Source organism: Pseudomonas fluorescens group sp. PF-1 (assembly GCF_054481335.1).
In genome coordinates this window covers 910,398-1,025,740 of the sequence record NZ_JBTMNG010000002.1, presented here as the reverse complement: position 1 = coordinate 1,025,740, position 115,343 = coordinate 910,398, and the positions used below count along the sequence as shown (strand labels likewise).

Here is a 115,343-nt window from a genome sequence, read left to right as displayed (position 1 = left end):
GCGTCGAACGGGCGCTGAACAAAGTACCCGGCGTGAAGAGCGTCAGCGTCAACCTGGCCAACGAACGGGCCCACCTCGAACTGCTCGGCCAGATCGATCCGCAAACCCTGCTCGCCGCCGTGACCAAAGCCGGATACAGCGCCAGCGTCTGGGAGGCCGAACAGCCACAAACCGACCGCCAGCACACTCGCCTTCACCGCGAGCGCTGGGCCTTGCTCGCGGCCATCACCCTCGCCTTGCCGTTGGTACTGCCAATGCTGCTGCAACCGTTCGGCGTGCACTGGATGTTCCCGGCCTGGGTGCAATTTGCGTTGGCCACGCCAGTGCAGTTCATCTTTGGCGCGCGCTTTTATGTCGCGGCCTGGAAAGCCGTACGTGCCGGGGCCGGCAACATGGATTTGCTGGTCGCCCTGGGCACCAGCGCCGGTTATGGCTTGAGTCTGTATGAATGGGCCACTGCCGCCGGACGCATGCCACACCTGTATTTCGAAGCCTCGGCGGTGGTGATCGCCTTGGTGCTCTTGGGTAAATACCTGGAAAGTCGTGCCAAACGCCAGACCGCCAGCGCCATTCGCGCCCTCGAAGCACTGCGCCCCGAGCGAGCCATTCAAATCGTCGACGGTCGTGAGCAGGAAGTCGCCATCAGCGCCTTGCGCCTCAATGACCTGGTGCTGGTCAAACCCGGCGAACGTTTCCCGGTGGACGGTGCGGTGGTCGAAGGCCAGAGCCATGCCGACGAAGCGCTGATCAGCGGCGAGAGCCTGCCGGTGCCGAAACAGCCTGGCGACAAAGTCACCGGCGGCGCGATCAATGGCGAAGGCCGGTTGCTGGTTCGCACTCAGGCGCTCGGTGCAGAAACCGTATTGGCGCGCATCATCCGTCTGGTGGAAGACGCTCAAGCGGCGAAAGCACCGATCCAGAAACTAGTGGATAAAGTCAGCCAGGTATTCGTGCCGGTGGTTTTGCTCATGGCCCTGGCGACGCTGATCGGCTGGTGGCTGTACGGTGCACCGATGGAAACTGCGTTGATCAACGCCGTGGCGGTGCTGGTGATCGCTTGCCCATGCGCCCTCGGACTGGCGACACCGACGGCAATCATGGCCGGCACCGGGGTCGCGGCGCGCTACGGGATTCTGATCAAGGACGCTGAAGCGCTGGAGCGAGCCCATGAAGTCAGCGCGGTGGTGTTCGACAAGACCGGCACCCTGACCTCAGGCGCTCCGCGTATCGCCCATTTGAGCGCCATCGACGGTGACGAAGCCGCGCTGCTGCAAATGGCCGGTGCCCTGCAACGCGGAAGTGAACATCCGCTGGCCAAGGCAGTCCTGGATGCGTGCAGCGAACGGGGTCTGAGCGTGGCCGATGTCGGCGACAGCCAGTCCCTGACCGGACGCGGCATTGCCGGCAGCCTTGACGGGCGGCGGCTGGCCCTGGGCAATCGGCGGTTGCTGGAAGAAAGCGGCTTGAGCGCTGGCCCCTTGGCCGAATCGGCAAGCGCCTGGGAAACCGAAGGCCGGACCTTGTCCTGGCTCATCGAGCAAAGCCCGGAGCCACGGGTGCTGGGCCTGTTCGCCTTTGGTGACACACTCAAGCCCGGTGCACTGCAAGCGGTGCAACAACTGAGCGCACGGCACATCAGCAGTCACTTGCTGACCGGTGACAACCGTGGCAGCGCCAAAGTAGTGGCCGAAGCACTGGGCATCACCGATGTGCATGCCGAGGTGCTGCCTGCCGACAAAGCCGCCACGGTCACCGCGCTGAAGAAGACCGGCGTGGTGGCGATGGTCGGTGATGGCATCAACGACGCACCGGCGCTGGCCGCCGCTGACATTGGCATCGCCATGGGTGGCGGCACCGACGTAGCCATGCACGCCGCCGGCATCACCCTGATGCGCGGCGATCCACGATTGGTGCCCGCCGCGCTGGACATCAGCCGCAAGACTTACGCGAAGATCCGGCAAAACCTGTTCTGGGCCTTCGTCTACAACTTGGTCGGCATTCCATTGGCGGCGTTCGGCTTCCTCAACCCGGTGCTGGCCGGCGCGGCCATGGCGTTGTCGAGTGTCAGCGTCGTGAGTAATGCGCTGCTGTTGAAAACCTGGAAACCCAAGGACCTGGAGGACAACCGATGAACATCGGCCAAGCAGCGCGCCACAGTGGCCTGAGCGCCAAGATGATCCGGTATTACGAGTCAATCGGCCTGCTCAAGGCCGCCCATCGCACCGACAGCGGTTATCGGATCTACAGTGACGACGATTTGCATACCCTGGCGTTTATCAAGCGCTCTCGGGATTTAGGGTTTTCCCTGGAAGAAGTCGGCAAATTGCTGGCCCTCTGGCAAGACCGCCAGCGCGCCAGCGCCGATGTCAAAGCCCTGGCCCGTCAGCATATCGAGGAGCTGAATCAGAAGATCCGAGAACTGGGCCAGTTGCGCGATACCCTCCAGGACCTGGTTGAGCATTGCCAAGGGGATCACCGGCCGGACTGTCCGATTCTCAAGAACCTGGAATCGGGGTGCTGTGCTGAACCTGTTTCTGCCTGACACCTTGATGCTGAATGTACTGACGCCTTCGCGGGCAAGCCCGCGAAGGCGGACGATCAGGCGACATCCATATTGAATCTGTAACCCTAAAAAAACCCGGCCGAAGCCGGGTTTTTCTTTAGCCGATCACTGCATCCACGGCGGAGGTGGTTCTTCGGCCTTGCCCGGTGGCGCGTCATCAGCGGCACGTGCAGCCTGCTTGCGCTCTTCATCCAGGCGTGCGGCCTCGATCTCGCGCATGATGCCGCCCACGTCAGCCAACTCTTCCGGTTCGTCGAACTCACCGGTCAAGACGCTCGCCGGGTGCAAGGTGCCGGCCTCGTACAAGGCCCACATTTCCTTGGCGTACCGGGTCTTTTTCAACTCCGGGGCGAACCGCCCGAAGTAGGACGCCATGTTGCCCACGTCCCGCTCCAGCATGCTGAACGCGTGGTTGTTGCCCGCTGCGTCCACCGCTTGGGGCAGGTCGATGATCACCGGACCGGTCGGGGTCAGCAATACGTTGAACTCCGACAGGTCACCGTGCACCAGACCGGTACACAGCATCAGCACAATCTGCGAAATCAGAAAAGCGTGATACTCGCGTGCCTGGTCCGGTTCCAGCACCACGTCGTTCAGACGCGGCGCGGCATCACCGTACTCGTCGGCCACCAGCTCCATCAGCAGCACGCCTTCGAGGAAGTCGTACGGCTTGGGCACTCGCACACCGGCATTGGCCAGACGGAACAACGCCGCCACTTCGGCGTTCTGCCAGGCATCCTCGGTTTCCTTGCGGCCGAACTTGGAGCCCTTGGCCATGGCCCGGGCCTGACGGCTGTTGCGCACCTTGCGGCCTTCCTGGTACTCGGCCGCCTGACGAAAACTACGTTTATTCGCCTCCTTGTAGACCTTCGCGCAACGTAACTGGTTACCGCAGCGCACCACATAAACAGCTGCTTCTTTACCACTCATGAGTGGGCGCAGCACTTCGTCGACCAGACCGTCTTCGATCAGGGGTTCAATGCGTTTTGGAGTCTTCATCAGCTTTTATTGTGGGTCCTTTATTACCAAACACGCGAAAGTCATTCGTTATACGGCAATCCTCTCCTTGACGGGAGGGGTTGCCGACCTATGAACGCTGCCGTTGCACACAATGTGCCGAAAAACCTGACAATTTCCGCCGATGTTCATCGACCGCCAAGAATCATAGCCGAGCCCGCAGCACTTGTTGGAGAAGGGATGCAAGGGGATTGACGACAAAATCCGACATACCGGCCGACCTTTTTCGTAGGATTTTTTTCCAACAGCCCTCAATTTCCTACGAAAGCAGCCGAAGTCATCAGTAACAAAGCGAATTGTCCGACGCTCGTTTCGATAGAAGACGACGACTTCCCCAGGAACGGGATCAACAACTCAGTTTATGTCTGCCATTAAATTCCGCGAGTCCTCTGCACTACGTGGGTTACAACAAAATATGGAGCGCGGATGAATATCAAACAGAAGTTGACGTGGGCGTTTGCAATCATCGCCTGCTTGCCCGTGGTACTGGTCGCCACCCTTGTGGTGCTGAACCTGCGCAGCGATGCCAAGGACAATTTTATCGACGGCAGCGGCCGCGAGATTCGTCAGGTCAGCAACGCCATGCAGCTGTTTTTCGACGGCATCAGCCAGAACGTCGAGTACCTGGCCAACCAGCCCTTGGTCAAGACAGCCGACGCCAGCGTGAAAAGCCGCGTCAGCGCTGACGCCGCGAAAATTCCAGACACCGAGATCGACACCAAGCTGTTTGATTTGTTTGCGGCCCTGGCCGCCAGCCATCCGGCTTACTCCTACGTGTCCTACGGCCTGGCCAGTGGTGGTTATGCGTTCTGGCCTGGCGACGCCAAAATGGCCAACTACGATCCGCGCGTTCGTCCCTGGTACAAAACGGCGATGGCCAACCCGGGCAAGACTGTGCGCACCGAAGCCTATTACTGGGCTGGCGATGACGCCGTGCTGGTGAGTACCGTGCGCGCCGTGGCCAACCAACTGGGTGCCCAGGGTGGCGTGGTCAACATCGACGTGTCGCTCAAGCAGCTCACCGAAATCGTCAAACAGATCAAACTGGGTGAGTCCGGCTACCTGATGCTGATGGAAAACAACGGCACCGTGCTGGTGGACCCGAAACAACCGGAGCATAACTTCAAAGCCCTGAGCAGCCTCGGCGACGGTTACGCGCAATTGGCCAAGGCCGGTAAAGGTCTGGTCGAAGTCGAGCTCAACGGCGAGCGCTACATGGCCAACGTCTGGCCGTCGGAGCAATTGGGCTGGACCTTCATCGGCCTGATCAAGCAAAGCGAAGTCATGAGTGCGGCAACCCAACTGACCTGGTTGATCGCCATCATCGCCGCTGTGCTGGCGGTGCTCTTCGCCGTCGTCGGCGCCAGTTTCGCCAGCCTTATCGTGCGCCCGATCCGCAGCGTGGCCAGCGGACTGGAAGGCATCGCCCAGGGTGAAGGCGACCTGACCCAGAACCTGCAAATCCGTGGTCGCGATGAAACCGCGCAACTGGCCAACTGGTTCAACCAGTTCCTGGCGGCGATCCGCAACCTGATTCAGAGCATTGGCGGCGCCGCGAGCAAAATCCTCGACACCTCCAAGAGTTCGACCCAAGTCTCCCACGACATGGCCGAAGCGGCCGGTCGTCAACGTGAAGCCGTGGACATGGTGTCCACCGCGTTCCACGAAATGGTCGCCACCGCCAACGAAGTGGCCCGCTCTTGCAGCCAGGCCGCCGAATCGGCCGACAGTGGCCAGCGCCAGGCCCGCGAAGGCCAGCAACAGATTGACGCCGCAGTGACCAGCGTCGATCGCCTGAGCCAGGAAATCGAACAGTCGGCCCAGTCGATGCAACAGCTGGAGCGCGACAGCAACGACATTCAGTCGATTCTCGGGACCATTCGTTCGATTGCCGAGCAGACCAACCTGTTGGCGCTGAACGCCGCCATCGAGGCCGCACGTGCCGGTGAACAAGGCCGTGGTTTCGCGGTGGTCGCCGACGAAGTGCGAGCCCTGGCCAAACGCACGGCCGACTCCACGGCGGAAATCGACGGGCTGCTGGGCAACCTGGCCAAACGCACCAGCCAAGTGACCCAGCAGATGCATGCGAGCCTGGAAGTGTCGCAGCAATCGGTCATACGCATCGGTGAAGCGCGCAGCAGCTTCGGGCAGATTCGCGAGTCAGTGGACGTGATCCGCGACATGAACACCCAGATCGCCACGGCGGCCGAGCAACAGCATCAAGTGGCCGAAGACATCAACCGGCACATCAGCCACATCCATGGCGATGCGCAGTTGGTGGCGGAGCTGGCGAACTCGGCGCGCCTGGATTCCCAGAGCCTGGCCGGGTTGTCGAATGAGCTGGACGGGTTGGTGCGCCGCTTCCGTACCTGACCGAAGACCGCTGCGCGGTCGATCGCTGGCAAGCCAGCTCCCACAGGTTCGTGTCGTACCCAATATCGGGAATGACGCGACCTCTGTGGGAGCTGGCTTGCCAGCAAAGGCTTCATCACTGCCGAAACAACTCTCCCGGCGTAAACCCGAACAGGTTTTTGAACGCCGCAATGAACGCTGACGTCGAGTCATACCCGCACGCCAGCGCAGCGTTGGTCACGCTGTCGCCCTCCTCCAGCAAGCTCAGCGATGACAACAGCCGCATGCGCTGACGCCAGCCACGGAAACTCAAGCCCGTTTCGCGCTGAAACAAGCGCATCAGGGTTTTCTCCGAAATGCCCAAGCGCTCAGCCCACGCCTGCAAAGTCACGTTGAGCTCGGGATTTTCGATCAGTTCGTTGCACAACCCCAGCAACCGTTCATGCCGAGGCAACGGCAGGGAAAACCCGACTTCCGGCAACGTTGCCAATTGATCCAGCAGCACACTCACCAGCCGCGCCTGCGGGCTATCGCCCTGCGGATACTCCACCGGCAGCAGGCAAAAACTCTTGATCAGTTCACGGGCCAGTGGCGTCACTTCCAGAACCCGGCAACGCCCGTCCGCCCACTGGCAATCCTCGCGACGCACATAGAGGCTGCGCATCTCGGCGCGCATCGAGGTCACCACCTGATGCTCAAGATCCGCCGGAATCCAGATCCCCCACTGGGGCGGCGCGAAAAAACTGCCTTCAGCAGTGTGTACGCCGAGTACGCCACTGATCGCGTAGGAAAACTGCACCCAGTCGTGGCGATGGGACGCCGTCCATGAACCGGCATTGAGGCTCTCCACCCGTGCATACAGCGGACGCGGCAACGCCTTGAGGGGAGGAATGCTGCGTTCGAGGGTGACTTGTCCGTTAGTCGGCATTGACTGACCTTATGTTGCGAGACGGCTGATGGGGCCGACGTTAGGCCATGTCACACATCGATTCAACACCGGTGGCCCATTGTGGGAGCGGGCTTGCCCGCGATAGCGGTGTGTCAGGCAACAGAGATGTTGAATGTGCGGGCCCCATCGCGGGCAAGCCCGCTCCCACAGGTCTTTCGATGCCTTCAAAAATCAGCGCTCGATGATGGCGGTGACGCCCTGCCCTCCCGCAGCACAGATCGAGATCAGGCCCCGGCCTTTGCCTGCCGCCGCCAACAACTTCGCCAGGTTGGCCACGATGCGCCCGCCCGTCGCCGCAAACGGGTGCCCGGCCGCCAGCGAGCTGCCTTTGACGTTGAGCCGGCTGCGATCGATCGATCCCAAAGGCGCATCGAGGCCCAGGCGGGTCTTGCAATAGTCCGGGTCCTCCCAGGCCTTCAAGGTGCAAAGCACTTGCGCGGCGAAGGCTTCGTGGATTTCGTAGTAATCGCAGTCCTGCAACGTCAGGCCGTTGCGCGCCAGCAAGCGCGGCACCGCATACACCGGTGCCATCAACAGCCCTTCGGCGCCGTTGACGAAATCCACCGCCGCCGCCTCGCCGTCGCGCAGGTAGGCCAGAATGGGCAAGCCACGTTCCTTCGCCCACGCTTCGCTGCCCAGCAGCACCAGCGACGCGCCATCGGTCAGCGGCGTGGAGTTGCCCGCCGTCAGCGTGCCCCTGGCACTTTTTTCATAGGCCGGTTTGAGTGAGGCCAGCTTTTCCAGCGTCGAATCCGCACGCAGGTTGTTGTCGCGGGTGAGGCCGAGGAACGGCGTCATCAAATCGTTGTGCCAGCCTTCCGTATAGGACGCAGCCAGTTTCTGATGACTCTCCAGGGCCAGTTGATCCTGTGCTTCGCGGGGGATGCTCCAGGTCTGCGCCATCAGCTCGCAGTGTTGTCCCATGGACAAACCGGTACGCGGTTCGCCGTTGCGCGGGAACTCGGGGATCAGGTCGCGGGGCCGCAACTGCAGGAAGGTTTTCAGTTTGTCGCCGGTGGTTTTGGCGCGGTTGGCTTGCAGCAGAATCTTGCGCAGGCCTTCACTGACACTGATCGGCGCGTCAGACGTGGTGTCGACCCCGCCGGCAATGCCACAGTCGATCTGGCCCAGGGCAATCTTGTTCGCCACCAGCAACGCCGCTTCCAGTCCGGTGCCGCAGGCTTGCTGGATGTCATAGGCCGGGGTCGTGGGTGACAGCCGCGAGCCGAGCACGCATTCGCGGGTCAGGTTCATGTCTCGCGACAGCTTGAGCACCGCCCCGGCAACCACCTCCCCGATGCGCAGGCCATGCAGGTTATAGCGCTCGATCAAGCCTTCGAGGGCAGCCGTGAGCATGGCCTGGTTACTGGCGGTGGCGTATGCACCGTTGGAGCGGGCGAAGGGAATCCGGTTACCGCCGATGATCGCGACGCGGCGCAGCTGAGTCATGAAAAGCTCCTGGTGAAAAATCCAATGTAAACACCGGCCTCTGTGGGAGCGGGCTTGCCCGCGATGGTGTGTCAGCTACATTGATTTCGACTGACACCCCATCGCGAGCAAGCTCGCTCCTACAGTTTGAACAAGCGTAGGCCTTATCTCGTGGATCGAACGACTGATCGCCATTCATGGTCCACACTTTGAACCTCAGCTGCTGGAGCGCGTTCCATGTCTGACCGCTATATCGACTTCGCCAATTCCTCCATCGGCCATCGTTTGGTCGGGGCCTTGGGCCTGCCTTCGCCGGTGCGCCTGGAGCGTTGGCAAGCGGGCCGCTTGCGTCCTATCGAAGGCGCGTTGCTGATCGGCGGCGGGCCGCTGGCGGAAAACGTCAGCGCCTTCGCCAATCGCCTGACCGATGCCATCTACAGCTACGCCACCGATCCTTCGCTGGCCACGGCGTGGATTCCCGGCCATGGCCCGAAACTCAAGGCCGTGGTGTTCGATGCCACTCACCTGGTGCAGACCGATCAGCTCAAACAGCTGCGCGAGTTCTTCCAGCCCTTGATGAAGAACCTCGACCACTGCGCGCACCTGGTCATTCTCGGGCGTGAGCCGCAGACCTTGAGCGACCCGTTCGCCGCCAGTGCCCAACGGGCGATTGAGGGGTTCAGTCGTTCGCTGGCCAAGGAGCTGCGCAGCGGCGGCACCTTGCAGCTGATCCACGTCGGCGAAGGCGCTGAAGATCAACTGGAAGGCCCGCTGCGGTTTTTCCTTTCGCCGAAAAGCGCCTTCGTCTCCGGGCAAGTCATTCGCCTGAACGCCTGCGACACCCCGGTGACCGACTGGACCCGTCCCCTGTCCGGGCGCAAGGCGCTGGTCACCGGCGCGGCGCGCGGCATTGGTGCTTCCATCGCCGAAACCCTGGCCCGCGACGGCGCCGACGTCATCCTGCTCGACGTGCCACCCGCCAAAACCGATCTCGACGCCCTCGCCGCACGCCTGGGCGGGCGCAGCATCACCCTCGACATCTGCGCCGAAGACGCCGCCACGCAACTGGTCGAAGCGCTACCCGACGGCATCGATATCGTGGTGCACAACGCCGGCATCACCCGCGACAAAACCCTGGCCAACATGACCCCGGAATTCTGGGACGCCGTACTCGCGGTCAACCTCAATGCCCCGCAAGTCCTGACCAAGGCCTTGCTCGATAACGGCACCTTGCGTGACCACGGCCGGGTCATCCTGCTGGCGTCGATCAGCGGCATCGCCGGCAATCGCGGACAAACCAACTACGCGGCGAGCAAGGCCGGGCTGATCGGCCTGGCGCAGGCCAGGGCGCCGCTGCTGCAGGCCAGGGGCATCAGCATCAATGCCGTGGCACCGGGGTTTATCGAAACCCAGATGACCGCACACATTCCCTTCGGCCTGCGCGAAGCCGGGCGACGCATGAGTTCCCTGGGCCAGGGCGGCCTGCCTCAAGACGTCGCCGAAGCGGTGGCGTGGCTGGCGCAGCCGGGCTCGGGCGCATTCACCGGGCAGGCCTTGCGCGTCTGTGGGCAAAGCGTTTTGGGGGCATAGGCATGATCACTGACTGGCACACACTCAACCGCGAGCCGAGCCTGCCGGGGCTGTATCTACGCGCGGCGACGCGACGCAAAATCAGCGGCACCACCCTGCCCGATGCCGGTTTGCGCTGCTGGGTCAATGTCGATCCGCAACGCCTGGCGGCCTATCGCAAGGTCTGCGGGTTCGCCGACGATGGTTTGCTGCCACCGACTTATCCGCACATCCTCGCGTTCGCCTTGCAGATGCAATTGCTGACCGCCAAGGACTTTCCGTTTCCGCTGCTGGGGCTGATTCATCTGAGCAATCGCATTCGCGTACTGCGGCCGCTGGGCGGGGTCAATCGGGTCCGGGTCAGCGTGCAAGTGCAGAACCTGCAACCCCACGCCAAGGGTGCGACCTTCGACCTGGTGACCACCCTCGACGATCAACTCGGGTCGCTGTGGGAAGCTGAAAGCCGGATGCTCTGTCGCGGCGTCAAGCTTGAGGGTGAGCCCGTCGAGCAGGTGTTGGCCTCGACACTGCCGCTGAGCGAAGTCGCGCACTGGAAAGCACCCGCAGATATCGGCCGGCAGTACGCCAAGGTGTCCGGCGACTACAACCCGATTCACCTGAGTGCCGTCAGCGCCAAACTGTTCGGGTTTCCTTCGGCCATCGCCCATGGTTTGTGGAACAAGGCGCGCACCCTGGCCGCGCTGGCCGATCACCTGTCGACGGCAAACCTCGAGATCACGGTGCAATTCCAGAAACCGGTACGTCTGCCCAGCGAGGTGACGTTGCTCGCCAGTGCGGCGGGGTCAAGTGGCGATCTGCGCTTGATCGGCGCCGGAGAGCTGGAGCACATGACTGGCCATTGGCGGCCGCTTGCCTGACAACGCCTGAAGAAGACGCGGTGCTGGCGAAGGATATTGCAGGGAGTCGTATTCTACTGGCTGCCTTCGCGGGTCAGCCAGCCGTCAACGGATCGCCAGACCCAGACAGCGACATTCAGGGATAAACCAACTGAAGCCGTGGCAGTGGAAACAGGTTGTTCAACGTCTCCAACAGCCGTACGTGATAGATCGGCTTGCGAAACAGGTCCAGCACCTGCAACCGCAACATGTCACTCACGTCCTCCATGCCCGCATGCCCGGACATCACAATCACCGGCAAATGCTGGCGCGACGTATGCTCGCGCAAGCGCTTGATCAGCGACATGCCACTCTCCTCCGGCATGCGCAGGTCGGTGATGACCAGTGCAATATCCGGATGGAGTGTCAAATGCTGCAACGCCAGTTTCACCGACGTCGCGGTAAAGCAAATAAAGCCTTCGCCCTCCAGCCACTCGGCCAACTCAAGTAACGCATCTTCCTCGTCGTCGACCAGTAGAAGTTGCTGGCGCGAAAGCACAGGAGCGTTCATAGGAGACACCTGGAGTGGGTTAGCGCTGAAATTAGAATTCGTTTTTAGCCCTGGCGACTGACCAATACTTAGCCCAACGCAGTTTTGATTTTTCCAAAAATGGTAGTGATCGAAGTACCCATTCCAGGACTGAGCCCGGCAATCACCACCGCCACCATCGCCGCCACAATGGCGTACTCAATACCCGAAGCCCCTTCGGTATCTTTGGCCAGACTTTTATAGAAAGCGATCTCGGATTTGATCTTCTGAACAACCTTGGCAACAGACATGACGTTCTCCTTGATGACCACGGGTGTTGCATCGACGCAACATGATTCCCCTATGCCAGCACCAGCATTGTCGGCATTTCCCCGGTCAACAACTGTAAGAACGCATTAATACAAAAGTATTAGTCATTTAGTTGGCGTCAGATAACCTGACATTTGCCGTCAATAGTTCACTTTTATCAGATATTTCCGTGCCGGTAATGGCATTTTGCACTAGCTGCGCTAGGGTCAAATAGCGAAATAGTTCAATGTTCATAGCTGCCTTATTGCAAATTTTTCTCGTTCTCTGACACGGATTTTTGCGCAGCAGGAAAGGGAGAGCCGTCATGAACAGTCGTGCCATTCTGGGTCTTGCCGGACTGTCTCTGGTGGGCGCTGTCATTGCCGGTTACTGGGGTTTCACCCTGAGCCGGCAACCGGCTGCCGCCCCTGTGGTTGCACAGACCGGGATCGTCACCCCGGCAGCCGCCACTCCCCAGGCAGCGGCACCACAGGAAGAAGACACCCGCCAACCCGTCGTCGTGCTGCTGCATGACGTCGCGCCGTTCGTGCAAATCACTGCCGCCGACGTGGCCGTGGAAAAACTCCGCACCGCCCCTGCCGGCAGCCTCACCCGTCTCGATCAAGCGATCGGTCGCACGCCCTGGCGCAGCCTGCGTGCCGGAACCTGGCTCAGTGACGAAAGCTTCGAAGCCGGCAGCAAACTGGCGCGGATGATTCGTTCTGACGAACGCGCGCTCGCCGTATCCGTGGACGAAGTCATCAATGCCGGCGGCCAACTGGCACCGGGGGACTATGTCGATGTCTTGCTGTTTTTGCGCATGGACGCCATCAATCCCCAACCCTCGGCACAACTGGTGGTTCCGGCATTGCGCGTGCTGGGGGTGGGCGAACAGTTGGGCCTGACCAACGATGGCCAACCCACCAGCCTGGCCTATAGCAATGATGAAAAGCTCAAGCAGGAACAACAGCGCGCCAACGCCCGTACCGTACTGCTCGCCGTTCCCGCGCCACTGTTGAGTCGCCTGCTCCTCGCCACCCAGGCCGGGGTGTTGCGCCTGGCCGTTCGCAGTGCGGATGAGAAACGCCTGGCCCGTTATTGGGCCGGCGAGCGCGATTCTTCGGCCAACCTCGCCAACGCCAATCGCGAGTTGATCCAGTTCAATCAACTGGCCATGACAGCACCACCCAAACCCGTCGTCGCCAGTGTCCCCGTCGCACCGAGAAAATCGGGCGTGGAAGTCATTCGCGGCAATGAACTCACTCAACAGACCCCCTGAATCGAGCAAGGACGCCTTTCCATGCGCAGACGTATTACTCCGTTATTCAACGGTTTGTTCTGGGCCATTTTGATGGGCGGCATGCCGTTGACGGCAGCCATCGCGGCAAGCGGAAACTGCGCCGCGCTGGGCCCGTTACCCGCCACCTTGGAAATCGGCGAAGGGCAGCAACAGGAGCTGCAATCGCCCGTTCCCATCACGCGCCTGGCCGTGGGGGACCCGAAGATCGCCGACGTTCGGGTCAATGGCAACCAGGCGTTCCTGCTCACCGGGATGGCCCCCGGCACCACCAGCCTGATGGTCTGGACCGCCTGCGCCAGTGCACCGCGCCAAAGCATGGTGTTCGTCCAGGGGCGCGCCACCGCGGCCATGACCAGGGCCGCGCGGCTGCCATCGGATGATCCGTCGCTGCCGTCACAGGTGCAGACCGACATCCGTTTCGTCGAAGTCAGCCGGACCAAACTCAAGGAAGCCAGCACCTCGATCTTTGGCAAGAACTCGAACTTCCTGTTCGGCTCTCCTGGCACAGTGCCCAATACCGGGGTGACACCCCGTGTGCTCCCGCTGCGCAACATCGATCCGCGCATCGCCGCCCCCAGCATTCCCCTGGCCAACGACGTGTTCAATATTGTCGCCGGTGGCGGCAACTTCCTCGCCATCATCAATGCCATGGAAAGCAGCGGCTTCGCCTACACCCTGGCCCGCCCGAGCCTGGTCGCCCTCAGCGGGCAGAGTGCAAGCTTTCTCGCCGGCGGCGAAATCCCGATCCCGATTCCCAGCGCCAACAGCAACAGCTATTCCATCGAGTACAAGGAGTTCGGCATCCGCCTGACGCTCACGCCAACGGTGGTCAGCAACGATCAGATCGCCCTCAAGGTCGCCCCCGAGGTCAGCGAACTGGACTACAACAATGCCGTGACCATCGGCGGCACCACGGTGCCGGCGTTCACCATTCGCCGCACGGACACCAGCATCTCCCTGGCCGACGGCGAGAGCTTTGTCATCAGCGGTTTGATCAGCACGCAAAACGGCTCGCAGGTCAGCAAGTTTCCGGGCCTGGGTGACATTCCGATTCTCGGCGCGTTTTTCCGCAGTTCTTCGATCAGCCGCGAAGAGCGTGAACTGCTGATGATCGTCACCCCGCATCTGGTCCAGCCGTTGGCCGCCAACGCGCAGCTGCCGTCGTTGCCCGGGGAGAAACTGCGCAACTACGACCCCAACTGGTATCGCCTGTACTTCCTCGAAAACGGCGACTTCGATAAACGCAGCGGGTTATCGCAATGAGCCAGAACCTGAGCCAGACCTTCCTCGCGATCACGCGCAACCACACTGACCTTGAGTGGCTGCAGGGCGCCCTCGCGCCACTGGGTCAAGTGGTCAGTGCCGGCGCAGGCAGTCTCGACGAACTGCTGGCGCTGGTGGATGTGACCTTCGCCAGCCTGGTGTTCGTCGGCCTCGACCGCGAACACGTGGTGGCCCAATGCGCATTGATCGAGGGCGCCCTGGAAGCCAAGCCGATGCTGGCGATCGTCGCCCTGGGCGACGGCATGGACAACCAGCTCGTACTCAATGCCATGCGCGCAGGGGCGCGGGATTTCGTTTCTTATGGATCGCGCTCCAGTGAAGTCGCCGGGCTGGTACGCCGCCTGAGCAAACGCCTGCCGGCCGTGACGCCGAGCACCCAACTGGGTGGCCTGACCGTGCTGTATGGCGTGCAGAGCAATGCCGACGGCGCGCTGCTGGCCAATCACATGGCGCAGGTGGTGCAGAAGAGCGGACAGCAAACCCTCTTGCTCGACCTGGGTCTGCCGCGCGGCGACAGCCTGGCCTTGCTCGGGCTGGAGAGTTCGTTTCACTTCGGCGATGCCTTGCGGCATTTGCGCCGACTCGACGCGACCCTGATCGACAGTGCCTTCACCCGTTGTGAAGTCGGGGTACGAATCCTCGCCTACGCCAGTCACGATGAGCCGCTGGAGCACACCAGCGCCGCCGAGTTGTACATGCTGCTCAGCGCCCTGCGCCAACACTTCCAGCACATCGTGGTGAACCTCACCGGGCAACCGGACAGCGAAGCCCTGCGCACCTTCGTCAGCCATTGCGACAAGCTGTTGTGGTACACCGACCAGAACGTGCTCGACTGCCGCCGCAACCTCGAAGTGCTCAATCTGTGGCGCGAAAAGGGCATGAAACTCGATCACGCCCGGCTGTTGGTGGATCGCTACTTGCGCGCCGTCGCGCCGGACTCCGATGCCTTGGGCAAAAGCTTCGGCATGGAGGTCATCGCCACCCTCGCCTATAGCCCCGAGGTGCGCCTGAACGCCAAGAATCAGGGCGTGACCCTGTTCGAACTGGCGCCACGGGAAGTCCTTACGCAAAGCCTGCGCACCCTCGGTGAATGCCTGGCCAAGCGTTCCGAAAACCTGGCCAAGCCCAAGTCCTGGTTCAGCCGTTTGAGAGGTGCGCAATGAGCGGCGAAAAACTGTTCGGCGCGACGCAGCGCAGTGTGGCCGGCAACACCGACCATGAAGGCCTGAAACTGGTGCTGCACCGCTACATCATCGATGCGATCGAAGAGTCGGGCAAAAACCTCCTGGAAGGATCGCGGCAGGCGCTGTCGCAATTCGTCATCGACAAGGTGGCCGAATACATCGCGCGCCTGCACCTGGCGATTTCCCGTTATGAGATGGAGCGCCTGGCCGAAGAGATCGTCGACGAGCTCACCGGTTTCGGCCCGCTGGAAGTGTTGTTGCGAGATTCGGCGGTGACCGAAATTCTGGTCAACGGCCCGCACCGGGTGTTCATCGAGCGCGACGGTTTGCTGCACCAGAGTGATTTGCGCTTCATCGACGCGCACCACGTCGAACGCGTTATCCAGCGCATTCTCGCGCCCCTCGGCCGGCGGCTCGATGAGTCGTCGCCGATGGTCGATGCGCGCTTGCCGGACGGCAGCCGGGTCAACGCGATCATTCCGCCGATTGCCCTCGATGGCCCGTGCCTGTCGATCCGCAAGTTCCGCCAGGACATGCTCAACAGCACCGACCTGATGACCATGCAGACCATCGACCAGGCGATCTACGACTTCCTCAAGGAAGCCGTGGGCAAGCGCTGCAACATTCTGATCAGCGGCGGCACCGGCACCGGCAAGACCACGCTGTTGAACATTCTCAGCCAACTGATCAATCCCCAAGAACGGCTGGTGACCATCGAAGACATCGCCGAACTGCAACTGGGCCACCCTCATGTGGTGCGCCTGGAGACCCGTCCGCCGAATGCCGAGGGCCACGGCGAAGTGAAGTCCAGCGACCTGATTCGCAACGCCCTGCGGATGCGCCCGGACCGCATCATCCTCGGCGAGATCCGCGGTGTCGAAGTGGTCGATGTGCTCACCGCCATGAACACCGGCCACGACGGTTCAATGAGCACCGTGCACGCCAACAATGCCCAGGATGCGCTGCTGCGCCTGGAAACCCTGGTCGGCCTGACGGGCCGCAGCATCGCCGAACGCACCTTGCGACAAATGATCTGCGCGGCGCTGGACGTGGTGATCCAGTTGACGCGCTTGCCCGATGGCCGTCGCTGCGTCAGCGAGGTCGTGGAGGTGATCGGCATCCGTGAAGATGTGTATGTGACCAATACGCTGTTCCGCCTCGACCGTCGCAGCGGCTTCGGTTTCATGCGCGAAGCGGTCAACCCTGCCGGTGACAAACTGCGTCGCGAATCGGCGCTCTCTCCCTCGGCGTACTGAAGGTTACAGCATGCTCAAATCGCTGCTGCTCATCCTCGTTTGCCTGGCCTTGCTCGGCCTGTCGGCCCGCCTGCTTTACCGCGGGTTGCGCAAGCCCGGCACCCAGCGCGTGCTGGAGCGCCTGACCCAGGGGCAACCCGAACGGGTGGTGCAGAAATCGTCCTGGGTGGCACTGGATCGCGCCTTTTTGCGTGCAGGCCTCGGACGCCCCACGGAGCGCCTGGGGCTATGGCTGACACTTTGGGGGCTGGCGGTATTGCTCGGGGTCGCGGCGGGCGGCTGGGTCGGTCTTTTCATTCTGTTGCTGCTGCCGCCGCTGTTTCTACACTTGTACATCGGTTGGCGCTATCAACGCCGACTCAAGCGCATGATCGAGCAATTGCCGTCGCTGCTTGACCATGCGGTGCGCAGCCTGAAGTCCGGACGCACCCTGGCCGATGCGGTACTGGGCGCCATCAACGCTGCCGAAGACCCGCTGAAAAACGCCCTGGGCCGGGTGCAACGCAGTGTGCAGTTGGGCGTCAGTCTGCCCGACGCCGCCTCGGACTTTGCCGAGCTGTACGACAAAGACGAACTGCGCCTGTTCGCCCTCGGCTTGAAGGTCAACCATCGCTATGGCGGCAACGCCAGCGAGCTGCTGGAAAACCTGATCAAGCTGATCCGCGAACGCGAGCAAGCGGCTCGCCAATTGAGTGCCATGACCGGCGAAACCCGCGTCACGGCGGTGGTCCTGGCCCTGCTGCCGGTCACCGTCGCCGGCTACTTTCTGATCTCCAATCCTAAGTACCTGCTCAGCATGTGGAACGACGGCTCCGGGCAATGGATGCTGGTGAGCGCCCTCCTCTTGCAGGTGTTCGGCTGTCTGGCACTGTGGCGGATGTTGCGTAGCCTATGAACCTGTCCATGTTGCTGAGCTCATTGCTGTTTCTGTTGGCATCGCTGCTGCTGTTGAGCGTCGTGCTGGAACTGCGTCGGCGTGCGCGGCAAGTGGTGCGACGACTGGACGGCAAAGCGCCGAGCGAGCCCCGCTTGAGTCAATGGCTGCTAGCCCTGGGCACCAGTCGGCTGGGTCAGCAGTCGGTCAAACTCGATAACGAAACCCAGACACTGCTCAACGGCCTGGGCTGGCGCACCGCGCGCAAACGCGCCCTGTATGCGGCGTTCCAGGTCGGCGTGCCGGTGCTGGCACTGGCCCTGAGTGTGCTGATTCAAGAGCTGTTTTTTGCGCACGTCACCCATCGCTGGGTCGCGCCGACGTTTGCCACCGGCATGGGCTATCTGCTGCCCAAACGCCTACTGGCGGCGGCCGCGCAGCATCGGAAGAAAAAACTGGCGATCGAGATTTCCACCTTCATTCCGTTGCTGCGCATCCTGTTCGAATCAGGCATGGCCGTGGAGCAATCGCTGCGTGTGTTGAGCAACGACGGCAAACAGCTGATGCCCACGCTCACCCATGAACTGCGCCTGGTGTTGGCCCGGGTCGATTCCGGCCTGGAACTGGGCGATGAACTGAACAAGGCGAGCCGCTTGCTGGCGGTGGATGAGTTCACCGACACCTGCGTGATTCTGCAACAGCTGATCCATCAGGGCGGCGGTGCGATGAAGTCGCTGCTGGCACTCAAGCTGTTGCTCGATGACCGGCGCCTGACGCGCCTGCAGGAATACATTTCCAAGATGTCCGCCAAAATGTCCGTCGTGATGATGCTGTTCCTCTTCCCGGCGTTATTGATCGTACTGGCCGGCCCGGGCCTCACCGCCCTTACCCGGGCCTTTGCTTCTTAGAGGGATCGTGATGAAAGTAGTGATTGCCGGTTTGAGTCTGCTGTTGCTGGGCGGCTGCGCGAGCAACGGCCAGACACCCTGGAACGCCCTGACCGACTCCGCCCGTTGCGGCAAGTTGAGTTCCGAAGAACAGCTGTCGCTGAACCTTGCGGACGACATGGCCAATGACGGCAAGCTGCACGCCAGCCTGGCCAATCTGCAGAACCTGCCGGACAACCTGGCCGATGTGCGCTTGCGCAAGGCCAAGGTCTATCGACTGCTGGGCCGCAACGAAGCCGAGCCGCTGTACCGCAGCCTGCTTGGCGGCTGCAAGGCGGCCGAGGCCGAACACGGCCTGGGTCAACTTGCTGTCGCACGGGGCGACAACGGCCAGGCCCAGTCCCACCTGCAACGGGCGGCACGCCTGGCGCCCACCGACGAAAAAATCCGCAACGACCTCGGTGTGGTGTACCTCAATCAATTGCGTGTCGAAGACGCCCGATTCGAATTCCTGACCGCCCTTGAACTCAAGCAAAACAACACCTTGGCAGGACTGAATCTGGTGACGCTGCTGATCTATCAGGACGACTGGAGCCGCGCCGCCGAACTGGTCAGCCGCCTCGGCCTGAGCCCAGCCCAGGTCACCGAGGCCCAGGCCCGCGCGCAAAGACTCAAGGCGCCAGCCACGTCCGCCCCGACCGTCGCCGCGCAAGTCGCCGTCGCCACCGCACCCGCCCTTCAGTAGGGAGAACCCAGGATGAAACCGACCACCCTCTGCTGCCTCGGCCTGCTGGCCCTGCCCCTCACCAGCCACGCCATCGACCCCGGCCCGAACTCGCCACAACAACAGGAAACCGAAGGCTGGCTGCAACTGCAAAGCAGCAAGAACGCCGCCTCGCAAAAACTGCAAACCGCTACCGCAACCGAACGGGAACTGACGATGCAGCGCTGGTTGAAGACTTATCAGCACGAGATCCCGCAGTTCTTTGATCAGGATGCGGGCGGTAAGGTGGACAGTGGGTCGGGGAATTAGCGTTGGTGGTTTGCGGCCATGGGGTGGACGCAAACCTGTAGGGTCGCCGTAAGGGCGAAGCCATAAGTCGCCATTACCGCGCAAACGGATAGGTACACCATCCAAAAAACCGATGGGTTATTCAGTGCGCGGTCACCCGCTGCCGCAACCCGGAACCGCTCGGCGAAAGCGCCAACGCCAACTGCGTCCGATTATGCATATGGGTCAAGCGCAGCACCTGGGACACATACAGCTTCACCGTGTTCTCGGTGATCCCCAACTCACAGGCAATCTGATAATTGGTCAGCCCCTTGCCCACCAGCCGCGCCACATCCAGTTGCCGGGGCGACAACTGATTGAAAATCGCCGGGATCTCTACCCGATCCGCTTCGCTGACGGCCTCATCGCCCGACTCCCCCGAACCCGACGAAAGCGGAGTCCGGCGAACCTTGTCCAGGTCCTGATACAGGTCCTCGATCGACTCGGACAGGTACTGCAGCTTCTGATCCAGGTGCCCCAGTTGCAGCGCCTTGTGCCGTTCCTGCAAGACCAGTTCCTGCCGCTGCAAGCCTTCGAGCAGCTCCGTCAGATCAATCGGCTTTTGGTAGTAATCGGCAAAACCGGCACGCAATGCCTTGATCACATCCTGCTTGTCCGCATGCCCGGTCAGCATGATCGCCTCGAACGCGCGGTGTTTGCCCGACAGCCGTTGCAGCTCCAGAACCAGTTGAATGCCGTCCAGACCCGGCATGTGCAAATCACAGAGCACCAGGCCGATATCAGGGTCTTCGTTAAACCGCTCAATGGCTTGATGGCTGGACCCGCAGGCAACGGAACGGTAGCCGCGGCTCTCAAGAAATTCGCAGAGTTCTTCAACGATGAATGGCTGATCGTCGACCACAAGGACTTTTACTGCCGAGGTACGCTTGCTCACGTGCAACTCCCTGCCAGGTCAAAGGCTGACCGTACTTCCACTCACAGCTCAGGGCTGTACAACTACTGAATGAAAGTAGTCGCACTTTCCGACTCTGTAAAAAAACGAAACACAGCCAATGTCAGCAACAAGCCCACGAGCAAAAACGGCGCGAAGGGTTGTTTCTTTGACATTCCAGGCTGCAGATAGCGAAGGCGTCCTCTAAGCCTTTGACCGATATGGAGCCAGACGCTTGGCGCCAGCAGCAGCCAGCACACACTGGCCAATCCGGCACCGATGAACACGCCCAGCACATGCAGACCATCGGTCGCCAGACCCAGGGCGGTCATGAGTTTCACATCCCCCGCGCCCAGGCGTCGTAACGCATAACCGGGCAGGGTGAATGCCAGCGCCAACAGGGCTGCCCAGCCGCCCTGTTCTGCGGGTGCGCCCACCCAGGTGGTTCCGCTCCACAGCATCCATGCCAGGGCCAACGCCCCTGCGCCAAGGGTCAAGCCATTGGCGATGTGCCGCTCCCGGGCATCCTGCGCTGCGCATAGCGCCAGCCAGATCAGTAGGACAAGGCTCTGCATCCGGTAAAAAACGTCCGTTTTGGCTGAATGATTCTATGCTGACATTACCTAGTGATGTCAGGGTAGACGCACTCATGAAAACCAGCTCCCCGCGCAAGCAAAAAGGTGCCGCAGCGATTGAGTTCGCCTTGGTCTTCGTCATTTTTTTCGGCGTGTTTTACGCGATTGTCACGTACAGCCTGCCGCTGCTGCTGATGCAGTCGTTCAACCAGTCGACGGCCGAAGCCGTGCGCCGGAGCGTGGCACTGGACCCGAATACTCCCGGTTACGAAGCCCAGTTGAAGTCCACCGCCACGCAGGAACTGACCCGGCAACTGGCGTGGATTCCTGCGGGTCTGAACTTCAACGTTGCCACTGACGCCACCACCACCTATGTCGGCGGAGTCCTGAAGGTGAGCATCAACTACCCCACCAGTAAATTGAATGCTGTCATTCCATTTCTGAACCTGCCGGGAATAGGTCAAGTGCCTGATCTGCCCGCGACCCTCACCGCCAGTTCGAGCCTGCAATTTTGAGTGCCGGGGATAAACTCTTCGGGCGCTTGCTCAACCGCCATCCGCCTCTGGAGGCCCTGCAAGCGCCGAGCATGCCCGGTGTCGGTTTACAGATGCATCTGGACACCGAAGGTCGCGTGCTGCACCTGACCGGACCGCTGCGACACGTGCTGGCCCAGCAGGTACCCGACGCCCGGGCCCCGCATCTGCTCGACTTTTTGCTCCCGCATTGCGGCCTCGTCGTCGAAGGCTCCCCCGCCGATTGGCAGGGCCAGGCCCTGGACCTGGACTTCTGCACACTCAGTGGTCAAACCCTGCACCTGCGTGGCTGGGTCCAGCCTTTGGCCGATGCCTGGCTGCTGCAGTTGCTGGACATCGGCGACCTGCTACTCGAGCGCCGGCAATCGCGGGTGAGCGAACAATGCCGATTGCTCGCGGTGCAGATCGGCGAGCAATTGCGTCTGTGCAGCCTGACGCGCTTGCCGGAAATGCTCACCGATCAATTGCAATGCCTGGCCCAACGCTTTCACATCCCCTGCATCGCCCTGGCATTGCTCGACGAGCAAGAACAGGGCTGGCAGATTCACCAGCACTTTGCAGGCTTCGATGCGCCACAACTGTGGCACACCGGACAACGGCTGGGGACCGGCCTGGACAGCCTGAACGGCTCCGCACCGCAGCACCTGAACCCTGTCGAACACCCCCGTCTGCAAGTTATCTTTGGCAATGCCGAGGGGTTCGTCGTGCCTTATCACGATGCTCAAGGCGTGGCGGCCTGGTTGCTGTGTGGTTGCTATCCGGTGCAACAACGGGCGCCCGATGTCAGCGAGCGCGATTGGCTGCAGTTTGCCTCAGCGCTCGCCGGTCCCTTGTTGGAACGCTCCCGTGAGCAACGGCATCACCTGCAAATGGAGCGCCTGGAATCGCTGCAGGCTTTGCTGGGCGCCGGCTGGTGGGAAGTGTTCAGCGACAGGGCCGAGGTGCAACTGGCGCCCTCGCTGGCCAGCACCCTGAACCTTGCCAGCGGGCGTTTACCGCTGAACGACTGGCTCGATCAGGTACATCCCGCTGACCGCGAAGAACTGCGCAGTCGCTTGCAAGACCTGCTGGACGAAGGCACGCCTTTGATGCTGTGCGTGCGTTTCTATCGCCCCGACGCCGCGCTGCCGCCGAGCTGGTATCGCTTGCAAGGCCAGGCCCTGGGTGTCGGCCGCCATCGGCGCCTGGTGGGTTTCATGCTCGACATCAGCGACATCAAAAACCAGGAACAACACGCCGCCGCCGCACACGCACGCCTGGACAATCTGATCGCCAGTTCGCCCGCGGTGATTTACGTGCAGCGTTATGGGGAAGGCGCGTTGCAACCGACGTTCTTCAGCGACAGCCTGCTGCCGCTGCTCGGCTGGACGCTCGCCGATTGCGCCACGACTGCGTTGGTTGAACGGGTCCACCCCGAAGACCGTGATCGTTATTTCGAGCGTACCCGGCAACTGCTGCGTGAAGGCTCGGTGCGCGCCCGCTATCGACTGCGTGACAGTCGTGGCGATTACCACTGGTTGCTCGATGAGGCCAAGCTTTTGCGCGACGACCTGGGTCTGCCGGTGGAAGCCGTGGGCCTGTGGCTGGATGTCACCGAAGCGACCGTGGCGGCCGAACAGGTCAAGCAAAGCGAAGAGCGCTATCGGATTCTGGTGGAAGACTCTCCGGCGATGATCTGCCGATACCGCCCCGACCTGTCCCTGACCTTCGGCAACCGGCCACTGGCGGCGTATCTTGAGTGCACGCCCGAGCAACTGCCAGGGCTGAACCTGGGCAACTGGATGTCGGCGCAACAGCGCGAATCCTTCCTCCAGCGCCTGGCCCGTCTGAGCCCGGAGTTCCCGGTGAGCACCGCGGAAATCAACCTGCAATTGCCGGGACGGGAACACGCCTGGTGGGTCTGGTCGGATCGCGGGGTGTTCGATGAGCAGGGCCAGTTGCTGGAGATTCAGGCCGTGGGCCGCGACAACACTGAAGTCCGGCGTTCCCAGCAGCAACTGACCCAAAGCGCAAAAATGGCCACCCTCGGCGAAATGGCCACCGGCCTGGCCCACGAAATCAACCAGCCTCTGAACGTGATGCGCATGGCGATCATCAATGTGCTCAAGCGCCTGGGCAACGGTGACGTGCAGGTCGATTACCTGACCGACAAGCTCAATCGCATCGATGCGCAGGTACAGCGCGCCGCGCGGGTAGTCGATCACATGCGGGTGTTCGGCCGCCGCTCGGAGATCGAGCAACAACCGTTCAATCCGGCCCAGGCCATCGAAGGCACGCTGTCGTTATTGGCCGAAGGCATGCGTGGCAAAGGGGTGGAACTGCGCATCAGCGAAACCGGGTTCGAGGTGCAAGTTCGCGGTTACGTCGATCAGCTTGAACAAGTATTGATCAACCTGATGGTCAACGCCCGGGATGCATTGCTGAGCAAGCGTGAAACCCACCCCGAATTCAAACCGTGGATCGCGGTGTACGCCGAACGTGACCCGCAGTCGGTGCGCCTGTGGGTCGAGGACAACGGCGGCGGCATCGACCCGCGACTGCTGGAACGGATTTTCGAACCGTTCTTCACCACCAAACCGGTCGGGATCGGCACCGGGCTCGGCCTGTCGGTGAGCTACGGCATCGTCGAAAACATGGGGGGCAAACTGAGCGTGCGCAACTCCACCGAGGGTGCGCGGTTTTGTATCGAGTTGCCGGTTGTGCAGGAGGATCAGATCACCAGGTAGGCTTTGCCTTTCTCGCCGCAGGTCAGGTTGAAGCCGACGTCAACTTTGTTGATGTCGATCCCCAGGTTCATCAGCAGGCTGTTCACGATCGGGTCGACCAGCGGCGCCAACAGGCCACTGATGGCCGATGCCAACAGCGCGACGACGTTGGACAGCGTCGACAGCAACGTACTCAACAAACTGCCCAACAGACTGCCAATGGTGGGCGTGTGTTGAATCAGCGTGATCCCGCCGAGCGTGCCCTTCAGACTGCCGACCACACCCGACACCATCACCGGGTGCGTCGGGTCCGCAGACACATTGATCTCATGGGGGTTGGCAAAGGTGTAATTGGGCTCGGTGGTGCCGGCGACCGGGCTGTCGATCATGATTTCGCTGCCGCCACCGCCGAAAGGGGTTCGTGCGCCACACCCTGAGAAACTGCAGGTTTTCGAACCGATATCGACCAGCGTCAGCGGCGACAGGCTTTGAGCCGGCGACGACGATAGCCAGATGGCGTCGTCGATCTGGCCGACCTTGACCTGCACTGCGGAAATGTTGGTGGTGGCGGTGAGGCTTTTGTTGGTCGGGCTGGCGCAGGAATAGTCCGTGACGTAACTGCTGCCCGTGCCGGCTTCAATGCCCAGATCGAGGTTGAGCCCATTGGGCAGTATCTGCAGGTCGGTCTGGGTGCAATTGCCCAGGAGACAACCGGGCGCCAGCAGTGTGTTGACCAGCCCCACCACCGGGCTCAACAGCGAGTTGACCAACTGCAGCACGGCATTGATCACCGACAGGTCCACCGACACCAGGATGCGAACCTGCGCAGTGCGCACGTAGATTCTGTTCACGCCCAGCGGCGCTGCTTTCGCCAGCGCCGGGTCGCCGACCGCCGAGAATTGCGGCGGTTGAATGACCTTGATGCGGGTGGTCACGCCCGCCAGTCCCAATACATTGACTGGCAACACAGCAGTCACCGCGCTGTTCTTGTTGGCCAGTTGAACGAACCCCTGAATCAATTGAAACAACTGCACGGTAGCGTCCAGCCCTGCCGCCTGCGTTCCGGTTTGCAGCTGAAGCAAATCACCCAGTTTGATGGGCGAAGCGCTGGTGGCCGCTACCTGCAAGTTGGCCAACGCGGTGGTGACGGCCGCCGTGGCGCCGTTGAGGTTCACCACGGTGGCCGCAGCCTTGATGAACTGGGTGACGTTGCCTTGCGTGTTCAACAGTGTGGTGTAGTTGCCGGCCGACACGCCCAGTTCGATGGCGAGCTGGTCCATGAATTTGAGCAGCTTGATATCGGTCTTGACCAAGCCATCCCAGCCGCCAACGCTCAGGTTGACATTGCCCCCCAGCAGCGTCGAGAACAGCGGATTCAAGAGGCTGGATTGTGAGCTATCGACGCCCAACAGGGTGCTGCGGATGCTCAATTGCGCCAGTGAGATCTTGGGTTCGGCGGCGACGGCCGTGGCGCTGAGCCGGGTCGTGAGGCTGGCCGGCCCACCGGAGAGCAACGCGCCGATACCGGCCGCGACGCTGGTGGCCACCGTGCGGGTGGCGATGACTTGAACGGCAGCGGACTTCTTCGGGTCGGCGCTGAAGGCGCGCAAGTGATCGGCGCCGATCTGCAAGGTGCCGCAACTGACGGTCAGCGTGTTGTCGGCGTTGACGGTAAAACCGTTACGGGTAGCGCTTTGGGTGGCGTAAGCGGTGGCACTCGCCCCGGACGAGCAGTTGCCATCGCGGGTCACCGCCTCCAGTGCGGCGGTGTCTGCTACGCGCTGCAGTTTGCGCTGCTCCAGGTAAAGCCTGCCGCTATCGATCACCAACAGCATGAAACCCAGCGCCAGCGCCAGCGTACCGGCAGCCATCAAACCAATCGCCCCCCGTTGCCGGGCCGGACCGCGAAACTGCAAGCAGGGAGACATCGAGCACTCCTTTGCCGGCGCACTGCCGAGCGCTACCTCCGTTGGTGTGAAGCAGTATAGACAAGGGAAATCAGGACTGCTGGCAACTCGCCAGCGCAGACAACAAAAATTCCTGTGGGAGCTGGCTTGCCAGCGAAGAGGCCCTCAAGCGCAATGCACCACTCAAGGCCGGCTGTGTTGTATTTATCGTGGGGGATAGTTGGACAGTATCCGGGTGACCGTTTCGCGTATCGCGTCGCTGCGGTCCGAAGGGTTCGGTGTGCGGCTGAGTATCTGCTCGTCACTGCCGCGCCACACCAGTTTGCCGTCCTTGCCATCGAGCAGATCGATCTGGAGAGTGGCGACCTTGTAGGGAACCACGCGGGTTTCGTTGTACATCGGCGCGCCCCAATAGCCGTTCCAGGGATTACCCCAACCGCCGCCATAGTTGGTGCTGATCTGCTGCTGGCGCTCCTCGACAATCAGGTAGGTCTGCACATTCAAATCGCCCTTGGCACCTGCGGCAGCCGGGCGCAGGCCACGCTGATCCAGTTGATCGGCCACCGACTGGCGCACGCGCTGTTCGGTCAGGTCACTCTTGATCCGTGGGTCGTCGGGGCGATATTGCAGGGCGGGCTCTTTCCAGCTCCAGCTGCGATAGGCGGAGAAATCGCGGCTGGCGTCGAAGTCATGATTGACCTGGTTGGCGGCGCAGGCACTGAGCAGCGCGGCCACTGCCAGTAAAACGAAACGGCGGAACATGATGATTCTCCGGTAGAAGGCATGAACCTGCGAAACGCTCCATAACGACAGAAGCTAACTCGGAGGATACGCCGACATTGCCTTTTCCACAGCCTCCCGAATCGCATCGGCCTGTTCCATCTGCGTGCCCTTGCGCAGGGTTTCGGCGCTGGAACTCCAGACCGGCTGGCCGCTTTGTGCGTCGAACATATCGACCTGCACCACCACGACCTGTTCCTGATAAGTGCGGACGATCGGCACCGTGTTGTACATGCCAACGCCGTTGCCATAACCGCCGTGACCGCCGTAGTAGCCGCCGCCGTAATAGCCATAGTCATCCTGGACCTGGCGCAGGCGGGTTTCCAGGCGCAGGTTGGCGCTGACAAACAGGTCCGCCGGGCGATTGTCATGCAGCGGGCGCAAGCCGCGCTGATCGAGGGCATTGCTGACCGCTTCGGCGACCTGCGCCGAGTCGGCCCATGCGCTGCCCGGCGGCAGTTGCCCATTGAGCCAGGCCCAACTGCGGTAGCGACCGTAATCACGTGGCGCAGCCGGGTAAGCGCTGCGATCGAAGGTGTTGGCTGCCTGAGGCGGCGCCGGTGGCAAAGGGTTGGAGGTTGCCACATAGGGATTGCTGCCCTGACAAGCCGCCAACCCCAGACACAGAACTAACAACCCTGAACGACTGCTCATTTCATACTCCGATCAGACCGGCCGACAAATCCAGTGCAAATAACGCCCAAGCCCGGCAAAGCTTGGGTGACGACGATGGGCCAGTTCCATTTCCAGCAAGTCCACCAGCTCGGCGCGGGCCTGGAATTCCACCGGCATGTAATCGTGAAAAACCCGCACGCCGCTCTGGGTTTCGACTTGCCACAGACCTTCAAGTTGCGCCGCCAACTCCCGTGGATCAAGGGGCTGTTGCGGGGTCAGGCTTTGCTTCTCGCCCGCCATGTCGTTCTTGCGCATCTTGCGGAAATGGCCCTTGAGCAAGTTGCGGTAGATCAACGCATCACGGTTATAAAAGGCCAGGGAGAGCCAGCCGTCTGCCTTGGTCAGTTGATGCAGCACCGGCAGGATCGCATGGGGTTCGGCCAGCCACTCCAGCACCGCATGACAGAGCACCAGATCGTAAGGTTCGTTGAGTTGGCCGAGCAGATCCTGCCAGGGCGCCTGAATGAACGTTGCCGCTTGCCCGGCCTCGGCGAAACGCTGGCGGGCGCCTTCGAGCATGGGTTCGGCGGGCTCGGCCAGCGTCACCTGGTGGCCGCGTTGTGCCAGCCACAGCGACATGTGGCCGAGGCCTGCGCCAATGTCCAGTACGCGCAGCGGGCGATCCGGCAAGGTTTCGGCCAGATCCGCCTGCAGCACTGCCAGCCGGATCGCACCTTTGGCGCCGCCGTAGATTTTTTCGGCGAAGCGGGTCGCCAACTGGTCGAAATGACGATCGCTCATCAGCTGAACCTCCGTTCGCTGTCCGCCAGCTTGCTGCGCACCACTTCATTCATGTCCAGACCCAACTCGCTGCACAACAGCAATAGATAGAGGACGATGTCGCCGACTTCCTGCCCGGCATGAGCCAGTTGGTCCGCCGGCAACTGGCGCGACTGGTCTTCGGTCAGCCACTGGAAAATTTCCACCAGCTCGGACATTTCGACGCTCGCGGCCATGGCCAGGTTTTTCGGGCTGTGAAATTGCCGCCAGTCATTGCGATCACGGATAGCGTGCAGGCGTTCGGTCAGTTCAACAAGGTTCATCGGGTTCTCCTGAAGGCGTATAGCTTCGGGGGGATGGCGGATGAAGGCAAGCGGCAGAGGCGAATCGTGGTCACCGGATCGTTCCCACAGCGGCAAGACAACCCTCTATGCTTGTGGGGAACCCGGCGCTGCAATCGACAGCCCAAGGCTTAAGTCCGGCAACCCCGCCTTTCATTATCAGGACGCTCATTCCATGCAGGTAGAAGGTTTTTTCGAATGGCTCGGCCAGGCCCTCGGTTCCGTCATCCGTTTCATCGTTGATGGCCTCAGCGGGTTGTTCCAGATGATGAGCCGCGCCAGCAGCAATTTTGTCGAAGGCTTGTCCCGCGCCCTGGGCATGGACACGTCGATCATCAGCATTGCCACGCTGATCCTGGGATTGGTGGTGTTGTGGTCGGCGATCCGCGCGTTCATGAACGCCTCGTTCATCATGGGAATCATCTGGTTGATGCTGGGCCTCTGGTTGTTGAGCTGGGTGGTTCACTGACACCCTGTAGGAGCGCGGCAAATCCAAAATGTGTCGCTACAATGCCCGCTCCTCAAGGAGCCTGCATGTCCAACCTGATTGCCGACTGGCGCGACCGCCCGACCCATCGCCGGGTCTGGGCGCTGGCTGCGCCGATGATCCTCTCGAACATTTCCGTTCCCCTGGTGGCGCTGGTCGACAGCACCGTCATCGGCCACCTGCCCCACGCCCATCAACTCGGTGCCGTCGCGGTCGGGGCCAGCCTGTATACCTTTCTCGCCTGGGCCATGGGGTTTCTGCGCATGGGCTCCACCGGATTCGCTGCCCAGGCGGCCGGCCGTGGCGATGGCGCGGCGCTGCGACAGATTTTATTGCAAGGGTTGCTGTTGGCCATGGGACTGGCCGTGGTGTTGGGTGCGCTGGGTGTGCCGTTGAGTGGCGTCGCCCTGCATTTCATGCAGCCGTCGGCGGAACTGGACCAAATGACCCGCGAGTTCTTCCACACGCGGCTCTTCGGCCTGCCAGCGGCGCTGGCCAGTTATGCACTGGTCGGCTGGTTTCTCGGCACGCAGAACGCCCGCGCGCCATTGGTGATTCTGCTGAGCACCAACCTGGTCAACATTGCGCTGAATCTCTGGTTTGTCCTCGGCCTGGAATGGGGCGTGGTGGGTGCCGCCCGTGCATCAGTCATCGCCGAGTGGACCGGCGCCCTGATCGGCCTGCTGATGACCCGCCAGGCCCTGCGCGCCTACCCTGGCCACATCGCCTGGGCCGCACTGGCGCTGTGGCAGAGCTGGCGACCTCTGCTGGCGGTCAATCGCGATATCTTCATCCGCAGCCTGGCCCTGCAATCGGTGTTTTTTCTGATCACGGTGCAAGGTGCACGACTGGGGGATGCCACCGTCGCCGCCAACGCCCTGTTGCTCAACGGCCTGCTGCTGACCGCTCATGCACTGGATGGTCTGGCCCACGCCGTCGAAGCCCTTTGCGGCCATGCCATCGGGGCTCGTGACCGCGAGGCCCTGCGCCGCTCATTGGTGGTCGCCTGCGGCTGGTCGCTGCTGGCGAGTCTCGGTTTTGCCGCGTTGTTCCTGTTTGCCGGGCATCTGTTCATCGAGATGCAGACCGATATTCAAAGTGTGCGCGACACCGCGTTCATCTATCTGCCCTATCTCGCGGCGCTGCCGTTGATCGCGGTCTGGAGCTACCTGCTCGATGGCCTGTTCATCGGCGCGACCCGCGCCCGGGAAATGCGCAACGGCATGCTGCTGACGGTGGCGTTGCTGGTGCCGTTCGGTTGGGCGTTGCGAGGTTTCGGCAACCATGGCCTGTGGATAACCTTCCTGTTGTTCATGGTGTTGCGCAGCCTGACCCTGGGCGCGATTGCCTGGCGTCTGCGGCGCAACGATGGCTGGTTCGTGCAGATTCAGGGTTGAGGGTTCTGCCAACGGTTGCGCAGGAAATCGAGGCGCTCTTTCTGGGTAGCGCCCGGCAGCGGCAGATCGGGAACAGCCTCCGGGTGCTGCAAGCGTAGCCATAACCAGCCATCGAGCACCGCGCGCTCGCTGAACCCCAATGCCAGCCCTTCCTGGAGATGGGACCACAGCGTGCGGTAATCGGTGCCGGTGGATTTGAACCATTGCCAGGTGTGGTGCTCCAGCAGGCAGGTTTGCAGCCTTGCCTTCTGATGGGGGCTGAGTGCTTCTTCGATCGCCAGCGGGCTGACGGCAAGTCCCGGATTGAGCAGCCGTTGCCAGCCCTGGCTGCCGTTGGCCCGGTCCGCCCAGGTGCCACCGAACCAGCGCAACTGGCTGATCGGCCCCAGCCAGCGACTCAGCTCCCCGGCGTCGCAGGCATCGAAGAAGTAACTGGCGGTGCAAGGGTTGTAGTAACTCAGCAAGGCGCGGTGATGCGCGCCGAAACCGACCGTGAGCATGCGCCGCAAGTGCGCCAGCAAGGCCGATGCCGATGTCTCGCTGATCAACAGCAGGCCACGCCAGTACCGCGCATCGCGCTGGCACGCCCGGGCCAGAATCGGACAGCTCCGCAGATCGATCAGGGCCGGACCTTGCTCGCGCAGCGCATGCCACTCCGTGCCTTCGAACAGCCAGAACCACCGCGCATGCGCAAACCGGTGCGGCAGGGCGGCGCCCGCTTGTGGCACACCCGGTGTATCCAGCAAAAACCAGAGCGGGGTCGATTCGGGCATCTCGACGGCGATCATGCCGCACCACTCTGGCCAAGCCGCAACGCCGCCCGACAGGCACAAAAAGCCTGTTCACAATGATTGAAACTGCCGCCCCCGGGAAGCAGGCACAGCAACAACAAGGGCTCTCCAGAGCACAACCAGCCCTGAATACCTTCGGGCGGATCGTCGTCAATAGAGAGCGAACCGGGTGTCTCGACCGCTTCGGGCATCTGCATCGGGTTAAGAACGCCGATAATCAATGGTTGATCCGGATCGCCTTCGATGAAACTCACCACCACTTCCGTGCCTTCACTCAAACGAGCGACATTTGCCGCTTCCAGCTCCGGTGATATCGGCAGCCAACAATGACTGGGCGCTGCTCCCTCGCCTTGATAAAGCCAGTCAAATTGCACCGCCACAGGCCTGGACGGATCGGGCCGGGGCTCATCGACGTCAACAATCCAGGCCCGTTGCAGGCTGTGCATGACCGGTTTGCGTGCAGAATGAGGCGACTCGAACGACACCTCCCAACGCATCGCACGCACCTGGTTGCTGTAGGGAACGTCCGGGTCCTGACAGCCCTGATGCTCGACATGGGTCAGCAACCACGATCGATTCCACTCGGCCACCGGATGTTCGGCGAGCGGCATCATCTGCCCGCTGCGCAGTGTTGGCAGATCCGTGTGACATTGCGCGCGCTGCACCGCACTCTGCGCGCATTGTCGAACCTCGAAACGACGCACCGCCGGTTGTTCGCCATCGCTGTTGAACAACGCCCTTTCGCCACGAGAAAAACAGCCCCGACCATCGGAAAACACCACGCAGTGTCCTCTCGGCCGATGTTCGAAGTGGTAGTGCAGCCGTTCCTGGGCACACAGGCGCTGAACGAATTGCAGATCCGATTCCCGGTACTGCGTACAGAAATCATGAGGCGGGTAATCACCGCCCAGTTCGAAGCGCCGGTTCGGACCGACGATGCCGTGCTCCTTGAGCACCTGATCGAGGATTTGCGGCACCGAGCGGGCACTGAAGATGCGTTGGCTGGAACGCTGGGAAAGGCAAGCCAACCGTGGGCCCAGACGAACATGACAGAGCCTGGCCAACGGCCCGTGGTCGCGCTGGACCAGCTCATGCAGCTGTCCGTGCACACGGTTTCCCGGTGGCCCGAAATGCAGGGAGGCCGAACGGTACAACAGGCTGGAGAGGTCAAGGCTCAGGTCATCGATCAGCAACTCAATGTCAAACACGAATGGCTCGCTGATGGATTCTCTACCGGTAAAGGCCAGGACCTCGAAGGTGTCGGACAGACCAGCTACGTCCAGACGAAATGCGGGTTCGTTGACTGGATCGAACATCGGCGATTCTCTACAGGAGGGGCGGTCGGGGATTCTCGCCGAGAGACATGGCCGAGTAGAGAGGCGAAGTACAACTTAGGAAATGACCTACGCGAAAAGAGGACTAAATGGCCTGGATGGACGAGGACGTAGGTCGTTTCGCTTAGAGAAAGAGAGGTGTCGCACCAGGTCATCTGAAGTTTCCGCAGCGTACGGTAAATTTTCAGACAACCTGATGAGAGCGGGGCTTACCTCAAGAAGACAGGTAAGACGAACGGGTCAGGCCCAGACGCAGGGCATCGAGGAACTGGGTGCGCTCGCTGGCAGTGATGCGGGCACTGGCGCACTTGTCGCGGTAGTGGGTCATCAGTTCTTCTGGCGACAGGTGCACGTAACGCAGCATGTCTTCGATGGTGTCGTGGGTTTCGATACCCGCGTGATACACGCTGCCGTCGGCGTTCTGATAGATGTTCACCGAGTCGGTGTCACCGAACAGGTTGTGCATGTCGCCGAGAATTTCCTGATAGGCGCCGACCAGGAAGATGCCCAGCAGGTAGTCTTCACCGTCCTTCAGCGCGTGCACCGGCAGACTGGTTTCGATGCTCTGCTCGTCGACGTACTGCTTGATCTTTCCGTCCGAGTCACAAGTCAGGTCCTGCAGCACGGCGCGACGCAGCGGCTCCTCGTCGAGGCGGTGCAGCGGCAGGATCGGCAAAACCTGGCCGATGGCCCAGGTGTCCGGCAGGCTCTGGAATACTGAGAAGTTGCAGATGTACTTGTCGGCCAGCTTGTCATTGAGTTCGTCGAGCACCTGGCGGTGGGAGCGCTGGCGCGCCTTCAACGAGTTGTGCAGGCGACGGCACACGGCGAAGTAGCATTGCTCGGCCAGGGCTTTTTCCGCCAGGGTCAGCTTGCCGTCGGCATACTGGGAGGCCACATCGCTCATGTAGTGCGTGGCGCGCCAGTAGGTTTCGGTGACCATTTCGATATCGGTCGGGCCGAGCAGGTCCACCAGCCACTGCACGGTTTCCGGCAGCGCTTCCTTGTTCTCGATCTGCGGCACGTCGTCGTTGTGTTTCTCGACGTCGGTGACCTGCACCACCAGCATGGCGTGGTGCGCCGTCAGGGAACGGCCGCTCTCGGAGAAAATGTTCGGGTGCGGCAGGCTCTGCGCGTCGCAGAACTCCTTGAGCATGCCGACCACGACACCCGCGTAATCGTCCATGTCGTAGTTGATCGAACTGGCGTTACGCGAGTGCGTACCGTCGTAGTCGACGCCCAGGCCGCCGCCGACGTCGATGTGATCCACCGGCAGGCCGAGGTTGCGCAGTTCGCCGTAGTAGCGAATCGCCTCCTTGAAACCGTGCTGGTAGTCCGCCAGGTTGGCGATCTGCGACCCCATATGGAAGTGCAGCAGGCGAATGCCTTGATCCAGGCCGGCAGCACGGAAACGCTCGACCACTGACAGCAACTGCGCCGCCGACAGACCAAACTTGGATTTCTCACCACCGGTGTCCGCCCACTTGCTCGACGCCAGGGAGGACAAACGCACGCGCAGCCCGACCTGGGGCTTGACCTTGAGCGACGCCGCTTCTTCGATCACCAGGCCGACTTCGGACTCTTTCTCGATCACGATGAACACGTTGTGGCCGAGTTTCTGGCCCATCAGCGCCAGACGGATGAACTCACGGTCCTTGTAGCCGTTGCAGACGATGGTGCCGCCCTTCGGCGCCAGTGCCAGTACCGCCAGCAGTTCAGGCTTGGAGCCGGCTTCCAGGCCGATGGAGACGTTCTGGGTAGCGATGATGTTTTCGATCACCGCTTCCTGCTGGTTGACCTTGATCGGGTACAACGCGGTGTATTTGCTTTGGTATTCCAGGCGTTCGATGTTGGCGTCGAACGCACCGGTCAACTGACGCACGCGGTCTTGCAGAATGTCCGGGAAACGGACCAGCAGCGGCAAGGACAAGCCGCTTTTACGCAACTGGTCGACTTGCTCGAACAGGTCGATCGGCGCGCTGCTCGGGCCGTTCGGACGAACTTCGACGCGACCGGCGTCGTTGATCGCGAAATACCCGGCCCCCCAATGGCGAATCCCGTAAACACTGCGGCTGTCCGCAACTGTCCATTGGCTGCCATCGTCTTTGCGTGTGCGTCGTACGGACATCGAAGTCCCCTATAAAGAAGTCATAGTGCGTCGCCTGGATTCAGGCCGGCGCAGTCTAAAGAATGAAAATGACGGTTCGTCAACGAGGGGTAGACCCCGTCGACGGCAGTGAGTTTAGAAACCGGTCATGAACAGGCTCTGTGAAAACCATGATGACGACGCCAGACCTGACGTTCATCAGGACCGGGTCAAGCCACGGGTGGTTTTCACAGAGGCTGCTAGCCGCCGGATTTCTTCGCTTTGAAACCGTGTTTGGTCAACTCGGCCAAGAGTAGCTCGACATGGTCGCCCTGGATTTCAATGATCCCGTCTTTCAACGCCCCACCGGTGCCGCAACGTTTTTTCAACGTCGTGGCCAGCTCCTTGAGCGCGTCTTCAGCCAGCGGCACGCCGGTGATGGTCGTCACCGTCTTGCCGCCACGGCCCTTGCTTTCGCGACGCACGCGAGCGATGCCGTCGCCGGCCGGAATAACGGTCTGTTTGCAGATACAGGCGTCCACCGGTTTACTGCAATCCGGGCAATGACGACCTGCGTCGGTGGAAAATACCAGGCCACCGAGGGCGGCGAAGGATGCGGCTTTTTTGGCCACCGGCAATCCTCTTGGGAGGACAAAGACTGGTCGCAGCACTTGGGAAAGGCTATCGACCGCGAAACCCCACTCAGGCAGGGGCAGCGCTAGTGAAACAGTACATCACTGCAGGAGCTGGCTTGTCGGGTCGCCGCATCGCAGCGATGGACATCAACGATAACGCGCGGCACTCGGCAGCACGCGTCGTCCTTGCGTTTTTCGCGAACAGGCTCGCTCCTACAAAAGGTCGCGCAGTGTAACGGCAAAAACGCCGATTGCTAAGAGCCAATCGGCGCCAATTTACAGCTCTTTTGCGACGTCGCCGCCGCGGGCCCTGAGATAGCGTTTCAGCGCGGCCAATGAGTCCGGGCAATAAGGCTTTTCGTCGATTTCCCGAAGCACTTCGTCGATTGGCAGAAAACGCGCCTCAAGCACCTCCTCCGGTTGCAGGACCAACGGACCGTCCCACACCGCCGAAAACGCTGAGCACCAGAGCCGGTTGCCGGTGTCTTCGAAGAAAAAATGGTCATGGGCGGTCAATTCCACACCGCTCACGCCAAGCTCTTCTTCCAGCTCGCGGGCCGCCGACTCGGCATAACTTTCGTCGGCCAGCACCATACCACCCGCCGCGACGTCCCAATATCCGGGATAAATCGCTTTGCTCAGGGTTCGACGGTGCACGCAAAGCTCACCGGCGGAATTGAACAGCATGATGTAGGTGCCCCGCCCGATCAGCCCGCGCTCGCGCAGATCGGCACGCACCAAGGCTCCGAGCGGGTTGTCCTGCTCGTCGACCCAGGCGATCTGTTCAGCATCCGAAGCTGCCCGGTGGGCAGCCTCCTTGGCACTATCGACCATGACTCAGCCCTGATTCAGCAGTTGACGCAAATCGATCACCGCCGCATTGGCGCGGGAGATGTAGTTGGCCATGACCAGCGAGTGGTTGGCCAGCACACCGAAGCCGCTGCCATTGAGGATCATCGGGCTCCATACCGGTTCCTGCGAAGCTTCCAGTTCACGGATGATCTGGCGCACGCTGACCGTGGCGTTCTTCTTCGCCAGCACATCGGCGAAATCGACCTCGATAGCGCGCAGCAAGTGCGACAGGGCCCAGGCCTGACCACGGGCTTCATAGAATACGTTGTCGATCTGCATCCACGGGGTTTCGACGATTTCTTCGTCAACCTGCGGCGCCACACCCGGTGCCACGACTTCGGTTTTCAACGCCGTGTTGAGCTTGACTCGGCCGACGCTGGCCGACAGGCGTTGCGACAGCGACCCCAGGCGAGTCCCGACATCACCCAGCCAGTTGTTCAGGTTGTCGGCACGGGCATAGAACAGGGCCGTCTTCTGGTTCGGATCAGACAGGCGCGCCTGATAGCGACTCAGGGAATTGATGCCTTCCTGATACTCGGACTCACTGGACGGCAACACCCAGCTCTTATTGTCGAAGTTGAAACGCGGCTCGGCCTTGGCCAGATCGGCGTCTTCAGTGGACTGCGATTGCGAACGGGCGAAGTCCTTGCGCATCGCACGACTCAGATCACGCACCTGGACCAGCACGCCATATTCCCAGCTCGGCATGTTGTCCATCCACAGGCCCGGCGGGAAACGGTCGTTGGAAATGTAGCCGCCTGGCTTGTTCAGCAATGTACCGGCGACGGTCTTGAGGGTTTCGACCGTGGTATAGCCGACCACCATCTGCTTGCCTTCTTTCTCGGCCGCCATTTGGGCATTCTGCTGCACCGGAAACAGCGATGGCTCCTGGCTCCAGTACCAGCCCAGAATGCTCGTTACCACCAGGTAGATCACTAGCAGTGTGAGCAGCGCCCGACTGAACAACAGGCCGCCCAGATAACTGCGGGTAGCCGACTTCGGTTCAGCGGCACGTTCAGGCGCGCTACCGGCGCGGTTCTTCCAGTCCAGCATGGCGATATCCTTTCAATCACTTGGGTTCATCGGTTCGACCACAACCATACAACAACGTGCCTTGGCCCGGCACCCGCCGTTGGGTTGATGCTGAAAATTAGTCGCCTCGTTCGCGAAAAAACCCGGGGTTGCCGGCGGCTGACTATCAGGGCCGGTATTGATCGGTTGTTTTTTGCGACGACGGCTCAGGGCCTGACAGAAAGCTTGTAGGGGATTCCCCTACCTCCGAAAAACGAAAATCGTCGTCAATCCGTCCCGTCAAAACGCCGCGAATCGTTGCCGGGCAAGGCTGGAAAACCACCAGAATCGGCACCCTGCCAAACCAGAAAAACCCTGAAAGCCCCGATCTAAAAGGCCCTCCAAAGAACAGCCATTCAATTAAAGACCGAACAGTCACAAACTGAATGAAGGTGCTTTACAGATTATTGACTTACAACACTCATACAATCGAAAAGAGGTGCTAGCATAGAGCCACCAGTCGACCCTCAGCGTGCACCCTAACTAGTAGTCAGGATATGACCGAGCCAGAAGACCCCAGCCGCGAGCGCCTCAAGCATCACTTTGCCCAGCGGGTAATTCATCAAGCACGTCAGATTCTTGAGATATGGCAGCGCCTGCAGCGCAGCGAGTGGTCGACCAATGACCTGTCGGAACTGAGCGAGGCCAATCTGCGCCTGCTGCGTTTCGCCGAACGTTTCGAGCAACCGGAACACACGCAACTGGCCCGCCATATCAGCCAGTCGCTGGAAGCTGTCGACGCCAATCGCGGACGACTGAGCAGCGGCCTGATCACCGACCTCAATCGCTTGATGCAACGCTTGTCGCGTACCGGCCTACGTCATGGCGATCAGCTCGACCAAACCTTCCTGCCGCCCCTGCGCAAGCCGATCTACGTGATGCTGCAAGATCATGACCGTGCCGAACGTCTGGCCAAACAGCTTGAGTTCTTTGGCCTCAGCGCCCAGTCCCTGGACAGCGTGGCGGCGTTTCGTTCCTCAATGGTTGAGCGCCTGCCAGCGGCGATTGTCATGGACGTGGATTTCAGCGGCCCCGGCATCGGCCTGAAACTGGCCGCCGAAGCCCAGGAAGGCCTCGATCATCGTTTGCCGCTGTTGTTCTTCAGCCTGCACGAAACCGACACCCCGACCCGCCTCGCCGCAGTGCGAGCCGGTGGCCAGGAGTTTCTCACCGGTACCCTCGAAGCCTCGAGCCTGCTGGAGAAAATCGAAGTCCTGACCTGCGTCGCCCAGTACGAACCTTATAAAGTGCTGATCATCGACGACTCCCGCGCCCAGGCGCTGCACACCGAACGCCTCCTTAATAGCGCAGGGATCGTCACCCGGACCTTGATCGAGCCGATCCAGGCCATGGCCGAGCTGGCGGACTTTCAACCGGACCTGATCATCCTCGACATGTACATGCCGGCGTGCACCGGTACGGAACTGGCCAAGGTGATTCGCCACAACGACCGTTACGTCAGCGTGCCAATCATTTACCTGTCGGCCGAAGACGATCTGGACAAGCAACTCGACGCCATGAGCGAAGGGGGCGACGACTTCCTGACCAAGCCGATCAAGCCCCGGCACCTGATCACCACCGTGCGCAACCGCGCGGCACGGGCACGCAACCTCAAGGCACGGATGGTCCGCGACAGCCTCACCGGGTTGTACAACCACACCCACATTCTGCAATTGCTCGAAGACTGCTCGTTCCGCGCCCGCCGCGAGAACAAGCCGCTGAGCTTTGCGATGCTCGACATCGACCACTTCAAACGGGTCAATGACAGCCACGGCCATCCCATGGGCGACCGCGTGATCAAGAGCCTGGCCCTGTTTCTCAAGCAACGACTGCGCAAGACCGACTTTATCGGCCGTTACGGCGGCGAAGAGTTCGCCATCGTCATGCCCGACACAGACCTTGAGGCGGCCTACCGGGTACTCGATGAAATACGTCAGCGGTTTGCCGAAATTCATTACCCCGCTCAACCCCACGATCTTTGGTGCACCTTCAGTGCCGGGGTGGTCGAGTTGTGTGAACACTCGGACAGCCTGTTGATGGCCAGCCAGGCGGACGAGGCGCTCTATCGGGCCAAAGACGCCGGGCGCAATCGCGTACAGGCGGCCAGGACGTCAAAGCAAAGTGCCACTTTTTCATCGCAAATCACTCCATCAGTCATAACCCTGTAACAGAAACGCAATAAATTCAGGCGCTTATCAATCTGCCGTTGGTAGACACGATGCGCCTTAAGCTGCTGACCAATCTCAATACCCTTCTTTTAGTTGCCGTCTGCGTAGCCCTTGGCGCGACACTCTGGTGGTCGCAAAAGGCCCTCGAACGCCCCTATCTGTTGATGGAGCGATACCTCGGCCTGTCCCAGCGGTTTCAAAATGAAGTCGCGCGCAACGTCGAAGACTATCTCGCCAGCGGCGATGCCCTGCGCTTGAGCAGCGCCAGCCAGGCGATCGATGGTTTACAGAACGAACTCGGCGAATTGCCGCCGGCCCTGGCCGAAACCTTGCGCCCCAGCCTGTCGACCCTGGACGAATTCAGCAAAACCGACCTGCTCGCCGCCGGCAAACTCGCGGGAGACCCGCAAGCCCTGTTGCTGCAAGCCGAACGGGAACTCGGCGCCAGCCTTGACCAACTCAGCCAGTACGCCAGTGGCAACGCGGCTTACCTGACACCATTGCTCGCCGCCGCCCAGCACCTGGGCAAACTTTCCCTGGCTCGCGACAAACTGGTCAGCAGCGGCCGCAGCGAACTGGCTGCCGATGTCGAGCGCGAAGTCGCCAACATCCGTGCACAGGCTGAGCAGCTGGATGCCCTGCTACTGCTGGGCGTGGCCGTCAGCGCTGAATCGAATACGGATGATTTCGCCGCCATGATGGGGCTGGAAAACACTGAAAAAGCCGTTGCGGAAGATGCCGGCGTCGGCCTCAAGCGTGAACTGAACAGCCTCCTCACCCGCTACCCGGCGGAACTGGCGCGCACCCGCGAGCAGATCCAGAAACGCGCCGACCTCAGTGCCGCGACCCACCTGAAAATCACCGCCGTACAGCAAGCGATCGCCGGTCTTGAGCCCGTGGTACGCGCCCAACACGGACAGATCCAGAGCGAAGTGCGATTGATGCAAGGCGTGATGATCGGCCTGATTTTGCTGATCGCCCTGCTCATCGACACCCTGCAACGCAAGCTGGCCCGAACCCTGACCAACCTCGCTCCGGCCCTGTCCACCTGGGCCGAAGGCGATTTCAGTCGCGACATTCAATTGGGCAAAACCAACCGCGAACTGCAAGACATCGAAGCCTCGCTCAATCGCCTGCGCGCCTATCTGGTGGATCTGGTGGGCACCATCCGCCTCAACGCCGAGCAGGTCGCCGGCAGCAGCCGAACCCTGGCAGAGTTGAGCAATGACCTGCACAGCGGCGCCGAACATCAGGCCGGTGACACGGCCATGATCCGTGATTCGCTCAGCGAACTGGAAGCGACCATTCAACAAGTGGCCGGCGATGCCAGTCAGGCTGCCGATGCCAGCCGCCACGCTGGCCAGGCCGTCGCGCACGGGCAGCAAGTCATCGGCCTGAGCCTCACCGGCCTGCATGCGCTGGTGGGTGAAGTGCAAGGCAATGCGCAGATGATCGAACACTTGGCCGAGGAGTCGGCCACCATCGGCGGTGTGTTGACCGTGATCCGTTCGATTGCCGACCAGACCAACCTGTTGGCCCTGAACGCGGCCATCGAAGCCGCTCGCGCGGGGGAAATGGGGCGCGGCTTTGCCGTAGTGGCCGAAGAAGTGCGCTCCCTGGCACAACGCACCGCCGGCGCCACGGGAGAAATCCAGACCCTGATCGCCGGCCTGCAAACTGCCGCGCGGCAATCGGTCGAAGGCATGCGCGCCCAGGTCGAACACGCCGAAGCCACCGCCAACCAGGCCCAGGCGGCCGACGGTGCGCTGGATAAAATCGTCGGAGCGATCCAGACCATTTCCGAGACAGCCGTGCGCATTGCCGATGTCACCGCCCAGCAGAGTGGCGCTGTCAGCGAGATCCGCGATCACAGCGAGCGGATTCACCAACTGGGTGGGGATAACTTGCTGCGCATTGGCGAAGGGCGAGAGCAAGGGGAAAACCTGCTGGTGTTGGGCGGGCAACTGCATACGGCCGTTCAGGCGTTCCGCGTCTGACGAATTGCTATCGCGGGCAAGCCCGCTCCCACTGGATTCTTGGCAGTACACAATGTTTGTGTTCACTGAAGATCACTGTGGGAGCGGGCTTGCCCGCGATGGCGTCAGTTCACTCACCACACTTCCGTGGCTCTGCACACCGAACGACTGTCCGCTATCATGCCCCCAATTCCGATACGCGAGATTGTCATGCGCCGTTTGCTCTGCCTGCTGCTTTTAGTGCTCGCCCTGCCGGCCACCGCCACCGGGCTGCTGGAGAGTCGGCCCAGTTCGACGCTGGGTTCGATCAACAACAGCGCCGATTTCCTGCCGGTGCGCGAAGCCTTCCAGCTCAGCCTGGTGGAAAGCACGCCGCAATCGATCAAGCTGCGCTTCGTGGCCACCGAAGGTTATTACCTCTACCGCCACCGCTTTCAGTTTCGCGCCGACCCAGCCGATATCGTCCTCGGCACTGCACGACTGCCGGACGGGCAAAAGAAGCATGACGAGTACTTTGGCGACGTCGAGGTCTACCACGGCATTCTCGACGTGGAACTGCCGCGCACTGATCAACGCGCCTTTACCCTGGCCGTGACCTATCAGGGCTGTGCCGATAAAGGCCTGTGCTACCCACCCGAGACCGAGCGCCTGAACATCAATGGCAACGGCGCAACGACAGCCCGTGACTGGGGCTGGCGTGAACTGGCGCTGTTCTTTCTCGCGGGCCTGGGCCTGACCTTTACGCCCTGCGTACTGCCCATGCTGCCGATTCTTTCCGGTGTGGTGTTGCGCGGCCAGGTCGGTGGCTGGCGCGGGTTCAATCTGTCGTTGGCCTATGTACTGCCGATGGCCACCTGCTTCGCCCTCCTCGGGGCCTTGATGGGATTGTTTGGCGCGCAGCTCAACTTGCAGGCACGCCTGCAATCAGCCTGGGTGCTGGTGCCGTTCGCGATGTTTTTCGCCGTGTTCGCCCTGGCGATGTTCGGCGTGTTCGAACTCAAGTTGCCACACGCGATCAGCAGCCGACTCGATCGCATCGCCGGACGCACCGAAGGCGGTTCGTTGTGGGGCGCCGCCGTGCTGGGCGTGGTCTCGAGCCTGCTGGTTTCACCTTGCGTCTCGGCACCTCTGGCCGGCGCGCTGCTCTACATCAGTGCCAGCGGCGATGCCTTGGGCGGAGGCCTGAAACTGTTCATGCTCGGCCTCGGCATGGGTGCACCGTTGCTGCTGGTGGCCACGGGGGGAGCCGCCTGGTTGCCGAAGAGCGGGCCGTGGCTGGTCTACGTGAAAAACGCGATTGGCGTATTACTGCTCGGGCTGGCGATCGGCCTGTTCAGCCGCGTCATGCCCGGGCAGGTCACCTTGCTGTTGATCGGCTTGCTGGCCGGTGGTGTCGGCCTTTTCATGGGCGCGCTGGAGTTCGTCTACAAACCGCCTCGAAAACGCCTGGGTCAATTGCTCGGGTTGTTTCTGCTGTTTTATGCGCTGGCCTGCTGGTATGGCGCGTTCAGCGGACAGACCGATCCGTTCAACCCGATCGGCCAGACGCGCACGGTTGCCGGCAACCCGCCAGCGCCCAACAGCAATGCATGGCAGACCGTCAGCACCCCGGCCGACCTCGACCGCGCACTGGCCGAAGCCCGCGCGTCGGGCACTGCGCTGCTGCTCGACTGGTACGCCGACTGGTGCATCAGTTGCAAAGTCATCGAACACGAAGTGCTCAACGACTCCACGGTTGTTGAACGGCTCAAGCGCTACCGGCTGATTCGCTTCGACATCACCGCCAGCAATGCCGAGCAACGCGCCCTGCTCGACCGCTACAAACTGTTCGGGCCTCCGGCACTGATGTTTTTCGGCAAGGACGGCATCGAACGTGCCGAAGTGCGGGTGATCGGCGAGATCAATGCGGCGGACTTCGCCGAACGTGTCGCCAGGGCGAATGACCAGATTTAATCAAGCGGTCATATAACTCGCGCAAACATCGGGCATCGTGCTGGCTATTGCAGAGAACTGGACAGTCACAAAGGCTTTGCGGCATAGTCGCCGGGTTCTGACAATTGCACACGGATAACAAAGGAACAGCCGATGGCGACCCTACTGGTTCTGCACGGACCCAACCTGAACTTGCTTGGCACCCGTGAACCGGGCACCTACGGCGCCACGACACTGGCGCAGATCAACCAGGACCTGGAACGCCGGGCCAGTGAAGCCGGCCACCATTTGCTGCACCTGCAAAGCAATGCCGAGTACGAATTGATCGACCGCATCCACGCCGCTCGCACTGAAGGCGTGGATTTCATTTTGATCAACCCAGCAGCTTTTACACATACAAGTGTCGCATTACGTGACGCGTTGCTGGCGGTGAGCATCCCATTCATCGAAGTGCATTTGTCTAACGTGCACAAACGCGAACCTTTCCGCCATCACTCTTACTTCTCCGACGTAGCGGTGGGAGTGATCTGCGGCCTTGGCGCCAGCGGTTATCGACTGGCCCTGGAGGCCGCCCTAGAGCAGCTTGAAAAACAGGCAACAGCTTGAACAACAAGCGTTAAACGCCCCTGACCGACCCTTGGGAGTTGATGATTCATGGATATCCGTAAAGTTAAGAAACTGATCGAATTGCTGGAAGAGTCCGGCATCGACGAGCTCGAGATCAAGGAAGGCGAAGAGTCCGTACGCATCAGCCGTCATAGCAAGACCCCGGCTCAGCAGTACTACGCACCGGCTCCAATGCATGCCCCGGCTGCCGCGCCTGTCGCTGCTGCTCCGGCTGCCGCTGCCGCCCCTGCTGCTGCGGCCGCACCAGCGCTGAACGGCACCGTTGCCCGTTCGCCGATGGTCGGCACGTTCTATCGCAAGTCTTCGCCAACCTCGCCGTCCTTCGTTGAAGTCGGCCAGACTGTGAAGAAAGGCGACACCCTGTGCATCGTTGAAGCCATGAAGATGATGAACCACATCGAAGCTGAAACCAGCGGTGTGATCGAATCCATCCTCGTCGAAGACGGCCAGCCGGTTGAGTACGACCAACCGCTGTTCACCATCGTTTGAACCGCGGAGAGCCTTTGATGACTGCGAAGTTGGAAAAAGTTCTGATCGCCAACCGCGGTGAGATCGCACTGCGGATTCTGCGCGCCTGCAAAGAGATGGGCATCAAGACCGTCGCCGTTTATTCCAAGGCTGACAAGGAACTGATGCACCTGGGCCTGGCAGACGAGTCCGTCTGCATCGGTCCTGCATCGGCCGCCCAATCTTACCTGCACATCCCGGCGATCATCGCCGCGGCCGAAGTGACCGGCGCCACCGCCATTCACCCAGGCTACGGTTTCCTCGCGGAAAACGCCGACTTCGCCGAACAGGTCGAGAAATCCGGCTTCGCCTTCATCGGCCCGAGAGCTGAAACCATCCGCCTGATGGGCGACAAGGTTTCGGCCAAGCACGCCATGATCGCCGCCGGTGTGCCTACCGTTCCGGGTTCCGACGGCCCGCTGCCGGAGGACGAAGAAACCGCCCTGCGCATCGGCCGTGAAGTCGGTTACCCGGTGATCATCAAAGCCGCTGGCGGCGGTGGTGGTCGCGGCATGCGCGTTGTGCACAAGGAAGAAGACCTGATTTCCTCGGCGAAACTGACCCGCTCCGAAGCGGGCGCAGCGTTCGGCAACCCGATGGTCTATCTGGAAAAATTCCTGACTAACCCGCGCCACGTGGAAGTCCAGGTACTTTCCGACGGACAGGGCAACGCCATCCATCTGGGCGACCGCGACTGCTCGCTGCAACGCCGCCACCAGAAAGTTCTCGAAGAAGCGCCGGCACCGGGCATCGACGAGAAGGCTCGCCAGGAAGTCTTCGCCCGCTGCGTCAAGGCGTGCATCGATATCGGCTACCGTGGCGCAGGCACCTTCGAGTTCCTGTACGAGAACGGTCGCTTCTACTTCATCGAGATGAACACTCGCGTCCAGGTAGAGCACCCGGTATCGGAAATGGTCACCGGCATCGACATCGTCAAGGAGATGCTGAGCATCGCCGCCGGCAACAAGCTGTCGTTCACCCAGGATGACGTGGTCATCCGCGGTCACGCGCTGGAATGCCGGATCAACGCCGAAGACCCGAAAACCTTCATGCCGAGCCCTGGCACGGTCAAGCATTTCCACGCCCCGGGCGGCAACGGCGTTCGCGTCGATTCGCACCTGTACAGTGGTTATGCCGTTCCGCCGAACTACGATTCGTTGATCGGCAAGCTGATCACCTACGGTGCAACCCGCGACGAAGCCATGGCGCGCATGCGCAATGCCCTGGACGAGATCGTGGTCGACGGGATCAAGACCAACATCCCGCTGCACCGCGACCTGACTCGCGATGAAGGCTTCTGCAAAGGGGGCGTGAACATTCACTACCTCGAGCACAAGCTGGCGGGCGAGAAGCACTAAGCTTCGACCTCATCAACAAGGCCGCCTTCGGGCGGCCTTGTTGTTTCCGGAGGGCCAACCCACTCCCACAAACCCCCCGCGCTCGCGTAAACTTGCGCGCTTCTCGCAGCCCGCTAGGCTGCAATCAATACTTTTCAAAGGTGCCCGCCATGCCTTGGCTGCAAGTCCGTCTCGCCATCAGCCCAGAACAAGCCGAAACCTATGAAGACGCTTTCCTTGAAGTGGGCGCCGTGTCGGTGACCTTCATGGACGCCGAAGATCAGCCGATCTTCGAGCCGGAACTCAATACCACGCCACTGTGGTCGCACACCCACCTGCTGGCCCTGTTCGAAGGCGGCACGGAAGCTGGCCCGGTACTGGCCCATCTGGAACTGCTGACCGGCAGCCCATTGCCCGAGCACCACAGCGAAGTGATCGAAGACCAGGACTGGGAACGCAGCTGGATGGACAACTTCCAGCCGATGCGTTTTGGCCAGCGCCTGTGGATCGTGCCGAGCTGGCACGCCGCCCCCGAACCTGAGGCGGTCAACCTGTTGCTGGACCCGGGCCTGGCGTTCGGCACCGGCACCCACCCCACCACCGCGCTGTGCCTGGAATGGCTCGACGGCCAGGACTTGAAAGGTTGCAATGTGCTGGACTTCGGGTGTGGCTCGGGGATTCTGGCAATCGCCGCCCTCCTGCTGGGTGCGAAGGAAGCCGTGGGCACCGACATCGACGTTCAGGCGCTGGAAGCCTCCCGCGACAACGCCGGACGCAACAATATTGCCGAAGAGCTCTTCCCGCTGTATCTGCCGGAAGATTTGCCGCAGGTTCAGGCCGACGTGCTGGTCGCCAACATTCTCGCCGGCCCGCTGGTGTCCCTGGCACCGCAGCTGTCCGGACTGGTCAAGACGGGCGGTCGCCTGGCGCTGTCGGGCATCCTTGCCGAGCAAGGCGAAGAAGTGGCCGCCGCCTATGCCAAGGACTTCGACCTGGATCCGATCGCCAATCGCGATGGCTGGGTGCGCATAACCGGCCGTCGGCGCTAGAATGAGCCTCTGCATAATCCGGATCGCCGCATGACCGACAGCTTCGTCACTCAGTGCCCGCATTGCCAAACCAGCTTCCGCGTCAGCCATGCTCAGTTGAGCGTGGCTCGCGGCGTTGTTCGCTGCGGCTCATGCCTGCAGGTGTTCAATGCCGCCAAGCAGTTGCTTGAGCAGGCCGGCAAAGAACCTGTCGCACCGGTCGTCCCGGCCATCGTCGAAGCACCGCCACCCGCAGAACCCCGCGCCATCAGCCAAAAACAATGGACGGCCGCCGAGCTGGACCTCGACAGCCTCGACCTCGACGAAGAGCTGGCCCGACTCGAGCAGCGGGAAATCCAGCCGACCACGGAGTTCACCCGGCATCGCGAAGACACGCTCAGCGCCCGTCGCGACACCGCCGAGACCGAAGAGCCCTGGTCCGACAGCCTGTTCAGCGAATCGGCTGCCGATCGTGCCCAGACCGAAGAAGAGGATTTGCCGGAACCGGAGCAGGTCCCGAACAAACCCTCGCGCACTGAACCTTCGCTGTCCCTGGAACCCGTAGAACCGGAGGACGAAGCAACACCGCCACAACTGCGCCTGCACGACCCGCTCGACACACCGGTTCATCATGAACGCCTGTCGGCCACTGCAAGCGACGAACATGACGACGACCTGCCCTCGATCGAGCCATTGCGCAAGCGCCGCGAACGCAGTGAACCCGGCGTGCGCACCGACGTGTTGCAAGACCTGACCGACGATCCGCTGCAACTGGACTGGCAACAACGTCGCTCCCCGTGGGGTCGCCGACTCTTCTGGCTACTGTTGATCGTGCTCGGCGCTGGTGCGCTCGTCGGCCAGTACGTTGCTTACCACTTCGATGAACTGGCACGTCAGGACCAATACCGTCCGTGGTTCCAGCAACTGTGCCCGCAAATCGGCTGCACAGTGCCATCCAAAGTCGACATCGCGAAAATCAAAAGCAGCAACCTGGTGGTGCGCAGTCACCCGGAATTCAACGGCGCCCTGGTGGTCGACGCGATCATCTACAACCGCGCGCCTTTCTCCCAGCCATTCCCGTTGCTGGAACTGCGCTTTGCCGACCTCAATGGCCATCTGATCGCCAGCCGTCGCTTCAAGCCCGGCGAGTACCTGAGCGGCGACCTCGAAGGCATGGCCGAAATGCCCCCGCAGACACCGATCCACATCGCACTGGACATTCTCGATCCAGGCGCCAAAGCGGTGAACTACAGCCTCAGCTTCCACTCACCGGAGTGAAACGGTTCACCGATCCTGAATTGACGACAACTTTCTGACTTTACCCGCCCGGACCAAACCGCTGGCGATAACAGAATAACTGTTCAGATTTTGTTCAATTCAGCCTTTATCCAGTCATCGAGAGCGGGTATCATGCCAACCCTTTTTCGAACTCTCATGATCCGGCCCCACAACAGGGAAGTCCTATGTCGGCGGTACGCATCGGCCCATACACATTACACAACGGCTTGATTCTCGCCCCAATGGCGGGCGTCACCGACCAACCCTTTCGTCAGCTGTGCAAGCGACTGGGCGCGGGGCTAGTAGTCTCCGAGATGGTCACCAGCGACATGAGTTTGTGGAACACCCGCAAGTCGCGCATGCGCATGATCCACGAAGGCGATCCCGAGCCACGCTCGGTACAGATCGCCGGTGGTGACGCACAGATGCTGGCGGATGCGGCCCGGGCCAACGTCGAGCTGGGCGCACAGATAATTGATATCAACATGGGCTGTCCGGCAAAAAAAGTCTGCAACAAGGCTGCCGGCTCCGCACTGTTGAAGGATGAGGCATTGGTTACCGAGATCCTGCAGGCCGTCGTGGCTGCGGTTGATGTGCCGGTGACCCTGAAGATCCGTACCGGCTGGGACCGGGACAACAAGAATGGCCTGACCGTGGCGAAGATCGCTGAACAGGCGGGCATTTCGGCGCTGGCGGTCCATGGCCGCACCCGTGCCGATCTGTACACCGGTGAAGCCGAGTACGACACCATCGCCGCAATCAAGCAGGCGGTGTCGATGCCGGTCTTTGCCAATGGCGATATCGACTCGCCAGAGAAGGCCCGATACGTGCTCGATGCGACCGGTGCCGATGGCCTGCTGGTTGGTCGGGCCGCCCAGGGACGGCCATGGATTTTTCGCGAGATCGACCATTTCCTGCGAACCGGCGAGAAGCTCCCGGCGCTGGAACTGATCGAAGTGGAACGCATACTGCTAGAGCATCTGGCTGCGCTTCACGCCTTCTACGGAGACGTGATGGGCGTACGCATTGCTCGAAAGCATGTGGGCTGGTATCTCGCAACCTTGCCGGGCGCCAGGGAGTTTCGCGCCCACTTCAATCGTTTGGAAGATACGGAAGCACAATGCGCCAACGTTCAGGGCTTCTTCGCAGAACGTTACAAGAGCCTGACAGGGGACGGAGAGGGGGTGGCCGCATGACGATGATGACCGAGACTTTAGTGAGTGGAACAACACCCGTGAGCGACAACGTGAATTTGAAACAGCACCTCAATACCCCGAGTGAAGAAGGCCAGACCCTTCGCGGGAGTGTCGAGAAAGCGCTGCACAATTATTTCGCCCACCTTGAGGGCGCTGCCGTCACGGATGTGTACAACCTGGTGCTCTCCGAAGTCGAGGCTCCCCTGCTCGAGTGCGTGATGAACTACGTCAAGGGCAACCAGACCAAAGCCAGCGAGATGCTCGGGCTGAACCGAGGCACGCTGCGCAAGAAACTCAAGCAGTACGATTTGCTGTAAGCATTCAATCAAACCAGAAAGGCGCCCGCGTAAAACCGGTCGCCTTTTTTGCTGACTCCTTTGCTTTTGATGGAAATTGAAATGACCGACCAGACTACCCGCCTGCCGATCCGCCGCGCCTTGATCAGCGTTTCCGACAAGACCGGGATCCTCGAATTCGCCAAAGAACTTGAAGCACTGGGCGTCGAGATCCTCTCCACCGGCGGGACGTTCAAGCTGCTGCAGGACAACGGCGTTGCCGCAGTGGAAGTCGCTGATTACACCGGCTTTGCCGAAATGATGGACGGTCGGGTGAAAACCCTGCACCCGAAAATCCACGGCGGGATCCTGGGTCGTCGCGGTATCGACGACGCCATCATGAACGAGCACGGCATCAAGCCGATCGACCTGGTAGCAGTTAACCTCTACCCGTTCGAAGCCACCATCAACAAGCCAGGCTGCGACCTGCCGACCGCGATCGAAAACATCGACATCGGCGGCCCGACCATGGTTCGTTCGGCAGCGAAGAACCACAAAGACGTGGCCATCGTGGTCAACGCCAGCGATTACGCCGACGTCCTGGAAAACCTCAAGGCCGGCGGCCTGACGTACGCCCAGCGTTTCGACCTGATGCTCAAGGCCTTCGAACACACCGCTGCCTATGACGGCATGATCGCCAACTACATGGGCACCGTGAACCAGGCCGCTGATACCCTCAGCACTGAAGGTCGCAGCGAATTCCCGCGCACCTTCAACAGCCAGTTCATCAAGGCCCAGGAAATGCGCTACGGCGAGAACCCGCACCAGAGCGCGGCGTTCTACGTGGAAGCCAAGCCTGCCGAAGTCGGCATCGCCACCGCGACCCAGCTGCAGGGCAAGGAACTGTCGTACAACAACGTGGCCGACACCGATGCCGCGCTGGAATGCGTGAAGAGCTTCGTCAAGCCAGCCTGCGTGATCGTCAAGCATGCCAACCCGTGTGGCGTGGCCGTCAGCCCGGACGCCGAAGGCGGTATCCGCAAGGCCTACGACCTGGCCTACGCCACCGACACCGAATCCGCTTTCGGCGGCATCATCGCGTTCAACCGCGAGCTGGATGCTGAAACCGCCAAAGCCATCGTCGAGCGTCAGTTCGTCGAAGTCATCATTGCCCCGAGCGTCAGCGAAGAAGCCCGCGCCATCGTGGCCGCCAAAGCCAACGTACGCCTGCTGGCCTGCGGCGAGTGGTCGGCTGACCGCTCGGCGGCCTGGGACTACAAACGCGTCAACGGTGGCCTGCTGGTGCAGAGCCGCGACATCGGCATGATCAGCGCCGACGACCTGAAAGTCGTGACCAAACGCGCACCGACCGAACAGGAAATCCACGACCTGATCTTCGCCTGGAAAGTCGCCAAATACGTTAAATCCAACGCCATCGTCTACGCCAAGAACCGTCAGACCATCGGTGTCGGCGCTGGCCAGATGAGCCGCGTGAACTCGGCACGTATCGCCGCGATCAAGGCAGAACACGCTGGCTTGCAGGTAGCCGGTTCGGTAATGGCTTCCGACGCATTCTTCCCGTTCCGCGATGGTCTGGACAATGCGGCCAAGGCCGGTATCACTGCGGTGATCCAGCCAGGCGGCTCGATGCGTGACAACGAAGTGATTGCAGCCGCCGACGAAGCCGGCATCGCCATGGTGTTCACCGGCATGCGCCACTTCCGTCACTAAGTACACGATCAACTGTGGGAGCTGGCCTGCCAGCGATAGCATCCCCTCGGCTTAGCTGATAAACCGAGTTGCCTGCATCGCCGGCAAGCCAGCTCCCACAGAAAAGCACCTCTGCGGTGCTCAACAGAATTAGCGTCATCCGAGGTTTTTGAAATGAATGTTTTGATCATTGGCAGCGGTGGCCGTGAACACGCCCTGGCCTGGAAAGTGGCTCAGGATCCGCGTGTGCAGAAGGTTTTCGTGGCTCCGGGCAACGCCGGCACCGCCATTGAAGCCAAGTGCGAGAACGTCGCCATCGATGTGCTGGCGCTTGAGCAACTTGCAGACTTTGCCGAGAAAAACGTTTCCCTGACCATCGTCGGCCCTGAAGTACCGCTGGTCGCTGGTGTCGTCGATCTGTTCCGCTCCCGCGGCCTCGACTGCTTCGGCCCGACCGCCGGTGCCGCTCAACTGGAAGGTTCGAAAGCGTTCACCAAGGACTTCCTGGCTCGCCACAAGATCCCGACCGCCGACTACCAGAACTTCACCGAGATCGAGCCAGCCCTGGCTTATCTGCGTGAAAAAGGCGCGCCAATCGTGATCAAGGCCGATGGCCTTGCCGCTGGTAAAGGCGTGATCGTTGCCATGACCCTGGCCGAAGCCGAAGACGCCGTACGCGACATGCTGGCGGGCAACGCTTTCGGCGACGCCGGCTCCCGCGTGGTGATCGAAGAGTTCCTGGACGGCGAAGAAGCCAGCTTCATCGTCATGGTTGACGGCAAGAACGTCTTGCCGATGGCCACCAGCCAGGACCACAAACGCGTCGGTGACGGCGATACCGGCCCGAACACGGGCGGCATGGGTGCCTACTCCCCTGCTCCGGTGGTCACCAACGAAGTGCATCAGCGCGTCATGGACCTGGTGATCTGGCCGACGGTTCGCGGCATGGCCGAGGAAGGTAACGTCTACACTGGTTTCCTGTATGCCGGTCTGATGATCGACAAGGCTGGTAACCCAAAAGTTATCGAATTCAATTGCCGTTTCGGCGACCCTGAGACCCAGCCGGTCATGCTGCGCCTGCAGTCGAGCCTGGTACTGCTGGTCGAAGCAGCCCTGGCCCAGGCGCTGGACAAAGTTGAAGCGCAATGGGATCCACGTCCGAGCGTCGGTATCGTTCTGGCCGCTGGCGGCTATCCAGGTGACTACGCCAAAGGCGCGGCCATCAAAGGCCTGGACGCAGCCGCGACACTGGAAGGCAAAGTCTTCCACGCCGGTACTGCACTCAAGGACGGACAAGTCGTGACGGCCGGCGGTCGGGTGCTGTGCGCCACCGCCATGGGCGCAAGCGTCGATGCCGCTCAACAGCAGGCATACAAGCTGGCAGCCAAAATTGATTGGGAAGGCTGTTTCTATCGCAAGGACATTGGCTACCGTGCCATTGCCCGCGAGCGTGGCGAAAATCAGGAATAAGCTACCCATTCAGCCGGGCAAGGGCTTCGAGCCCTTGCCTGACTATTCCGGCGCCGCGCATAGTTATATTCTGGCATCAACCTACGAAGGGATTTCGCCGTGCGCTGGCTCAGGATTGCCATAGGTTTTACCGTCACTCTGCTGACCTTGCTCTGCATGCTTACGGCTCAGGCCGCACAAGGCAGCGGCTGGTCCGTTTTGCTCGACGAACAGGGCGACCTGCAGCTGAGCGACATCCGTTCCACACGCTATACCAATCAATTCAGCCCTATCGAACTCGACGAGCTCACCGCCGCCGAGCCCGAAGGCGCACTCTGGCTGCGGTTCCGGCTTGCTCCCGGCAAGCATGAACAGTTGCTCCGGGTGTTCGCACCCGATTTGCTGCACTTCAATATGTATGTGCTGGACGGCGACAAGCTGATCGAGCAATCGAAGACAGGCAGCGAACAAACCAGTACCGATCGACCTTTGCCCAGCAGCGACCTGATGCTGCCGTTGCCGCAAAGCGACAAGCCTCTCGACGTTTACCTGCGGCTGGTTTCCGAACACCAGCTACGCCCTTACATCACCTTGCAATCAGCGGTCATGACCGCAGCCAACCAGAGCCAGACGCTGATCTACGGCCTGCTGTTGGGCTGCATTGGCATGCTGATCCTGCACAACCTCATCCGTTACGCCTACACCCGCTCACGCAGCAGCCTGTGGCTGGCGGCATCCGAAGGCTGCCTGATGCTCAGCCTGGTCCTGCTGTTGAACCTGGCCGGCCCCTGGCTTGCGGAGTGGCAAGCGGTGAAAACCCCTGGCGCGTACCTCGCCTTGTTGCTGACGGCACCCTGCGGCCTGATGTTTGCGCTACGCTTCTTCGCCCCCCTCGGTTTCCACCCGCTGAACAAAGTGATCGCGGGCGAAATTCTGTTGATCGCGATCTCAGGGCTGCTACTGCTGTTCGTCAACACGCTGCCGTTGAACTTCATCACCTACGGACTGGTGGCCCTTGCAGGCTTGACGATGCTGTTCGTCAGCGCCTTCCACTGGCAGAAAGGCTATCGCCCGGCGCGGCTGTTCGTGGCCGCCATGGTGGTGTTCAACCTCGGCGTACTGATCATCCTGCCTGCCCTGCTGGGGCTGACCCACATCGAACCCCATGGCCTGATCACCACCCTGCTGGCATTCATTTGCATCAGTGGCCTGCTGATGAGCATCGCCTTGAGCGAGCGCCAGCGCAGCATCACCGAAGACCGCTTCAGCATCAGTCGCGACCTGGCCGCCAGCAACGCCGAAATCAACGCCAAGGCAGAGTTTCTGGCGAAGATCAGCCATGAGATCCGCACCCCGATGAACGGCGTACTGGGGATGACCGAGCTGTTGCTGGGCACGCCACTTTCGGTCAAGCAGCGCGACTACGTGCAGACGATTCATAGCGCCGGCAACGAACTGCTGACGCTGATCAACGAAATTCTCGACATCTCCAAGCTCGAATCCGGACAGATCGAACTGGACGATGTGCAATTCGACCTCAACGCCCTGATCGAAGACTGCCTGAGCATCTTCCGCGCCAAGGCCGAACAGCAGAACGTCGAATTGATCAGCTTCATCCAGCCTCAAGTGCCGCGGGTCATCAGCGGTGATCCGACACGTTTGCGCCAGACCCTGTTGAGCCTGGTTGAAAACGCCCTTAAAAAGTCCGATGAAGGCGAAATCCTGATCGTCGTCGCGCTCGACGAACGCAGTCCCAAACCACGCCTGCGCATTGCCGTACAGGACAGCGGCGAACCCATGGACGCTGAAGAGCGTGACGCGCTGATGCACGCCGAATTGCACAGCAAGCATTTCCTCTCGACCAACCGGCTGGGCGGTAATCTGGGCCTTGTCATTGCCCGTCAGTTGATTCGCCTGATGCACGGCGAGTTCGGCATCAAGAGTGGCACCAACCAGGGCAGCACACTGTGGCTGACCTTGCCGCTGGACCCTGACCGTCTCGAACACCCGACGTCCGACCTCGACGGTCCTTTGCAGGGCGCACGGGTGTTGGTGGTGGACGACAACGACACCTGCCGCAAAGTGCTGGTGCAGCAATGCAGCGCCTGGGGCCTGAACGTCAGCGCCGTACCCTCCGGCAAGGAAGCGCTGGCCTTACTGCGCACCAAGGCGCACCTGCGCGACTACTTCGACGTGGTCCTGCTGGACCAGAACATGCCCGGCATGACCGGCATGCAACTGGCCGCCAAGATCAAGGAAGACCCGAGCCTGAACCATGACATCCTGCTGATCATGCTCACCGGCATCAGCAATGCGCCGAGCAAGATCATCGCACGCAACTCAGGAATCAAACGCATCCTCGCCAAACCCGTGGCCGGTTACACCCTCAAGACAACCCTGGCCGACGAGTTGACCCAGCGCAACAAGGGCCTCGCCGTGATGCAGCAGCCATTGGGTCCACCTCTGCCGATCAAGGTCCCCAGCGATTTCCGCATTCTGGTGGCCGAAGACAACAGCATCTCGACCAAGGTCATCCGCGGCATGTTGGGCAAGCTCAATTTGCAACCGGACACCGCCAGCAATGGCGAAGAAGCCCTGCAGGCCATGAAGGCCCAGCGTTATGACCTGGTACTGATGGATTGCGAGATGCCGGTCCTCGATGGCTTCTCGGCCACCCAGCAATTGCGTGCCTGGGAAGTCGGCAACCAGCGCACTCGCACGCCCGTGGTGGCATTGACCGCGCACATTCTCGCCGAGCACAAGGAGCGCGCGCGCCAGGCCGGCATGGACGGACACATGGCCAAACCCGTCGAATTGTCGCAATTGCGCGAACTGATCGAACACTGGGTTGCCCAGCGTGATCAACAAGACCGCGCCACGACCCCAACGTCCTGAGCCGACAGACCCCGCAACGCCTGATAGACTCCCCTCCTCGACTTCCCTCGCCAGTGAGCCTGCACCATGCTTCACGTGTTGTTCAGTGTTTACCTGAAGATGCTGGTGCTCTACAGCCCGTTCTTCGTATTGTCCTGCTTCATCAGTCTCACCCGCGGTTACTCGCGCAAGGAACAGCGTCGCCTGGCCTGGAAAGTGGCAATCGCCACGCTGGTTTCCAGCGTCTTGCTGTACCTGTTCGGGAGAGTGATTTTCAGCGTCTTCGGCATCACTGTGGATGCGTTCCGCATCGGTGCCGGTAGCGTGCTGTTCATCTCGGCACTCGGCATGGCGCAAGGCAAGTCGGCAGTGCAAACCGACAACGTGCAACAGGACGTGACCATCGTCCCGCTGACCATCCCGCTGACGGTCGGCCCCGGCACCATCGGTGCCTTGCTGGTCATGGGTGTAAGCCAGCCGCACTGGGACGACAAGCTCACCGCAATCCTCAGTATTGCCCTGGCCAGTTTCACGGTCGGCGTGGTGCTGTACCTGGCCAATCATATCGAGCGCATTCTCGGCGATCAGGGATTGCAGATCGTCAGCCGGTTGATGGGGTTGTTCGTGTGTGCGTTGGCGGCGCAGATTATTTTCACCGGGGTCAAGGGCTATCTGATTCCTTGACTGGCACCGCCCGCTCCGCGACTTCACTCGGGAGAGATAACGCCAGCATCAATCAACGAGCCATTTTTCAGACGGGCCAGAGGCAGCAGATGCCTCTGACCCTTTCGTGTTACTTGCGACGCCTGAAACGCTTGACCAAAATTTCCTTTCGATGCTCGCCAAGATACTCTTCAATGTCCGCCCTTATTTCCGCATATCGGGCAGGATTGAAGGTGACGAACGACTTCCCGTGAAAAATATCCAGCGAGGAAGTTTTCCAGTCGACAAACAGCACGCCCCCCTCACGGCCTCCACCTTGATGATCAACAGCGGCTAGCGCAACCAGGATAATTCCATTAGACATTTGTTCGCAGGGAATCGTGGACAAACGTACGCCTTTAGCACTCTTCGCCCCTATATTCAGCAAGTTAATGGCTTCAGGCTCTTTCTTTAGTGCGTCCAATGTAGAGTTCGCGACCGCACTAAGCACCGCGGCGCCTGGGAAGGCCGCTTTGGCCGCCTCGACGGCAGCCCGGACAATATCAACCATGACATTATCGATTTCCAGCTTCAGCGACATTGCGCTGTACTTCGAGTAGCCTTTATCTGGAACAAAACATCCCAGGTCTTCCATGCACGTCGTAAAGGCGTGATACCAGGCCTTGGGATCTTTATTTCCTGGAACTTCGTAATTAGCCTCCATTTTCGACATGGTGATCAAGTTCTCGATAATCGCCATGTTCTCAATGCTTATCTTGTCACCATAACCAATCAGGCTATTGCCGAGCACCAGTGCATCCAGCTCTTTTGTTGGACTCGTTGCAACCGTCGACGGCACCGACCTTTTAAGCCGCTTGCCTGCCACGGCTTTTTTGCGTCTTTCAACGCGCGCCCTTACCAGATCGATACGTTCAGAAACGCTTAAAGAACTTTCAAACTCACTCACAATAATATCCTTTTATTTATTAATAACCGCTCCCTCCCGGAGCGAATCAAATCTAACGCGACCACACTCAACCAACAACCATAACTAAATACAACATATGTAGCGCGCATCAAATAATCATGCACACAATTACGACCACAACAAAAAGCTCACAAAACAAACCGGACCGCCACCGAACAATAGTTCGGGCGATCCGGGGTTATTCGATACAAAAAATGAAGCCGTTATTATCGGGCGGGATTGAGCTTATCGCCGTAGCTACGTGGCGTGTACACCCAGGTACTACCGCCTGGGCGAGGAATCACACGAGTCGTCGAGGAGCCAATGAGCACCATCGTTCGCATGTCCACCTGATCGGCAGTCAATTGCCCGAGTGTCGTCACCCGCAAGGTCTGACCCGGGCGACCGATATCGCGCCCCAGCACGACTGGCGTTTCAGGTGTGCGATGCCTGGCGACGATGTCCAGCGCCTGCCCCAGCTGCCAAGGGCGCGAGCGCGAGATCGGGTTGTAGAACGCCAGGGCCAGGTCCGCCTGGGCCGACAGATCCAGGCGCTTTTCGATGATCGACCAGGGTTTGAGGTTGTCCGACAGCGACAACACGCAGAAGTCATGACCCAGCGGTGCGCCTGCTTGTGCGGCAGTTGCCAGCGACGCGGAAACGCCCGGCAGGATCTCAAGATCGACGTTGTGCCAATGGACGTCCGTAGACTCGTCGAGCGCTTCCAGCACGGCGGCAGCCATGGCAAAGACACCCGGATCGCCAGACGACACCACCACCACCGACCGCCCTTGGGCCGCCAGTTCGAAGGCGTGGCGAGCGCGCTGCATTTCTTCACGGTTGTCGGTGCAATGCAGCACTTGATCAGCCCGGAATGGCCCGGCCATGCGCACATAGGTTTCATAACCCAGCACATCGTTGGCACGCGCCAGTTCGGCCTTCACCGCCGGGACCATCAGCTCGGCCGCACCGGGCCCCAGCCCGATCACGGCCAGGCGCCCACGAGGTCGGCCGATCTGCAGCGGGTCCACTGGCTGTTCGGCGATCGCTACGCTGATGGTTTCATCGCCAGCGATGGAAACAGCCTGCCCGATGGCATCGCGGGCCAGCTCGCTGAGCGTTCCAACTGCGCTGGAAAAACGCAGGGGGACGCCCAATTCGAGTGCGGCTTCACGCAGAGCCGGGTCAGCCATTTCCGTGTCGGCAGCCAACAGGCAGGCCAGCGATTGCCGGGCAATATTGGCCTGATGCAAAACATCACCAATCACCTTCGGCAAATCCGCAACGCCGGGCCTTACCGCGACCACCACGCAACGTGGATAGATCAGCAGTTCATTGGCCGCGACCGCTCGCTCGGCATGGCCGACATGAACGGTCAACCGCGCCTGCCCGTCCTCAGGCAACTGCGCCTGCGCCAGCCAGGGCGCCGAACCTTCGATGCGCACCGTTTCACCGGCCAGCAAATCGGAGACGAAACGCTTGCCCAGCTCCAGGTCACCCAAGGCATAGCCGCTGGGTGGATTGAGCAGGCAAGTGCCAAAACGCAGCTCGCCACTGGTGGTGATCGCAGCCGCCACCTCGAGATGAGCGGCGATCTCTCGCGCCAACACATTCACCCCGCCCAGGCCGCCGAGCAGCGGCACCACTGCGCTGCCGTCTTCGGCCACGGCCAGCACCGGCGGCTCACTGCCCTTTTCCAGTAGCAGCGGCGCCAGTGTACGAATCACGATCCCGGCCGCGCACAATGCAATGATCGGCGTGTCTTGCCGATATAGATCGCGCAACGTCGCACCGAACTCGCGATAGAGACAGTCCGCGCCTTCAACCCGTTCGGCCAGGCCGTGGATCAGCGCATCCGGGTAGAGTTGTTGAATCTTGCGCGCGGTCGCAAGGCTGCCATGGCCGAGTATGACAATCGCCGGAACTGGACGGGGCATCAGCCTTGCCACCTTTCGCCGGGAACGATGATCAGCGAGAAATACGGCGAAGACATCGGCTCGACCTCATCCAGCGGGACGATTTTCTGATTGGCCATGGTCGCGCGCTCGACGTACAGCGCGCGCTCGGCCAGACCGAGCTCTTCCAGAACCTGGCGGACCTTGGGGAAGTTGCGCCCCAGCTTCATGATCACCGCCGCGTCTGCATCGGCCAGGCGACGCTTGAGTTCATCGTGCGGCAATACACCGGACAACACCGACAGGCTCTGATTGCGATACACCAGCGGCGCCCCGAGTACCGAAGCACCGCCGAGCATTGAGCACACGCCTGGCACGACTTCGGCGTCATAGCGCTCGGCCAGGCGATCGTGCAGGTACATGTAAGAACCGTAGAAGAACGGATCACCTTCGCAGATCACCGCCACGTCCCGACCGGCATCCAGGTGCGCGGCCAGTGTTTCGCCAGCGGTATCGTAGAAGTCGCTGATCACTTGCTCATACGACAGCGGCGCGGGCAGTGCCTCGGTGGTCACCGGGTAAACCAGCGGCAGCAGGGTTTGTGCATCCTGCAAATGGGCCTCGATGATGCCAAACGCATTGCCCTTTTTTCCCTTGGCGACGAAGTACGCCACCACCGGCGATTCGCGCAGCAGACGCAGGGCTTTGACGGTAATCAGTTCAGGATCACCCGGGCCGACGCCGAGGCCGATCAAACGTCCTGGTTGCTGCATCATTCGATCTCCGTGGCGAGGGCATTGACGGCGGCCGCGGCCATGGCGCTACCGCCCAGCCGGCCTTGCATGATGACGAAGGGCACGCCACGGCTGTCGGCGGCAAGCGCTGCCTTCGATTCGGCGGCCCCGACGAAGCCCACCGGGAAGCCGAGGATCAGCGCCGGTTTCGGTGCTCCGGCGTCGAGCATTTCCAGCAGATAGAACAGCGCGGTCGGCGCATTCCCGATCACCACCACACTGCCTTCCAGATGCGGGCGCCACAGCTCCAGCGCGGCGGCGGAGCGGGTGTTGCCCAACTCACGGGCCAGCTCCGGAACGCTTTCATCGCGCAAGGTGCAAATCACCGGGTTGTTCGCCGGCAAGCGCGCACGGGTGACGCCTTCGGAGACCATCCGCGCATCACACAGGATCGGCGCACCGGCCGCCAGCGCATCGCGTCCGGCCTTGCCCGCGCCTTCGGAAAACTGCAAACCGTCGATGGCATCGACCATCCCGCAGGCGTGAATCACCCTCACCGCGAGTTTTTCCAGATCGGCCGGGATTCGCGCGAGGTTGGCCTCGGCGCGAATGATCGCGAAGGAATTGCGATAGATCTCCTGACCGTCGCGGATGTAATCAAGCATCTAGGGGGCTCCGTGAGCGGGCGTCGAGCAAGGCGCCGACCGCGTCGATAGTAAGGTTGCGTGCGTGCAAGGCGCCGAATCCCGGCTGCGCTGCATCGCGAAAATAGAGGTCGTAATGACCGGGAGAAACGGCCAGCAAAGTGACCGGAGCAATATGCGCGGCAGCACAGGATCGTGAGCAACCGCTCAAGTGCACCTTCAATGCATGCCCATGGCGTTGCAGCAAAGCAGCCAGTTGCAACGCGTCCGCCTTGGTGTCAGCCAGGCCTTTGCCGCAACCGCTGGATCCGGTACAGGCGATCAACCGGGACAATGGTTGAGCGCTTGCGCATAACAAGCCCAATGACTCCAGGCGCCGGATGACTTCAGCGGCGTTTTCCTCATGGATATTGGGCAGCAGCAAACTCTGCCAAGGGGTGAAACGCAGGCTCGAGTCGCCGAACGCTTGCGCCAGTTGCGACGCGCCTCGGAGCATATCCGGGGTCAGTCGGCCCAGCGGCGGCAAGGCGCCGATGTACACCAGGCTCGCCTGTGCCTGTGGGTGCGCGCCAATGTGCAGAAAGTCCGGGCTCACGCGGCGTTGCCAGCCAACAACGGGATTGATTGGCAACTGTGCCTGCAGCCGGGCGAGGAACGTGGCGACCGGGTATTCGGCCAACAAGTGGCGCATTCGCGTCTGATCGGGTCGTGCGAGCTCAAGAAACAACTCCAGCACCGCCACCACCAATGCGTGACCATCGTCCAGCCTCACCGCACCGAGCGCAGCATCCATGGGGGTGCCGGCCAGGCCGAAGACGAGCCAATGGGTGCCATCCTGCTCTGTCGCGCTCAGCCACAGATCATGAGGGTGCTCCAGCATTGCCAGCGCTTCGCCGCCATCGATTTGCACAGCAAACTTGGCGCTCAGATCGTGGAAGCGTGCATGAGTTTGCAGCGTGTCCAGCACCTGCTCCGCCAGTGCGCGGGTGTCGAACAACATCTGAGGGTCTATCCCGGCAGCCGGGCTGAGCATCAGATTGCGTACATCATCACCCTCGGCATGGCTCGGCCCCAATCCAGCGGCGAGCAAGCTGTCGATCAACGCCGCCGTTTCGCTGCCAATCCCGCGAATCTGCAGGTTGGCGCGGTTGGTCGCCTCGATCACCCCGGCGGCATATCGTTCGGCGCCCTCTGCCACGGTGATCGCCTGCCGGGCCTTGATCGAGCCACCGCTGAGTTTGATCCGGCAGATACCACCGTCCAATGCCTGGACGACCCGCAACAACCCGGGACAGGCCGAAGGGCGCAAAAGGGTGGGTTTCTGATGTGGATTCACAGGATGACCGGTACGAGATGAAGGGCAGCATTATGCCTGCTTTGTCTGGCCGGATGAAAAGCCCGCGCAGATTGACGACGAAAAGCGATCCCGGGGCCGGTTTGCGCTGTTCGAGCCTGCATTGCGCATGGGCAATTCATTCAGGCAATAACGCCACGATAACGCTTAACAGCAAGAATCAAATTTATAACCCGCCATCATTTCAACGACCGATGATTCTTTGTAGTTTCATCAACCATTAAAAACTCGCATCACAACACAAACACCACCTACAAGGAGCAGTGTATGGTTATGGACAAACCCTCTGGAACATTAACCGGCCCCAATCTTATTTCATGCATCAGTGAACTCTCACCCGCGGACTACGATGATTTTACCTTTTGCACACAAATAGCCACCCATTCCGCGGACCTGGTCAGCAGCCGATTTACCGATTCGGAAAAATGGTTACATGAGTATGTAGTGACGCTGAATTTTTTTGGCTGGTCTGTCTTTCAGGACGCCATCTTCACTCGCACGCGATACGACATCTCGACGAGCATCGCGGATTTTCTGGTTCAGAGCGCACAGCGCATGCCCGACTCCCGACAAGGGAACGCCATGATCGATACCCTCGACGCGTTGAAACCGGACAATCCGGCGATCGCCTCACTGGATAAGGAAAGCCTTAATGGCAAGCGCTTTCAGGTTATCCCTGTGCGGTATGACTCAAAAGGCTTTCTTGAAGTTGCAGTGTTCAATCTGGAATTGGTAGCCAACGCCAAAAAGAACAGTTTTATATTCTGGAGCTGGGAAGAACAGCCCGCAACAATCATCCAGCATCGAGCCAGCCTTAAACTGGATAAAAGAATACTTGAAAGCAAAAGATCAATGATCGAGAAAAAGCGCCTCGAAATCAGAATGAAGAGATTCGATCTGAGAAAGCGTCATCAATAAAATTAAATCCACCGCCCCCATTAACACCTCTATCACCGTCAACAACGATTTCGCACGCTGCCACAGGCGAATGCATTCGCCGCCGAGTTATGATGCGCAACCTGCGTGAGTCGACGCAGGTTGCGCAGAGTGATTTGGCTTCGGTTTACAGAAGAGGAACGGCATGGCCCCCTGGCTGACGGTAGTAGGCATCGGTGAAGACGGTTTCAAAGGCCTGGGCAAGAACGCCCGGCACGCCCTGTTGCATGCCTCACGGATCTTCGGCGGTCAGCGGCACCTGGACCTGTTGCCGGCGTGCATTCGGGGCGAGCGCCAGAGCTGGCCGAGCCCGTTTTCCGTCGAGCCCGTGCTGGCCCTGCGCGGTGAGCCCGTGTGTGTGCTCGCCAGCGGCGATCCGATGTTTTTCGGGGTCGGCGCCAGCCTCAGCCGACAACTGGCCAGCGACGACCTGCAAATTCTGCCAGCCCCCTCCTCTTGCTCGCTTGCCGCCGCCCGAATGGGCTGGCCCTTGCAGGAGGTCGTGACGTTATCGGTGGTGGCCCGCCCCGTCGCCGCCCTCAACGCGCAATTATTCAGCGGCGTGCGCTTGCTGGTCCTGAGCAACGACGGGGGCAGCCCCGCCGCCATCGCCGCATTGCTGCGTGATCGAGGATTCGGCCCCAGTCGCCTCAGCGTGCTGGAACACTTGGGCGGCCCCGCGGAACGGCGGATCGATGGCATTGCCAGCGAGTGGAGCGATCCCGCGATTGCCGACCTGAACTTGATCGCCATCGACTGCATTGCCGAAGCCTCTACACCGCGCCTGTCACGATTGGCCGGTTTGCCGGACTCGGCGTTCAAACATGACGGCCAACTGACCAAGCGCGATGTACGCGCGGTCACGCTCGCACGCCTGGCCCCGATCCCCGGTGAGCTCTTGTGGGACGTCGGTGCCGGCAGCGGCTCGATCGGCATCGAGTGGATGCGCGCCCACCCAAGCTGCCGGGCGCTGGCCATCGAAGCCGATGCAGGGCGCCAGCAGTTGATCGAACACAACCGCGATGCCCTCGGCGTCCCAGGCTTGCAACTGATTCGCGGCAGTGCACCGCAGGCCCTGACCGGGCTGGAGCGACCGGACGCGATTTTCATCGGCGGCGGCGTGACCCGCGAAGGCGTGCTCGACGCCTGCTGGGCAGCCCTCAAACCCGGCGGCCGGCTGATCGCCAATGCGGTCACGCTGCAAAGTGAAATGACCTTGATGGCCTGGCGCGACCGACACGGCGGAGACCTGACGCGGATTCATATCGCTCAGGCACAACCGCTGGGCGACTTCGATACCTGGCGTCAGGCGTTGCCGATTACCTTGCTGGACGTGACGAAGCCTTTCGATGCGTGACGAAACCGCCGAACAACCCGCCCCCCTGCGCAGTGGCCTGACCACGGGCAGTTGCGCGACGGCAACCAGCCTTGCGGCGGCTCGCCTGCTGCTCGGCGGCGCGAGCTCGGATGCCGTAGAAATCATCTTGCCCAAAGGCAAACAGGTGCAGATGCGCCTGGAGTTTTGCCGCACGACCGAGGACTGCGCCGAAGCGGGCACCATCAAAGACGCTGGCGATGATCCTGACGTGACCCACGGCGCCTTGCTCTACTCCCGGGTCCGCCTTGTGGGCGAGCCGGGCGTCAGCTTCAGGGCCGGTCGTGGTGTCGGCACCGTCACCCGGCCGGGGCTGGTGCTGGGCGTCGGCGAACCGGCGATCAACCCGGTGCCGCGCAAAATGATCACCGATCACCTGACCCGACTGGCCGATGAATTCGGCTACGGCGGCGGTTTCGAGGTCACGGTGAACGTCGAAGGCGGCGAGGAACTGGCGCTGAAAACCATGAACCCGCGCCTGGGGATTCTCGGCGGTCTGTCGATTCTTGGCACCAGCGGCATCGTCCGGCCATTTTCCTGCGCGGCGTACATTGCTTCGATCCATCAGGGCATCGACGTCGCCAGGACCAACGGTTACCTGCACATCGCCGCGTGCACCGGCAATGCCAGCGAAGACGCGATGCGTCGGGTCTACAACCTGCCGGAAATTGCCCTGATCGAAATGGGTGACTTCGTCGGCGCCGTGCTCAAGCACCTGCGCAAAGTGCCGGTGGAAAAACTCAGTCTTTGTGGCGGCTTCGGCAAGATCAGCAAGCTGGCGGCCGGGCACATGGACTTGCACAGTCGGCACTCCAGCATCGACCTGCCACAACTGGCCGAATGGGCGGCAGCGTTTGGCGCCGACGCGGCGTTGCAGCAAAGCATCCGCGAAGCCAACACCAGTCAGCAAGCGTTGGCCATGGCCAGTAATGCCGGCATCGCCCTCGGTGATGCGGTGTGTCGGCATGCCCTGGACTTTGCCCGCAGCGTGGTGCCGGCGCAGGTTCAGGTCGAAGTGTTCGCGATCGATCGCCAGGGCGGGATCGTCGGCCACGCGAGTGCCTTCCAATGAAACGCCTGCTGTTGCTCGGTGGCGTCACCGAGGCCCTGGCAATTGCCCGAACCTTGGGGCCACAACACATCTACAGCCTGGCCGGTGTCGGTCGGGTGCCGACGGATCTGACTTGCCAGGTGCGCGTCGGTGGCTATGGCGGTGCCGAAGGCCTGGCGCAGTTTATCCGCGATGAAAGGATCGATCTGCTGCTCGACGCCACCCATCCCTACGCCGCCCGAATCAGCCAAAACGCCGCGACCGCCGCCCGCTTGAGTGGCATCGCCTGCTGGGCGCTGCGGCGTCCGGCGTGGCAACCACAGCCCGGGGATGACTGGCGCGAAGTCAGCGACTGGGCCGAACTGATCCAGGCACTCAAACCCTTTCGGCGACCGCTGTTTACCCTCGGACGCGAGCCCCTTCAGCACCTGGATGAAATCCCGCCGGATCAATTCTGGACCCTGCGCGCACTGGACGTTTATCCCGGCAACGAGCGCTGCGAAGTGATCGGTGCACGCGGGCCGTTCCTGATCGAGGATGAGCGTGTGCTGTTCGAACGCCGGCAGATCGACGTGCTGATCAGCAAAAACAGCGGCAGCACCGCCACCGAACCGAAGCTGGAAGTGGCGCGGGAACGCGGGGTGCCGGTGCTGGTGTTGAAGCGGCCGGTGTTGCCGGGGGTTGAGCGGGAGTTTGATTCGGTCGGGCAATTACTTAAAGCCTTGTCGCTGCCAGACCATTCCTAAGACCTGCAAAAATCCGCGAATTTTCCGGCAAAAAACCGAGAAAAAGCTGGCTGTTACTCTAAATCGCTCCCCCTATATTCGGATTCCTCTAAATCGATCAAGTCAACAGATTAGCCATTCAAGAGGAGACCTGGATTCATCCTCGGAATAGCACTGCTTGCCAACTTGTATCCCAAGGAATACGATCCCCAACATGATCGACTTTGAACGATCCCGAGCGTTTGCCGATTGGCTCGACTCATTGAAAGACACCATCGGCAAGGCTCGCATCATCGCAAGACTCCGGGCGGCTCAGCATGGAAACTTTGGTGATTGCATGCCAATAGGCGCGGCAGTTTATGAAATGCGCGTACACCAGGGTCCCGGTTACAGGATCTACTTCGCCCGTAGGGACCAAGTGGTTTATTTACTACTGGTAGGCGGTGATAAATCGACTCAAAAACGAGATATCAAACGTGCCATTCAAATGGCGCAAAACATCGGTAATGAGGAGTAAATCATGACCGAACAATTCACCCGTTTCGATGCAGCGGAATTTCTCAAGTCTCCGGAAGAAATGGCTGCCTATCTGGATGCCTGCTTTGAAGAAGATGCAGGTGACGGTGTTCTGATCCGCGCGGCGCTCAACGACATAGCCCGCGCGCAAGGCATGACACAAGTTGCCCGTGACGCAGGGTTAGGTCGTGAGAGCCTATACAAGGCGTTGAGCAGCACTGGCAATCCAGAATTCGCGACTATCATGAAGGTCATGAAAGCGTTGGGTATGCGTTTGCATGCCATTGCGATCTGATCGCACTGCGACACCACACCGCACGCAGCCTTTTTACTTATCGGCCCTGATCAGGCTAAATAGCCCGCGCCTGATCGCCCACCCAAACGGATTTTTTCCATGTCCCGACAACGGCTCGCAATTGCCTGGATAGCCTGCTTCGCAGTGCTGTTCAACATGCTCGCCATGCCGATGTCCGGAGCGATGGCGCAGACGGCCAAAGCGCCTGCCGAACAAGTGTTGTGGGGCAGTTTCTGTTCATCCAGCGGCACCAAAATGGTGGCGATTTCTCTGGGCAAGAGTGAGCAGAAGGCACCGCAAAGCGACGAACATTCCAATATGCAGCATTGCTGGTGCTGCTCCGGTTCCGCGCCGCTGGTGGCGTTGCCCGGGCATGAACCGCAGTTGTATTTCGCCAGTTTCGAATCCAATCGCAGCTTGCCTCCGTCGTCCCTCAACACCCCGACTCCGCGCCAGCAATGGCCCAGTCTCAATCCCCGTGCCTCCCCTCTGGTGTGATTCCTTCTCGCAATTGAACTGCGTTTTGAATCGTTCCGGAGAACTGCCATGTTGAACAAATTCATCGTTCTGGCCGCGTTGCTGCTGCCTGCCTGCTTTGCCAATGCCCACGAATACAAAGTTGGCGAATTGGAAATCGCCCACCCGTGGTCGCAAGAGTTGCCGCCCAATGCGCCGACCGTTGCGGCGTACTTCGTGATTCACAACCAAGGCAAAACCGCCGACCGCCTGCTCAGCGCCGATACCCCCATTGCAGGTGAAGCTCAGTTGCACGAGCACGTCATGCAAAACGACATGATGAAAATGCAGCACGTACCGAGCGTGGAGATCCCCGCTGGCGGCGAGATCACTTTTGCGCCGATGGCCTATCACGTGATGCTCCTGAACCTGAAAGACCGCAGCCTGCTCACTGACGGCAAACGGTTCCCGATGACCCTGCACTTCGAGAAAGCCGGTGACGTGAAGGTCGACGTCACGGTGCAGAAGCAGGCGCCGGATGGCATGCCAGCACACGCGCATACCCCGTAATCGCCTGAGCTGAAAACGCCCATGCGCGCGCTTAGCGCCAGGTCATCCAGGTCACGTCGTCAGCCATTGAGCCTGACACGCGGCAGCTGGATCAGCCTGTTCGCCATGCTGATGATTTTCATCGGTCCGCTGATATCTCAGTCGATGCCGATGGATTCGCGTGCGGCCATGTCCATGAACATGTCGATGGACATGAGCATGGACATGTCGGCAATGGAGCACGCCGACCACGGTGCGCAACCCGCCGCCGAGCACTGCCCGCCACAAGCCGGGCATCATGTCCTCTGGGAAAAATGCGGCTATTGCAGCCTGCTGTTCAACTGCCCGGCGCTCACCGGTGGCGTGTCATTCACCGCATTCGACACCCCGCCCGTCAATACTTTCACCCCACCTTCCCCGCGCCTGGGCCATGCCCGGCAAACCTTCTTCCCCGGCGCCCGCACCCGCGCCCCGCCCGTCCTCGCGTAAACACCCACCACTGATTTCACACGTTCGCAAGACAACCGAAGCTCGGTCCCACAGGGATTGCGCAGGTTGTCGGCCGTGTCGTTTACGACTGTTCGATGGAAATTGTCATGTCCAGGTTTTCTGCTGACTCACGCTTGAGCCCTACCCAAGCCTCTTTTGCCCTGAACGAAGCCAGCATCCGCTTCAGGCACGCCACCGCCATCCTGTGCGGTGCCCTTCTGGCGCCGGTGGCGCTGGCCGATGAACACGCCAATCATGTTGAAGAACTGAGCCCGACGGTCATCACCGCCGTTGCGCCGAGTTCACCGCTGACCATCGTCACCAACCCCAAGGAGCCGCGCCAACCGGTGCCGGCCAGCGACGGTGCCGACTACCTGAAAACCATTCCCGGATTCGCCATGGTGCGTAACGGCGGTACCAATGGCGACCCGGTCCTGCGCGGCATGTTCGGTTCACGGCTGAACATCCTCACCGACGGCGGCATGATGCTCGGCGCCTGCCCCGGCCGGATGGATGCACCCACCTCGTACATTTCTCCACAAACCTACGACAAGCTGACCGTCATCAAAGGCCCGCAAACCGTGCTCTGGGGGCCTGGCGCTTCGGCCGGCACCATCCTGTTCGACCGTGAACCGGAACGTTTCGGCGAACTCGGCACCCGGGTGAATGCCAGCGTGCTGGCCGGTTCCAACGGCCGGTTCGACAAGCTGGTGGACGCTGCTGCCGGTGGGCCGCTGGGATACGTGCGCGTCATCGGCAACACCGCGCACTCTGATGATTATCGAGACGGCAACAACGACACCGTCGCGTCGCGCTACGACAAATGGAACGGCGACGTCGCTGTCGGCTGGACCCCCGACGCCGATACCTTGCTGGAACTGACCGCCGGCAAGGGCGACGGCGAGGCCCGTTACGCCGGGCGCGGCATGGACGGTTCGCAGTTCAAGCGCGAAAGCCTTGGCCTGCGCTTCGAAAAGTCCAACATCAGTGACGTCCTGGACAAGCTCGAGGCTCAGGTCTACTACAACTACGCCGACCACGTGATGGACAACTACACCCTGCGCACGCCGTCCGGCACCGGCATGATGGCCGGCCCCATGGCCTCCAACGTCGACCGCCGCACCCTCGGTGCCCGCATCAAGGCCACCTGGCACTGGGCCGATGTGCAACTGATCAGTGGCATCGATGCGCAGACCAACGAACACCGCCAACGCAGCGCCATGGGTGTCGACACCTACCAGAACCTGCCCTACACCAAGGACGCTGACTTCCATAACTACGGAGTGTTCGGCGAGCTGACCTGGTATGCCGCCGAGCGTGACCGTTTGATCAGCGGCGCACGCCTGGACCGTGCTTCGGCCAAGGATTACCGGCAAACCACCGGCTCCGGCATGATGACCCAGCCCAATCCGACCGCCGACGACACCCGCGCCGACACCCTGCCGAGCGGCTTCATTCGTTATGAACACGATCTGGCTGACAGCCCGACCACGCTGTACGCGGGCCTCGGGCACACCCAGCGTTTCCCGGATTACTGGGAGCTGTTTTCGCCGAACTCCGGTCCTGCCGGTTCGGTGAACGCCTTCGATTCGATCAAACCGGAGAAAACCACCCAACTCGACGTCGGCCTGCAATACAAGACCGAAGCGCTCGAAGCCTGGGCCTCGGCTTATGTCGGTCAGGTGCGCGATTACATTCTGTTCGACTACACGCCGGGAATGATGGGCACCACCTCGCAGGCCGAGAACATCGACGCGCGAATCATGGGCGGTGAATTGGGCGCGGCCTACCAGCTCACCGACCGCTGGAAAACGGACGCGACCCTGGCCTACGCCTGGGGCAAGAACAGCAGCGATGGCAGTGCGTTGCCGCAAATGCCGCCGCTGGACGCACGTTTTAGCCTGACTTACAGCGAAGACAATTGGAGCGCCGGCGCACTGTGGCGAGTGGTCGCCGCGCAAAACCGCATCGACCAGAACAAAGGCAATGTCGTCGGCAAGGACTTCGACAAGACCCCGGGGTTCAGCGTGTTCTCGCTCAACGGCGCCTACCGGATCAACCAGAACTGGAAAGTCAGTACTGGCGTCGACAACCTGTTCGGCAAGGCCTACGCCGAACACCTGAACCTGGCGGGCAACGCCGGTTTCGGTTACCCGGCCAATGACCCGCAAGCCATCAAGGAGCCCGGGCGCACATTCTGGACCAAGGTGGATATGAGCTTCTAACCCTCGAGGGCAACCCGCTCCCCCTGTGGGAGCGAGCTTGCTCGCGATCGGTTGCGCAGCAACCGTAACAGACAACAAAAAGATCCAAGCCAAGCGGAGCACACAAGATGAAACAGCCCAAAGTGAATTTCTACAACCTGGCCTGGCGCTGGCACTTCTATGCCGGCCTGTTCGTGGCCCCCTTCATGGTGATGCTGGCCCTGACCGGCACGATTTACCTGTTCAAGCCGCAACTCGATTCATTGATGTACAGCAGCCTGCTCAACGTCCCCGCCGGCCATCACACCGTCCCGGCCGACGACCTGCTCAAGCGCGTGAAAGACGCGTATCCACAAGGAACGATCAAGCAGTACCTGCCACCGGTCAACGCCGAACGCAGTGCCCAGTTCGTCGTGCTCAATGGCGGCAACGAACTGAATGTATTCGTCGACCCGTACCACGGCGACATCCTCGGCGAGCAAGATGCCAAGAAGAACCTGCAAGCCATCGCCCGTGCGATTCATGGCGAGCTGATGATCGGCACCGTGGGTGACCGACTCATCGAACTGGCGGCCGGTTGGGGCGTGGTACTGGTGGTTTCCGGGGTATTCCTGTGGTGGCCGCGCGGCCAGGCGGCGGGGATTCTGTGGCCACGCCTGAACAGTCGCGGACGGGTGCTTTGGCGTGACCTGCACGCTGTGACAGGGTTCTGGGGGGCCTCGCTGCTCCTGGTGATGCTGCTCAGCGGCATGACCTGGACAGGGTTCTGGGGCAAGCAATACGCCGAAGTATGGAACGTGTTCCCCGCCGCGATGTGGGATGACGTCCCCAAGTCCGACGTCGAGGCCCGCAGCCTCAACAGCGCCGCGCGCCAGACCGTGCCGTGGGCCATGGAAAATACGCCGATGCCGATGTCCGGTGACCATGCCGAGCACATGGCCCATGGCGGCGCGCAAGCTGGCCCTGCGGCACCGGTCATCAGCCTGCAAAACGTGCAGGACATCGCCGTGCAACGCAAGGTCGAGCCGGGTTACAGCATCACCTTGCCGACCACCGCCACGGGGGTGTTCACCATCGCCGTGTTCGCCGATGACCCGCGCAATGACGCCACCCTGCATGTCGATCAGTACACCGGCAAGGTCCTCGCCGACGTGCGTTTTGAGCAATACGGCACCGTTGCCCGCGCCACGGAAATCGGCGTGATGTTGCACGAAGGCAAGATGTTCGGGGTGTTCAATCAGATCATTGTGCTGCTGATCTGCCTGATGATCCTGCTCAGCGCCGTCAGTGGCGTGGTGATCTGGTGGAAGCGTCGCCCACAAGGCAAGTTCGGCGTTCCGCCGCTGCGTCACGACCTGCCGAAATGGAAAACCGCGATGGTCATCATGTTCGCGTTGGCCGTGGCGTTTCCGTTGGTGGGTGCCTCGCTGGTGGTGATCTGGGTGCTCGATCGTGTGCTGTTTTCGCGCTTGGGCCGGCAAACTGAGTCGGCCTCATCTTCATCTTGAGACAGGCGAGATGCGCGGGGTTGTCAGCACTGTAGACTGCCTCGCGCATCACCCCGGCAGTTCCGGGTTTTCTTTCGGGCCCCTTCGCTGGCAAGCCAGCGCCCACAGAATTTGCACAACACCTGTGGGCGCTGGCTTGCCAGCGAAGAGACCATCAGCTTCACCTCAAGAGTAGCGGCATGACCTCGCTTCACCTCAACAACATCACCTGGTCGCCCCTGGGCCACGGCCACTGTCATCACCAGTTCCAGCTGCGTGATGCCTCGCTGCACGTGGCTGCCGGTGAGTTCGTCGGCTTGATCGGCCCCAACGGCAGCGGCAAGACCAGCCTGTTGCGTTGCGCCTGGCGCTTCAGCAAACCGCAGGGCGGCGAAGTCCGGCTCGAGCATCACAACGTCTGGAAGCAATCCTCACGCTGGTGCGCGCAACGCATCGCCGTGGTCCTGCAAGAATTCCCCGAGGCGTTCGGCCTGACCGTGAACGAAGTGGTCGCCATGGGCCGTACGCCCCACAAAGGCCTGTTCGATGGCGACTCCCTCGAAGACCGGAATCTCGCGGCCCAGGCCCTGGAATCAGTCGGCCTCAAGGGCTTCGAGGACCATGCCTTCTCCACCCTCTCCGGCGGTGAAAAACAGCGCGTGATCCTCGCCCGGGCCCTGGCCCAGCAACCACAGTTGCTGATCCTTGACGAGCCAACCAATCACCTTGACCCGCGCTATCAGCTTGAGCTGTTGAGGTTGGTCAAGCGCCTGAAGATCGGCACGCTGGCCAGCATCCACGACCTCAATCTGGCCGCCGCCTTTTGCGATCGACTGTACGTGATCAACCACGGCCGCATCGTCGCCGGCGGCGCGCCCAAAGAAGTCCTCAACGCCGCGCTGTTGCGTAACGTCTTCGGCGTCGAAGCGCTGATCGATGAACACCCCTTGCACGGCTACCCACGAATGACCTGGATAACCCGACCATGATTTTGCGCTCCCTGCTGCGCCGCAGTTTCACCCTCGTTTTACTGCTGGGCAGCGCCCACACCTTGGCCGAGGCGACGCATTACCCGCTGACCATTCAGAGCTGCAACCGCGAGGTGACCTTCCAGCAGGCGCCGAAACACGCGGTCAGCCATGACATCAACATGACCCAAATGATGCTCGCCCTCGGCCTCAAGCCACAGATGGCCGGGTACAGCGGTGTGTCCGGGTGGAAGGCGGTGACGCCTGACATGCAGACCCTTCTTGATGGCTTGCCGGAACTGGCGGCGAAGTACCCGTCGGTGGAAACCCTGCTCAATGCCAACGTCGATTTCTTCTTCGCCGGCTGGGACTACGGCATGCGCGTGGGCGGCGACCTCACGCCGCAAACCCTTCAGCCTCTAGGCATCAATGTCTATGAGCTGACCGAGTCCTGCGCCTTCGTGATGAAGCGCCCGCCGGCCACGCTGGAAGACACCTACAACGACCTGCGCAACCTCGGCAGAATCTTCGATGTGCAGGATCGCGCCAATGCCTTGATCGGCGCCATGCAGGCGCGAGTCGCCGAGATCCGCCAGGGTCTGCCCGCCGAAAAACCACGCGTGTTCCTGTACGACAGCGGTGAAGACCGGGCCATGACCTCGGGCCGCCTCGGTATGCCGCAAGCTTTGATCGACGCCGCTGGCGGGCGAAATGTGCTCGACGATGTCGAGGCGAGCTGGACCAGGGTCAATTGGGAAACCGTGGTCGAACGCAATCCTCAGGTGATCGTGATCGTCGACTACAGCGAGATCACCGCCGATCAGAAGATCCGGTTTCTGCTGAACAACAAAGCCCTGCAATCGGTGGACGCGATCAAGCACCAGCACTTCATCGTCATTCCTTACGTGCAGGCCACGCCGGGGATCGATAACGTGCTGGCCGTCGCCACCCTGGCCAAGGGTTTTCACGGCGAATGATTAACCGTCACTACCCCTGGTTGCTGATCGCGCTCGGCACGCTGTTGCTGATGTCGGCGGTGATGTCACTGGGTTTCGGCCCGGCGCGGGTGCCGCTGGACGTCGTCTGGCGGATTCTGCTGCACAAGCTCTGCGGTCTCGGCTTACCCGACTGGAGCACCGGACAGGAACACATCGTCTGGCTGATTCGCGTGCCACGGATGTTGCTCGGTGCACTGGTCGGTGCCGGGCTGGCGTTGATCGGCGCAACGCTCCAGGCGGTGACGCGCAATCCACTGGCCGACCCGCATCTGCTCGGCGTGACCTCGGGCGCCACCCTGGGTGCGGTGATCGTGGTGTTGCACGTGGGTGAAATCGTCGGCCTGCTGACGTTGCCCATCGCGGCGTTTATCGGCGCCTTGTCGAGCATGCTGCTGGTGCTGATGATCGCCAACCGCAACGGTCGGCTGGACAGCGATCGCCTGCTGCTGTGTGGCGTGGCAGTGTCGTTCGTGATGATGGCGATGGCCAATCTGCTGCTGTTCATGGGCGATCACCGCGCCAGTTCGGCGGTGATGTTCTGGATGCTCGGCGGGCTCGGCCTGGCGCGCTGGGAATTGCTCGCGGTGCCGGCTGCCAGCGTTCTGCTGGGGTTGCTGTTGCTGCTCGGCATGGCCCGGCCGTTGAACGCGTTGATGGCCGGTGAACAAACCGCCGTGACGCTGGGGCTGAATGCACGAACGATCCGGCTGCGGGTGTTCGTGATTGCCTCGCTGATGACGGGCGTGCTGGTGTCCATCAGCGGTTCCATCGGCTTTGTCGGCCTGATGGTGCCGCACATTGCGCGGCGACTGGTGGGGGCCGAGCATCGGCGGTTGCTGCCAGTGTGCGTGTTGCTCGGCAGCGTATTTCTGGTGTGGGTCGATGTAGCCGCCAGGACGTTGATCGCGCCGGAGGACCTGCCCATCGGCGTCGCCACTGCGGCGATTGGCGGCCTGTTCTTCATCGGTTTGATGCGTCGTCGCTGACCGCACTGCTGCGCACCCGCAGTGATCGGTGCCAGCCAACACCTCTTCGCCCCAATCTGGCGCACCCCTGCGCACCAAGGTGCCGGACACGATCCTTCATGGTGCGCCAGCCACTCGCGCAACGGCGCCAAACCGACATTTCCCTGTCTTTTCCCGACCGGGCACAGCCCTTGCTAAAGACCCTTCAGTAGTCCGCATCTGCCAACCAGAAAAATTCATAAGTTCATGGAGATCGCACAATGAAGCGTCGTAGCTTGATCAAGGCTTTCACACTCTCGGCATCGATTGCCGCGATGGGCTTGACCTGGACCGTCCAGGCCGCCGAGACCATCAAGGTGGGTATTTTGCATTCGTTGTCCGGGACCATGGCGATCTCCGAAACATCGCTCAAAGACATGGCGCTGATGACCATCGACGAAATCAACGCCAAGGGTGGCGTGAACGGCAAGATGCTGGAGCCGGTAGTGGTCGACCCGGCATCGAACTGGCCACTGTTCGCCGAGAAAGGCCGCCAGTTGCTGACCCAGGACAAGGTCGCCGTGGTGTTCGGCTGCTGGACGTCCGTGTCGCGTAAATCGGTATTGCCGGTGTTCGAAGAACTCAACGGCCTGCTGTTCTACCCAGTGCAATACGAAGGCGAAGAGATGTCGCCGAACGTGTTCTACACCGGCGCCGCGCCAAACCAGCAAGCGATCCCCGCAGTGGAATACCTGATGAGCGAAGAAGGCGGCAGCGCCAAGCGCTACTTCCTGCTCGGCACCGACTACGTCTACCCACGCACCACCAACAAAATCCTGCGCTCGTTCCTGCATTCCAAAGGCGTGGCGGACAAGGACATCGAAGAGGTCTACACCCCGTTCGGTCACAGCGACTACCAGACCATCGTCGCCAACATCAAGAAATTCTCCGCAGGCGGCAAGACAGCCGTTATCTCCACCGTCAACGGCGACTCCAACGTGCCGTTCTATAAAGAACTGGCCAACCAGGGCCTGAAAGCCACCGACGTACCGGTCGTGGCGTTCTCGGTGGGCGAAGAAGAACTGCGCGGCATCGACACCAAACCGTTGGTGGGCAACCTCGCGGCGTGGAACTACTTCGAATCGGTGGAGAACCCGGTGAACAAGAAGTTCGTCGCTGACTGGAAAGCCTACGCGAAGAAACACAACCTGCCGGGCGCCGACAAAGCGGTGACCAACGACCCGATGGAAGCCACTTATGTCGGCATCCACATGTGGGCCCAGGCCGCAGAAAAAGCCAAGTCCACCGACGTCGACAAAGTCCGCGAAGCCCTCGCCGGCCAGACTTTCGCTGCGCCGTCGGGCTACACCCTGACCATGGACAAGACCAACCACCACCTGCACAAGCCGGTCATGATCGGCGAGATCCAGGCTGATGGTCAGTTCAACGTGGTCTGGCAGACCGAAGGCCCGATCCGCGCCCAACCGTGGAGCCCGTTCATTCAGGGCAACGACAAGAAGCCGGACTATGCGGTGAAGAGCAACTAAGCCACTGGAGGTCGGGCCCGGGCATTCGGACCCGACACAAATCCCTGTGGGAGCTGGCTTGCCAGCGATGCAGACGACTCGATGTACCTGATGCACCGAGGTGACGCCATCGCTGGCAAGCCAGCTCCCACAATGTCCGCGTCAAGGCGACTCTCTATGCCCACTGCCCTTTACCGACTTGTTCTGACCATCGCACTCTTGCTGCCAATGGCTACCCACGCCGGCGACGCCGAAGACTTCGTCGCGGCCAATCCCGTGCAGCAAGCCAAACTGCTGGAAGCCTGGGCCGCGCAGCCCGATCCGGCGCGCATCGAACTGATCAACGCCCTGCAACAAGGTGAGTTGAGCATCGACGGCCAGCCGAAAACCCTGCGCCTGAACAACCGCCTGCGGGGTCTGATCGACACCGCGCTGGCCAGCCATCAACTGCTCGCCGCCGACGCCAAAATCCGTCTCGGTGCCGCGCAGCAATTGCAGAAAAGTGCCAAACCCGCGCAGTTGAAATTCCTCGATCAGCAACTGGCTGGCGAAAAGGACGAAACCGTTCACGCCGCCCTCAGCCTGGCCCTGGCCAATCTGCAACTGGTCGACAGCGCCCCGGCCGTGCGCCTCGCCGCAGTGCGACTGTTGGGCGAAACCGGCGATCCGCTGGCCCGCACCCGCCTCGAAAGTCTGCTGGAACCGGGCGTCGAAACCGATGCCGGCGTGCGCACCGCCGCCGAAACCAGCCTGGCTCAAGTCAAACGCAAACTGCTGGTCGGCGAGTTGCTCGGTCAGGCCTTCAGCGGCATGTCACTGGGCTCGATCCTGTTGTTGGCGGCGCTTGGCCTGGCGATCACCTTCGGCCTGCTCGGCGTGATCAACATGGCCCACGGCGAGATGCTGATGCTCGGCGCCTACTCGACCTACGTGGTGCAGTTGATGTTCCAGCGCTTTGCCCCGCAGGCCATCGAGTTCTATCCGCTGATCGCCTTGCCGGTGGCATTTTTCGTCACGGCGGCCATCGGCATGGCCCTGGAGCGCACGGTGATTCGTCACCTGTATGGCCGCCCGCTGGAAACCCTGCTCGCCACCTGGGGCATCAGCCTGATGCTGATTCAGCTTGTTCGATTGGTGTTCGGCGCACAGAACGTCGAAGTGGCCAACCCGGCCTGGCTGTCGGGCGGGATTCAAGTGCTGCCCAATCTGGTGCTGCCGTACAACCGCATCGTCATCATTGCCTTCGCGCTGTTTGTGGTGGTGCTGACCTGGCTGCTGCTGAACAAGACCCGTCTTGGCCTGAACGTGCGTGCGGTCACCCAGAACCGCAACATGGCCGCCTGCTGCGGCGTGCCCACCGGACGCGTGGACATGCTCGCCTTCGGCCTCGGCTCTGGCATCGCCGGCCTCGGTGGCGTGGCCCTGAGCCAGATCGGCAACGTCGGCCCGGACCTGGGCCAGAGCTACATCATCGATTCGTTCCTGGTGGTGGTGCTTGGCGGCGTCGGGCAATTGGCCGGTAGCGTGCTGGCGGCGTTTGGCTTAGGCATTGCCAACAAGATTCTCGAACCGCAAATCGGTGCCGTGCTCGGCAAGATCCTCATCCTCGCGCTGATCATTCTGTTCATCCAGAAACGTCCGCAAGGCCTCTTCGCACTGAAAGGACGGGTGATCGACTGATGAACCAGCCCCTGCTCGTTACCGCAACACAAAAAGCCGGCCCCAAAGTCACGATTGTCGTGGGTGCGGTCATCCTGATCCTGCTGCTGGCGTTGCCGTTGCTGTCGCTGTTATCGGCGGACAGCGCCTTTCACGTTTCGGCCTACACGCTGACGCTGGTGGGCAAGATCCTGTGCTACGCCATTGTCGCCCTGGCGCTGGATCTGGTCTGGGGCTATGCCGGATTGCTGTCGCTCGGCCATGGCTTGTTCTTCGCCCTGGGCGGCTATGCGATGGGCATGTACCTGATGCGCCAGGCTTCAGGCGATGGCCTGCCGGCGTTCATGACCTTCCTGTCGTGGACCGAACTGCCCTGGTTCTGGACCGGCACCAGCAGCTTTCTCTGGACCTTGTGCCTGGTGGTGCTGGCACCAGGGTTGCTGGCGCTGGTGTTCGGTTTCTTCGCCTTCCGTTCGCGGATCAAGGGCGTGTATTTCTCGATCATGACCCAGGCCCTGACCTTCGCCGGCATGCTGTTGTTCTTCCGCAACGAAACCGGGTTTGGCGGCAACAACGGCTTTACCAACTTCCGCACGATCCTCGGCTTCGGCATCACCGAACCGGGCACCCGCGCCGTGCTGTTTTTCGCCACGGTGCTGTTGCTGGTGGCGAGCCTGTTCATTGGCTGGCGCCTGGCGCAGAGCAAGTTCGGCCGGGTGCTGACCGCGCTGCGCGATGCGGAAAACCGCCTGATGTTCTGCGGCTACGACCCGCGCGGCTTCAAGCTGTTCGTCTGGGTGCTCAGCGCAGTGTTGTGTGGCCTCGCAGGTGCGCTGTACGTACCGCAGGTCGGCATCATCAACCCCAGTGAAATGTCGCCAACCAACTCCATCGAAGCGGCAGTCTGGGTGGCACTGGGCGGTCGCGGCACGCTGATCGGCCCGCTGCTCGGTGCCGGTGTGGTCAACGGCATGAAGAGCTGGTTCACCGTGGCGTTCCCTGAGTACTGGCTGTTCTTCCTCGGCGCGCTGTTCATCGTCGTGACCCTGTACCTGCCCAAGGGCGTGATCGGTTTGCTGAAGAAGAACGGCGAACAATGAGGATTGTAAAATGAGAACCACTGCGACGGCTGAATTCATGCTCGAACCGGCGTTTTTCCCCGTGGAGCCCAACAAGGACGCCGGCACCAGCCGCGATTCGATCGGCCTCGGTCAGCGCGCCGGCAAAGGCCTCAATACACGGCACGGCACCATCCTGACCCTGGAAGACATCAGCGTCAGCTTCGACGGCTTCCGCGCGTTGAACGACCTGAACCTGTACATCGGCGTCGGCGAGCTGCGCTGCATCATCGGCCCCAACGGCGCGGGCAAGACCACGCTGATGGACGTGATCACCGGCAAGACCCGCCCCAGTCATGGCAAGGCCTGGTTCGGCGAAACCCTGGACCTGACGCAGATGAGCGAAGTGCAGATCGCCCAGGCCGGCATCGGTCGCAAGTTCCAGAAGCCCACGGTGTTCGAGGCACTGAGCGTGTTCGAGAACCTGGAACTGGCGCAGAAAACCGACAAGTCGGTATGGGCCAGCCTGCGGGCACGGCTCAATGGCGAGCAGAAGGATCGCATCGCCGAAGTGCTCGACACCATCCGCCTGACCCCTTCGGTCAATCGCCCTGCCGGTTTGCTCTCTCACGGCCAGAAGCAGTTCCTGGAAATCGGCATGTTGCTGATGCAGGACCCGCAACTGCTGCTGCTCGACGAGCCGGTGGCCGGCATGACCGACGCCGAAACCGAATTCACCGCCGAGCTGTTCAAGCGCCTGGCCGGCAAGCATTCGCTGATGGTGGTGGAACACGACATGGGCTTCGTCGGCTCGATTGCCGACCACGTCACCGTGTTGCACCAGGGCAGCGTGTTGGCCGAAGGATCACTGGAGCAGGTGCAGGCCGATGAGCGAGTCATTGAGGTTTATTTGGGTCGGTGAATCGGCCAGCTACAAGCTTTCAGCGACAAGCGGCAAGTTACGAGCGAAAAGCCGTCCGGCTTTTTCTTGCAGCTTGTAGCTTGCCGCTGACAACTGCCCGGAGGGCCCTATGCTGCAAGTCGACAAATTGCACCAGTACTACGGCGGAAGCCACATCCTGCGCGGCCTGACGTTTGACGTGAAGGTCGGCGAGGTCACCTGCCTGCTCGGGCGTAACGGCGTAGGCAAGACCACCCTGCTCAAATGCCTGATGGGCCTGCTGCCGGCCAAAGAGGGCGCGGTGAATTGGGAAGGCAAACCGATCACCACGTTCAAGCCGCATCAGCGGGTGCATGCCGGCATCGCTTACGTGCCCCAGGGTCGGGAAATTTTCGGACGCCTGACCGTGGAAGAAAACCTGCTGATGGGCCTGTCGCGCTTTCCCGGCTCCGAAGCCAAAGCAGTCCCGGCGTTCATCTACGAGCTGTTCCCGGTGCTGCTGCAAATGAAGCACCGACGCGGCGGCGACCTGTCCGGTGGCCAACAACAGCAGCTCGCCATCGGCCGCGCCCTGGCCAGCCGTCCACGTCTGTTGATTCTCGACGAGCCCACCGAAGGCATCCAGCCGTCGGTGATCAAGGAGATCGGCGCCGTGATCAAAAAACTCGCAGCCCGCGGTGACATGGCGATTTTGCTGGTGGAACAGTTCTACGACTTCGCCGCCGAACTGGCCGATCAATACCTGGTGATGTCACGGGGCGAGATCGTGCAACAGGGTCGCGGTGAAAATATGGAAGCCGAGGGTGTGCGCGGCCTGGTTACCATCTAAAGTTGCGATCTGATCCGTAGCATCCTAACGATAATTAGACATCATGAATCTACCCGCCTCGCCGTTGTTCACGCCCAGTTGGCATGCCGAACTCGAACTGGCTTACGCCCGTTTCGGTGACAGCACACGTCCGGTGCAGCGCCGCCACCTGGGCCCGTTGCGGGTGCAGAAGCACCTGTACGCCGAAGGGCCGCAGGTCTGCCAGCACATCATCGTCCACCCGCCGGGCGGAATCGCCGGCGGTGATCGCCTGAACATCTCGGCCAGCGTCGGCCGCGATGCCTGGGCACAGATCACCAGCCCCGGCGCGGCCAAGTGGTATCGCGCCGCCGGCCCCGCTTATCAGCAATTGAAATTGCAGGTCGCGGCCGGTGCGACACTGGAGTGGTTGCCACAGGAAACGATCATCTTCAGCGCGGCGCAGGCTGAACTCAGCACCGCCATCGACCTTGAAGGCGATGCGCGGTTGTTCTACTGGGACGTCGTGGCACTGGGGCGCCCGGCCAGTGGCGAGCGTTTCGACCTCGGACACTTTCAGGCGCAACTGGATATCCGCCGCGATGGCCAGTTGCTCTGGCACGAACGCCAGCGCATTGTCGGGGCTGACGGTTTGCTCGACTCACCGATTGGCCTGGACGGGCAACCGGTGTTCGCCACCCTGTTGGTGACCGGGGAAATCGATAGCGAGTTGCTGGAACGCTGTCGCTCGTTGCCCCATGCCGTACGCGGGGATCTGACGCAATTGCCGGGGCTGTTGGTCGCCCGGTGCCTGGCCAGCGAGGCGCTGCTGGCCCGTGGCTGGCTGATTGATGTGTGGCGAATGCTCAGGCCTGTGCTGCTCGGCCGCGAAGCGGTCCCACCCCGAATATGGAACACCTGAACACCGATCCCTGTGGGAACTGGCTGGCAAGCCAGCTCCCACAGGGGTCGTGTTTATGTACCCGAATACCTTTTTAATCTGCCCTGATGGATTGCACCAATGGACCTGACCCCACGCGAAAAAGACAAGCTGCTGATCTTCACCGCAGGCCTGGTGGCCGAGCGGCGTTTGGCGCGCGGCGTAAAACTCAATTACCCGGAGGCCATGGCCTACATCTCCGCGGCGCTGCTCGAAGGTGCCCGCGATGGCCAGACCGTGGCCGAGTTGATGCACTACGGCACCACCCTGCTCAGCCGCGAACAAGTGATGGAAGGCATCCCGGAAATGATCCCGGAAATCCAGGTCGAAGCGACTTTTCCCGACGGCACCAAACTGGTCACCGTCCATCAACCGATCGCCTGAGGCCACGCCATGACTTACCACATCCGCGATGCGGTACATGCCGACCTGCCGGCCATCCGCGACATCTACAACGACGCCGTGCTCAACACCACGGCCATCTGGAACGAACAGGCCGTGGACCTGGGCAATCGCCAGGCCTGGTTCAGCGCCCGGCAATCCCAGGGGTACCCGATCCTGGTGATCGTCGACGCCGAAAACCAGGCGCTGGGCTACGCTTCATTCGGCGACTGGCGGCCTTTTGATGGCTTCCGTCACACCGTCGAACACTCGGTTTACGTACGCAGCGATCAGCGCGGCAATGGCCTCGGTCCTCGGTTGATGGAGGTACTGATCGAACGCGCCAAGGGTTGCGACAAACACGTGATGGTCGCCGCCATCGAAAGCGGCAACACCGCGTCCATTCGCCTGCATGAGCGCATCGGCTTCGTGACCACCGGGCAAATGCCTCAGGTGGGCACCAAGTTCGGGCGCTGGCTGGACCTGACCTTTATGCAATTGACCCTCAATCCTGGCGCCCAACCACCGAGCGCCAACAAGGAGTGATACCCGATGAACCCCGCCCAACTGCGACGCGTCAATGTTGAAAGCTTTGCGCACTATCGTCAGGGTTTGATTGACCTGCTGCTCGACGCCGTGGGCTATGGCGCCAGCGTCGGTTTCATGGCCGACCTGGATGCGACTCAGGCCCGCGCGTATTTCGATGAAGTCCAGGAAAACCTGAACAAGGGCCATGTGCTGCTGTGGGTGGTGGTCAAGGACGAACAAGTGCAGGCCAGCGTGCAACTGACCCTGTGCCAGAAAGCCAACGGCCTGAACCGTGCCGAAGTGCAAAAGCTGCTGGTGCGCGAACACGCGCGGCGTCGAGGGTTGGGCCAACAGTTGATGAATGCTCTTGAGCAAGCGGCCCTGCAGCACAAGCGCGGCATGCTCTACCTCGACACCGAAGCGGGCTCTGTGGCGGAAGATTTCTACAAGGCCCTGGGTTACACCCGTGCCGGCGAAATCCCCGACTACGCCTGCGACCCGAGCGGGCGCTACAAGCCGACCGCCCTCTACTACAAGATTCTGCAAGGAGCCCATTGATGATTCCCGGTGAATACCAGATCCAGCCCGGCGACATCGAACTCAACGCTGGCCGTCGCACCCTGAGCCTGACGGTGGCCAACAGCGGCGACCGGCCGATCCAGGTCGGCTCGCACTACCACTTCTTCGAAACCAACGACGCCCTGACCTTCGACCGTGCCGCCAGCCGTGGCATGCGCCTGAACATTCCCGCCGGCACCGCCGTGCGCTTCGAGCCGGGGCAGAGCCGCGAGGTCGAGCTGGTCGACCTGGCCGGGCATCGGCGGGTGTTCGGGTTTGCCGGCAGGATCATGGGGAGTCTCTGATTAAGGCTGTGTCTGTTCCGGCCCCTTCGCGAGCAGGCTCGCGCCCACAGGAGAATGCGATCAACTGTGTGCGAGCCTGCTCACGAAACTGAGCGCAGCGAACGATTTCAAATTCAATTGAATCTCAAGGCAAACGAATGAAAATCTCCCGTCAGGCCTACGCCGACATGTTCGGCCCTACCGTCGGCGACAAGGTGCGTCTGGCCGACACCGACCTGTGGATCGAAGTGGAAAAAGACTTCACCACCTACGGCGAAGAAGTGAAATTCGGCGGCGGCAAAGTGATCCGCGATGGCCAGGGCCAGAGCCAGTTGCTCGCCGCCGACGTGGTCGACACCCTGATCACCAACGCGCTGATCATCGACCACTGGGGCATCGTCAAGGCTGACGTCGGCCTCAAGGACGGGCGCATCGCCGCGATCGGCAAGGCCGGCAACCCGGATGTCCAGCCCGATGTCACCATCGCCATTGGCGCCGGCACCGAAGTCATCGCCGGCGAAGGCATGATCCTCACCGCCGGCGGCATCGATACCCACATCCACTTCATCTGCCCGCAACAGATCGAAGAAGCGCTGATGAGCGGCGTCACCACCATGATCGGCGGCGGCACCGGCCCGGCCACCGGCACCAATGCCACCACTTGCACTTCCGGCCCATGGCATCTGGCGCGGATGCTTCAAGCCGCCGATGCCTTCCCGATGAACATCGGCCTGACCGGCAAAGGCAACGCCAGCCTGCCGGGGCCGCTGATCGAACAGGTCAAGGCCGGCGCCATTGGCCTGAAGCTGCACGAGGATTGGGGCACCACGCCCGCGAGCATCGACAACTGCCTGAGTGTCGCCGACCAGTACGACGTGCAGGTGGCGATCCACACCGACACCCTCAACGAATCCGGCTTCGTCGAAACCACCCTCGCCGCCTTCAAGGGCCGCACCATCCACACCTACCACACCGAAGGCGCGGGCGGTGGTCATGCCCCGGACATCATCAAGGCCTGCGGTTTCGCCAACGTGTTGCCGAGTTCCACCAACCCGACCCGACCGTTCACCCGCAATACCATCGACGAACACCTGGACATGCTGATGGTCTGCCATCACCTGGACCCGAGCATTGCCGAAGACGTGGCCTTCGCTGAAAGCCGCATCCGCCGCGAGACGATTGCCGCCGAAGACATCCTCCACGACCTCGGCGCGTTCTCGATGATCAGCTCCGACAGCCAGGCCATGGGCCGCGTGGGCGAGGTCATCACCCGCACCTGGCAAACCGCCGACAAGATGAAAAAGCAGCGCGGCCCGCTGCCCGGCGACGGTGAAGGCAACGACAACTTCCGCGCCAAACGCTACATCGCCAAATACACCATCAACCCGGCGATCACCCACGGCATCAGCCATGAAGTGGGCTCGGTGGAAGTCGGGAAATGGGCCGACCTGGTGCTCTGGCGCCCGGCGTTCTTCGGGGTCAAACCGACGCTGATCCTCAAGGGTGGCGCCATCGCCGCCAGCCTGATGGGCGACGCCAACGCTTCGATTCCGACGCCGCAACCGGTGCATTACCGCCCGATGTTCGCCAGCTTTGGCGGCTCGCTGCATGCTACCAGCATGACCTTCATCAGCCAGGCCGCACAGGAGGCCGGCCTGCCCGAAGCCCTGGGCCTGAAGAAAAAAATCGCCGTGGTCAAAGGCTGTCGCCAGGTGCAGAAAACCGACCTGATCCACAACGACTACCTGCCGAACATCGACGTCGACCCGCAGACCTATCAGGTCAAGGCCGACGGCGTGTTGTTGTGGTGTGAGCCGGCGGATGTGTTGCCGATGGCGCAGCGGTATTTCCTGTTCTGAAGGTGAGCGACTCGCCAGATAAAAACCCGATGGCGGTCACCCGCCATCGGGTTTGCTTTTTCTGCCGTACGCATCAACTGGCGTAACTGTAGGCAATGGTCAAAGATTTTGTAGCTCTGATGACAAAACCCTGAAAACGCTTAAACAAGCCCTGTCGAAATGCGTTTAGCGGACAAAGACGCAACGTTTAGAAACGATGAAAACCCTTGAAAAATCGAGGACGCGTCTGACGCTTTTTTAGGGTTGGCCGTCGGAAGTCAGAGGGGTAGCGTGGCATCTCCAGACCTACCACGGAGACTCACCATGCCCAACGTCACCGACACACCCGCTGGATCAGACGCTCAATGCAATCACGCGAACCTCTGCCCCCCTTCAAAAAAGCTCCACCCCGCCGTCGACCGCGCACTGGACTATTACCTCAAACCCAATATGCCGACGACGGCCGCGACGCGCTCGCCCAGCACCATTTTTGTCGTTGCACCGGACGTCGACAACGAAACGTTATTGGCCCATGCCTGCGAGTCGTTGGCGTCGGCGAGCGTGATGGCGAGTGAGTTTGCCGGGATGCTGGACGGTGCGAACCGCAACGCCATGCTGGCGCTTCAGCAGGTGATCATGCTCAGTGAGCTGGCGGTGAATCGGGTGCTGGATAATCGGGCGTGAACCTCAAAAAGGCTCTGTTCAGTTCAAGACGAACACCGTACCTGTGGCGAGGGCGCTTGCTCCCTCGCCACAGGTTACTGATTGCTCGCTCTACCTCTTAAATGAACGTTCTGGTTCGCGGTTATTGAGCGGGTGGAAGCTCAAGGAGCGGTAACCGGGCTCGTTCGATCGCTTGTTGAGTGATCGATTTCAGCGTCTGCCGGATCTGCCGGTCGATGTCGGTCAACGCCTTGATGTAGTCCTCATCACTCATGACCTGCCCCTCGCTGAAGGCGTTTTCGTCGCGGTTCAACTCGCGACAGAGCGCCTTGATCTCCACCTCAAACGCCACCTTCGCCGTCGGTTCCACGGCCTCGGAACGACGCAGCAACGCATCTTGCAACTCCGTGGTCGCGTCGATCTGTCGCTTCAAACTGTCCAGTTCTTTAGCGCGGGAAGACTCCAGCCAGGTGTTCCACAAGGGCTGTTCAAGGATTCGATCCGTGAGCAAGTCGCCCTCCTCCAGCGCCACGATTCGCCGGAATGCCGCGTCGATCATTTCCTTGCTGACCCCGGCAATCTTGCGGAACTGCATGCCCCGGGCCTGCCACGGCAAATCAAGGCGCTGCGCCAGGTCCGTCATGTACGCCAAGTGCACTTCCACTTCATCGATGGTCCCGGTGACATTGCCCTGCCCGTCGAGTCGCCGAAACCGCTCTCCCGCCGCCAATCGTGACGCGACCCGTTGACGAGCGATGGCGCCCAATTCATCGAGCCTGGATTTGCCCTGGGCCAGCTCCAGCAACCGAGTTTCGATCAGGTCCGCGCTGCCCAGGGCGTAGGCCTCGTGAATCAGCACTTGCAGGCCCATGGCGTTGAACAGTTGGGTGCCGCCATCCACGCACTCGGTGGGTGTCGCGGCCTCGTTGAACAACTTGACCCGCAGTTCGCTGTCCTTGGCCATGGCCTCGAGCATGCGCCAGACCTTGGCGGTCAGGTCCGTCTTGTAGGCGCCGCCCGCCGTGAAGTCGGCCGATTGAGTGAGCTTGCGGATTTCATTGAAGAATGGCACCGAGTCGAACTCATCCTCGACCTCGTTCCAGATTTCCTGTTTTTCCTGCCATTGCCGATCGGTCATGCCCATCCACCAGTCAGAGCTGTCCAGCGTGCCGCGCGGTGGGTACGGTCGCTCCGGGTCCATGCCCACCGATTCAATGTAGGACTTGAGGGTGTCGAGGTTATCCGGCGAAATCCAGCGGGGTTCACGGCTGATCAAGGTGCGCGCCAGCAGTTCGGCGCGAAACGATCCCGGTGCGACCTCCGGGATCCGGGTGATCGGGTTGTGTCGCAGATCGAGGTAAATACTGCGCGGCCGCGACTGGGAAAACAGTCCGACGGGCCAGCTGTCCAGGCCCGTTTCGTTGAGCAAAATGACCTGCAATTGCGGCATCCGGCTGATGTTCGGCGCGAGCTTCAACGGGTTGCCCCGCAAGCCGAGCGAACGCAATTGAACCAGCTTTTTCAGGCGATCCACCGCCAGTGCGTCCAGTTCGATACGATTTTCATTGAAGGAAAGGTCCGTGAGATGACTCATCTCGTTGATCGCCTCTGGAACGGCGGTCAGCAGGTTGTCCTGCAGGTTGAGATAACGCACCCGGCGAAACGAGCTGAGAAACCCCAGGTGCTCGTTGCGCAACTCGCCGCTGCGCACGCTCAGACTGGTGACGTGATCGAAGTTGGCCTCCAGTTTCGGCAGCGTCTCAAGCAGCCGACGGATCAGAGGAAAATCGTCGAGCTGCAGCCATTGCGTGTGCGCCGCACCTGCCACTTGCACGCCCTCGGGCCCGCTGCGCTGCCAGCATTGCCGGATCGCCTTGTAGAAGCGCTCCCGGGCGCGCAATTCGGCAATCCCTGACGGCGTGAAACGGAAGGACGCCGTCGGTGAAGTCATCCAGTTTTGCATCGTCCGGTTCAATTGATCGAACTCGGCCTCCAGCGCGGTCAGCCTTTCATGGGCCGAACCACCGTTCTGAGTGAACTCGGTCAACAGCGTTTCAACCTCTTGCGCAGTGAAACCCGGATACAGCGAACGAGCCCGGCGCCGCAATCCCATGCCGCGCGGGACCTGTGCATAACCTGGCATGCCGCCGCGCAAGCGCATGACGCTCGGGTCGTAGGACGGCTTGAGGACCGGGTTGTCCCGCAGGACCGGTTCGAACACGGATCGATCCAGCGGACGTGCCTTTATCGCTTGCTCAAGTCCCGCTGCATCATGGATTTCATAACCCAGGGCTACGCGCTGTTGGTCGGGCAATGCGTGCAGCACGGCGGCATAAAGCGTGTCCGCGCCGTGCAGATGTTGATCGAGCGCATCCCGCGCTTCATATCGGCCATCCTCGCCCAGAATCAGCACCTTGCGGATCGGCGCGTCCTCCGGGCCAAGACTGTCGCGCAACGTGCCCGAAAATGAATATTCACGAATCTCCAGACGCAGGTCCGCAGGCCAGCCAGGCAGGGCTGCCAGGGAGTGCAGCTGCAGTCGCTCGGTGTCGGTGTTGTGCAATTCGCCGAGGTACAGGCCCTCATACGCTCGCGCCACCCTGAGCTGGTGCGCCGCTTCCCGGGCCTGTTGCGAAAGCCTCAAGGGCACGCGTTTTTTCTCGGCCAGATGCTGCAGGTCCGAAGGGTCTGCGTGATCCAGAAGCGCTTGCGCCACGCTGGTCGAGAGCGAGGACTCGTCGCCCTTGAGCAAATTCAATCGGGCATCGTCCGTACCCTCCCGGCGCTCGTACAACTTGTCGAACAAACGCCTTTTACTGCCTCGTGCCTGATCGGCCAGACGATCGCGCAACGCCTTGACACGCGCCTTTGAATCCCCGGAAAACCACTGCCCCAGCATTTCGCGCAGGGCCTGTTCATCCAAGAACCCGACCACACGCTCAGGCAAGCCACCAGCCAACAAATCCTGCCAGGTCATTTGCAAGGTGTCGGCCGGCAACGCGTCGGCATAGCCCTCCTTGATCGCCGCCCCCGACAGGCCCGGCCCCTCGAACACTTCGATGGCCTTGCCCTCGGGCCAGCCTGGCAGTTCCGTCATGAAGCGCACGGCATAATCGCCCCAGTCCTGGCCGACTCGATTGGCCTGAATCTGTTCCGCACAGGCCTCGGCGTCGGCGTATGCCCTGAAGCGCTTGAGGGTATCGGTCAGCAGCGCGGGCGGGGTTTCGTGTTCCACGTGCAGCCGGCGCAATGCATCTTCGTGAACGCCACTGACGGTCAGGATCTGCTCCAGGGTTTGATCCGTGAATCCATCCACCGAGGCGCCCAAACGCTGAAGCAATTGACGCCGATCCCATTCCAGCGGTTGATCCAGCTCCGTCTTCCACAGGCCCGCGCCGTTGTGTTCCAGCAAGGGTTGATAGGCGTCTGCACGGGTTGGGTGTTGCAGGCGATGCTGGCCCGTGTCCGGGTCCTGTTTGACTTCATAGCATTTTTCGTCGATGCGCAGCAGGTCCCGATCCTGATGCCGGTACAAGCCTTTTTCACCGACGACGCCCTCCTTGGGCACGGTGACCGATTGCTCATAGGGCGTCAGATCCGGATTCCACAACCGCTGCTTGCCCGCGACCTCCACAGGCTTGAGCCCTTCGACGAAGGGCGAGACCTTGAGCGGTGTCAGCTGGCCGCTTGGCAATGCATGACCGGCGCTCATCAGCGCCAGCTGTGCAAAGTTGATCAGCACGCCATTGAAGTAGGCAGAGGCCTCTTCCTTGTCGCCTTTGCTCCAGTCTTCGATACCTTCGGCTACCTCGGCGAGCATCTGCGCAATCATGATGCCGAGCATCGCTTCGCCCACGCCGGGCACCAGCATCGCGGCGAAATTGAACAGGTTCCAGCCGATGTCCAGGTAACTGGTCAGGCGCTTGAAGCGGGCGTTGGCGTCCTCGTCGTCGGTCGGCACCGCGATGCGTCGGGCATCGGCGATGGCCTTGTCGCGGCGCTGCACGAACAGTGTCGCCCACAGATCGCCGGTGATCTGATTGGTAATGGGTTCCGCATCGGGATTCTCCACCGCCGTTTCGCGCCACCACGGCCCCATGTCCAGCGGCTCGCGTTGCTGCCAGGTAAACGTCTTGAGGCGCTCGTTGACCCGGTGGAAAAACAGCCCTTTGTCCTTTTGCGCCACGAACCGGCTGAAAAAGGCCTGGTACTCAGCGTCGCGCAGCTGTCCGATCAGGGTTTTCATGAACTCGGTCAGCGACGAGTATTCCTTGAGAGGATGCTCCGGATCATCCGGAACATAGGCGATCAAGTGGCCGGACAAACGACTCTGATGGTAGACGTCGTCCCGGCGCAGAAGCTCATCGCTGAGACCCTGGGGCCCATTGGCAAAAAACGCCTGCAGCAGTTTGAACCGCTCGTACTCTGTTCCGGGCAATACCGGGATACGCTGCGACCATTCGCTCCAGAACTTCAACAACTCAGGGGTCAAGGCATCGATCGCCTGCTTGATCTGCGACGGATCGCTCACGGCGCTGAACAGCACGATGCCCGTCAACCGAAAGCCCATCAGCGACAATCGGTGGCACTGCAACGGTCGATCGTACAGCGTGGTATTGGCCTGGCCCTCGCATATTTGCCTGAGCTTGCCGTAGGCATGGTCGCTGATATCGCCCTTCAATCGCGCGACCAGTGACGCCAGCTGAAACGTGGCTTTTTCACTGGCCACGGATTGGTCCTGCAAGGCGCTCCGGGCTTTGGCTGTTGCCGGCAGCAGGACGGATGTGATGTGCCGCTGGTACTGTCCGCCAAGGTCGAGGCCGCGGCACATCGATGCAAACCCGGACAAGGAAATCGCGGGCTCAAGCGCAAGAGCGCCACGCTCATCCTTGCGATAGATGCCGGAGTTGCTGCGCCAGGCGTCCTCGGCGGTTTCAGATTCCTCGAAATTGTGCAGCGCCGCCTCCAGCAACGAGGACTGCCGAACGCGACTGGCCCCGGTATCAATGACAAGGCCAATTTTGCTGGGCACTTCAAGTTGTACGCTGAGCCCGTCGATGCCTTTGACGTTTTTGAAATTCGATTGCATTGCCGTGCGCAGCAGTGGCTCGGCGAAGGCATTGATGTCGTGCTGCAAATCGCCCAGGGTCCTGTCCAGTACGCCTTGCAGACGCCCCTGTTCTTCAATCAATTCCTTCAGGTATTGGCGGTCTGTTTCCCGTGCATTGCTATACCACTCGGGGGGCAATGGCCTGAGCGTTTCAAGGCTTTCCAGTCTCGACATCGAGGCCTTTTTGATCGCCTCAGGTATTACCGCGAGTACACGACGGTAATAAACCCCATTATTTTGCGCGGGCGTTGCCCGCGAGTTGCTTCCATGCAAATCAGACACTGTTCAATCACCTTGATGACAGGATAGGAATCACCAGCTTATTGATCCACCTTCGAAAAAAAAGACCAAAAAACTGTTGGACCAATGCGCTGAAATGGCCTGCACGCTTCGAAAATCAAGGAGCCTTCAATAGGTATGTACCGCCACAAAAGCGGCCGGTTATGCCACTGAATGAGCGGTCGTGTATTTCTCGCCAAAGGGGCTACTATTCGAGTCGATCTTCCATGTTTCATGCTCAGGTACCTGCCATGCGTCTTTCCGAATTCATCGTGTTACATGTCGATCGCATCGTCGATGAATGGGAGCTGTTCGCCGAAACCATCACCCCTGCCGCCGAGCTCATGGACAGTGCCGCGTTACGCGATCATGCGAAAGCGATCCTGCTGGCCGCCGCGCGGGACATGACCAAGCCTCAAACGCCCGATGAACAAGCGGCCAAGGCCAAGGGCGAAGGCCCGGAAAAAACCCCGAGCCTGGACCAGGCCGGCGCCAGCCACGGCGAGTTGCGTCACAACGTCGGTTTCGATCTGGTGCAGATGACCAGTGAATTTCGCCATTTGCGCGCCTGTGTGATCCGCCTGTGGGTCGACAGCCTCGTGTCCCCCGACATGGCTTACTTCCAGGACATGATCCGTTTCAACGAAGCCATCGACGAAGCCCTGGCCGAGTCCACCGCGGCCTATGCCGAGCAAGTCAATCGTTCGCGGGACATCTTTCTGGCGATTCTCGGCCACGACCTGCGCGCGCCGCTGCAAGCGGTGAGCATGTCCACTGAACTGCTGTTGCGCAAAACCGCACTCGAGGGCGATGCCCTGGCCTGCGTGACCCACATCCAGCGTGGCACACGCCATATGACGGTGATGGTCAGCGACTTGCTGGAACTGGTGCGCAGCCGCCTGGGCCGGAGTCTGCCGATCGAACCGGCGCCCATGGACATGGCCGAAGCAGCACACGCGGCGATTGCCGAAGCCTGTGCGGGCAATCCGGAGTGCGATCCGACGCTGCAAGTGCTGGGCGACGCTCGTGGTAACTGGGATCCGGGGCGCATCGCCCAGATGTTGCAAAACCTGATCGGCAACGCCTTGCAGCATGGTTCGAACAAACGCGACGTAATCGTGACCCTCAAAGGCGAGCCGCTCTCCGTTCGTCTTACCGTGCACAATTTCGGAATACCCATCCCCGAAGACGCCATCGCCACGATTTTCGATCCACTGGTGCGCAACGCCGGCGAAGAACTGGGCCAACCTTCAACCAGCCTGGGTTTGGGGTTGTTTATCGTCAAGGAGGTGGTGGATGCCCACAAGGGGACGATTGAGGTCAGCTCGAATGAAGTTGAGGGCACGACGTTCACCGTCGTTTTACCAAAGCGCACATAACGTCAGCTTCCAGTCCTATCAGATCTGTTAGTACCGGGCCCCGAATATTGCGAGTACAAAAGGATGATCCGCTTAACGTCAACCTTATGACTCCCAAGGAAGGCCGCCGTGACTCGCTCAGATACCAATGTCCCCAACAACTCGCGTCAGCAACGCACCGTCCTGTTGGCCACCGATCAGAAAAACTCGGCGCTCGCCGATATCGGTGGCGACGGCATCAATCGCATGGCCTACAGCGCCTATGGTTTTCAATCCACCGAACATGAGGTGGACACGCGACTGGGATTCAATGGCCAGTTTCGCGAGGCATTGAACTGGTATTTCCTGGGCAATGGCTATCGCGTCTACAACCCGCGACTGATGCGTTTTCATAGCCCGGACAGTTGGAGTCCGTTTGGGGAGGGTGGTTTGAATGCGTATATGTATTGCGCGGGCGATCCGGTGAATTTTTCGGATCCGACGGGGCATATGCCTATTAACTTTTTAAAAAAAATTAACCTGCCTCGCCATCGTGTAAGCCGAAATGACAGTACGTCCAGCCTGACTCAACTAATCCCTGCCGATGGATCTCCCCTACTAACAAGGGCTGTTGCCCGTCCAGTGGGTTCAGCCAATGGGCCTGCATCAACCAGTCTCGATACTGTCAGCGAACGACCACCCATGCGGAGTTCTGACAGCATGACACCGCGACGGGACCCGACCACTAGAGAATATATCCACAGTACTTTGCCTAGCGGACGACGGTACTGGACTCCGCCGTCATCATCCCCGCTACCAAGAGAGATGATGACTTATGAGGAAATGGCTCAACGACAAGGTCACACTGGAGGGGGCTCGATGCCAGGCCTGGCAAGCCAATCACCTCCTGGCCCACCGGTGGACAGGTCCACAAAGCCGAAGATCCGCAAATCTGCCCAACGCCCTTTGCCTCTTACTCCCGATGATCACGCAATGGGCTTGAGCATGGACTCAACCGGTGAAGTACGTGTGGATTTGAACACTTACAGCCAACACATGAGAAGAAAAACGTAGGGCAGCAACCAGCGTGGACAATTATCCAAGCTCATTGGTTTACGCGTATTCCAAACCTTGGCCTACTCCACCACCAACCGCCCCAGCCGCTGCCGCAACATCCGGTTCTCCGCCCGCAGTTGCTGCACCTCTTCGAGCAGGTCCAGCGCCAGGGCGACGCCTTCCCATTCCAGTTCCAGGTCGCGCCGCAGCTTGGCGGCGCGCTTGGCCAGGGTCAGTTCGTAATCGGTGAAGCGCCAATCCTTCGGCGTGCCCCCTTGGGGTTCGAGGATGCCGTGTTCGACGATTTCGATCACGTAGACGTCCGACAGGTCGGTCGCCTCACAGAATTCGGCCAGGTCCAGTTGAACGATCAGAGGGCTGCTCATTACGGGCTACTCCGGGTCTTGGATCAGAAATTTTCTCTCGGGTCGAACGCGGCTTTTTTCGCCAGTTCCTGCCACAGGGCCTTGACCTCATCGTCCGATTTTTTCGGCATGACGGCCTTCAGTTGCACGAACAGGTAACCGCGCTCGCCGGCCTTGCTCTGCAGGCCATGGCCCTTGGCGCGCATGCGCTGGCCGTTCTGGCTGCCGGCCGGCACCTTGAGGTTGATCTTGCCGGTCAGGGTCGGCACGGCCACTTCGGTGCCCAGGGCCAATTCCCAGGGGGCCAGCGGTAGCGTGATGATCAGGTTTTCGCCTTCGACATCGAATTTCGGGTGCGGCGCAAAACGGATGGTCAGGTACAGGTCGCCATTGGCGCCGCCACCGATACCCGGTGCGCCCTGGCCCTTGAGGCGAATGCGCTCGCCGTCGGTCACGCCGGCGGGGATCTTCACGTTCAGACTTTTAGTGGTATTGCTGACGTGTTGGCCGGCGGCGTTGTACTGCGGCACCTGGAAGGTGACCTTCTTCGATTCGTTCGAGAGGGTTTCTTCCAGAAAAATCGCCAGTTCCATTTCCACGTCCTGTCCTCGGCGCCCGCTGCTGCGACGCGACTCCGCCCCGCCAAAGCCGGGGCCACGGTTACCGAAGATCGAACTGAAGAAGTCCGAAAAATCGCCAGTGTCCTGACCGCCGCCACCGAAACCGCCACGGCTTTGCCAGCCTGGCGGTCCCTGGAACGGTTGACCATGCTGGCCATAGCGGCGCAAGTCGTCGTATTCGGCGCGTTTGTCGGCGCTTTTCAACGCTTCATAGGCCTCGGAGGCATCCTTGAACTTGGCCTCGGCGTCCTTTTCCTTGCTGACGTCGGGGTGGTATTTGCGCGCCAGCTTGCGATAGGCGGCCTTGATCGCCTTGTCGTCTGCGGTCGGCTCCACACCGAGAATCTTGTAATAGTCTTTGAAGTCCATCGTGGGAATCACCATCCGTTATCGAAATCGCGCCACCTGACACAGCATGCGCCTTATTTGCCGCACAGAGTTTGACCGATCTCAAGTTTGTGACCGGGCAGCGCTTCATAAGTTTATCGGCAGCCGGCGGGACTTCTTGCGATTGCCCTGCGGCTGTCCGGTTGATGCAGGGTAGTTTGGGGGTGATCGCGCGTCTTTCAAGCGGTTGATCGGCAGATTTAGCGGATGGTCGGCCTTCGATTCTGTGCCGCACTGACATACACTGCGCGGCCGTTTTTTAACCGGAACTTGAAAGACATGAAAAACGCATCTCCAGCCCGTGCCTGTGGCATCGACTTCGGCACGTCCAACTCCACCGTCGGCTGGCTTCGCCCTGGCATGGAAACGCTGATCGCGCTGGAGGACGACAAGATCACCCTGCCTTCGGTGGTCTTCTTCAACATGGAAGAACGTCGCCCTGTGTACGGCCGGCTGGCGCTGCACGAGTACCTGGAAGGCTACGAGGGGCGCCTGATGCGCTCGCTCAAGAGCCTGCTGGGTTCCAAGCTGATCAAGCACGACACCAGCGTGCTGGGCACGGCGATGCCGTTCAAGGACCTGCTCGGACTGTTCATCGGGCAGCTGAAAAAGCGTGCCGAGGCTGCCGCTGGTCGGGAATTCGAAGAAGTCGTGCTGGGTCGCCCGGTGTTCTTTGTCGATGACGATGAAATGGCCGACCAGGAAGCGGAAAACACCCTGGTGGACGTCGCCCGCGCCATCGGTTTCAAAGACGTGTCCTTCCAGTACGAACCGATTGCCGCGGCATTCGACTACGAGTCGACCATCGAAAAAGAAGAGTTGGTGCTGATTGTCGACATCGGCGGTGGTACTTCGGACTTCTCCCTGGTGCGCCTGTCCCCGGAACGTCGCAACCACGACAACCGTCACGACGACATCCTGGCCACCGGTGGCGTGCACATCGGCGGGACCGACTTCGACAAGCAACTGAGCCTGCAGGGGCTGATGCCTCTGTTCGGCTACGGCAGCCGGATGAAAAGCGGCGCCTACATGCCCACCAGCCACCACATGAACCTGGCGACCTGGCACACCATCAACTCGGTGTACTCGCAAAAGTCGACCCTGGCGCTGGGCAGCATGCGGTATGACATCGAAGACACCGGTGGCATCGATCGCCTGTTCAAGCTGATCGAACAGCGCGCCGGACACTGGCTGGCCATGGAAGTGGAAGAAACCAAGATCCAGCTGACCCATGCCGACAGCCGCCACGTCGCGCTGGACCGCATCGAACCCGGCCTGAGCGTGGAATTGAGCCGTGCACTGTTCGAGTCAGCCATCGAGAACCTGCTCGAGCGCGTGCGCGACAGCGTGACCCGATTGCTGGCGGACGCCGATGTGCGGGTCGATCAGGTGGACACCGTGTTCTTCACCGGTGGTTCGAGCGGGATTCCGGCCCTGCGCAACAGCGTTTCGGCGATGCTGCCGAATGCGCGGCACGTGGAAGGGAACATCTTTGGCAGCATCGGCAGTGGTCTGGCCATCGAGGCCGCAAAACGCTATGGCTGAGGAGCAGCTGCAAGCTTCAAGCTGCAAGTAAGAACCCAGAGCGAACACCGTCCTGCTTTTACTTGAAGCTTGCAGCTCACAGCTCGCAGCTAATGGCTGCCGTCAAACCATCCCTACCTGCTTCAACTCGCTCTTCAGATACGCGTAATAAATCGGCCCTGCCACCACCCCAGGCAGGCCGAACGCGGCCTCGAACACCAGCATCGCCAGGAGCAACTCCCAGGATTTGGCACTGATCTGTCCGCCGACAATGCGCGCATTGAGAAAGTATTCGAGCTTGTGGATAAAGATCAGATAACCCAATGCCGCCACGGCCACCCAGATTGACAGCGACAGGCCGACGATGGTGATCAGGGTGTTTGACATCAGGTTGCCGATCACCGGCAACAGTCCCAACAGGAAGGTCAGCACGATCAGGGTTTTGGTCAGTGGCAGCTTGATGCCGAACAGCGGCAGGATCACCGCCAGAAAAATCCCGGTAAAGAATGTATTGAGCAGGGAAATCTTGATCTGCGCGAACACGATGTTGCGGAATGCCTGGACCAAAAGGTGCAGGCGATCAAACAGCGCCGCGGCCAATGGCTTGCGCTTGGTCAGATCCGGAACGCGCTGCAAGGCAATGATCGCACCCAGCACCATTCCGATCAGCAGTGTCACAAACATGTGCGCCGCGTCTTTGCCCACCAGTTGCAAGTCGCTGAGGTGCTTGCTCATCCACTCGCCAATCGCCACGCGAAACTCGGCGGCGCTGGCCGGCAGGTAAGCGTCGATGAACGGCGGCAGCTGTCCGCGAGCGCGGTCGACCACGTGCATGAATTTATCGAGGGAAGCGCCGGGGTTCTCCGCCTCGTGCAGCAGAAAACTGATGGCGCCGGCGAAGATCAGCGTCAGCACACTGACCACTAATGTCCCCAGCAACGCCACGGCCAGCCAGCGCGCGCGCCGCCCTTCGATCAGCCGCTGCAGCTGCGGGGTGAGCATGTTGACCAGTTCAAACACCAGCAACCCGGCCAGCAGGCTGGGCAGCAACCGCAACGGAATCACCAGCAGCAGCCCGCCGAAAATGATGACCCAGCTGATGACCAGCAACACTTGACGCTGAGAAAACGTTGGCATACAGCCTCAAAACGAACGGCGTAAAAGGATGGGCAGTCTGCCAGCGATCCGGTGGCAGCACTAGAGATTGTGTGGGACGACCTTGGTGGTGCGGCGTTCGGCTATTTTTCTGCGGCCGTACCGGCCCCATCGCAGGCAAGCCCGCCATGGGGCCCGAACAGTCACCGCAGGCCCGCGCCCCGGCCCATGACTCATTTTTTCTTCAGGCAATCGCTCATGAACGCCTTGCGCGCGTCACCCTTGAGGGCTTTGGTGGTGGCGTCGGCGTTGCAGGTTTTCATCTTCTCTTGCTGAGGGGTCAGGGCTTTGCCGGCATCGTTGGCCGCTGGAGCGGCTTTCAGACAATTGCTCATGAAGGCTTTGCGCTCATCGCCCTTGAGGCTTTTAGCGGTAGCGTCGGCATTGCAAGTGGTCATCTTGTTCTGCTGGTCAGTGGCGGCGAAACCCTGGGAACAGAGCAGCAAACCGATCATCAACAAAGGGACACGCACTATCTTCATGGAGTTTTCTCCTTGTCGCCGCATCGAGCGATGCAGCCTTCCCGAGGAGTGTAGTCAAGCCTTGTTACACCTTCCTCCAGACATAAACGCCCCCTCTCGATGAGGTCGTTAAAACATCTTATTGCGCCGATAGTAATCCGGTGTACATCCAGCTTGGCGCTGGAACATCGCGATAAATGCCGAGCCTGTGCTATAGCCCAGGTCAAAGGCGATTTCCTGAATGCTGCGCTGGCTGTCCAGCGCCTCAATCGCCGTCAGAAAGCGCAAACGCTGGCGCCACTCGCCGAAACTCATGCCCAGTTCGCGGATAAACTGCCGCGCCAGGGTGCGCTCACTGACATGAATGCGCCCGGCCCAATCCGCCAGTGGCCGATTATCCCCGGGATCGGCTTGCAGCGCCTCGAGTATGCCCAGCAGCCCGGGACTGCTGGCGTAGGGCAAGTAGCACTCATGCACCGGTGCCTGTTGCAACTGGTCCACCAGGACCTGGGCCAGGCGTTTGTCCGCATCCCGCTCGGGGATCTTCACGTCCCGGGCCGCGAAGTCCTTGAGGATTGCCTTGAGAATGTCGCTGATGGCCAGCGTGCATGCCTGCTGTGGCAGATCGGCACAGACCGTCGGCGCCAGGCAAACGGCGCGGTAATTGATTGGCTGATGACTGTAGAAACTGTGCTCGATTCGCGGCGGCACCCACACGGCGTATTGCGGCGGCGACATGAACCGGCTGCCGTCGACGTCCATGTGCAGCACCCCGTGGGCCGCATACTCCAGCGTGCCCCAGGGGTGGCGGTGCGGTGCGGCGAATTCATGGGTATCGAAGTCGGCGTAGCGGAAGTAGACCGCTGAAGGCAGTTCGCTGAAATCCAGCAGGTCGATGTGTTTACGGGTCATGCTGTCCGGATTCAGGGGCAGGTTGTCTGGATCGAAGTATAGGCTTGTATCCAGACAGAGGATAATTGACCTCCATTAACGTTCTGGTTCACCCGATGCAATACGCTTATCCCCTGCTGGCCATCTTTATCTGGGCCGGCAACACCGTGATCACCAAAATGTCGGCCGGGGCGATCTTCCCCGCCGAGATCGGCTTCTACCGCTGGCTGCTCGCCGGACTGCTGTTCACCCCCTTCATGCTCAAACCGGTGATCGCCCATTGGCCGGCGATCCGCCCGAACCTGGGCAAGATCTTTGTCCTCGGCGTGCTCGGCATGGCGGTTTATCAAAGCCTGGCGTACTTCGCCGCAGGACTGACCTCGGCCACCAACATGGGCATCATCCTGTCGTTGATGCCCTTGATGTCACTGGCCATGGCGATCATCAGCCTCGGCCAGCGCCTGACCATCGGCGCACTGGCCGGTGCGGTGCTGTCGTTTGCCGGGGTATTGGTGGTCGTCTCGTCCGGCAGCCTTGCGGTACTGCTCGAGCATGGCGTGAACCTGGGCGATGCGATGATGCTGATCGCCACCCTGGCGTACGCGATCTACAGCACGCTGCTGAAAAAATGGCAGCTGCGCTTGCCGCCCCTGGTGTTGCTGTACTTGCAAGTGCTGGTCGCGGTGGTGGTGCTGTTCCCACTGTTTCTCGCGTCCCCGAAAGTCGGCCTGACTTTGCAGAATATTCCGCTGGTGCTGTACGCCTGCCTGCTGGCTTCGATGATCGCTCCCCTGGCTTGGATGCAGGCCGTGGTTCGCCTTGGACCGAGCCGGACCACGTTGTTTTTCAACTTGCTGCCGTTGATCACCGCGCTGATTGCGGCGGTGGTACTGCATGAGCAGTTGGCGCTGTATCACTTGGTGGGCGGCTTGTTGACCTTGGGCGGGGTGATTCTGTCCGAGCGGTGGACCACGGTGTTGGGCCGCGCGTAATCCCTCGCCACAGGGTCGGTCTAAAGGCCGGCCGCGTTCAACCGGGCCGCATGTTCGACAAACAATCGGATCGGCTCGGCCTCCTTGCCCACCCACCCCCAGGGCTGATTGACGATGTCGAAATGGTTCAGCGGAAACTCATCGCCAATCACCCTTCCAAGGTGCGAGCTGTAGCGCCCGACCATCCCGTCGCAATACCCGGATTCGCGCACGAAGGTTTTGGCGAACAATCGGCAACTGCGATGGGTGCCATCAAGCGGATTGCGCCCCCGGTCGGTCTTGCCCGGTTGCAAGGTCCCGGACCAGGAGTAATACCGCACGCCGTTGACCTCTTCCGGTCCGTGCCCACCCCAGGATTCGGGCAGGCCTTGTGGATAACGTTGATTGAACAACGCCACGCCTGCGCTGGTGAGTGAATGGTGGGAGGCATGGATATCCACCGGCAGCTTCGGCCCGCGATAGCCGGTTTCGAGCAGGCTCATCAACGCCGCGACCCACCGTAGCAGGCTGCTCAGCATCCGCCCTCTGACACTGTCATGGGGATAGTGTTCGTGCAGGTAGTCCGCCAGCTCCGAGCCGTGATTCGGCCCCGCCACCGATGTGACTGACGCCACCCGGTCGGGGCGTTTGGCGGCGGCGTATCGAGCGGTCAACGAGCCCTGGCTATGACCGATCAGGTTGACCTTCTCGGCCCCCGTTTCGCGCAGAATCTCGTCGATCCGCGCCAGGAGTTGCTCACCGCGCACTTCGCTGGAATGCAGCGGCGAGACCTGTACCGCAATCACCACCGCCCCACCCTGACGCAGCGCGGAAATGATGCCGTGCCAATAGGGATAGAGCAGTAACCGGACAAACCCGAGCATTCCCGGGACCAGCACCAGCGGGTAACGCGGAGCGGAATCTTGCGACATGGGCGGACATCCTGATGATCGATGAGGCGATGCAAGGCGCGAAGCAAAGACTCGCCAAGCATCGCCAGCAAAGATGACAACTCATACACCAGTTTATGACATCCACCCTGCTTCAGATCCCCCCGCGACGATCAGCCCGACGAGAGCGACTCGATCACGGGCAGGCAATACTCAGCGGCCGGCTCGCGATGGGGCCCTGATGGACGCCCGATTACCGGGTGGGCTTGACGGTCACCGGGGCCTTGCCCGACTTCATCTGCTCCAGCAGCGGCGCACACTGGTTCGGCTCGCCCCCACTCGGGGCCACCAGCGCCAGCAAGCCTGCCGCCGGCGCGGCGATCACGCCCAATGCGACCATGCCGGCGCCGCGCAACATCAACGGCACGGCTTTCACCCCGGCATCAGGCTTGATGAACTTGCCCCGCACGTACAGCGGCGAACGCAACGAAATCAAGCGCCAGCCCTTGGATTCCGGGGTGATGGTCAGGTCCAGTTGCTCGGTTGCCATGTTCGCCGTGCCATCGATGTAGATGATCGCGTTCTCGGTATCGAACACGAACAGCCGCGTGGTGGCCAAGCCGGTCTTGATGTCGAAGTCGGCGGCCGCGCAGTTGATCTTCACCTCCTTGTCGCCAAAGATCCGACCGACCACATAATTACCGACGTTCAACCCGGCCAGCTCCATCAATTCGCGACTGATTGCACCGTCGTTGATCAGCATCTTCAGCGTGCCGTTGGCGCTGCCCAGCAATTTGGCCACCGAGTTGCCGCGACCGGTGATGTCGGCATCGCCATTGAGCTCGCCGAAACTGGTTTTCATCGGTTCGAAGGTCGGGAACAACTGTTTGAGCTTGAACCCCCGGGCCGTGAGTTTGGCCTTGCCCTCCAGCGGCTCGGTCTGACCGTTCAGGCGAATCTGCGCATCCAGTTTGCCGCCTGCCACGCCGAATCGCAGCGGCTCGAGGCTGAGGACGCCATCGGTGAGCACCAGGTGCGTATAAAGATCGTTGAACGGCAGTTTTTCGCTGTGGACGATGCGCTTGCCGGTGAATTCGACATCCGCGTCCATATCGCGCCAGCGCTCGGTCTTGAACTCTTCGACCGGCAACACTTTGTCCGCCGGTTGCTTGCTCTCACCACCCCGGGCCTTCTGTTTGGCATTGGAATCGGCACCGATCAGCGGCGCCAGGTCGGCAAACAACAATTGATTGGAAAGCAGCGAGCCGCTGAGTTTCGGCCGAGGCTGGCTGGCGACGTAAGCCAGACTGCCGTGGATGTCGCTGGCGCCGATCTTGCCGTTGAAGTCCTCATAGCGGAACACCGCGCCAGTCGGCTCGTGCAGCTTGGCGATCAAGTGACCGTCGGTGGCGTAAGGCGGTGTGTCCGGCAGGGTCACGCCGGTCAGCGGGTAGAGATTGCCCAGACTGGTGCCGGCCAGTTTCAGACGCAGATCCAGGGCGCCAAGATTCAGCGGATCGGTCAGGGTGCCGGCCAGTTCGATGCGGGTGTCGGCAATCGTTGCCTGTGCCTGGAGCGGAAACGGTCTGGCGGCATCCTGCAAGGCCAGCAAGCCGCCGATCTTGCCCTGACCCGCGAGTTTCTGCCCGTGGTATTGGCCTTTGACCTTCAAGGCGAAGGCGTAGTCCTGGGGGGCTGCGCCCTTTTCTTGCGCGGTTTTCGCGGCTTTGTCGCCAACGATCTCGCTGAATGGAATCGGTTTGCCCAGCGGGTCGATCAGCAGGTCGAGTTGGGTCTTGAGGCTCTGGTCATCCAGGGTGACGTGCCCCTTGTCGAAGCCGATCGCGCCGATATCCACCACCCACGGAGACGGTTGGGCATTCGGGTCCTTGGGGTCGAACTTGAAGGTCCAGTTGGCGCGACCGTCGGCCAGACGTTGCAACTCGGCATTGGGCTCAGTGAGGTCAATGCGCGGGATCACCACGCGCTGGGCCAGCAGGGCCAGGGGTGAGATGCGAAGTTCGACACGCTTGAGACTGGCCATCTGCGGCGCTTTCGACCAGTCCGGGTTGCCCAGGCTCAGGTCCTCGGCCACCACATGCGGCCAGGGCACCCACGCCCGCCAGCCACCCTCATCGAGCTCACGCCGCCAGACCACCGCCAGGTTGCCGTTGATGGCGAACGGGCGGTGCAGTTCTTCAGAGACTTTGGCATTGAGGGCTGGTTTGATCCGGTTCCAATCGAAGAACACGATGATCAGAACCAGGGCCGCCAGCAGAACAACCAGGCTGGCGATGCTCCAGGCGAGAATTTTACGAGTGCGCGTCATTGCACAGGGCTCCTGATACGACTGAGCGCCCCGACCGCGACGCACATGAGAAACGCGGAGCCAGAACCGGCCCGCTATGGAATCTACGACTGAAGAACCGCCCGCAGGTTTAATCGAAAAGCCGATTTTGCCGCCATCGCCCCACCGAACGCAGCGCTCTTGCGCCCCCAGCGTTACCTTGCCCGCACTTTTGCGTGGCGCCAGTGAGTCGAAAATACCCACCTCGGTGCACCGCAAAGGCCCGTTTTACAAGGGCTGCAGAGAACAATCAATTCCGTTGATTATTACCATTGCGTTTATGAACTTTTATATCGACTTATCGAGAGTAGCATTGTCTTCGTACCCAATTTATCGCCCTCCTACGGAGCACCCGAACATGAAACGCCAACTTCTGCTTAGCCTGACACTCTCTATGTTGGCCAGCACTGCATTTGCACTGCCGGCCGCCGAGCAAGCCACTCCACAAGTGAAAGACAGCCACTCGGTGTTCAGTCACACCCTCGCCGCTGACGGTTCCGACCGCACTCCTGGTCAAACCCTGGCCGAAGGTGGTAACGATCGCCTGAAAGAAAAAGGTCTGATCACCGAAGATGGCTACGACAAGACCCCTCAGGGCCAAACTGTGGCTGCCGACGGTTCCGACCGTACCCCAGGCCAAACCCTGGCTGCCGATGGTTCTGACCGCACCCCTGGTCAAACCCTGGCCGAAGGTGGTGGTGATCGTGTGATCGAACGCAACAGCGCTATGAGCTAAGCCCATGGCGGCCATGAAAAAAGCCCAATCACTCGATTGGGCTTTTGATTTTCTGGCGATTCACCTGATCGAAATCGCCTCTGTGCAATTGATCTCCTCTCGTCGTTCGACGCCAGCAAAGCCGATTTGCTAGAGTGCGCCGCTCTCCTTCTCCAGAAAACGCCCTTGCGATGCTGCCTCGCGCCGAACAGAAGCAACAAACCCGCACTGCCCTCATGGACGCTGCTCGCCATTTGATGGAAGGCGGCCGAGGATTCGGCAGTTTGAGCCTGCGCGAAGTGGCGAAAACCGCCGGGATTGTCCCCACGGGTTTTTACCGGCACTTCGCCGACATGGACGAACTGGGTCTGGTGCTGGTCAGTGAAGTCGGTCAGACCTTCCGTGAAACCATCCGCCTGGTGCGGCACAACGAGTTTGTCATGGGCGGCATCATAGACGCCTCGGTGCGGATCTTTCTCGATGTCGTCAGCGCCAACCACTCGCAATTTCTGTTTCTCGCCCGCGAGCAGTACGGCGGCTCGCTGCCGGTGCGCCAGGCCATCGGCCGCCTGCGCGAGGACATCAGCTCGGACCTGGCCGCCGACCTGTCGTTGATGCCGAAGCTGCAACACCTGGACATCGCCGGCCTGAGCGTTATGGCGGACCTGATCGTCAAAAGCGTGTTCGCCACGTTGCCAGACATCATCGACCCGCCTCTAGAGGCGCTGCCTGCACACCTGACCCCTCAGGCCAAGATTACCCAGCAACTGCGGTTCATCTTTATTGGCTTGAAGCACTGGCAAGGGCTCGGCAGCACTGAATAACCCTGTCGAGCAGGTTCGCGCCCCTCCAGCAAATCGTCGCGCATTAAATCGGTGCGCTCAAAAAAACAATGCACCAAAATCATCCAAAACCTGCACCAAGACCGACCTCGCCCCACCTTTCCCACAGGCATTTCCTACAATTCCATCGATTGGCAAGCCCCTTGCTCTAGCCTGAGCATTGTCCATTGCTGGAAGCTTTCCGATGCTGGTGATTCACCGCAGAATCGACCCTCAACCCGTCTGGGCCGCCGAGTTGCACCTGACCTTCGAAGCCCGGAGCAAAAGCCGGCTGCGCTGTTTCAGTGCCGAGGGCGAAGACGTCGGTTTGTTTTTGGAACGTGGTCAGTCGCCTCTTTATGACGGCGAATGCCTCCAGGCCGAAGACGGGCGCATCGTCCGCGTTTGCGCCCGCCCCGAACAACTGCTGCACGTCACCTGCGCCAATGCCTTCGAACTGACCCGTGCCGCCTATCACCTGGGCAACCGGCACGTCGCCTTGCAGGTCGGCGACGGCTGGTTACGCCTGCTCGATGACTACGTGCTCAAGGCCATGCTCGAACAACTCGGCGCCACCACCGAGCACATCGAAGCGCCGTTCCAGCCGGAACACGGGGCTTACGGCGGAGGCCATCACCATTCGCGCCACGGCGATGAAGACTTCAACTACCCGCCCAAACTGCACCAGTTCGGCGTGCGCCCATGAACCCGGCCTGGGCGCTGCTGCGTCTGGCCAGTCCGCAATTGCCGATTGGCGGCTACAGCTATTCCCAAGGCCTGGAAATGGCCGTGGAGAATGGTCGCGTTCATGACCCTGCCAGCGCTCGGCGCTGGATCAGCGATCAGTTGCTGTTGAACCTCGCCCGTTTCGAGGCCCCGTTGTTACTCGCCCATTGCATGGCGGCGGCCGAGGACAATTGGAGCGACCTGCTGCTGCGCTGCGAAGAACACCGCGCCAGTCGGGAAACCCGCGAGCTGCATCAGGAGAGCCGGCAAATGGGCTACTCCCTGCAACAACTGCTCAATGGCTTGCCCGAACTCGATGCACCGGCCCGCACCTTCCTCGAACAGCGCGCCGAACCGCACCTGGCCCTCGGCTGGGCGCTGGCCGCTCGAGCCTGGCAGATCAGTCCGCAGGACGCGCTGGCCGCCTGGCTCTGGAGCTGGCTGGAAAACCAACTGGCGGTGCTGATGAAAACCCTGCCACTGGGCCAGCAAGCCGCGCAACGCCTGACCAGCGAATTGCTGCCGCTGTTGCAGCAAGCCCAGCAGGACGCTACGCGAATCAACCCCGAACACTATGGCAGCGCCGCTTTCGGCCTGTCCCTGGCGTGCATGGCCCACGAGCGCCAGTACAGCCGTCTGTTCCGTTCCTAGGACCTTTTATTCTGGAGAGTCACATGAACACACAACCTCTGCGCGTCGGCATCGGCGGCCCGGTCGGTTCCGGCAAAACCGCCTTGACCCTGGCCCTGTGCCTGGCCCTTCGCGACCGCTACAACCTGGCGGTGGTCACCAACGACATCTACACCCGCGAAGACGCCGACTTTCTGGTGCGCAATGAAGCGCTCGCGCCGGAACGCATCATTGGCGTGGAAACCGGCGGCTGCCCGCACACGGCGATTCGCGAAGACGCCTCGATCAACCTCGAAGCCGTGGATCAACTGAACCGGCGCTTTCCGGGGCTGGACCTGATTCTGGTGGAGTCCGGTGGCGACAACCTGTCGGCGACCTTCAGCCCGGAACTGTCGGATCTGACCATCTATGTGATCGACGTGTCGGCCGGCGACAAGCTGCCGCGCAAGGGCGGGCCGGGGATCTGCAAATCCGACCTGCTGGTGATCAACAAAATCGACCTCGCCCCGCTGGTGGGAGCATCACTGACCCTGATGGACAGCGACACCACCCGCATGCGCAACGGCAAGCCTTTCGTATTCAGCAACCAGAAAACCGGCCAGGGCCTGGAAGAGATCATCGCCTTCATCGAGCGCCAGGGCCTGCTGACGGCAGCCTGATCATCACTTATCAACAAGGAAGCTTATCCATGACACTCAAACGCATCTTCGGCACCCTGGCCCTGCTGCTGACCCCTGCCATCGCCTTCGCCCACCCCGGGCACGGCGACAACGGCTTGATCGCTGGCATCAGCCATCCACTCGGCGGCCTCGATCACTTGCTGGCGATGCTGGCCGTCGGCCTCTGGGCGGCGCAGCAACAAGGCGCCGCGCGCTGGGTGCTGCCGTGCACCTTCGTCGGCACCCTGCTGATGGGCGGGCTGCTGGGCTTTGAAGGGCTGAACCTGCCGGCGCTGGAAAGCGGGATTGCCGCGTCCGTGCTGGCGCTGGGCCTGGCCGTGGCGCTGGCGGTGCGTCCGCCGTTGAGCGTGGCGGTGGCTGCAACAGCGCTGTTCGCGCTGTTCCATGGCGTGGCCCATGGCCTGGAACTGCCGGACATGTCGAGCCCCTGGACGTACGCCGCCGGTTTTGTAGTGGCGACAGCTGCGCTGCATGCGGCGGGTTATGCCGTGGTACGCGTGCTGCCCCGGGCAGCAGCACCGTTGGTTCGACTGGCGGGTGCGGCTTCGGCGGCGACGGGGGGGTGGTTGCTGGCAGGTTGATTCTTCATAGCCTGTGATGAGCTCTTCGCGGGCTGGCTCGTTCCCACAATGAAATGCCTGCCCCTGTGGGAGCAAGCCTGCTCGCCAAAGCGGCCTGACAGACAACACACCGCTCAGGCCTGCTAACATGTCGCGCAATCGCCCCTGCCGTGACGACGCCAGCCAATGCCGCATGTTTCCCGCTCCGCCTCCCAGCCTGAACTGACCGCCCTGTTCTCCTCGGTGCAACAGCACTTCCAGGACGTGATCGTGCCCCTCTGGCAAGGCCCCGGCTGGAATGCCGACATGGCGTTGCCCTATGAGGCGCTGGATGCCGAGCATCAGCCTCTGCCCCCTCAGCGCTACCGGGCCATGGCCTGTGCGCGACAGCTGTACCTGTTTTCCAGCCTGATCGGCCAGGTGCCGGCCGCCGAAGAACGCGCGGCAGCCCTGTTCCGCTCTTTGCAGCGGCATTTTCACGACGCCGAGCATGGCGGCTGGTTCTACAGCATCGACCCGCACGGCGCGCCGCTGGATCAACGCAAAGACCTCTACACCCACGCCTTCATTCTGTTCGCCTGCGCCCATTACTGGGACAAAGTCCGCGAGCCGCTGGTGGAGTCCGTGCTCAACGCCGCCCTGGAAGTGATCGCCCGGCGATTCGCCACGGGTGATGGCCTCTACGAAGCCAGCCTCGACCGCAACTGGTCGTCCCTGGGCAGCGGGCCGCTGCAGAACCCATTGATGCATCTGGCGGAAGCCTTTCTCGCCACGCTCTCGGTACGCGAAGACCGCGCAGTGCGACGTGCGCTCGTCGAGTTATGCACAGCCATGCAGAAGCGCTTTATCGACCCGCAACATGGGGTGTTGATGGAGAAGCCGCTGGGGACTGTGGATAACTGGTTTGAACCGGGGCACCAGTTCGAATGGTATTTCCTGCTGGAGTCATCGCCGCTGCTACGCGGCTCGACACTGCATGCGTCCCTGGAGCGCGCCTTTGCCTTCACCGAGCAACTGGGGGTCGATCAGCAGACCGGTGCGGTGCGGGCCATGCTCGACTTCGGACCGGACGGCGGCTCTCGGGACGCCACACAGCGCATCTGGGCCCAGGCCGAATACCTGCGCGCGTTGACCCTGCGTCCGGACAGCGAGCCCGCGGTGTTGCGCCAGTTGCAGGCGCTGCAACAGCATTCGCTGCACTCGCGTGGCTGGTACGAGTGCCGTGACGAGCAGGGTCAAGTGAGCCGTCGGGACATGCCGTCGACCACGCCTTATCACTTGGCGACCTGTTATCGCGGGTTGGCCGAGTATCTTCGCTGACATTCAGATAGCGATTGCGAGCAAGCTCGCCCCCACACTCGGTCCTGTGCATGCAGTTCCATTGTGGGAGCGAGCCTGCTCGCGATTGACCGCGAAGCGGTCTTAAGCCTTGCCACCACTGCGATCAATGGCAAACCCGGCCCAGGTCTGGCTCACCGGCATCAGCTCCAGGCTGTTGATGTTGATATGGGCCGGCGCATTGAGGACCCAGAAAATGGTGTCGGCGATGTCTTGCGGCTGGATCGGATCGGCACCGGCGTAAGTGGCGTTGTAACGCTCCTGATCACCGGCAAAACGCACCAGCGAGAATTCGCTCTCGCACAGGCCAGGCTCGATGTTGCTGACCCGCACGCCGGTGCCTTGCAGATCGCAGCGCAGGTTCAGGGAGAACTGTTTGACGAACGCCTTGCTCGCGCCATACACGTGGCTGCCCGGGTAAGGGTAGTTGCCGGCGATGGAACCCAGGTTGACGATGCCGGCCCCGCGACCATGGGCGATCAGGCGCGGCAACAGCAGACGGGTGCTGTACATCAGGCCTTTGATGTTGGTGTCGACCATGGTGTCCCAATCATCCAGATCGCACTTGGGTGCCGGGTCAACGCCCAGGGCCAGGCCAGCGTTGTTGATCAGCCCGCGCAGCTTGGCGAAGGACGGCGGCAGGTTCGCGATGGCCGCTTCCATGGCCTTGCGGTCACGCACATCGAGGACCAGGCCATGAACCTCAGTCTGCTTCGACAGTTCGGCGCACAGCGCGTTGAGGCGTTCTTCACGACGACCGGTCAGCACCAGTTTCCAGCCGGCCTCGGCAAAACGACGGGCACAGGCTTCACCAAAACCGGAGGTCGCGCCGGTAATAAACAGGGTGTTGGACATCGTGTTCTCCTTGCTTCGGCTGATCGACAGCCATTGGAATAGAAAATCAGCAGGCAGCATGCCCGGCCTTGTCCACAGCGGCAACCACCACCCAACCTGTACAAAAAACGATCAGACCTCGTCACCCCTTGTCCAGCGTGGCCTGCAGACAGGTGCGCGCATGTTATCCACAGGTGGGTCCACAGTCTTTGGGGGCAAGTGTAAAAAGCTGAAAGCCGCTATCCACAAGGCTTTGCGACGGATTTTGAAATTTTTTTACTTGACCCTCATTGGTCTGCTGTGCACCAAAGGGCAAACAACCCGACCGGGCGGTCAAGTCGATGATGGCGCCAAGCCTCTAACTACGGCCTTTATCCGGGTCTTTCCAGAGTTTAATCACAGACTTATCCACAGGCTTGTCCACGCCTTTTCAAGCGGTTTTCGACGCCAATAAAAAGGTTGACAAAGCGGCCTCATGGCTGCGTAAAAACGCCTGATCAAAAAACAACCACACGCCTGCAGGCCTCGAATTCAAAGGCGTTCAGCCAGCTACTCCCACGTTATTCACAGCCAGCTCCACAGCAAACGGGGACAAGTCAAAACCTCGGCAAAACAACTATTTGCAGCGGCTTTATGTCGCGCTTTCAGAGCTTGGCTAATTTGTTTTCCACAATTTCCCGAAGGCACACCACAGCCCACTGTAGGAGCGAGCTTGCTCGCGATGGACGTTAACGAAAACGCGAATATTCTGAATAAACGCGTAGTACTGAAGACCTTCGCGAGCGGGCTCGCTCCTACAAGGGATTGTGGCGAATTGGAGGTGTAAAAAAGCCCCGGCGATTGCGCGCCGGGGCTTGTGTACAACAGGTATAACTCAGTGCCCGCCGAGATAGGCGTTACGCACGTCCTCGTTGACCAGCAGCTCCTTGCCGGTGCCGGTCATGCGAATCTCGCCGTTGACCATCACATAAGCCCGGTCCGAAAGCCTGAGGGCGTGGTTGGCGTTCTGCTCGACCAGGAAGATGGTCATGCCGGTCTTGGCCAGTTCCCGCAGGGTGGCGAAGATCTGTTTCACCACAATCGGCGCCAGCCCGAGGCTAGGCTCGTCCAGCAGCAACAGTTTCGGGCGGCTCATGAGCGCACGGGCGATGGCGAGCATTTGCTGCTCGCCGCCGGACATGGTCATGGCGCGCTGGTTGCGCCGCTCTTCGAGCCGCGGGAACAGCTCGAACATGCGCTGCATGTCTTCCTTGGCGTACTTGTCACCGATCGGGATGGTGCCCATCAGCAGGTTTTCCTCGACGGTCATGTCGGGGAACACCCGCCGCCCTTCCGGCGATTGCGCGATGCCGTTGGAGGCAATGTAGTGCGACGACTTTTGGGTAATGTTCACACCTTGATAGAGAATCTGCCCGCTCGCCGCCCGTGGCTGGCCGAAAATCGACATCAGCAGGGTCGACTTGCCGGCGCCGTTGGAGCCGATGAGGCTGACGGTTTCACCTTCATTGATGTGCAGCGAGACTTTCTTCAGGGCCTGGATCGGCCCGTAAAACACGTCCAGCTCCTTGAGTTCGAGGATGGCACCGTTAGTCATACGAGCTCCTCTTCGTCGGCGCCCAGGTAGGCGGCAATCACTTTCGGGTCGTTACGGATATCGTCAGGGCCACCCTCGGCGATGACGATGCCGTGGTCCAGCACCACGATGTGATCGGAAATACTCATTACCATGCCCATGTCGTGTTCGATCAGCACCACGGTCAGATCGTGCTCGTCGCGCAGCAGCCGGATCATCGCGCTCAGCGCTTCGGTTTCCTGAGGGTTGAGGCCGGCGGCCGGTTCGTCGAGGCAGATGATCTGCGGGCGGGTGCACATGGCCCGGGCGATTTCCAGGCGACGTTGCTGGCCGTAAGACAGTTCACCGGCCAGACGGTTGGCGCAGTCCACCAGGTCCACCACTTCCAGCCAGTAGAACGCATGGTCCAACGCATCGCTTTCGGCCTTGCGATAGCCCTTGGTGTTGAGGATGCCGGCCAGCATGTTGCGGTTGACCCACATGTGCTGGGCCACCAGCAGGTTTTCCAGCACCGACATTTCCTTGAACAGGCGAATGTTCTGGAAGGTCCGCGCCAGGCCGGCACGGTTCACCAGGTGGGTGCCGCCGAACGCCTTGTAGAACAGGCGACTGGCGAAGGATTTCGGCGAGACGAAATCGGTCGGTTTGAACGATTCGCCGAGCAACTTGATGACGTTGGTTTTCTCGCCGCGCACATTCAGTTCGATCTTGCCGCCCGAGGCCTTGTAGAACCCGGTCAGGCAGTTGAACACGGTGGTCTTGCCGGCACCGTTGGGGCCGATCAGGGCGAAGATCGAGTTGCGCTTGACCTGCAGGCTGACATCATTCAATGCCTTGATGCCGCCGAAGTGCATCATCAGCTTCTCTACGGAGAGTACGACTTCGCTCATGGCGCTACTCCTTTACGCGGGGTCACACCGGTACGGCTGATCCGAATCAGACCGCGCGGTCGCCAGATCATCATCAACACCATCAGGATGCCGAACAGCAGCACGCGGTACTCCGCAAAGCCGCGCAGCAGTTCCGGGGCCACGGTCAGCACGAAGGCTGCCATCACCACACCGATGGTCGAACCCATGCCGCCGAGCACCACGATGGCGAGGATCAGTGCCGATTCGAAGAAGGTGAACGAGGTCGGGTTCACAAAGCCCTGGTAAGTGGCAAAGAACACCCCGGCCAGACCGGCCGTCGAGGCGCCGATGGTAAACGCCGAGAGCTTGACCAGTACGTGGTTCAGCCCCATGGAGCGGCAGGCGATCTCATCTTCACGCAGGGCTTCCCAGGCACGCCCCACCGGCATCTTGACCAGACGATGCTTGATGTAGAGCACGGCCAGCACCACCAGGAACAACACCGCATAGATGAAGTAGTACTTCACGTCCGGGTTATAGGCGATACCGAAGAACTCGTGGAAAGGCACCCCGCCATCCTTCGCCCGCTTGCCGAACTCGAGGCCGAAGAATGTCGGCAACGGTGCCGGCATGCCGTTCGGGCCACCCGTCAGGGACAGCCAGTTGTTGAGGATCAAGCGGATGATTTCACCGAAACCCAGGGTCACGATCGCCAGGTAGTCACCGTGCAAACGCAGCACCGGGAACCCGAGGATGCAACCGGCCAGACCGGCGGTGATCGCCGCCAGAGGCAGCACCGTCCAGAAACCCAGTCCCAGGTACTGATACCCGAGCGCCAGACCGTAGGCCCCGATGGCGTAGAACGCCACATAACCCAGGTCGAGCAGGCCGGCCAGGCCGACCACGATGTTCAGCCCCAGCCCCAGCAACACATAGATCAGGCCGAGGATAACCACGCCCAGCAGGTAGGAGTTGGAGAAGAACGGAAACACCACCGCGATGACGATCACCAGCGGGATGATCCAGCGCAAGCGGGATTTGTAATCGGGTGGCAGTACATGCACCCCGGAGCCGGTAGTTTCAAAACCTTCGAGGATTTTCAGGCCCTTCGGGGTTTGCAGGAACAGACTCAAGATAAAGCGACCGGCCATGACGATGGCGACAATCCATGCCACCCGGGTCGTTTCCAGATTGAAGCCGTAACCGTCGAGCACGACGCCGACGATCGGTCCGAACACAATCAGGGCGATGAGACCGGCAAGAATCGCGTCAACCAGACTTTTTTTGACATCAATGGATTTTTTAGTGGTTGAAGACATCGCTTACACCTTCGACACAAGAGGACGGCCGAGCAGGCCTTGAGGCCGAAAGACCAGAACGAGAACCAGCAGCGAGAAGCTGAAAACGTCTTTGTAGTCCGAGTTGACCAGACCAGAGAACAGCGACTCGGAAATCCCGAGAATGATCCCGCCGAGCATGGCGCCAGGCAGCGAACCAATCCCGCCGAGTACGGCGGCGGTGAACGCCTTGATGCCGATGATGAAGCCGGCATAGAAGTCGAATGTGCCGTAGTTCATGGTGATCAGCACGCCGGCCAGGGCCGCCATCGCTGCACCGATGATGAACACATAGGAGATCACCCGATCGGTGTTGATCCCGAGGATCGAGGCCATCTTGCGGTCTTGCTGTGTTGCGCGGCACATGCGGCCGAGCTTGGTGTACTTGATGATGTAGGTCAGCACGGCCATGCCGGCAAACGCGGCGACCAGAATGAAGACCTTGGTGTACGTCAACTGCACGAAACCGGTGCCGATGTCGACGCGCCAGGCACCCGTCAGCAAGGTCGGTACACCTTGTTGCTTCGCGCCTTGGGCGATCTGTGCATAGTTTTGCAGGATCAGCGAAATACCGATGGCGCTGATCAGCGGTGCCAGTCGGGTGGAGTTGCGCAGGGGTTTGTAGGCGACACGCTCGATGACCCAGCCATACACCGCCGTGACGACGATGGTGAAGATCAGAGTGCCGAGCATCAGCAGAGGGAAGGATTCAATACCGAAGTATGCCAGCAGAGCCAGACTGATTGCCGCGAGGTAAGCGGAAATCATGTAAACCTCGCCGTGGGCGAAGTTGATCATGCCGATGATGCCATAGACCATTGTGTAGCCGATGGCGATCAGGCCATAGACCGACCCGAGGGTCAGGCCGTTGACCAGTTGCTGCAGGAAAATACCATCCATAACGCAATCTCACGCATTTGAGAGACTGCACAGAAGCCGGTTGCGACGGACCGGGGTTCAGCCACCGGCGCAACACGGTTGTGTGCAGCTCTACGAGAAAAGACAGGTACTGCACGGACATGTTTCAGGATTGCCCGACACCCAGGGCGTCGGGCAAATCAGCTGTTCATGTCACTTCTGTTTTTCCAGTTGATGGTATTTGCCGTCCTTGTCCCACTCGTAAACCACGTAGTCGGAGACTTTCAGGTCGCCCTTGCTATCCCAGGACTTCTCGCCCATGACGGTCTTGACCGGGTGTGCTTTCAGCCATTTGGCAGCGTCCTCACCCTTGTTGGATTTGGCGCCGTTGAACGCTGCTGCCAGGGTCTGGACCGACGCGTAGGCATACAGGGTGTAGCCCTCTGGCTCGGTGCCATGTTTGCGGAACTCGTCTACCACGGTCTTGCTGTCTGGCAGCAGGCGTGGGTCGGCGCCGAAGGTCATCAGCACGCCGTTGACGAATTGCGGGCCGCCAGCGGTGGTCACCAGTTCGTCGGTCACGATGCCGTCGTCGGACATGAACTTGACGTCTTTAAGGCCTTGTTCACGCAGTTGACGAACCAGAGGACCGGCTTCCGGGTGCAGACCGCCAAAGTAGACGACATCGGCGCCAGCACCGCGGATTTTGGTCACGATGGTGCTGAAGTCTTTCTCACCACGGGTCAGGCCTTCGTACAGCACTGGCGTCACGCCGCGCTTGACCAGTTGAGCCTTGGTGGCATCTGCCAGACCCTGGCCGTAGGTGTCCTTGTCGTGCAGCACGACAACCTTCTTGCCCTTGAGCACGTCGACGATGTAGTCGCCGGCCACGATGCCTTGCTGGTCGTCACGACCGCACATACGGAACATGGCGCTCAGGCCGCGTTCGGTAACCTGTGGGTTGGTGGAACCTGGAGTGATCGCGATGATGCCCGCTTCGTCGTAGATCTCGGAGGCCGGGATGGTCGACGAGGAGCAGAAGTGACCGACCACGCCGGCGACTTTCTGGTTGGTCAGGTCCTTGGCGACCGTCACAGCCTGTTTCGGTTCGCAGGCGTCATCGCCCTTGACCAGTACGATTTTTTCCCC

At 61.0% G+C, this 115,343-nt stretch carries 106 protein-coding genes (2 of these 106 cut by a window edge); 69 read left to right on the top strand and 37 right to left on the bottom strand.

Going from position 1 to position 115,343, the window contains the following annotated elements; genetic code table 11:
- Both ACX3YD_RS19330 and cueR read left to right on the top strand, forming a co-directional pair.
- Nucleotides 1-2,132, top strand: partial view of a heavy metal translocating P-type ATPase gene (locus tag ACX3YD_RS19330; RefSeq protein WP_458960788.1) — the 3' portion only. Its footprint begins 262 nt before the window's first position; 2,132 of the gene's 2,394 nt are visible here — the last part of the coding sequence; its start codon lies off the left edge, out of view; its stop codon occupies nt 2,130-2,132.
- On the top strand, nt 2,129-2,542 hold the full coding sequence (gene cueR, locus ACX3YD_RS19325) for a Cu(I)-responsive transcriptional regulator (protein WP_090465209.1): 414 nt from the start codon (nt 2,129-2,131) through the stop codon (nt 2,540-2,542). Before ACX3YD_RS19330 ends, cueR begins: the two co-directional genes overlap by 4 nt.
- Before the next feature lie 126 nt (nt 2,543-2,668).
- Here cueR and ACX3YD_RS19320 read toward each other — a convergent pair whose 3' ends face one another.
- Nucleotides 2,669-3,562, bottom strand: a complete 894-nt coding sequence (locus tag ACX3YD_RS19320) for a PA4780 family RIO1-like protein kinase (protein ID WP_103403233.1) — start codon at nt 3,560-3,562, stop codon at nt 2,669-2,671.
- A gap of 444 nt (nt 3,563-4,006) precedes the next feature.
- On the opposite strand from ACX3YD_RS19320, the gene ACX3YD_RS19315 reads away from it, so the two are divergent.
- Entirely contained in the window at nt 4,007-5,953 is a 1,947-nt protein-coding gene (locus tag ACX3YD_RS19315; RefSeq protein WP_103403234.1) for a methyl-accepting chemotaxis protein, read from the top strand.
- 115 nt (nt 5,954-6,068) lie between these two features.
- On the opposite strand, the gene ACX3YD_RS19310 is transcribed toward ACX3YD_RS19315, so the two are convergent.
- Together ACX3YD_RS19310 and ACX3YD_RS19305 are read right to left on the bottom strand one after the other, a co-directional pair.
- The gene (locus tag ACX3YD_RS19310) at nt 6,069-6,860 is read right to left on the bottom strand and encodes an AraC family transcriptional regulator (RefSeq protein ID WP_103403235.1); all 792 of its coding nucleotides are present in this window, start codon (nt 6,858-6,860) and stop codon (nt 6,069-6,071) included.
- A gap of 192 nt (nt 6,861-7,052) precedes the next feature.
- Complete coding sequence (locus ACX3YD_RS19305) at nt 7,053-8,330, bottom strand: acetyl-CoA C-acetyltransferase (protein ID WP_458960787.1); 1,278 nt, start codon at nt 8,328-8,330, stop codon at nt 7,053-7,055.
- 216 nt (nt 8,331-8,546) lie between these two features.
- Here ACX3YD_RS19305 and ACX3YD_RS19300 point away from each other — a divergent pair, with 216 nt between their 5' ends.
- Both ACX3YD_RS19300 and ACX3YD_RS19295 read left to right on the top strand, forming a co-directional pair.
- Nucleotides 8,547-9,899 carry a 3-oxoacyl-ACP reductase gene (locus tag ACX3YD_RS19300; RefSeq protein ID WP_458960786.1) on the top strand — a complete coding sequence of 451 codons (1,353 nt, stop codon included), beginning with the start codon at nt 8,547-8,549 and terminating at the stop codon, nt 9,897-9,899.
- 2 nt (nt 9,900-9,901) lie between these two features.
- Nucleotides 9,902-10,756 carry a MaoC family dehydratase gene (locus tag ACX3YD_RS19295; protein ID WP_458960785.1) on the top strand — a complete coding sequence of 285 codons (855 nt, stop codon included), beginning with the start codon at nt 9,902-9,904 and terminating at the stop codon, nt 10,754-10,756.
- Between the two features lie 115 nt (nt 10,757-10,871).
- Here the strand turns inward: ACX3YD_RS19295 and ACX3YD_RS19290 are convergent, their stop codons facing one another.
- Both ACX3YD_RS19290 and ACX3YD_RS19285 read right to left on the bottom strand, forming a co-directional pair.
- Entirely contained in the window at nt 10,872-11,285 is a 414-nt protein-coding gene (locus ACX3YD_RS19290) for a response regulator (protein WP_458960784.1), read from the bottom strand.
- Between the two features lie 68 nt (nt 11,286-11,353).
- Nucleotides 11,354-11,554, bottom strand: a complete 201-nt coding sequence (locus ACX3YD_RS19285) for a Flp family type IVb pilin (RefSeq protein WP_458960783.1) — start codon at nt 11,552-11,554, stop codon at nt 11,354-11,356.
- Between the two features lie 323 nt (nt 11,555-11,877).
- On the opposite strand from ACX3YD_RS19285, the gene cpaB reads away from it, so the two are divergent.
- Genes cpaB through ACX3YD_RS19245 form a run of 8 tightly spaced genes read left to right on the top strand, consistent with a single transcriptional unit; the run spans nt 11,878 to nt 19,370 of the window.
- Nucleotides 11,878-12,831 (top strand): Flp pilus assembly protein CpaB, encoded by a 954-nt coding sequence (gene cpaB, locus ACX3YD_RS19280; RefSeq protein ID WP_458960782.1) that lies wholly within the window; start codon nt 11,878-11,880, stop codon nt 12,829-12,831.
- Nucleotides 12,832-12,852: 21 nt separating this feature from the next.
- Entirely contained in the window at nt 12,853-14,115 is a 1,263-nt protein-coding gene (locus ACX3YD_RS19275; protein ID WP_458960781.1) for a type II and III secretion system protein family protein, read from the top strand.
- A complete protein-coding gene (locus ACX3YD_RS19270; RefSeq protein ID WP_458960780.1) occupies nt 14,112-15,299 on the top strand; it encodes an AAA family ATPase in 1,188 nt (395 codons plus the stop codon). Before ACX3YD_RS19275 ends, ACX3YD_RS19270 begins: the two co-directional genes overlap by 4 nt.
- Entirely contained in the window at nt 15,296-16,576 is a 1,281-nt protein-coding gene (locus ACX3YD_RS19265) for a CpaF family protein (RefSeq protein WP_103403244.1), read from the top strand. Before ACX3YD_RS19270 ends, ACX3YD_RS19265 begins: the two co-directional genes overlap by 4 nt.
- Nucleotides 16,577-16,586: 10 nt before the next feature.
- Nucleotides 16,587-17,471, top strand: coding sequence for a type II secretion system F family protein (locus ACX3YD_RS19260; RefSeq protein ID WP_458960779.1), 885 nt, complete (start codon nt 16,587-16,589; stop codon nt 17,469-17,471).
- An 8-nt stretch (nt 17,472-17,479) separates the two neighbouring features.
- On the top strand, nt 17,480-18,358 hold the full coding sequence (locus ACX3YD_RS19255; protein WP_458960778.1) for a type II secretion system F family protein: 879 nt from the start codon (nt 17,480-17,482) through the stop codon (nt 18,356-18,358).
- A 10-nt stretch (nt 18,359-18,368) separates the two neighbouring features.
- Nucleotides 18,369-19,082 (top strand): tetratricopeptide repeat protein, encoded by a 714-nt coding sequence (locus ACX3YD_RS19250; RefSeq protein WP_458960777.1) that lies wholly within the window; start codon nt 18,369-18,371, stop codon nt 19,080-19,082.
- Nucleotides 19,083-19,094: 12 nt separating this feature from the next.
- Complete coding sequence (locus tag ACX3YD_RS19245; RefSeq protein ID WP_103403248.1) at nt 19,095-19,370, top strand: DUF3613 domain-containing protein; 276 nt, start codon at nt 19,095-19,097, stop codon at nt 19,368-19,370.
- Nucleotides 19,371-19,491: 121 nt separating this feature from the next.
- Here ACX3YD_RS19245 and ACX3YD_RS19240 read toward each other — a convergent pair whose 3' ends face one another.
- Together ACX3YD_RS19240 and ACX3YD_RS19235 are read right to left on the bottom strand one after the other, a co-directional pair.
- Nucleotides 19,492-20,283: a response regulator transcription factor gene (locus tag ACX3YD_RS19240; protein WP_103403249.1), complete on the bottom strand. Its 792-nt coding sequence runs from the start codon at nt 20,281-20,283 to the stop codon at nt 19,492-19,494.
- 62 nt (nt 20,284-20,345) lie between these two features.
- On the bottom strand, nt 20,346-20,855 hold the full coding sequence (locus tag ACX3YD_RS19235) for a prepilin peptidase (RefSeq protein WP_458960776.1): 510 nt from the start codon (nt 20,853-20,855) through the stop codon (nt 20,346-20,348).
- Nucleotides 20,856-20,929: 74 nt separating this feature from the next.
- On the opposite strand from ACX3YD_RS19235, the gene ACX3YD_RS19230 reads away from it, so the two are divergent.
- Both ACX3YD_RS19230 and ACX3YD_RS19225 read left to right on the top strand, forming a co-directional pair.
- Nucleotides 20,930-21,370, top strand: coding sequence for a TadE/TadG family type IV pilus assembly protein (locus ACX3YD_RS19230; RefSeq protein ID WP_458960775.1), 441 nt, complete (start codon nt 20,930-20,932; stop codon nt 21,368-21,370).
- Nucleotides 21,367-24,114, top strand: coding sequence for a PAS domain-containing protein (locus ACX3YD_RS19225; protein ID WP_458960774.1), 2,748 nt, complete (start codon nt 21,367-21,369; stop codon nt 24,112-24,114). Before ACX3YD_RS19230 ends, ACX3YD_RS19225 begins: the two co-directional genes overlap by 4 nt.
- Here the strand turns inward: ACX3YD_RS19225 and ACX3YD_RS19220 are convergent.
- The 5 genes from ACX3YD_RS19220 to ACX3YD_RS19200 form a co-directional block, all read right to left on the bottom strand.
- Nucleotides 24,099-26,021 carry a pilus assembly protein TadG-related protein gene (locus tag ACX3YD_RS19220; RefSeq protein WP_458960773.1) on the bottom strand — a complete coding sequence of 641 codons (1,923 nt, stop codon included), beginning with the start codon at nt 26,019-26,021 and terminating at the stop codon, nt 24,099-24,101. The two genes, ACX3YD_RS19225 and ACX3YD_RS19220, sit on opposite strands and share 16 nt — an antisense overlap.
- Before the next feature lie 183 nt (nt 26,022-26,204).
- Nucleotides 26,205-26,762 (bottom strand): DUF4136 domain-containing protein, encoded by a 558-nt coding sequence (locus tag ACX3YD_RS19215; RefSeq protein ID WP_103403253.1) that lies wholly within the window; start codon nt 26,760-26,762, stop codon nt 26,205-26,207.
- A gap of 54 nt (nt 26,763-26,816) precedes the next feature.
- The gene (locus tag ACX3YD_RS19210; protein ID WP_103403254.1) at nt 26,817-27,434 is read right to left on the bottom strand and encodes a DUF4136 domain-containing protein; all 618 of its coding nucleotides are present in this window, start codon (nt 27,432-27,434) and stop codon (nt 26,817-26,819) included.
- Between the two features lie 12 nt (nt 27,435-27,446).
- Nucleotides 27,447-28,196: a methyltransferase domain-containing protein gene (locus ACX3YD_RS19205; protein WP_090465255.1), complete on the bottom strand. Its 750-nt coding sequence runs from the start codon at nt 28,194-28,196 to the stop codon at nt 27,447-27,449.
- A complete protein-coding gene (locus ACX3YD_RS19200) occupies nt 28,196-28,498 on the bottom strand; it encodes a MazG-like family protein (protein ID WP_047537017.1) in 303 nt (100 codons plus the stop codon). The genes ACX3YD_RS19205 and ACX3YD_RS19200 overlap by 1 nt, the downstream gene beginning before the upstream one ends.
- Before the next feature lie 193 nt (nt 28,499-28,691).
- Here ACX3YD_RS19200 and ACX3YD_RS19195 point away from each other — a divergent pair, with 193 nt between their 5' ends.
- The gene (locus tag ACX3YD_RS19195) at nt 28,692-28,985 is read left to right on the top strand and encodes a hypothetical protein (RefSeq protein WP_103403256.1); all 294 of its coding nucleotides are present in this window, start codon (nt 28,692-28,694) and stop codon (nt 28,983-28,985) included.
- Between the two features lie 65 nt (nt 28,986-29,050).
- On the top strand, nt 29,051-30,400 hold the full coding sequence (locus ACX3YD_RS19190) for an MATE family efflux transporter (RefSeq protein ID WP_130206430.1): 1,350 nt from the start codon (nt 29,051-29,053) through the stop codon (nt 30,398-30,400).
- Here the strand turns inward: ACX3YD_RS19190 and ACX3YD_RS19185 are convergent.
- From ACX3YD_RS19185 to ACX3YD_RS19160, 6 genes are all read right to left on the bottom strand, one after another.
- Nucleotides 30,391-31,188: a DUF4123 domain-containing protein gene (locus ACX3YD_RS19185; RefSeq protein ID WP_458960772.1), complete on the bottom strand. Its 798-nt coding sequence runs from the start codon at nt 31,186-31,188 to the stop codon at nt 30,391-30,393. The genes ACX3YD_RS19190 and ACX3YD_RS19185 overlap by 10 nt on opposite strands.
- Complete coding sequence (locus tag ACX3YD_RS19180) at nt 31,185-32,507, bottom strand: contractile injection system protein, VgrG/Pvc8 family (protein WP_458960771.1); 1,323 nt, start codon at nt 32,505-32,507, stop codon at nt 31,185-31,187. Before ACX3YD_RS19180 ends, ACX3YD_RS19185 begins: the two co-directional genes overlap by 4 nt.
- 232 nt (nt 32,508-32,739) lie before the next feature.
- The gene (gene speA, locus ACX3YD_RS19175) at nt 32,740-34,653 is read right to left on the bottom strand and encodes an arginine decarboxylase (protein WP_458960770.1); all 1,914 of its coding nucleotides are present in this window, start codon (nt 34,651-34,653) and stop codon (nt 32,740-32,742) included.
- Nucleotides 34,654-34,871: 218 nt separating this feature from the next.
- The gene (locus tag ACX3YD_RS19170) at nt 34,872-35,243 is read right to left on the bottom strand and encodes a translation initiation factor Sui1 (RefSeq protein WP_103403260.1); all 372 of its coding nucleotides are present in this window, start codon (nt 35,241-35,243) and stop codon (nt 34,872-34,874) included.
- A gap of 279 nt (nt 35,244-35,522) precedes the next feature.
- The gene (locus ACX3YD_RS19165; RefSeq protein WP_047536994.1) at nt 35,523-36,080 is read right to left on the bottom strand and encodes an NUDIX hydrolase; all 558 of its coding nucleotides are present in this window, start codon (nt 36,078-36,080) and stop codon (nt 35,523-35,525) included.
- A 3-nt stretch (nt 36,081-36,083) separates the two neighbouring features.
- Complete coding sequence (locus ACX3YD_RS19160) at nt 36,084-37,151, bottom strand: DUF2333 family protein (protein ID WP_103403261.1); 1,068 nt, start codon at nt 37,149-37,151, stop codon at nt 36,084-36,086.
- Between the two features lie 515 nt (nt 37,152-37,666).
- On the opposite strand from ACX3YD_RS19160, the gene gcbA reads away from it, so the two are divergent.
- From gcbA to ACX3YD_RS19090, 14 genes are all read left to right on the top strand, one after another.
- Nucleotides 37,667-39,337 (top strand): diguanylate cyclase GcbA, encoded by a 1,671-nt coding sequence (gcbA, locus tag ACX3YD_RS19155; RefSeq protein ID WP_103403262.1) that lies wholly within the window; start codon nt 37,667-37,669, stop codon nt 39,335-39,337.
- Between the two features lie 50 nt (nt 39,338-39,387).
- Entirely contained in the window at nt 39,388-41,334 is a 1,947-nt protein-coding gene (locus tag ACX3YD_RS19150) for a methyl-accepting chemotaxis protein (protein ID WP_458960769.1), read from the top strand.
- Between the two features lie 189 nt (nt 41,335-41,523).
- Nucleotides 41,524-43,266, top strand: coding sequence for a protein-disulfide reductase DsbD (locus ACX3YD_RS19145; protein ID WP_458960768.1), 1,743 nt, complete (start codon nt 41,524-41,526; stop codon nt 43,264-43,266).
- 132 nt (nt 43,267-43,398) lie between these two features.
- Entirely contained in the window at nt 43,399-43,851 is a 453-nt protein-coding gene (aroQ, locus tag ACX3YD_RS19140; protein ID WP_458960767.1) for a type II 3-dehydroquinate dehydratase, read from the top strand.
- Nucleotides 43,852-43,899: 48 nt separating this feature from the next.
- Nucleotides 43,900-44,361, top strand: coding sequence for an acetyl-CoA carboxylase biotin carboxyl carrier protein (gene accB / locus ACX3YD_RS19135; RefSeq protein ID WP_103403264.1), 462 nt, complete (start codon nt 43,900-43,902; stop codon nt 44,359-44,361).
- A 17-nt stretch (nt 44,362-44,378) separates the two neighbouring features.
- Nucleotides 44,379-45,737 (top strand): acetyl-CoA carboxylase biotin carboxylase subunit, encoded by a 1,359-nt coding sequence (accC, locus tag ACX3YD_RS19130; RefSeq protein ID WP_047536979.1) that lies wholly within the window; start codon nt 44,379-44,381, stop codon nt 45,735-45,737.
- 149 nt (nt 45,738-45,886) lie between these two features.
- Nucleotides 45,887-46,765, top strand: coding sequence for a 50S ribosomal protein L11 methyltransferase (gene prmA / locus ACX3YD_RS19125; protein ID WP_130206410.1), 879 nt, complete (start codon nt 45,887-45,889; stop codon nt 46,763-46,765).
- A gap of 30 nt (nt 46,766-46,795) precedes the next feature.
- Nucleotides 46,796-48,022, top strand: coding sequence for a DUF3426 domain-containing protein (locus ACX3YD_RS19120; RefSeq protein ID WP_103403266.1), 1,227 nt, complete (start codon nt 46,796-46,798; stop codon nt 48,020-48,022).
- 185 nt (nt 48,023-48,207) lie between these two features.
- The gene (gene dusB, locus ACX3YD_RS19115; RefSeq protein WP_047536969.1) at nt 48,208-49,218 is read left to right on the top strand and encodes a tRNA dihydrouridine synthase DusB; all 1,011 of its coding nucleotides are present in this window, start codon (nt 48,208-48,210) and stop codon (nt 49,216-49,218) included.
- Nucleotides 49,215-49,535, top strand: coding sequence for a DNA-binding transcriptional regulator Fis (gene fis, locus ACX3YD_RS19110; RefSeq protein WP_015093301.1), 321 nt, complete (start codon nt 49,215-49,217; stop codon nt 49,533-49,535). The genes dusB and fis overlap by 4 nt, the downstream gene beginning before the upstream one ends.
- 81 nt (nt 49,536-49,616) lie before the next feature.
- Nucleotides 49,617-51,224, top strand: a complete 1,608-nt coding sequence (gene purH / locus ACX3YD_RS19105) for a bifunctional phosphoribosylaminoimidazolecarboxamide formyltransferase/IMP cyclohydrolase (protein ID WP_458960766.1) — start codon at nt 49,617-49,619, stop codon at nt 51,222-51,224.
- Between the two features lie 153 nt (nt 51,225-51,377).
- A complete protein-coding gene (purD, locus tag ACX3YD_RS19100; RefSeq protein WP_047536961.1) occupies nt 51,378-52,673 on the top strand; it encodes a phosphoribosylamine--glycine ligase in 1,296 nt (431 codons plus the stop codon).
- Between the two features lie 99 nt (nt 52,674-52,772).
- Nucleotides 52,773-55,547, top strand: a complete 2,775-nt coding sequence (locus ACX3YD_RS19095) for a hybrid sensor histidine kinase/response regulator (protein WP_458960765.1) — start codon at nt 52,773-52,775, stop codon at nt 55,545-55,547.
- A gap of 66 nt (nt 55,548-55,613) precedes the next feature.
- Nucleotides 55,614-56,210, top strand: a complete 597-nt coding sequence (locus ACX3YD_RS19090) for a MarC family protein (protein ID WP_047536956.1) — start codon at nt 55,614-55,616, stop codon at nt 56,208-56,210.
- Nucleotides 56,211-56,319: 109 nt separating this feature from the next.
- On the opposite strand, the gene ACX3YD_RS19085 is transcribed toward ACX3YD_RS19090, so the two are convergent.
- The 5 genes from ACX3YD_RS19085 to cobG form a co-directional block, all read right to left on the bottom strand.
- Nucleotides 56,320-57,135, bottom strand: a complete 816-nt coding sequence (locus tag ACX3YD_RS19085) for a hypothetical protein (RefSeq protein ID WP_458960764.1) — start codon at nt 57,133-57,135, stop codon at nt 56,320-56,322.
- Between the two features lie 227 nt (nt 57,136-57,362).
- The gene (cobJ, locus tag ACX3YD_RS19080; RefSeq protein WP_458960763.1) at nt 57,363-59,072 is read right to left on the bottom strand and encodes a precorrin-3B C(17)-methyltransferase; all 1,710 of its coding nucleotides are present in this window, start codon (nt 59,070-59,072) and stop codon (nt 57,363-57,365) included.
- Nucleotides 59,072-59,803, bottom strand: coding sequence for a precorrin-2 C(20)-methyltransferase (locus ACX3YD_RS19075; RefSeq protein ID WP_458962064.1), 732 nt, complete (start codon nt 59,801-59,803; stop codon nt 59,072-59,074). Before ACX3YD_RS19075 ends, cobJ begins: the two co-directional genes overlap by 1 nt.
- Entirely contained in the window at nt 59,803-60,429 is a 627-nt protein-coding gene (locus ACX3YD_RS19070; RefSeq protein ID WP_047536952.1) for a precorrin-8X methylmutase, read from the bottom strand. Before ACX3YD_RS19070 ends, ACX3YD_RS19075 begins: the two co-directional genes overlap by 1 nt.
- Nucleotides 60,422-61,744: a precorrin-3B synthase gene (gene cobG, locus ACX3YD_RS19065; protein WP_458960762.1), complete on the bottom strand. Its 1,323-nt coding sequence runs from the start codon at nt 61,742-61,744 to the stop codon at nt 60,422-60,424. The genes ACX3YD_RS19070 and cobG overlap by 8 nt, the downstream gene beginning before the upstream one ends.
- A gap of 285 nt (nt 61,745-62,029) precedes the next feature.
- On the opposite strand from cobG, the gene ACX3YD_RS19060 reads away from it, so the two are divergent.
- The 26 genes from ACX3YD_RS19060 to ACX3YD_RS18935 all read left to right on the top strand — a co-directional run bounded on the left by ACX3YD_RS19060 (nt 62,030) and on the right by ACX3YD_RS18935 (nt 85,899).
- Nucleotides 62,030-62,680, top strand: coding sequence for a hypothetical protein (locus ACX3YD_RS19060; RefSeq protein ID WP_458960761.1), 651 nt, complete (start codon nt 62,030-62,032; stop codon nt 62,678-62,680).
- Between the two features lie 163 nt (nt 62,681-62,843).
- The gene (gene cbiE, locus ACX3YD_RS19055; RefSeq protein WP_458960760.1) at nt 62,844-64,055 is read left to right on the top strand and encodes a precorrin-6y C5,15-methyltransferase (decarboxylating) subunit CbiE; all 1,212 of its coding nucleotides are present in this window, start codon (nt 62,844-62,846) and stop codon (nt 64,053-64,055) included.
- On the top strand, nt 64,048-65,145 hold the full coding sequence (locus ACX3YD_RS19050; protein WP_458960759.1) for a cobalt-precorrin-5B (C(1))-methyltransferase: 1,098 nt from the start codon (nt 64,048-64,050) through the stop codon (nt 65,143-65,145). The genes cbiE and ACX3YD_RS19050 overlap by 8 nt, the downstream gene beginning before the upstream one ends.
- Complete coding sequence (locus ACX3YD_RS19045; protein ID WP_458960758.1) at nt 65,142-65,870, top strand: cobalt-precorrin-6A reductase; 729 nt, start codon at nt 65,142-65,144, stop codon at nt 65,868-65,870. Before ACX3YD_RS19050 ends, ACX3YD_RS19045 begins: the two co-directional genes overlap by 4 nt.
- Nucleotides 65,871-66,063: 193 nt before the next feature.
- Nucleotides 66,064-66,366 carry a type II toxin-antitoxin system RelE/ParE family toxin gene (locus tag ACX3YD_RS19040; protein ID WP_130206388.1) on the top strand — a complete coding sequence of 101 codons (303 nt, stop codon included), beginning with the start codon at nt 66,064-66,066 and terminating at the stop codon, nt 66,364-66,366.
- A gap of 3 nt (nt 66,367-66,369) precedes the next feature.
- Nucleotides 66,370-66,660, top strand: a complete 291-nt coding sequence (locus ACX3YD_RS19035) for an addiction module antidote protein (RefSeq protein WP_130206386.1) — start codon at nt 66,370-66,372, stop codon at nt 66,658-66,660.
- 99 nt (nt 66,661-66,759) lie between these two features.
- Complete coding sequence (locus tag ACX3YD_RS19030) at nt 66,760-67,158, top strand: DUF2946 domain-containing protein (RefSeq protein WP_458960757.1); 399 nt, start codon at nt 66,760-66,762, stop codon at nt 67,156-67,158.
- A gap of 48 nt (nt 67,159-67,206) precedes the next feature.
- Entirely contained in the window at nt 67,207-67,686 is a 480-nt protein-coding gene (locus ACX3YD_RS19025) for a copper chaperone PCu(A)C (protein WP_458960756.1), read from the top strand.
- Between the two features lie 21 nt (nt 67,687-67,707).
- Nucleotides 67,708-68,154, top strand: coding sequence for a DUF2946 domain-containing protein (locus ACX3YD_RS19020; protein WP_458960755.1), 447 nt, complete (start codon nt 67,708-67,710; stop codon nt 68,152-68,154).
- Between the two features lie 107 nt (nt 68,155-68,261).
- On the top strand, nt 68,262-70,379 hold the full coding sequence (locus ACX3YD_RS19015; RefSeq protein ID WP_458960754.1) for a TonB-dependent copper receptor: 2,118 nt from the start codon (nt 68,262-68,264) through the stop codon (nt 70,377-70,379).
- 107 nt (nt 70,380-70,486) lie between these two features.
- Entirely contained in the window at nt 70,487-71,866 is a 1,380-nt protein-coding gene (locus ACX3YD_RS19010; protein ID WP_458960753.1) for a PepSY-associated TM helix domain-containing protein, read from the top strand.
- A 179-nt stretch (nt 71,867-72,045) separates the two neighbouring features.
- The gene (locus tag ACX3YD_RS19005) at nt 72,046-72,834 is read left to right on the top strand and encodes an ABC transporter ATP-binding protein (protein WP_458960752.1); all 789 of its coding nucleotides are present in this window, start codon (nt 72,046-72,048) and stop codon (nt 72,832-72,834) included.
- The gene (locus tag ACX3YD_RS19000; protein WP_458960751.1) at nt 72,831-73,790 is read left to right on the top strand and encodes an ABC transporter substrate-binding protein; all 960 of its coding nucleotides are present in this window, start codon (nt 72,831-72,833) and stop codon (nt 73,788-73,790) included. Before ACX3YD_RS19005 ends, ACX3YD_RS19000 begins: the two co-directional genes overlap by 4 nt.
- Nucleotides 73,787-74,797 (top strand): FecCD family ABC transporter permease, encoded by a 1,011-nt coding sequence (locus ACX3YD_RS18995; protein WP_458960750.1) that lies wholly within the window; start codon nt 73,787-73,789, stop codon nt 74,795-74,797. Before ACX3YD_RS19000 ends, ACX3YD_RS18995 begins: the two co-directional genes overlap by 4 nt.
- A gap of 239 nt (nt 74,798-75,036) precedes the next feature.
- The gene (gene urtA, locus ACX3YD_RS18990) at nt 75,037-76,302 is read left to right on the top strand and encodes an urea ABC transporter substrate-binding protein (RefSeq protein WP_103403283.1); all 1,266 of its coding nucleotides are present in this window, start codon (nt 75,037-75,039) and stop codon (nt 76,300-76,302) included.
- A 156-nt stretch (nt 76,303-76,458) separates the two neighbouring features.
- Nucleotides 76,459-77,961 carry an urea ABC transporter permease subunit UrtB gene (urtB, locus tag ACX3YD_RS18985; RefSeq protein WP_458960749.1) on the top strand — a complete coding sequence of 501 codons (1,503 nt, stop codon included), beginning with the start codon at nt 76,459-76,461 and terminating at the stop codon, nt 77,959-77,961.
- Nucleotides 77,961-79,040 carry an urea ABC transporter permease subunit UrtC gene (urtC, locus tag ACX3YD_RS18980; protein WP_458960748.1) on the top strand — a complete coding sequence of 360 codons (1,080 nt, stop codon included), beginning with the start codon at nt 77,961-77,963 and terminating at the stop codon, nt 79,038-79,040. The genes urtB and urtC overlap by 1 nt, the downstream gene beginning before the upstream one ends.
- A 10-nt stretch (nt 79,041-79,050) precedes the next feature.
- Complete coding sequence (gene urtD / locus ACX3YD_RS18975) at nt 79,051-79,920, top strand: urea ABC transporter ATP-binding protein UrtD (RefSeq protein WP_458960747.1); 870 nt, start codon at nt 79,051-79,053, stop codon at nt 79,918-79,920.
- A gap of 109 nt (nt 79,921-80,029) precedes the next feature.
- On the top strand, nt 80,030-80,728 hold the full coding sequence (urtE, locus tag ACX3YD_RS18970) for an urea ABC transporter ATP-binding subunit UrtE (RefSeq protein WP_047536898.1): 699 nt from the start codon (nt 80,030-80,032) through the stop codon (nt 80,726-80,728).
- A gap of 43 nt (nt 80,729-80,771) precedes the next feature.
- Entirely contained in the window at nt 80,772-81,608 is an 837-nt protein-coding gene (locus tag ACX3YD_RS18965) for an urease accessory protein UreD (protein WP_458960746.1), read from the top strand.
- A gap of 99 nt (nt 81,609-81,707) precedes the next feature.
- On the top strand, nt 81,708-82,010 hold the full coding sequence (gene ureA / locus ACX3YD_RS18960; protein ID WP_007937143.1) for an urease subunit gamma: 303 nt from the start codon (nt 81,708-81,710) through the stop codon (nt 82,008-82,010).
- 9 nt (nt 82,011-82,019) lie between these two features.
- Complete coding sequence (locus ACX3YD_RS18955) at nt 82,020-82,553, top strand: GNAT family N-acetyltransferase (RefSeq protein WP_458960745.1); 534 nt, start codon at nt 82,020-82,022, stop codon at nt 82,551-82,553.
- Between the two features lie 6 nt (nt 82,554-82,559).
- Nucleotides 82,560-83,093: a GNAT family N-acetyltransferase gene (locus tag ACX3YD_RS18950; RefSeq protein ID WP_047536889.1), complete on the top strand. Its 534-nt coding sequence runs from the start codon at nt 82,560-82,562 to the stop codon at nt 83,091-83,093.
- Nucleotides 83,093-83,398 (top strand): urease subunit beta, encoded by a 306-nt coding sequence (locus ACX3YD_RS18945; RefSeq protein ID WP_458960744.1) that lies wholly within the window; start codon nt 83,093-83,095, stop codon nt 83,396-83,398. The genes ACX3YD_RS18950 and ACX3YD_RS18945 overlap by 1 nt, the downstream gene beginning before the upstream one ends.
- A 137-nt stretch (nt 83,399-83,535) precedes the next feature.
- Entirely contained in the window at nt 83,536-85,236 is a 1,701-nt protein-coding gene (gene ureC, locus ACX3YD_RS18940; RefSeq protein ID WP_090465358.1) for an urease subunit alpha, read from the top strand.
- A 303-nt stretch (nt 85,237-85,539) separates the two neighbouring features.
- Nucleotides 85,540-85,899, top strand: a complete 360-nt coding sequence (locus ACX3YD_RS18935) for a DUF6124 family protein (protein ID WP_458960743.1) — start codon at nt 85,540-85,542, stop codon at nt 85,897-85,899.
- Between the two features lie 121 nt (nt 85,900-86,020).
- On the opposite strand, the gene ACX3YD_RS18930 is transcribed toward ACX3YD_RS18935, so the two are convergent.
- The gene (locus ACX3YD_RS18930) at nt 86,021-91,162 is read right to left on the bottom strand and encodes a dermonecrotic toxin domain-containing protein (RefSeq protein WP_458960742.1); all 5,142 of its coding nucleotides are present in this window, start codon (nt 91,160-91,162) and stop codon (nt 86,021-86,023) included.
- Nucleotides 91,163-91,518: 356 nt separating this feature from the next.
- On the opposite strand from ACX3YD_RS18930, the gene ACX3YD_RS18925 reads away from it, so the two are divergent.
- A complete protein-coding gene (locus ACX3YD_RS18925) occupies nt 91,519-92,646 on the top strand; it encodes a sensor histidine kinase (protein WP_458960741.1) in 1,128 nt (375 codons plus the stop codon).
- Between the two features lie 108 nt (nt 92,647-92,754).
- Complete coding sequence (locus ACX3YD_RS18920; protein ID WP_458960740.1) at nt 92,755-93,678, top strand: RHS repeat-associated core domain-containing protein; 924 nt, start codon at nt 92,755-92,757, stop codon at nt 93,676-93,678.
- Between the two features lie 62 nt (nt 93,679-93,740).
- On the opposite strand, the gene ACX3YD_RS18915 is transcribed toward ACX3YD_RS18920, so the two are convergent.
- A complete protein-coding gene (locus ACX3YD_RS18915) occupies nt 93,741-94,046 on the bottom strand; it encodes a chaperone modulator CbpM (protein WP_130206340.1) in 306 nt (101 codons plus the stop codon).
- Between the two features lie 23 nt (nt 94,047-94,069).
- Nucleotides 94,070-95,014, bottom strand: a complete 945-nt coding sequence (locus tag ACX3YD_RS18910; protein ID WP_458960739.1) for a DnaJ C-terminal domain-containing protein — start codon at nt 95,012-95,014, stop codon at nt 94,070-94,072.
- Between the two features lie 297 nt (nt 95,015-95,311).
- Here ACX3YD_RS18910 and ACX3YD_RS18905 point away from each other — a divergent pair, with 297 nt between their 5' ends.
- Nucleotides 95,312-96,577 (top strand): Hsp70 family protein, encoded by a 1,266-nt coding sequence (locus ACX3YD_RS18905; protein WP_103403295.1) that lies wholly within the window; start codon nt 95,312-95,314, stop codon nt 96,575-96,577.
- Nucleotides 96,578-96,679: 102 nt separating this feature from the next.
- Here the strand turns inward: ACX3YD_RS18905 and ACX3YD_RS18900 are convergent, their stop codons facing one another.
- The 3 genes from ACX3YD_RS18900 to ACX3YD_RS18890 form a co-directional block, all read right to left on the bottom strand.
- On the bottom strand, nt 96,680-97,693 hold the full coding sequence (locus ACX3YD_RS18900; RefSeq protein ID WP_047536867.1) for an AI-2E family transporter: 1,014 nt from the start codon (nt 97,691-97,693) through the stop codon (nt 96,680-96,682).
- Nucleotides 97,694-97,884: 191 nt separating this feature from the next.
- Nucleotides 97,885-98,193: a PsiF family protein gene (locus ACX3YD_RS18895; RefSeq protein ID WP_103403296.1), complete on the bottom strand. Its 309-nt coding sequence runs from the start codon at nt 98,191-98,193 to the stop codon at nt 97,885-97,887.
- Nucleotides 98,194-98,301: 108 nt separating this feature from the next.
- Nucleotides 98,302-99,084: an AraC family transcriptional regulator gene (locus ACX3YD_RS18890; RefSeq protein WP_458960738.1), complete on the bottom strand. Its 783-nt coding sequence runs from the start codon at nt 99,082-99,084 to the stop codon at nt 98,302-98,304.
- A gap of 95 nt (nt 99,085-99,179) precedes the next feature.
- Between ACX3YD_RS18890 and ACX3YD_RS18885 the strand changes: the two genes are divergently transcribed.
- The gene (locus ACX3YD_RS18885) at nt 99,180-100,055 is read left to right on the top strand and encodes a DMT family transporter (protein WP_458962063.1); all 876 of its coding nucleotides are present in this window, start codon (nt 99,180-99,182) and stop codon (nt 100,053-100,055) included.
- Nucleotides 100,056-100,075: 20 nt separating this feature from the next.
- Here the strand turns inward: ACX3YD_RS18885 and ACX3YD_RS18880 are convergent, their stop codons facing one another.
- Both ACX3YD_RS18880 and ACX3YD_RS18875 read right to left on the bottom strand, forming a co-directional pair.
- The gene (locus ACX3YD_RS18880; protein WP_458960737.1) at nt 100,076-100,966 is read right to left on the bottom strand and encodes an alpha/beta fold hydrolase; all 891 of its coding nucleotides are present in this window, start codon (nt 100,964-100,966) and stop codon (nt 100,076-100,078) included.
- A gap of 211 nt (nt 100,967-101,177) precedes the next feature.
- On the bottom strand, nt 101,178-103,253 hold the full coding sequence (locus tag ACX3YD_RS18875; RefSeq protein WP_458960736.1) for an AsmA family protein: 2,076 nt from the start codon (nt 103,251-103,253) through the stop codon (nt 101,178-101,180).
- Between the two features lie 376 nt (nt 103,254-103,629).
- Here ACX3YD_RS18875 and ACX3YD_RS18870 point away from each other — a divergent pair, with 376 nt between their 5' ends.
- From ACX3YD_RS18870 to ACX3YD_RS18835, 8 genes are all read left to right on the top strand, one after another.
- A complete protein-coding gene (locus ACX3YD_RS18870) occupies nt 103,630-104,007 on the top strand; it encodes a hypothetical protein (protein WP_458960735.1) in 378 nt (125 codons plus the stop codon).
- 4 nt (nt 104,008-104,011) lie between these two features.
- Complete coding sequence (locus ACX3YD_RS18865) at nt 104,012-104,140, top strand: hypothetical protein (RefSeq protein ID WP_256590140.1); 129 nt, start codon at nt 104,012-104,014, stop codon at nt 104,138-104,140.
- A gap of 37 nt (nt 104,141-104,177) precedes the next feature.
- Nucleotides 104,178-104,810 carry a TetR family transcriptional regulator gene (locus ACX3YD_RS18860; RefSeq protein ID WP_047536848.1) on the top strand — a complete coding sequence of 211 codons (633 nt, stop codon included), beginning with the start codon at nt 104,178-104,180 and terminating at the stop codon, nt 104,808-104,810.
- A 202-nt stretch (nt 104,811-105,012) separates the two neighbouring features.
- Entirely contained in the window at nt 105,013-105,513 is a 501-nt protein-coding gene (gene ureE, locus ACX3YD_RS18855; RefSeq protein ID WP_047536845.1) for an urease accessory protein UreE, read from the top strand.
- A complete protein-coding gene (locus ACX3YD_RS18850; protein ID WP_458960734.1) occupies nt 105,510-106,184 on the top strand; it encodes an urease accessory protein UreF in 675 nt (224 codons plus the stop codon). Before ureE ends, ACX3YD_RS18850 begins: the two co-directional genes overlap by 4 nt.
- A gap of 23 nt (nt 106,185-106,207) precedes the next feature.
- Entirely contained in the window at nt 106,208-106,822 is a 615-nt protein-coding gene (gene ureG, locus ACX3YD_RS18845) for an urease accessory protein UreG (protein WP_047536839.1), read from the top strand.
- Nucleotides 106,823-106,851: 29 nt separating this feature from the next.
- A complete protein-coding gene (locus ACX3YD_RS18840) occupies nt 106,852-107,424 on the top strand; it encodes a HupE/UreJ family protein (RefSeq protein ID WP_458960733.1) in 573 nt (190 codons plus the stop codon).
- Between the two features lie 165 nt (nt 107,425-107,589).
- Nucleotides 107,590-108,723, top strand: a complete 1,134-nt coding sequence (locus ACX3YD_RS18835; RefSeq protein WP_458960732.1) for an AGE family epimerase/isomerase — start codon at nt 107,590-107,592, stop codon at nt 108,721-108,723.
- 102 nt (nt 108,724-108,825) lie between these two features.
- Here the strand turns inward: ACX3YD_RS18835 and ACX3YD_RS18830 are convergent, their stop codons facing one another.
- From ACX3YD_RS18830 to ACX3YD_RS18805, 6 genes are all read right to left on the bottom strand, one after another.
- The gene (locus tag ACX3YD_RS18830; protein WP_458960731.1) at nt 108,826-109,596 is read right to left on the bottom strand and encodes an SDR family oxidoreductase; all 771 of its coding nucleotides are present in this window, start codon (nt 109,594-109,596) and stop codon (nt 108,826-108,828) included.
- An 853-nt stretch (nt 109,597-110,449) separates the two neighbouring features.
- Entirely contained in the window at nt 110,450-111,169 is a 720-nt protein-coding gene (locus ACX3YD_RS18825; RefSeq protein WP_103403304.1) for an ABC transporter ATP-binding protein, read from the bottom strand.
- Nucleotides 111,166-112,038 carry an ABC transporter ATP-binding protein gene (locus ACX3YD_RS18820; RefSeq protein ID WP_103403305.1) on the bottom strand — a complete coding sequence of 291 codons (873 nt, stop codon included), beginning with the start codon at nt 112,036-112,038 and terminating at the stop codon, nt 111,166-111,168. Before ACX3YD_RS18820 ends, ACX3YD_RS18825 begins: the two co-directional genes overlap by 4 nt.
- Complete coding sequence (gene livM, locus ACX3YD_RS18815; RefSeq protein WP_103403306.1) at nt 112,035-113,318, bottom strand: high-affinity branched-chain amino acid ABC transporter permease LivM; 1,284 nt, start codon at nt 113,316-113,318, stop codon at nt 112,035-112,037. Before livM ends, ACX3YD_RS18820 begins: the two co-directional genes overlap by 4 nt.
- A gap of 3 nt (nt 113,319-113,321) precedes the next feature.
- The gene (locus ACX3YD_RS18810) at nt 113,322-114,236 is read right to left on the bottom strand and encodes an ABC transporter permease subunit (RefSeq protein ID WP_047536821.1); all 915 of its coding nucleotides are present in this window, start codon (nt 114,234-114,236) and stop codon (nt 113,322-113,324) included.
- Nucleotides 114,237-114,407: 171 nt separating this feature from the next.
- Nucleotides 114,408-115,343, bottom strand: the 3' portion of a protein-coding gene (locus ACX3YD_RS18805; RefSeq protein ID WP_047536819.1) for an ABC transporter substrate-binding protein. 198 nt of this gene lie beyond the right edge of the window; the window shows 936 of its 1,134 coding nt (coding positions 199-1,134); the start codon falls outside the window, past its right edge; it ends in the stop codon at nt 114,408-114,410.

Coding starts and splice junctions, on each gene's coding strand:
- accB (WP_103403264.1), top strand. CDS start 43,900: ATGGATATCCGTAAAGTTAAGAAACTGATCGAATTGCTGGAAGAGTCC.
- ACX3YD_RS19270 (WP_458960780.1), top strand. CDS start 14,112: ATGAGCCAGAACCTGAGCCAGACCTTCCTCGCGATCACGCGCAACCAC.
- ACX3YD_RS19205 (WP_090465255.1), bottom strand. CDS start 28,196: ATGAGCGATCGTCATTTCGACCAGTTGGCGACCCGCTTCGCCGAAAAA.
- ACX3YD_RS19180 (WP_458960771.1), bottom strand. CDS start 32,507: ATGTTCGATCCAGTCAACGAACCCGCATTTCGTCTGGACGTAGCTGGT.
- ACX3YD_RS19075 (WP_458962064.1), bottom strand. CDS start 59,803: ATGCAGCAACCAGGACGTTTGATCGGCCTCGGCGTCGGCCCGGGTGAT.
- cpaB (WP_458960782.1), top strand. CDS start 11,878: ATGAACAGTCGTGCCATTCTGGGTCTTGCCGGACTGTCTCTGGTGGGC.
- ACX3YD_RS19165 (WP_047536994.1), bottom strand. CDS start 36,080: ATGGTCGATAGTGCCAAGGAGGCTGCCCACCGGGCAGCTTCGGATGCT.
- urtB (WP_458960749.1), top strand. CDS start 76,459: ATGCCCACTGCCCTTTACCGACTTGTTCTGACCATCGCACTCTTGCTG.
- speA (WP_458960770.1), bottom strand. CDS start 34,653: ATGTCCGTACGACGCACACGCAAAGACGATGGCAGCCAATGGACAGTT.
- cueR (WP_090465209.1), top strand. CDS start 2,129: ATGAACATCGGCCAAGCAGCGCGCCACAGTGGCCTGAGCGCCAAGATG.
- ACX3YD_RS18875 (WP_458960736.1), bottom strand. CDS start 103,253: ATGACGCGCACTCGTAAAATTCTCGCCTGGAGCATCGCCAGCCTGGTT.
- ACX3YD_RS19195 (WP_103403256.1), top strand. CDS start 28,692: ATGCAGGTAGAAGGTTTTTTCGAATGGCTCGGCCAGGCCCTCGGTTCC.
- ACX3YD_RS19245 (WP_103403248.1), top strand. CDS start 19,095: ATGAAACCGACCACCCTCTGCTGCCTCGGCCTGCTGGCCCTGCCCCTC.
- ACX3YD_RS19220 (WP_458960773.1), bottom strand. CDS start 26,021: ATGTCTCCCTGCTTGCAGTTTCGCGGTCCGGCCCGGCAACGGGGGGCG.
- ureC (WP_090465358.1), top strand. CDS start 83,536: ATGAAAATCTCCCGTCAGGCCTACGCCGACATGTTCGGCCCTACCGTC.
- ACX3YD_RS18880 (WP_458960737.1), bottom strand. CDS start 100,966: ATGTCGCAAGATTCCGCTCCGCGTTACCCGCTGGTGCTGGTCCCGGGA.
- ACX3YD_RS19210 (WP_103403254.1), bottom strand. CDS start 27,434: ATGAGCAGTCGTTCAGGGTTGTTAGTTCTGTGTCTGGGGTTGGCGGCT.
- ACX3YD_RS19120 (WP_103403266.1), top strand. CDS start 46,796: ATGACCGACAGCTTCGTCACTCAGTGCCCGCATTGCCAAACCAGCTTC.
- ACX3YD_RS19070 (WP_047536952.1), bottom strand. CDS start 60,429: ATGCTTGATTACATCCGCGACGGTCAGGAGATCTATCGCAATTCCTTC.
- ACX3YD_RS18915 (WP_130206340.1), bottom strand. CDS start 94,046: ATGAGCAGCCCTCTGATCGTTCAACTGGACCTGGCCGAATTCTGTGAG.
- ACX3YD_RS19235 (WP_458960776.1), bottom strand. CDS start 20,855: ATGCAGAGCCTTGTCCTACTGATCTGGCTGGCGCTATGCGCAGCGCAG.
- ACX3YD_RS19010 (WP_458960753.1), top strand. CDS start 70,487: ATGAAACAGCCCAAAGTGAATTTCTACAACCTGGCCTGGCGCTGGCAC.
- ACX3YD_RS18935 (WP_458960743.1), top strand. CDS start 85,540: ATGCCCAACGTCACCGACACACCCGCTGGATCAGACGCTCAATGCAAT.
- ACX3YD_RS19320 (WP_103403233.1), bottom strand. CDS start 3,562: ATGAAGACTCCAAAACGCATTGAACCCCTGATCGAAGACGGTCTGGTC.
- dusB (WP_047536969.1), top strand. CDS start 48,208: ATGTCGGCGGTACGCATCGGCCCATACACATTACACAACGGCTTGATT.
- ACX3YD_RS19215 (WP_103403253.1), bottom strand. CDS start 26,762: ATGTTCCGCCGTTTCGTTTTACTGGCAGTGGCCGCGCTGCTCAGTGCC.
- ACX3YD_RS18945 (WP_458960744.1), top strand. CDS start 83,093: ATGATTCCCGGTGAATACCAGATCCAGCCCGGCGACATCGAACTCAAC.
- ACX3YD_RS18835 (WP_458960732.1), top strand. CDS start 107,590: ATGCCGCATGTTTCCCGCTCCGCCTCCCAGCCTGAACTGACCGCCCTG.
- ACX3YD_RS18860 (WP_047536848.1), top strand. CDS start 104,178: ATGCTGCCTCGCGCCGAACAGAAGCAACAAACCCGCACTGCCCTCATG.
- ACX3YD_RS18895 (WP_103403296.1), bottom strand. CDS start 98,193: ATGAAGATAGTGCGTGTCCCTTTGTTGATGATCGGTTTGCTGCTCTGT.
- ACX3YD_RS18930 (WP_458960742.1), bottom strand. CDS start 91,162: ATGTCGAGACTGGAAAGCCTTGAAACGCTCAGGCCATTGCCCCCCGAG.
- ACX3YD_RS19000 (WP_458960751.1), top strand. CDS start 72,831: ATGATTTTGCGCTCCCTGCTGCGCCGCAGTTTCACCCTCGTTTTACTG.
- ACX3YD_RS19150 (WP_458960769.1), top strand. CDS start 39,388: ATGCGCCTTAAGCTGCTGACCAATCTCAATACCCTTCTTTTAGTTGCC.
- ACX3YD_RS18955 (WP_458960745.1), top strand. CDS start 82,020: ATGACTTACCACATCCGCGATGCGGTACATGCCGACCTGCCGGCCATC.
- livM (WP_103403306.1), bottom strand. CDS start 113,318: ATGTCTTCAACCACTAAAAAATCCATTGATGTCAAAAAAAGTCTGGTT.
- urtA (WP_103403283.1), top strand. CDS start 75,037: ATGAAGCGTCGTAGCTTGATCAAGGCTTTCACACTCTCGGCATCGATT.
- ACX3YD_RS18840 (WP_458960733.1), top strand. CDS start 106,852: ATGACACTCAAACGCATCTTCGGCACCCTGGCCCTGCTGCTGACCCCT.
- ACX3YD_RS19305 (WP_458960787.1), bottom strand. CDS start 8,330: ATGACTCAGCTGCGCCGCGTCGCGATCATCGGCGGTAACCGGATTCCC.
- ACX3YD_RS19145 (WP_458960768.1), top strand. CDS start 41,524: ATGCGCCGTTTGCTCTGCCTGCTGCTTTTAGTGCTCGCCCTGCCGGCC.
- ACX3YD_RS19255 (WP_458960778.1), top strand. CDS start 17,480: ATGTTGCTGAGCTCATTGCTGTTTCTGTTGGCATCGCTGCTGCTGTTG.
- purH (WP_458960766.1), top strand. CDS start 49,617: ATGACCGACCAGACTACCCGCCTGCCGATCCGCCGCGCCTTGATCAGC.
- ACX3YD_RS19250 (WP_458960777.1), top strand. CDS start 18,369: ATGAAAGTAGTGATTGCCGGTTTGAGTCTGCTGTTGCTGGGCGGCTGC.
- ACX3YD_RS18905 (WP_103403295.1), top strand. CDS start 95,312: ATGAAAAACGCATCTCCAGCCCGTGCCTGTGGCATCGACTTCGGCACG.
- ACX3YD_RS19160 (WP_103403261.1), bottom strand. CDS start 37,151: ATGCTGGACTGGAAGAACCGCGCCGGTAGCGCGCCTGAACGTGCCGCT.
- ACX3YD_RS19045 (WP_458960758.1), top strand. CDS start 65,142: ATGAAACGCCTGCTGTTGCTCGGTGGCGTCACCGAGGCCCTGGCAATT.
- ACX3YD_RS19035 (WP_130206386.1), top strand. CDS start 66,370: ATGACCGAACAATTCACCCGTTTCGATGCAGCGGAATTTCTCAAGTCT.
- ACX3YD_RS19185 (WP_458960772.1), bottom strand. CDS start 31,188: ATGATCGCCGTCGAGATGCCCGAATCGACCCCGCTCTGGTTTTTGCTG.
- ACX3YD_RS19005 (WP_458960752.1), top strand. CDS start 72,046: ATGACCTCGCTTCACCTCAACAACATCACCTGGTCGCCCCTGGGCCAC.
- ACX3YD_RS19265 (WP_103403244.1), top strand. CDS start 15,296: ATGAGCGGCGAAAAACTGTTCGGCGCGACGCAGCGCAGTGTGGCCGGC.
- urtD (WP_458960747.1), top strand. CDS start 79,051: ATGAGAACCACTGCGACGGCTGAATTCATGCTCGAACCGGCGTTTTTC.
- ACX3YD_RS19310 (WP_103403235.1), bottom strand. CDS start 6,860: ATGCCGACTAACGGACAAGTCACCCTCGAACGCAGCATTCCTCCCCTC.
- ACX3YD_RS18995 (WP_458960750.1), top strand. CDS start 73,787: ATGATTAACCGTCACTACCCCTGGTTGCTGATCGCGCTCGGCACGCTG.
- gcbA (WP_103403262.1), top strand. CDS start 37,667: ATGACCGAGCCAGAAGACCCCAGCCGCGAGCGCCTCAAGCATCACTTT.
- ACX3YD_RS19060 (WP_458960761.1), top strand. CDS start 62,030: ATGGTTATGGACAAACCCTCTGGAACATTAACCGGCCCCAATCTTATT.
- ACX3YD_RS19230 (WP_458960775.1), top strand. CDS start 20,930: ATGAAAACCAGCTCCCCGCGCAAGCAAAAAGGTGCCGCAGCGATTGAG.
- ACX3YD_RS18900 (WP_047536867.1), bottom strand. CDS start 97,693: ATGCCAACGTTTTCTCAGCGTCAAGTGTTGCTGGTCATCAGCTGGGTC.
- ACX3YD_RS19190 (WP_130206430.1), top strand. CDS start 29,051: ATGTCCAACCTGATTGCCGACTGGCGCGACCGCCCGACCCATCGCCGG.
- ureA (WP_007937143.1), top strand. CDS start 81,708: ATGGACCTGACCCCACGCGAAAAAGACAAGCTGCTGATCTTCACCGCA.
- ACX3YD_RS19285 (WP_458960783.1), bottom strand. CDS start 11,554: ATGTCTGTTGCCAAGGTTGTTCAGAAGATCAAATCCGAGATCGCTTTC.
- ACX3YD_RS18820 (WP_103403305.1), bottom strand. CDS start 112,038: ATGAGCGAAGTCGTACTCTCCGTAGAGAAGCTGATGATGCACTTCGGC.
- prmA (WP_130206410.1), top strand. CDS start 45,887: ATGCCTTGGCTGCAAGTCCGTCTCGCCATCAGCCCAGAACAAGCCGAA.
- urtC (WP_458960748.1), top strand. CDS start 77,961: ATGAACCAGCCCCTGCTCGTTACCGCAACACAAAAAGCCGGCCCCAAA.
- ACX3YD_RS19315 (WP_103403234.1), top strand. CDS start 4,007: ATGAATATCAAACAGAAGTTGACGTGGGCGTTTGCAATCATCGCCTGC.
- ACX3YD_RS19260 (WP_458960779.1), top strand. CDS start 16,587: ATGCTCAAATCGCTGCTGCTCATCCTCGTTTGCCTGGCCTTGCTCGGC.
- ACX3YD_RS19300 (WP_458960786.1), top strand. CDS start 8,547: ATGTCTGACCGCTATATCGACTTCGCCAATTCCTCCATCGGCCATCGT.
- ACX3YD_RS18925 (WP_458960741.1), top strand. CDS start 91,519: ATGCGTCTTTCCGAATTCATCGTGTTACATGTCGATCGCATCGTCGAT.
- ACX3YD_RS19090 (WP_047536956.1), top strand. CDS start 55,614: ATGCTTCACGTGTTGTTCAGTGTTTACCTGAAGATGCTGGTGCTCTAC.
- ACX3YD_RS18830 (WP_458960731.1), bottom strand. CDS start 109,596: ATGTCCAACACCCTGTTTATTACCGGCGCGACCTCCGGTTTTGGTGAA.
- aroQ (WP_458960767.1), top strand. CDS start 43,399: ATGGCGACCCTACTGGTTCTGCACGGACCCAACCTGAACTTGCTTGGC.
- accC (WP_047536979.1), top strand. CDS start 44,379: ATGACTGCGAAGTTGGAAAAAGTTCTGATCGCCAACCGCGGTGAGATC.
- ACX3YD_RS19015 (WP_458960754.1), top strand. CDS start 68,262: ATGTCCAGGTTTTCTGCTGACTCACGCTTGAGCCCTACCCAAGCCTCT.
- ACX3YD_RS19290 (WP_458960784.1), bottom strand. CDS start 11,285: ATGAACGCTCCTGTGCTTTCGCGCCAGCAACTTCTACTGGTCGACGAC.
- ACX3YD_RS18950 (WP_047536889.1), top strand. CDS start 82,560: ATGAACCCCGCCCAACTGCGACGCGTCAATGTTGAAAGCTTTGCGCAC.
- ureG (WP_047536839.1), top strand. CDS start 106,208: ATGAACACACAACCTCTGCGCGTCGGCATCGGCGGCCCGGTCGGTTCC.
- ACX3YD_RS18870 (WP_458960735.1), top strand. CDS start 103,630: ATGAAACGCCAACTTCTGCTTAGCCTGACACTCTCTATGTTGGCCAGC.
- cbiE (WP_458960760.1), top strand. CDS start 62,844: ATGGCCCCCTGGCTGACGGTAGTAGGCATCGGTGAAGACGGTTTCAAA.
- ACX3YD_RS18910 (WP_458960739.1), bottom strand. CDS start 95,014: ATGGACTTCAAAGACTATTACAAGATTCTCGGTGTGGAGCCGACCGCA.
- fis (WP_015093301.1), top strand. CDS start 49,215: ATGACGATGATGACCGAGACTTTAGTGAGTGGAACAACACCCGTGAGC.
- ACX3YD_RS19025 (WP_458960756.1), top strand. CDS start 67,207: ATGTTGAACAAATTCATCGTTCTGGCCGCGTTGCTGCTGCCTGCCTGC.
- urtE (WP_047536898.1), top strand. CDS start 80,030: ATGCTGCAAGTCGACAAATTGCACCAGTACTACGGCGGAAGCCACATC.
- ACX3YD_RS19200 (WP_047537017.1), bottom strand. CDS start 28,498: ATGAACCTTGTTGAACTGACCGAACGCCTGCACGCTATCCGTGATCGC.
- ACX3YD_RS18865 (WP_256590140.1), top strand. CDS start 104,012: ATGGCGGCCATGAAAAAAGCCCAATCACTCGATTGGGCTTTTGATTTT.
- ureE (WP_047536845.1), top strand. CDS start 105,013: ATGCTGGTGATTCACCGCAGAATCGACCCTCAACCCGTCTGGGCCGCC.
- ACX3YD_RS19020 (WP_458960755.1), top strand. CDS start 67,708: ATGCGCGCGCTTAGCGCCAGGTCATCCAGGTCACGTCGTCAGCCATTG.
- cobJ (WP_458960763.1), bottom strand. CDS start 59,072: ATGCCCCGTCCAGTTCCGGCGATTGTCATACTCGGCCATGGCAGCCTT.
- ACX3YD_RS19295 (WP_458960785.1), top strand. CDS start 9,902: ATGATCACTGACTGGCACACACTCAACCGCGAGCCGAGCCTGCCGGGG.
- ACX3YD_RS18850 (WP_458960734.1), top strand. CDS start 105,510: ATGAACCCGGCCTGGGCGCTGCTGCGTCTGGCCAGTCCGCAATTGCCG.
- ACX3YD_RS19050 (WP_458960759.1), top strand. CDS start 64,048: ATGCGTGACGAAACCGCCGAACAACCCGCCCCCCTGCGCAGTGGCCTG.
- ACX3YD_RS18890 (WP_458960738.1), bottom strand. CDS start 99,084: ATGACCCGTAAACACATCGACCTGCTGGATTTCAGCGAACTGCCTTCA.
- ACX3YD_RS18885 (WP_458962063.1), top strand. CDS start 99,180: ATGCAATACGCTTATCCCCTGCTGGCCATCTTTATCTGGGCCGGCAAC.
- ACX3YD_RS18810 (WP_047536821.1), bottom strand. CDS start 114,236: ATGGATGGTATTTTCCTGCAGCAACTGGTCAACGGCCTGACCCTCGGG.
- ACX3YD_RS18965 (WP_458960746.1), top strand. CDS start 80,772: ATGAATCTACCCGCCTCGCCGTTGTTCACGCCCAGTTGGCATGCCGAA.
- purD (WP_047536961.1), top strand. CDS start 51,378: ATGAATGTTTTGATCATTGGCAGCGGTGGCCGTGAACACGCCCTGGCC.
- ACX3YD_RS19030 (WP_458960757.1), top strand. CDS start 66,760: ATGTCCCGACAACGGCTCGCAATTGCCTGGATAGCCTGCTTCGCAGTG.
- ACX3YD_RS19040 (WP_130206388.1), top strand. CDS start 66,064: ATGATCGACTTTGAACGATCCCGAGCGTTTGCCGATTGGCTCGACTCA.
- ACX3YD_RS19275 (WP_458960781.1), top strand. CDS start 12,853: ATGCGCAGACGTATTACTCCGTTATTCAACGGTTTGTTCTGGGCCATT.
- ACX3YD_RS18825 (WP_103403304.1), bottom strand. CDS start 111,169: ATGACTAACGGTGCCATCCTCGAACTCAAGGAGCTGGACGTGTTTTAC.